Origin of the sequence: Pseudomonas azotoformans (assembly GCF_001579805.1) — a bacterium.
GTDB lineage: Bacteria > Pseudomonadota > Gammaproteobacteria > Pseudomonadales > Pseudomonadaceae > Aquipseudomonas > Aquipseudomonas azotoformans_A.
Genome location: NZ_CP014546.1, coordinates 5,765,917 through 5,881,259 on the forward strand (window position 1 = coordinate 5,765,917; position 115,343 = coordinate 5,881,259).

Sequence of the window (115,343 nt, forward strand, 5' to 3'; positions counted from 1 at the left end):
TGGCTCGCCACCCATCCACGTTGCACACCCTACGACCCCGCTTCCGGCGAGGAAGCCCGGACGATTGTGCTGGCAGGCTTGCACACCTTGTATGTCGAGGGTGAGCCGGGGTTTTATTACCTCGCGTTGCATGATCAGCAAAGCGTAGCGGTGCTGAGCACGCAGGATCGCCAGGACGCGCTCAAGGGCATGTACCCCATCACGCGTGACCACACGGGCGACGTACGTTTGCTCGGTGCGGGCAGCGCACTGGAAGACGTGCTGCACGCCGCACGATTATTGAAGCAGGACTGGGACATCACTGCGCAGGTCTGGAGCAGCCCCAGTTACACACGACTGGCGCGCGAGGCTGCAGTAGCTGAACGCTGGAATCGGCTGCACCCTACAGCGCCCAAGCGCAGTTGCCATTTACGTGAATGCCTGGCCGCAAATGCAGCGCCGGTGATTGCTGTCACGGGGTATCCGCAGGCGATTGTCGATCAATTAGCGGGGTATGTGGATGCGCGGTTTGTGCCGCTGGGAGCGGGGTCAGTGCAAGCGGCGGCACCGAGTCGGTATTGGATCGTGGTCATGGCGCTGCGGGCATTGGCGGATGAGGGGCGTATTGCTCTTCAGCAGGTGGAAACAGCGATGGCCCGGTACCCACTCCAATGAACTGGAACGCCGCCAACTGTGGGAGCTGGCTTGCCCGCTCCCACATTCGATCTGCACTGAGTTTCAGGTTTTGCGCCGGCTGCGGGTCTGCCCCCCGGCCTCCATCGCCAGCCCTGCCGTGCGCTCCAATGCATCCGCAAATCCCTGGCGCTGCTCCGGCTCGATCTGCGACAGAAACAACTCATCCACCGTGCTTTCGTAGATCTTCCACATCTTTTTACGCAACACCCGGCCGGCGTCGGTGATCAAGGCAAACGCCGCGCGACCGTCGCCATCGGAGCGCGAGCGCACGACCAGTCCGTCCTTTTCCAAGCGATCAACCAGGCGCGTGAGGTTATAGCGCTCAATGGCCAGCACATCAGCCAGTTCGTGCATACGGCGGGTGCCGTCGGGGCCGCTTTCCAAGCCCCACAGCGCGTCATACCAAGCATACGGCGGCAGGTCCGCCTCGGCCAGGCGCCGCTCGATTTCACGGATGACCGTCCTGTGGGCCCTGACAAAACGGAACCATACATCCGGTTCTTTCGACGACATCCAACACCATCCGGGAGATTTCAAGAAGGTTGCAATAGTAGCTCATCCCGCGCTAGATTCGGTCATGTAGTTGCAATTGCAATTACTTTTTCGGCACTCCCATAAGGAGCCCGCCACTTGAAACCCGCCTACCCTGGAGCCTCACATGACCCCGAACAACGCAGTCAGACGCGACGACGATCCACAGGAAACACGCGAGTGGCTGGAGTCCATCGAATCGGTGCTGTCCACCGAAGGTCGCCCGCGCGCCCACTACCTGATCGATCAGTTGCTGGATTTCGATGTGGCGCGGCATGGCGACTTCTACGGGCGGGTCACCACGCCCTACGTCAATACCATCCCGTTGGACCGCCAACTGCCCTACCCTGGCAACCTGGCCATTGAGCGTCGCACCAACGCGTTTATCCGCTGGAACGCCATGGCAATGGTGCTGCGAGCAGGCAAGCACTCAGGTGTGGGTGGGCACATCGCAACCTATGCGTCAGCGGCCGTGCTGTATGACGTAGGCTTCGACCACTTTTTCCGTGGGCGTACCGATACCTTTGATGGCGACCTGGTGTACATCCAGGGCCACTCCTCCCCTGGCATCTACGGCCGCGCCTACCTGGAGGGCCGCATCAGCGAAGCACAACTCGACAATTTTCGACGTGAGGCCGGTGGCGAGGGCATTTCATCCTATCCGCACCCACGGCTGATGCCTGACTTCTGGCAGTTCCCCACCGTGTCCATGGGACTCGGCCCGATCACTGCCGCTTACCAGGCGCGCTTTATGCGTTATCTGGAATTGCGTGGCCTCAAGCAACATCAGGGCCGCAAGGTCTGGGCCTTCCTCGGCGATGGCGAAATGGACCAGCCGGAATCCCTGGCCGCCATTTCCCTGGCCGGGCGTGAGAAACTCGATAACCTGATCTTTGTGGTCAACTGCAACCTGCAACGCCTGGACGGCCCGGTGCGCGGCAATGCCAAGGTGATCCAGGAATTCGAAAGCCTGTACCGCGCCGCCGGCTGGAACGTGATCAAAGTGATCTGGGGCGGTGGCTGGGACGTGCTGCTGGAAAGAGACCAGAGCGGGCTGCTGCGCCAACGCATGATGGAATGCGTGGACGGCGACTATCAGAACTACAAATCACAGAACGGCGCCTACGTTCGCGAACATTTCTTCGGCAAATATCCGGAGCTGCTGGCGTTGGTTGCAGACATGTCTGACGACGATATCTGGAAACTCTCACGGGGCGGACATGACCCGGACAAGGTCTACAACGCCTATGCCGCTGCCGTGCGCCACAGTGGCCGACCTACGGTGATCCTGGCGAAGACCGTCAAGGGGTTTGGCATGGGCGAAGCCGGCGAAGGCCAGAACATCAACCACCAACTCAAGAAAATGGGCGCCGACGCTATAAGAGCCTTCCGCGACCGCTTCGCCCTCGAAGTGGCCGACGACCAACTCGCCGACATCCCTTACATCAAACCCGCCGCCGACAGCGAAGAAGCCCGCTACTTCGTTGCACGTCGCCAGGCGCTCGGCGGTTATGTACCGGCGCGGCACAGTGCGGTCGAATCGTTGCAAATCCCTGAATTGAGCGCGTTCGCCACCCAGCTCAAAGACACGGGCGAGCGCGCGATTTCGACCACCATGGCCTTCGTGCGCATCCTCGGCACCCTGCTCAAAGACCCGCACCTGGGCAAGCTGATCGTGCCCATCGTGCCGGATGAATCGCGCACCTTCGGCATGGAGAGCCTGTTCCGTCAGATCGGTATCCATTCCGCCGTCGGCCAGCTCTATACCCCACAGGACGCAGGACAACTGAGCTACTACAAGGAAAGCAAGGACGGACAGATCATGCAGGAAGGCCTGAATGAATCCGGCGCCATTTCCTCTTGGATCGCAGCGAGTACGTCCTACAGCAACCACGGCCTGATGACGGTGCCGTTCTATATTTTCTATTCGATGTTCGGGTTCCAGCGGGTCGGAGACCTCGCCTGGGCGGCCGGCGATGCGCGGGCCCGCGGTTTCCTGTTAGGGGCCACGGCCGGCCGCACCACGTTGATGGGCGAAGGCTTGCAGCATGACGATGGGCACAGCCATATCCTGTCGTCGGTGATTCCGTGCTGTGTGTCCTACGACCCGACGTTTGCCTACGAGCTGGCGGTGATCATTCGCGAAGGCATGCGGCGGATGTATGTCGAACAAGAGGACATTTACTACTACATCACCCTGCTCAACGAAAACTACCCGCACCCGGCGATGCCTGATGGCGTGGAAGATGGAATTCTCAAGGGTATGTATAGGCTGGGTGCCAGCAAGCAGGCGCAAGTCCAACTGATGGGCAGCGGCTCAATCCTGAGGGAGGTCATGGCGGCGGCTGAACTGCTGGAGAAAGACTTCGGCGTACGCAGCGATGTGTGGAGCGTGACCAGCCTCACCGAATTGCGCCGTGACGGGCATGAGGCCGAGCGCTGGAACCTGCTGCACCCAGAGTGCGAGCCAAGGGTGAGTTACGTGGAGCAATGCCTGGTCGGGCACATGGGGCCGGTGGTGGTGGCGACGGACTATGTAAAGCTGTTCGCCGATCAGATCCGCCCCTTCGTACCCGGTCGACGTTTTGTGGCGCTGGGCACCGACGGCTTCGGGCAATCGGATACCCGCGAAAACCTACGCGCACTCTTCGAAGTGGACCGGCACTTCATCGTACTGGCCGCCTTGAAGGCATTGGCGGACGACGGCGTGATCGCGCGTGAAAAAGTCAGTGAAGCCATCAGCCGCTACGGGATCAACGTCGACAAAACGAACCCCGTAGCAGTCTGATTTACTGCGCAGGCGTCGGCAGGGGCGGAATCGCTTCTGTCGGCGGTGGCAGGTCCGGGTTGCTGGTGGCCGGTGCAGGCTCGGCTTGCGGCGCAATCGGCGCAGCTTCGACGGGTGGCGCTACCGGCTGTGAAACGGCGGGTTCTTCCTTCGCAGGCTCGACCTTCTCGGCGGCGGGTGCGGCTTTAGGTTCCGGCACGCCGAGCTCAGCCTTGGGCTTCTCGGGAATGTTCTCGGCCTTCTTCACCTCTTGCGGCAGGAACACGTCCACCAGCGCGAAGTAACGCTCGTAGAACTTCGGCGCGGACACCGTCTCGCTGGCCACCTTCACCATCGAGTCATCGGTGGAGCCGATCGGCATCGACACCGAACCCAGCACGCCCACCCCCAGGCTTGCGGAGTTGTTGACCTTCTTCAGCGCATAGCGATCCTGAAGGGCGTTGGCAAACATCGTCGAATGGTTGGTGCCTTTGCCATCATCGGCACACACCACGTTGAAGCTGATCTGCAGATGGGTCTCGCCGGTCTGCTGGAAGCTCTTGTTGCCCACCACCAGTTTCGGATCGCTGCTGGTGATGATGTAGCCCTGGCTCAGCAAGGCACGCCGCGCGGCTTCGCACGCTGCAACGTCAGTGACCGGGTAATCCCGGGAAAACGTACCGGAGTCGTCGAAATTCTCATGTTCATAAATGGCGGTCTTGGGTGACGAGCAGCCCGCGGCGCCCGCCAGCACCAGCGCCAGCCCGAGGCTACGCAAGTGAAATGATGTCGACATTGAAAATCCTGAGGAAAACGGTCCGGGCGGTATTGTGCAACAGAACGCTGCCTTGGCGCGCGCATTCCTGTCGGTAAAACGTCACAGCCTTACGCGACGCCGCCCGTAGGAAACAGCCCGGCACACATATGATCAATAAACACGCGCAGTTTGGCCGAGGCATGGCGACTTGATGGCCATAACATCCAGAAGCTCCCCCGGTGCTCCAGATAATCATCCAGCACCCGCTGCAGACGTCCTTCGTTCACCGCCTGATTGACCATGTAGTCCGGCAGACAGGCGATACCCAGGCCTTCGTGCACCACGTGGTTGAGGGATTCGATCGTGGTGCTTACCAGCGGGGCGCGCAAAACGGGATCCGAGGTGCCGGGGTCAAGTCGCAGCGGCCAGTGCTCCAGTTTGCCGGTCGCGCAAAACTTGTGGCGCAGGCAGGCATGCTCGCTCAACTGTTGCGGCTGCTGCGGTGTACCGTGCTGGCGAAAATACCCTGGTGTTCCCACCAGCACCAGTTGGTAATGCCCCAGGTGGCGGGCCATCAAGCGCGAATCTTCTGGCTTGCCGGTGCGAATCACCGCGTCGAACCCTTCCTCGATCACATCCACCATGCGGTCGGAAAAATCCACATCCAGTTCGATGTCCGGGTAGGCGCGCATGAAGTCGCTGATCACCGGCATCAACAGGCCACGCACTTGCGGCACGCTGATCCGCAACTTGCCGCGCGGTGTGGCACTGGCTTCGGTCAGCTCCCGTTCGGCGGCCTCGACCTCAGCCAGGATGCGCCGCGAGCGCTCAAGGAACAGCGCACCTTCGCTGGTCAAGGTGATGCTGCGAGTGCTGCGGTGAAACAACCGCACGCCTAGGCGCTCTTCCATCCGCGCGATGCTTTTGCCGATGGCTGAAGACGATACGCCCAGCACACGCCCGGCAGCGGTGAAGCTGCGGGTCTCCGCCACCTGCACGAAAACGGAAAGGCTGCCCAGGCTGTCCATGAAAAAATCCTCGATGATTGCGGACGTTGAAGTCCGATAAGTTCGGAACCTTAGCCTGTTTTTCCGCCGACCACAGCCCCCTACCCTGCTTGCTTGCCCTTTTGCATGGATAGAGCACGATGACCTCCCTTACCGATTCCCCCATGAAAGTCCAGCGGGACACGCTGCCATTGGGTGGTTTGCTGGCCTTGGCCAGTGCCGGTTTTATCACCATCCTCACCGAAGCCATGCCCGCCGGTCTCTTGCCACAAATGGGCGAAGGCTTGGACGTGTCACCCGCACTGGTTGGCCAATTGGTCACGCTGTACGCCCTCGGATCACTGCTGGCGGCCATCCCCCTGACGCTGTTGACCCGAGGCTTGCGACGCCGCCCTCTGCTGCTTATCGCGATTGGCGGCTTTGCTTTGGTCAACAGCGTGACCGCCCTTTCCAGCCACTACGGGCTGACCCTCGTCGCACGCTTCTTCGCCGGCGTGTTTGCCGGGCTGCTGTGGGCACTTCTGGCGGGTTATGCCAGCCGGATGGTGGCACCTCATCTGCAAGGCCGCGCGATTGCGGTGGCCATGCTTGGGGCACCGTTGGCGCTGTCATTGGGCGTGCCCGCCGGCACCTTTCTGGGCGCCGTGGTCGGCTGGCGGCTGAGCTTTGCGATCATGACCGGGCTGACATTGGTGCTCTTGGTATGGGCGCGTTGGCAACTGCCGGATTTCGCTGGCGAACCGGCTGGAAAACGCCTGGGCCTGCATCAAGTGCTGGCCTTGCCGGGGATTCGTCCGGTGCTGTGGGTGACCTTGACCTACGTGTTGGCCCACAACGTTCTGTACACCTATATCGCTCCGCTGCTGGTGCCAGCCGGCATTGCTGCGGATATCGACCGAGTGCTGTTGGTGTTCGGCCTCGCCGCTTTGTTGAGCATCTGGCTGGCCGGCGTGCTGATTGATCGATGGCTGCGCGCACTGCTGCTGATCAGTTGCGCACTGTTTGGCGTGATTGCCTTGGCACTGGCCTTCTGGATGAACGTGCCCGCGGTCATCTATCTCGCCGTCGCGTTGTGGGGCCTGGCGTTCGGCGGGCTGCCTGCATTGCTGCAAACAGCGCTAGCCAAATCAGCGGGTGAGTCGGCGGACGCCGCCCAGTCGATGCTGGTGACCGTGTGGAACCTCGGGATAGCAGGTGGTGGGCTGGCGGGCGGTGTATTGCTTCAGGGCTGGGGCGTCACCGCGTTTCCATGGGCAATTGTGCTACTGATGCTACTGGCGCTGATCGGGGCCTCACAGGTTGCGTCCCAACAACTGGCCCGGCCATCCCTCCAGCTCGAACGTTGAGAGACGCTGATACCCGCACGTTTCATAAAACCGCACAAGCTCCCCGGTGCCACCGGCATAGCAGTCCACTCGCAGGCGCCTCGCTCCAGCAGCACGGGCTTGGTCGTCGGCGAAGGCCAGCAGCCGTCGACCCAGCCCACGGGCACGCACGTCACGCGCGGCGATCAGCAATCGCACATAGACTTCCGGCTCGCAGGCTGCCGGCACGTAAGGCATCGACTCACCCAGCACCAGTGCCGCCAGGATAAGCCCGTCTGGCGCCTCGACTACCCAAGCACCCGGCAACGCGCAGGCCTGCGTGACTTGCTCGACTCGGCGTGGCAGTGCCGACCAGGGCTCAGTGCCCCATTGAGCAGTATTGCCCCTACTCACGAACCAGGCGATCACACCATCAAACACCTGCAACACAGCCGGGACATCCGCTGCACTCGCGCGACGGATCACCCACGCTTCTACTCCTTGAATGGACACGCTTGAAACTCCCTGGCTGGCGTTAACGAGCGACCAGTCTAGCGCACATGAAAAAGCCCCCGGTCTTTTCAGGCCGGGGGCTTTTTGTTCAAACCGACATCAGAACTTCTTGATGTCAGCCTTGGTTTCCAACTGCTTGCGGTAGGCCGCGAAGTCCTGCTGGCCGACACGGGAGGCGAGGAAGCGGCGGTATTGCGCCTTTTCTTCGTCCGTTGGGGCAGCAGCTTCGTTGACACCGTTCAAGCGCACGATCACCAGGCTACCATCCGCCAAGGTCACGGTGGTGAAGGTCGGCTTGTCCTTGGCCGCAGGCTTGGGCATGCGGAACAGGGCTTGCAGCACGGCAGGGTCGATCGCTTCCTGGCCACGGGTGGCCGCTTCAGTGACTTTCCACGCCTGGCCGTCGACCGGCTGGTTCAGCGCAGTCTTGCCATCACGCAGACTGGCGATCAACTCGTCAGCATGAGCTTTGGCAGCTGCGCTGGCGCGCTCCTTGGCCATCTGCGTGCGAATCGCCGCATTGACGCTTTCCAGCGGCAGTTGCGAAGGCTTCAGATGCTCCTTGGCACGCAGCACGATGATGGTTTCCGGGTCCAGTTCGATGGCGGTGCTGTTGGCACCTTCATCCAGTACTTCCGGGCTGAACGCTGCGGTGACCACGGCACGGTTGGCCGCAACACCTTCGCCACCTTCACGGCCAAACGGCGCGGAGGTGTGAACGGTCAGCTTCAGGTCGGACGCCGGCTGGGCCAAGTCGGAGGCTTCGAATGCTGCGTCTTCCAATTGCTTGGTCGCTTCGACAAAACGTTGCTCAACCTGCTGGGTCTTGAGCTCTTTGGTCAGCTTGTCTTTCAGGCTGGCAAACGTCGGCACTTGCGGTGCCTCAACGCCCAACAGCTTGATCAAGTGCCAACCGAAGGTGCTGCGTACCGGTGCCGAGACTTGGTCTTTGTTCAACGCGTACAAGGCAGTTTCGAAGTCCGGGTCGTAGACGCCAGGGCCGGCAAAGCCGAGGTCGCCGCCACTGTTGGCCGAACCCGGATCCTGGGAGAACTCCTTGGCCAGGGCTTCGAACTTCTCACCCTTGGCCAGGCGTGCCTGGATCTCTTCGATCTTGGCCTTGGCTTGCGCGTCGGTGACCTTGTCGTTGACTTCGATCAGGATGTGCGCGGCACGACGCTGTTCAGCGAGGTTGGCGGTTTCTTTCTGATAGGCCGCCTGCAGCTCTTCGTCCTTCACGCTGACCTGGTCGAAGAAGGAAGACTTCTTCAGTTCCAGGTAGTCGATGACCACCTGGTCCGGGGTCATGAACTCTTTGGCGTGCTGGTCGTAGTAAGCCTTGACCTCATCGTCGGTGAGTTTCACCGCGCCAGGGTTGGCCTTGATGTTGACGGTGGCGAAGTCGCGGGTCTGTTTTTCCAGACGCGCAAATGCCAGCACTTCGGCATCGGTGACGAAACCGCTGCCAGCAATACCTGCGCGAACCTGACCGATCAGCATTTCCTGGGTCAGCATCTGACGGAATTGCATACGGCTGTAGCCCAGTTGACGGATCACCTGGTCAAAGCGTTCGGCGTTGAACTTGCCGTCCACCTGGAATTCCGGTGTCTGCAGGATTACCTGGTCCAGCGCAGCTTCAGAGAAGCCAAACTTGGAGTCAGCCGCACCTTGCAGCAACAGCTTGCGATCGATCAGACCCTTGAGGGCCGCTTCGCGCAGCAGTTTTTCATCCAGCAGGGAGGCATCGAAATCCTTGCCCAGCTGTTGCATCAGCTGGCGACGTTGCATGTCGACGGCCTGGCTCAGTTCGGTCTGGGTGATTTCTTCACCGTTGACCTTGGCCACGTCCTGCTTACTGTTACCCGAAGCCTGGAAAATGGCCTCGATACCGGTGAACGCCATCAATGCGACGATGATCCCGATAATGGTCTTGGCAATCCAGCCTTGTGAATTGTCCCTGATATTTTGCAGCATGCGTCCCCCAGAAACGGTTGAACTTCAAGAATAGGCAACCGTGGAGCGTGGGTAGAGTACGGATATAAGAAAGGCGCATCCAAGGATGCGCCTTCTCGCAACTGGCGGAGCGGACGGGGGCTTTGGTTCTCCCCCCGGCTTCGCGACCCTATGCATACGTGGGTCTGCCGCCGCTCCGCTCCCAGGTCGAACCTACGTTCGTCCCGGGTAGGTAAAGGCTGGATCGAAGCTTAGTTAACAGCTTCTTTCAGGGCTTTACCGGCTTTGAAACCTGGTTTCTTGGCAGCAGCGATCTGCAGTGCTTTGCCAGTCTGTGGGTTACGGCCAGTGCGAGCTGGGCGGTCAGTCACAGAGAAAGTACCGAAGCCTACCAGGACCACGGAGTCGCCGGCCTTCAGAGCGCCAGTGACGGATTCGATTACTGCATCCAGCGCACGGCCAGCAGCAGCTTTCGGGATATCAGCGGATGCAGCGATAGCATCAATCAGTTCCGACTTGTTCACTCTAAGTCCCCTTATATATCTATTGAGTATGATTCTAAGTTTTTTGGTGAAAGCAAAAACCAGTGCTGAATGGCCTACAGACACTTAAGAGCCGCTTTATAACAAGGGCTCTAAAAAGCTGTCAAGGAAGCCCCCCAGGCTTTAACACATTAATGCGTGCTAATTCTTTCCTTGGAATCAGACTCGCGCTTTTCGTCCTTGGCAACTATCTCCGGAGCCACATCCGGCAAGGGCTCCGGCGCGTATTGCAGCGCAATTTGCAGGACCTCGTCAATCCATTTAACCGGTTTAATCTGCAGATCCTGCTTGATGTTGTCAGGAATTTCCTTCAAGTCGCGAACATTCTCTTCAGGAATGATCACCGTCTTGATACCACCCCGGTGTGCAGCAAGCAATTTCTCTTTCAGACCACCGATGGCCAATACCTGACCACGCAGGGTGATTTCCCCGGTCATGGCGACATCGGCGCGCACCGGAATGCCCGTCAATGCCGACACCAAGGCCGTGCACATGCCTACACCAGCGCTAGGGCCGTCTTTCGGGGTCGCCCCTTCCGGCATGTGGATGTGCGTGTCGTGCTTCTCGTGGAAGTCCAGGGGGATCCCCAGGCTCTTGGCGCGGCTGCGCACCACGGTCTGCGCGGCAGTGATGGATTCAACCATCACGTCACCCAGGGAACCGGTCTTGATCAGTTGACCTTTACCAGGAATGACAGCGGCTTCGATGGTCAGCAATTCGCCGCCCACCTGGGTCCACGCCAGGCCAGTCACCTGTCCTACCTGATCCTGCTGCTCAGCCAGGCCGTAGCGGAATTTCTTCACGCCCAGGAAGTGCTCCAGGGAGTCGGCAACTACCTTCACCGAGAAGCGTTTTTCCAATGCATGCTCTTTGACCGCCTTGCGGCAAATCTTCGCAATCTGGCGCTCCAAGCCCCGCACACCGGCCTCGCGAGTGTAGTAACGCACGATGTCGCGGATCGCCTCGACCTCGAATTCGATCTCGCCCTTCTTCAGGCCGTTGGCCGAAATCTGCTTGGGCGCGAGGTATTTGACGGCAATATTGATCTTCTCGTCTTCGGTATAACCCGGCAGACGAATCACTTCCATCCGGTCCAGCAACGCTGGCGGGATGTTCATGGAGTTGGAGGTGCACAGGAACATTACGTCGGACAGGTCGTAGTCGACTTCCAGGTAATGGTCGTTGAAATTGTGGTTTTGCTCGGGATCGAGCACTTCCAGCAACGCCGACGCTGGATCGCCACGCATGTCGCTGCCCATTTTGTCGATTTCATCGAGCAGGAACAGCGGGTTGCGCACGCCCACTTTTGTCATCTTTTGAATCAATCTTCCTGGCATCGAACCGATGTAAGTGCGGCGATGACCACGGATTTCCGCTTCATCACGCACACCACCGAGGGCCATGCGCACGAATTTACGGTTGGTGGCATTGGCAATCGACTCAGCCAGCGAGGTTTTACCCACGCCAGGCGGACCCACCAGGCACAACACCGGACCGCGAATCTTCTTCACGCGCTTTTGCACAGCGAGGTATTCGAGGATGCGTTCTTTGACTTCTTCGAGGCCATAGTGGTCGGCATCGAGAATGTCTTCGGCACGCGCCAGGTCCAGGCGCACTTTGGTCTGGGCCTTCCACGGGACTTGCACGAGCCAGTCGATGTAGGAGCGCACCACGGTGGCTTCGGCCGACATCGGTGACATCTGCTTGAGCTTGTTCAACTCGGCAGTGGCTTTGGTCAGGGCGTCTTTCGGCAGGCCAGCGGCATCGATGCGCTTTTTCAGCTCTTCGATTTCGTTGTGGCCTTCCTCGCTGTCGCCGAGTTCTTTCTGAATGGCCTTCATCTGCTCATTCAGGTAGTACTCGCGCTGGCTGCGCTCCATTTGTTTCTTCACGCGACCACGGATGCGTTTCTCGACCTGCAACAGGTCGATTTCGGCATCCAGCAGCGCCAGCACGTGTTCGACACGCGCCGACAGGTCGATGATTTCAAGGATGTCTTGCTTCTGCTCGATCTTCAGCGCCATGTGCGCGGCCATGGTGTCGACCAGGCGACTTGGCTCATCGATGCTGTTGAGGGAAGACAGGACTTCAGCCGGGACTTTCTTGCCCAACTGCACATACTGCTCGAATTGCGAGAGCAGGCTGCGTACAAACACTTCGGACTCGCGCTCAGGGGCCTCGACTTCGTCGATCAGCGCCACTTCAGCGCGCAGGTGGCCATCCACCTCCATGAAACGCTCGACCGCACCACGCTGCTCACCTTCCACCAGCACCTTGACGGTTCCATCTGGCAGCTTGAGCAGTTGCAGCACGGTCGCAATGGTACCGACGCGATACAGGGCATCTTCGCCTGGATCATCGTCAGCAGGATTCTTCTGGGCCAACAGCAGGATTTGCTTGTCGCCCGTCATCGCGGCCTCGAGGGCTTCGATAGACTTCTCGCGCCCCACGAACAGCGGGATAACCATGTGCGGATAGACGACGACATCACGCAACGGCAGGAGAGGCAATTCAATGGTGGTCTTCATGATTTCGCCTCTATGACAGATGAAAAATAAGCTTGAAACCAAGATGGGGGCTGCATGCAAAAAAAACAAGCTTATTGCCAGCAGTTAAACGCAGTAAACGCTTTGGGGTAAAAACGCCGTAAAAACAAAGGGGCCCCTGGAGGCCCCTTGTTTATACCGAAACCGCGGAACGCTTACGCGTCAGGCGCAGCCTTGGCAGCCGGCTCACTGTTTTCGTAGATATACAGTGGCTTGGACTTACCTTCTATAACGCTTTCGTCGATCACCACTTTACTCACCTCGGACTGCGAGGGGATTTCGTACATGGTGTCGAGCAACACGCCTTCCAGAATCGAACGCAGGCCACGTGCACCGGTCTTGCGTTCCAGTGCCCGCTTGGCCACCGATTTGAGGGCGTCGGTACGGAACTCGAGGTCCACACCTTCCATCTCGAACAACTTGGCGTACTGCTTGGTCAGGGCGTTTTTCGGCTCGGTGAGGATCTGAATCAGAGCAGCCTCATCCAGTTCGTCCAACGTCGCCAGGACTGGCAGACGACCCACGAATTCCGGGATCAGACCGAACTTGACCAGATCGTCAGGCTCGACTTCACGCAGGGACTCGCCAACCTTCTTGCCTTCTTCCTTGCTGCGCACTTCGGCACTGAAGCCGATGCCGCCACGGGTCGAACGCTGCTGGATGACTTTTTCCAGGCCGGAGAACGCACCACCACAGATAAACAGGATGTTGCGCGTATCAACCTGAAGGAATTCCTGCTGCGGGTGCTTGCGGCCGCCTTGTGGCGGTACGGAAGCGACCGTGCCTTCGATCAGTTTCAACAAGGCTTGCTGCACGCCTTCACCGGAAACGTCTCGCGTGATCGACGGGTTGTCCGACTTGCGCGAAATCTTGTCGATTTCGTCGATGTAGACAATACCCATCTGGGCTTTCTCTACGTCGTAGTCGCACTTCTGCAGCAGTTTCTGAATGATGTTCTCGACGTCTTCACCCACGTAGCCAGCCTCGGTGAGGGTGGTGGCGTCGGCGATGGTGAACGGAACGTTCAGCAGGCGAGCGAGGGTCTCTGCCAGCAGGGTTTTACCCGAGCCTGTAGGACCGATCAGCAAGATGTTGCTCTTGCCGAGTTCAACTTCGTCGCCTTTCTTGTCACGCTGGTTCAAGCGTTTGTAGTGGTTGTACACCGCTACGGCCAGAACCTTCTTTGCACGCTCTTGACCAATCACGTACTGGTCAAGGATGCCGCTGATTTCTTTAGGCGAAGGCAATTTATGCGCGCTGCTTTCGGCCTGGGCTTCCTGCACCTCCTCACGGATGATGTCATTGCACAGGTCGACGCACTCGTCGCAGATAAAGACCGAGGGGCCGGCAATCAATTTGCGCACTTCATGCTGGCTTTTGCCACAGAAGGAGCAATAGAGCAGCTTGCCGTTGTCCTCGCCGTTGCGGGTGTCAGTCATTCGTTCGATCCAAATCCGATAGGCTTGCAACACAAGATGAAGGCTTATGCGGGCTTTTTCAAGCCCGCCAGTGGTCGGACATGCCGACCAGCCCTATTTTGAGCAGCTTATATTAAGCGGGGCGCTGGCTGATCACGTCGTCGATCAACCCGTATGCTTTCGCAGCTTCGGCACTCATGAAGTTGTCGCGGTTGGTATCGCGCTCGATTTCTTCCAGGGTGTGCCCGCTGTGCTTGGCCATCAACGTATTGAGGCGCTCGCGAATAAACAGGATTTCCTTGGCGTGGATTTCGATGTCCGACGCCTGGCCCTGGAAACCGCCCAGTGGCTGGTGAATCATCACGCGCGAGTTCGGCAGGCAGAAACGCTTGCCTTCGGCACCGGCGGTCAGCAGGAATGCACCCATGCTGCAGGCCTGGCCAATGCACGTGGTCGAGACGTTCGGCTTGATGAACTGCATGGTGTCGTAGATCGACATACCTGCTGTCACCGAACCGCCCGGCGAGTTGATATAGAGATGGATGTCCTTGTCCGGGTTTTCCGCTTCAAGGAACAGCAGCTGCGCACAAATCAGGTTGGCCATGTAGTCCTCTACGGGGCCCACCAGAAAGATCACTCGCTCCTTGAGCAGGCGCGAGTAGATGTCGTAGGCGCGTTCGCCACGAGCGGACTGCTCGACAACCATCGGGACCAGGCCGCCAGCGGCCTGGACATCAGAGTTCTGCTGAATATAGGAATTACGGAACATGCTCTGCAGTTACTCCCAAATAGTCATGTCTTGAAAACGCATAAGCCAGCGCGAGGCTGGCTTATGGTTGTATTTCCAACGAGTTGGACAATCAGTCGGCTTGTGCTGCTTCCGCCGGTTTGACTGCTTCTTCGTAAGAGACCGCTTTATCGGTCACCTTAGCCTTCTGCAGAACAGTATCCACAACTTGTTCTTCCAGCACAACCGAACGCACTTCGTTCAGTTGCTGATCGTTCTTGTAGTACCAAGCCACGACCTGCTCAGGCTCCTGGTAGGCCGAAGCCATTTCCTGGATCATTTCGCGAACGCGGTCTTCGTCAGGCTTGAGGTCAAACTGCTTGACCACTTCAGCCACGATCAGGCCCAGCACGACGCGGCGCTTGGCTTGTTCTTCGAACAGCTCGGCCGGCAGTTGGTCAGGCTTGATGTTGCCACCAAACTGCTGGACAGCTTGAACGCGCAAGCGATCCACTTCGTTGGACAGCAGGGCCTTAGGCACTTCGATCGGGTTGGCGGCCAGCAGACCGTCCATGACCTGGTTCTTGACCTTGGACTTGATGGCCTGACGCAGCTCGCGCTCCATGTTCTTGCGAACTTCGGTGCGGAAGCCTTCGATACCGGTTTCCTTGATGCCGAATTGAGCGAAGAACTCTTCGTTCAGCTCTGGCAGCTTAGGCTCGGAAACGCTGTTGACGGTCACGGTGAACTCGGCGGCTTTGCCAGCCAGGTCCAGGTTCTGGTAGTCAGCAGGGAAGGTCAGGTTCAGAACGCGCTCTTCGCCGGCTTTGGCGCCAACCAGGCCGTCTTCGAAGCCCGGGATCATGCGGTTGGAACCCAGCACCAGCTGAGTACCCTTGGCGGAGCCGCCAGCGAAGACTTCGCCGTCAACCTTGCCAACGAAATCGATGTTCAGCTGGTCTTCGTTCTGGGCAGCGCGGTCGGCCACTTCGAAACGGGTGTTCTGCTTGCGCAGGATTTCCAGCATGTTGTCCAGGTCCGAATCAGCCACTTCGGCGCTCAGACGCTCGATTTCGATACCTTCGAAACCGGCCACTTCAAATTCAGGGAACACTTCGAATACAGCAACGTATTCCAGGTCCTTGCCAGCTTCCAGGGACTTAGGCTCGATCGACGGCGAACCCGCTGGGTTCAGCTTGTGCTCGACAACAGCTTCGTAGAACGAAGCCTGGATCACGTCACCGACAGCTTCCTGGCGCGCATCGGCACCAAAACGGCGCTTGATTTCGCTCATTGGCACTTTGCCTGGACGGAAACCAGCGATCTTGGCCTTCTGGGCAGTCTGCTGCAGACGCTTGTTGACCGCAGTTTCGATGCGCTCAGCCGGCACGGTGATGCTCAGGCGACGCTCGATAGCAGTAGTATTTTCAACAGAAACTTGCATGGATATTCCTCGTTGCACAGACGTTAGCCGGCCATTTCCGACCCCAATCAAGGGCATGCATTCTAGTGGGTCAAACTCAAGAAGTCACCCTACTGCAAATACGCCCGAAAACAGCCGGCAATTTATCGGTACGAAGGCACGGATGCACCTCGCCCCGGTGACAAATACAACCCATCACGCCAGGGCTCTGCGCCGCCCCTTCTATATATAGAAGAAGTCGTCATCCATCTCCCTGACGGCCAACCCCGCAAACAGGGCTGGCAGGCAGCGCAGCATCATCGAGATACATAAATACGACGAAACGCGCTGCCATCGCGCCCCATTACCTGCAGCCGCTGGATATTTCGAACCGCTGAAACCAAAAAAGGCGCCAGACTGTTAAATCTGGCGCCTTTCGAATATGGGGTGGACGAAGGGGATCGAACCCTCGACAACGGGAGTCACAATCCCGTGCTCTACCAACTGAGCTACGCCCACCATATTGCGTTAACAAAGAAACCAAACCACTTCTTTGTCGAGCCCTGCCCTGCCTTTCGACGGGACCAAGCTTTATTTGGTGCGGATGAAGAGACTCGAACTCTTACGCCTCGCGGCGCTGGAACCTAAATCCAGTGTGTCTACCAATTCCACCACATCCGCGCTTGAAGCTCTTAAAGCAAAGGCGCCAGACGATTAATCTGGCGCCTTTAAAATATGGGGTGGACGAAGGGGATCGAACCCTCGACAACGGGAGTCACAATCCCGTGCTCTACCAACTGAGCTACGCCCACCATATAGCGCTACTTGTGCCAAAGCTGCCTAATGGCGCACCCGGCAGGACTCGAACCTGCGACCATCCGCTTAGAAGGCGGATGCTCTATCCAGCTGAGCTACGGGCGCCTGATTAATCTGTACTCTTGGAGGATTACAAACTAAGTGCTTCCAGCCTTACAGAACAACACGCTATTCTGCTCGACCTTCTTAACCAGTGCTAGGCTGTGCCCGACAAGTGCGACGAATAGTATAGACGCCCTCGAAACCCGTCAAATCTTTTTTGAAAAAAACTGATTTTATTTAAGGGGTTAGGGCAATTTGCAGACCAAGCGCCTTTGCCCTCACGTCCTGGCATGCGAGAATGCGCGCACTTTTCTTCCCCCTCTCGATGGTTAATCACGCGTAATGACTGCACAACTTATCGACGGCAAATCAATCGCCGCCAGCCTGCGCCAGCAGATCGCCAAACGAGTCACCGAGCGCAGCCAGCAAGGCCTGCGCACGCCTGGCCTCGCGGTGATCCTGGTCGGCAGCGATCCTGCCTCTCAGGTTTATGTCTCGCACAAGCGTAAAGACTGTGAAGAGGTCGGCTTTATTTCCAAGGCCTACGACTTGCCTTCCGAAACCACCCAGCAGGCCCTGACCGACCTGATCGACAGCCTCAACGACGACCCGAAGATCGATGGCATCCTGCTGCAACTGCCATTGCCCGAGCATCTGGACGCCTCCAAATTGCTGGAGCGCATTCGCCCCGACAAAGACGTCGACGGTTTCCACCCTTATAACGTCGGCCGCCTGGCCCAGCGCATCCCACTGCTGCGCCCGTGCACGCCAAAAGGCATCATGACCCTGCTGGAAAGCACCGGTGTCGACCTGTACGGCCTCGATGCAGTCGTGGTCGGCGCCTCCAACATCGTCGGCCGCCCGATGGCCATGGAATTGTTGCTGGCCGGTTGCACTGTGACCGTCACCCACCGTTTCACCAAAGACCTCGCCGGCCACGTCGGCCGCGCCGACCTGGTTGTGGTTGCTGCCGGCAAGCCAGGACTGGTCAAAGGTGAATGGATCAAGGAAGGCGCCATCGTCATCGACGTGGGCATCAACCGCCAGGACGACGGCAAGCTGGTGGGCGATGTGGTGTACGAAACCGCCCTGCCCCGCGCCGGCTGGATCACCCCAGTGCCAGGCGGCGTCGGCCCGATGACCCGCGCTTGCCTGCTGGAAAATACCCTGTACGCCGCAGAGACCCTGCACGCTTAATAACCAGGCGTACTTAAAAAGCCCTGCTTTAGCGCAGGGCTTTTTATTGCCCGCGATAAACCCTGTTTTTTCTTAGTTTTTAAGAACTTTCATCGGGTTCTAGAAGAACATTCGACAGTTTCTGATCCATACTCCTAAAATGTAACGGCATTTATCAAAAACCCGTTCCCGAACGGTATTTCCTTACTTTTTTAGCGAGTTCACCCGCGTGAAAATTCGTCTCTCTATTGTCAGCCTATTTTTTGCTTTCACAGGCACCTTCGCGCACGCCGCCGAAACCACCCAGGCCCCGCGTGACACATCCAAACTGCAAATCGCTTCCGGCAGCGCCATGCTGGTGGACCTGCAGACCAATAAAGTCATTTATTCCAGCAACCCCGACGTGGTGGTGCCAATCGCCTCGGTGAGCAAGTTGATGACCGGCCTGATCGTGCTGGAAGCCAAGCAGAACATGGATGAGTACATCGATATCAACATCAAGGACACGCCGGAAATGAAAGGCGTGTTCTCCCGCGTGAAAATCGGCAGTGAAATGCCGCGCAAAGAGATGCTGCTGATCGCCCTGATGTCCTCGGAAAACCGCGCTGCCGCCAGCCTGGCGCACCACTACCCAGGCGGCTACCCGGCGTTTATCGCGGCGATGAACGCCAAGGCCAAGGCGCTGGGCATGACCAGCACTCACTATGTAGAACCCACGGGCCTGTCGATCCACAACGTGTCCACCGCCCGTGACCTGAGCAAGCTGCTGGCCGCCGCGCGTCACTACCCGTTGCTGAGCCAGTTGAGCACCACCAAGGAAAAGACCGTGTCGTTCCGCAAGCCCAACTACACCCTGGGCTTCTCCAACACCGACCACCTGATCAACCGCGCCAACTGGGATATCAAGCTGACCAAGACCGGTTTCACCAACCAGGCCGGCCACTGTCTGGTGCTGGTGACCAGCATGGGCAACCGTCCGGTGTCGTTGGTGATCCTGGATGCTTTCGGCAAATTCACCCACTTTGCCGATGCCAGCCGTATCCGCAATTGGGTCGAGACCGGCAAGAGCGGTTCAGTGCCGGATGTGGCGCTGCGCTACAAGGCCGACAAGAACCTGAAGAATCGCCCCAACGCTGCGGAAGCCCGTCGCTAAGCGATATAAAAAACGGCGCTTTGATAGCGCCGTTTGTTTATTTGCGTTCCGCCAACACCTTCAGCGCCTGCGCCGCCGCCCGCTCCTGCCCGGCCTGGGCCGTCGCATTCGCCGAGTCCCGCCACCGTTGTGCATCCACATTCGCCGGCAACTGGCTCGGGCGCTGGGTGAGGATTGCCCAACTGCCGGCGCTTTTCCATTTGGACTCAAAGTCGCTGAAGCTCATCAGCAAGCGCCGATCCATCCCCGAGCGCAACAACACCGTGCTTTTCTGCTGGTTGAACCCCACCACGACCACGTAGTGCGCATCCGACCACAGCCCGCCGCCAATCCGCGCCATCACCGGATAACCCGCCGCCACCTGGGCCAGCACTGCCGTCAGCTTGGCCTCCAGCGGATACACCATCAGCCCGTACTCACGCGCCAGCACCTGCATGTTGCGCTCAAGGTCGGCTTCGCCGCCCGGCAGATGCAACGGTTTATCCAACAGCCCCGGTGTCATGACAATGCCTTGTTGCGACAGCATGCTGGCTAAAGACGTAGGACCGCTCTGGTAGGCCTCGCTGCGAAAGGTCGGCACGCCATTGAGTTCGACGCGCTCCGGCAGGCCGGCCAGTCTCGACGGGGTGGAGGAACACGCCGCAAGGCCCAAGGCACACGCGAGGAACAAGGATGTTTTCAGGTTCGACCGTAACCGCAATTTTCTACTCTCTTGATCAACTGCCGGTAAGGGCCCTGATCATAGGACGCTCTGCTACGCGGGTATAGCCCGCAGCTTTAGTAAAGGACGCGGATAGAGCAAAGAAGTTGGACAGACACGACCATTGGTCAATAGCAGGCAACCGCCAGGTAGCTAGACTGTCCATTGAGAAGACTGTGTGTGCCCCCTGCGGGGCGAAAGGAGGCCCGAATGAGCCTTGCAACAACGATTGTCCTGTTGATCTGCGGTTGGCTGGCTGTAGCCGGCGCCATGTTGTGGGGGGTGTTGCGCATCACCCGTCGGCACCATCACCCCCACGTCAAACCCGCTGCACCCGCCAAGCCCCATAAGGTAGCGGTACATCACGCCTAGCCCGGCATGCAATTGAAGTCCTGAGTCGCCGCGACTTCCTTGCCGTGACCATCCATCAAGGATGCGCGCACGGTGGTGCCCAGGCTCGACTCCACCAGGGTGTAGTGCTCACCTGCCTTGAAATCCTTGTACTCGACCCGACCCTGGCAGTCCTGCTGGTTGTCGTCGCCTGGCTCTTCTTCGAACAGCGTCACATCCAGGCGATGGTCTCCAGGCGTCACTTCAAAGAAACGTCCGTCATCCACACGCTTGCCGTCAACGCGTTCGGCCATCAGGTCGTTGGGGGCCTCTTCTTTCAGACCGATCCACGCTTCGCTCGGGTCGGCCTTGGGGATCGGGCCGGCGCACGCCGACAACAACAGCACAGCACCGAGGGCGGGAATCAATAACAGAGGTTTGAGTGACATGGCAGGGCTCCAACAAATAGGGACGATGTGTCCGATGGGCTACAAGCTTGAGGAGCCACCCTTTGTAGAACAAATGAATACATATGAAACGATCTTCAGCCCCTTCCTAAATGTTCCTTCACCTGGCTGAAAGGTGCGTGTTAGGTGGGTCGGGCAAGACTGCCGGGGTTTGCAATCCTGCTCCCTCCGGAGGTTTCACGCATGCTCGGGCTGGTAAAGACCGCACTGCAAAAGCCGTACACGTTTATCGTGTTGGCCATATTCATCTGCATCATCGGGCCGATGGCGGCCCTGCGTACCCCCACTGACGTTTTCCCGGACATCGGCATCCCCGTGGTTGCCGTGGTCTGGCAGTACAACGGCCTGTCGCCGGACGCCATGGCCGGTCGGGTGATCTACACCTATGAACGCTCCCTGAGCACCACCGTCAACGACATCGAGCATATCGAATCGCAATCCCTGCCCGGCATGGGCATCGTCAAGATCTTCTTCCAACCCGGCGTGGATATCCGCACCGCCAACGCCCAGGTGACAGCGGTGTCACAAACCGTGCTCAAGCAGATGCCGCCGGGCATCACGCCGCCGCTGATCCTCAACTACAGCGCCTCCACGGTGCCGATTTTGCAGATGGCGTTCTCCAGCCCCAGCCTCTCGGAAGCCAAGATCCGCGACTTGGTGCAGAACAACATCCGCCTGCCCCTGAGCGCCCTGCCCGGATTGGCCATGCCGACGCCAATGGGCGGCAAGCAGCGCCAGATCACGCTGGACCTCGACCCACAGGCGCTGGCCGCCAAAGGCTTGTCGGCCCAGGACGTGGGGAACGCCTTGGCCCTGCAGAACCAGATCATCCCGGTGGGCACCGCCAAACTCGGCCCCAACGAATACACGATCCTGCTCAACAACAGCCCCAAGGCCATCGATGAGCTGAATGACCTGCCGATCAAGACCGTCGATGGCGCCTTGATCACCATCGGCCAAGTCGCCCACGTGCGCGACGGCTCGCCGCCGCAGACCAATATCGTGCGCGTCGACGGCCACCGTGCGGTCCTCATGCCAGCGCTGAAAAACGGCAGCATCTCCACCCTGTCGATCATCGACGGCATCCGCCAGATGCTGCCGCGCATCAACGAAACCCTGCCGCCGTCGCTGAAGACCTCGCTGCTGGGGGACGCCTCGGTGTTCGTCAAACAGTCGGTGGGCAGCGTGGCCCAGGAAGGCATCATTGCCGCGCTGCTGACCAGTGCGATGATCCTGCTGTTCCTCGGCAGTTGGCGTTCCACGATCATTATTGCCGCCTCGATTCCCCTGGCCGTGCTGTCGGCGATTGCACTGCTGGCGGTCAGCGGGCAAACCCTCAACGTGATGACCCTCGGCGGGCTGGCGTTGGCGGTGGGAATCCTGGTGGACGACGCCACGGTGACCATCGAAAACATCAACTGGCACCTGGAACAAGGCAAGGCGGTGAAGACCGCAATCCTCGACGGCGCCGCACAGATCGTCGGCCCGGCGTTCGTCTCGCTGCTGTGTATCTGCATCGTGTTCGTGCCGATGTTTTTGCTGCAAGGCATCGCCGGTTACCTGTTCCGGCCGATGGCCCTGGCGGTGATCTTTGCCATGGCCAGCTCGTTCATTCTTTCGCGTACGCTGGTGCCGACCCTGGCGATGTTCCTGCTCAAGCCGCACACGCCGGAGCCAGGCGCCGGGCATCATCCGGAAGATGCATTCATCAACCATCACGAGGGCGAGCAGCACAAGAAACCACGCAATCGCGTGCTGCAATCGGTGCTGAATTTCCAGCAGGGCTTTGAACGGCACTTCTCGAACATCCGTGACACCTACCATGGTCTGCTGACCTTGGCCTTGGGTAATCGCAAGGGCTTTATCGTCGGTTTCCTGGCTTGCGTGCTGGCGTCGTTCCTGTTGCTGCCGAGCCTCGGCCAGGACTTCTTCCCGGCCACCGACGCGGGCGCATTGGCCCTGCACGTGCGCCTGCCACTGGGCACGCGCATCGAAGAAAGCGCCGCCGCCTTCGACCGTATCGAAGCGCGGATTCGCGAGGTGATTCCCGCCGAAGAACTCGACACCATCGTCGACAACATTGGCATCCCGCTGAGCGGCATCGACATGGCCTACAGCAGCAGCGGCACCATCGGCCCGCAGGACGGCGACATCCAGGTCACCCTGAAAAAAGACCACGCGCCCACCGCCGATTACGTGAAGAAACTGCGCGAAACCCTGCCGGAAAGTTTCCCCGGCAGCCACTTCGCATTCCTGCCAGCCGACATCAGCAGCCAGATCCTCAACTTCGGCGCCCCGGCCCCGCTGGACGTGAAAATCTCCGGGCGCAGCGATGAAGAAAACCGCGCCTATGCGGTGGAACTGGAGCGGCGCCTGCAACACGTACCCGGCATCGCTGACCTGCGCATCCAGCAGTCCACCGGCTACCCGTCCTTGCAGGTCAACGTCGACCGCCTGCGCGCCAACGGCCTGGGCATTACCGAACGTGACGTGACCAACAGCATGGTCGCCTCCCTCGCCGGCAGTTCCCAAGTGGCACCGACCTTCTGGCTCAACCCCGCCAACGGCGTGTCCTACTCGATCGTCGCCGCCACCCCGCAATATCGCCTCGACAGCCTGCCTTCGCTGGAAGCGCTGCCGGTGACCGGCGCCGATGGCAAGTCGCAGATCCTTGGCGGCGTGGCCACCATCTCCCGTGTGCAAAGCCCGGCGGTGGTGACCCATTACAACATCGAACCGACCCTGGACCTGTACGCCAACGTGCAAGGTCGCGACCTCGGCGGCGTGGCCCGCGATGTGCAGAAAGTGCTGGATGACACCGCGTCCATGCGCCCCAAAGGCGCGGTGATCAGCCTGCACGGGCAAATCGATGCGTTGCACGAAGCCTTCAGCGGCTTGAGCTTTGGCTTGCTTGGCGCGGTGGTGCTGATCTACCTGCTGATCGTGGTCAACTTCCAGTCGTGGGTCGATCCGTTCGTGATCATCACCGCCTTGCCGGCCGCACTGGCGGGGATCGTGTGGATGCTGTTCCTCAGCGGCACCTCGTTGTCGGTGCCCGCCTTGACCGGCGCGATCCTGTGCATGGGCGTAGCCACCGCCAACTCGATCCTGGTGGTGAGCTTCTGCCGTGAACGCCTGGCCGAACATGGCGATGCGCTCAAGGCCGCGCTGGAAGCCGGTTACACGCGCTTTCGCCCGGTGTGCATGACCGCCCTGGCGATGATCATCGGCATGTTGCCCCTGGCGATTTCCGAGGAGCAAAACGCCCCGCTCGGCCGGGCGGTGATCGGTGGCCTGATCCTCGCCACCACCGCCACTCTGTTATTTGTCCCCGTGGTCTTTAGCCTGGTCCACGGCCGTCACCCTACTCGCGCCACTGCTGGAGAAACGTCTCATGTCGTCTGATCACAAACCCTCGCGCAAGCGTCTGATGCTCATGGGTGTCGGCGGCCTGACCCTGGCCGCCCTGTTGGTCGCCAACGGCCTGCACGCCCGCACGCTGCACGAACAATCGGTCACGGCCTGGACCGAAACCGCCGCCGTCCCGCAGGTGATGGTGTTCCAACCGCAGCAGAATGCCGCCGGCGACACCCTGCGCTTGCCGGCGCACCTGGAAGCCTGGAGCAAGGCGCCGATTCACGCCCGCGTCAGCGGCTACTTGAAAGACTGGAAAGCCGACATCGGCACCCAGGTCAAAGCCGGGCAAATCCTTGCCGAGATCGACAGCCCCGACCTGGACCAGCAACTGGTGCAAACCCATGCACGGCTGATACAGGAACAGGCCAACGCACGCCTGGCCGAAACCACCGCGACGCGCTGGCAAAACCTGCTCGCCAGCCATTCGGTTTCGCGCCAGGAGGCCGATGAAAAAACCTCCAACGCCGCCGCCGCAAAAGCCAACGCCGAAGCCGCCGCTGCCGACTATGCGCGGCTGTCCGCATTGGAAAGCTACAAGACGATCCGCGCGCCGTTCGCCGGCACCATCACCGCACGCAACACCGATATCGGCCAATTGATCAAGGCCGACACCGACAGCGATCCCGAGCTGTTCAACATCGCCGACACCCATCAATTGCGCCTGTATGTGCCCGTGCCGCAGAACTACGCGGCGGTCATCCACCCCGGCCTTGAAGCCGAGCTGACTGTGCCCGAGCACCCCGGTGAGCACTTCAAGGCGCGCCTGATCGGTGATTCCACCGCCATCGACCGCCGCTCCGGCACCCTGCTTGCGCAGTTCGTGGCAGACAACCCTAATGGCGAATTGCTCCCCGGTGACTACGCCGAAGCCACCTTGCCGATTCCGGCGGATACCCACGGCGTGAGCATTCCGGCCAGCGCGTTGATCTTCCGTGCCCAAGGCACACAGGTGGCGGTGCTGGATGCGCAGAATCACGTACACCTGCAGGACATTCACATCGGCCTGGACCTGGGCGAACGCCTGGTCATCGACCAAGGCCTGAAACCCGCCGACCGCGTCGTCGACAACCCGCCGGACGCCCTGCGTGAAGGCGACCCAGTGCAACTAGCCGCCGCCGGAGGTGCGCATGCGCCTAAGGCTTAAACCCCTGGCAGCGCTGATGCTGCTGGCGTTGCAGGGCTGCTCGATGGCGCCGACCTACAAGGTGCCTACTGTTGACCTGCCGGCCGGCTACCGCGAACAGACCAGCGAGGGTCCCTGGCACAGCGCGCAACCGTCCGATCAATTGGCCCCCGAATGGTGGACGCTCTACCAGGATTCGCGCCTGAACGACCTGCAACAGCAACTGCTCAAGGCCAACCCCGACTTGGCGGCGGCACTCGCGCACTTCGATGCGTCCCAGGCCTATGCCAGCCAATTGCATGCGGGGTTGTTCCCGCAGATCACCGCCAGCGCGCAGCCATTGCGCCAGCGGCAATCGGACTCGCGGCCGCTGCGAGGGGATACGCAGCCATCGGTGTACAACAGCAACACCGCAGGGTTTTCACTGAGCTACGACCTGGACCTGTGGGGCAAAATCCGCAACCAGGTGGCGGCCGGAGATGCACAGGCACAGGCGTCCGGCGATGATTTGGCGGTGGCGCGCTTGAGCCTGCAACATCAGTTGGCGACCTTGTACGTGCAGCTCAACGGGCTGGATGCCCAGGCGCGGATTCTCAAGAGTTCGCTGGATGATTTCAGCCAGGCATTGCAACTGACTCGCAGCCGATATGAAGGCCAGATTGCGTCGGAGCTCGACCTGACGCGCGCACAGAATCAGTTGGCCGAAGCCAAGGCGCAATGGGATGAAGTACAGGGCCAACGCAACCTCACCGAACATGCGATAGGCGAATTGGTGGGCGTGGCCGCCAGTAATTTCAGTTTGTCGCCAAGCGAGAGGTTGATCGCGCTGCCGGGGATTCCTTCGCAGCTACCGAGCCACCTGCTGCAACGTCGGCCGGATATCGCGGCGGCGGAACGCCGGGTGTTTGCAGCCAATGCCAATATCGGCGTAGCCAAGGCCGCGTGGTACCCGGACTTCAGCCTGACCGGGCTGATCGGTGGGCAGACGCAAGGCGTCGGCAACCTGCTGTCGGCGGGCAATCGCTATTGGGCGCTGGGGCCCACTGGTGAACTTGCCGATCTTTGATGGCGGCCGCTTGAGCGCCAATGAACGCCAAGCCAAAGCCGAGTTTGAAGAAGCCTCGGCGCAATACCGCAGCCATGTCTTGAAAGCGGTGCGCGAAGTCGAGGACAACCTGGCGCAGCTACGAGACCTGCAACAGGAAGCCCAGGATGAGCAGGCGGCGGCGGATGCGGCGCAACACACACAAACGCTGGCGATGAACAGCTACGAGGCCGGCGCGGTAAGCTACCTGGACGTGGTCACCGCACAGACGGCAGCCTTGCAGGCACAACGCACGTTGCAGGCGGTACAGACCCGTCAGTTGCAGGCGAGCGTGGGGTTGGTCACCGCGCTCGGTGGGGGTTGGCAATCTGGCGACCCGGTTTTGCACCAATCAACTTTGCCTGCCCGTCCTTCTGCTTCCCCGTCCGCGCCTCGGTGATCAAACCCGGAATCAACTTGCCCTCGGGCAGGTTTTTCCAGAACCGGCTCGGCAGATGCCCTTCCATCACCTTGGGGTTCAAGCGCGCCGGGTTGAAGATGTGGCTGTAATAGGTCAGCCACATCGCACTGTGGGGGTCCTCGACATTCTGTGCCAGCTGGCGCCAAGCCTCGGGGCACTCGCGCTGATGAACAAGCTGCTCGCCGTCGTAATACACCCCATCCAACGGCGTGGCGATCATCCAGCGATGACGCCCCATCCGTCCTACAAAATGCTGACTGGCGGACTTCAGGATGTCGTGGGCCGGCTCATGCCAGGCCACATATTCCGGCAACTCCAGCCCCGCCCCGGCCGGTAGCGCGACAAATCGCACAAACGCATGCAGATGGTGCGCCTCGCGACTGACCTGCTTGATCCGCCGCTGCAACTCACTGCCCAGCTTGTCCCCCGCCAGCATCGCCGTGCGGTCACCATGACTGACGCGCCACAACACTTCATACAACAGGCTCCAGCGCTGGTCCCCGTGGTAGCAGGCCGCCGACTCCAGCAATTCCAGCAGGGCCTTGGGCACCCGCGTCTGGTAAGGCCCCAAGCCTTCGGGAATCGGTTCGTCGGTGGCAAACAGGTCCGCCACCTCAGCCTCGCCCCAGCTCACCTGGCTGGGGTCGACCTGATGACTCAGCAGCCAGCGCGCCTGCTCGCGCCAGGTGCTGAACAGGTTGTTGCACTCCAGGCTGATCATCCCCACAAGCCCATTTGCTGCGGCTGCGGACGGTCGCGCAATTGCTCGCGCAGCAACACGCTGGTGCTGTCAGCCTGTTGCGGATGGTAGTCGCTGGTGATGAAAAACGGCTTGGCCTTGGCCAGCACACACCGCATGCGCGCCAGGTCTTCGAAGCGGATCTTGCGCTCGCGGCGCAGGTCCACCAGGCGCTGGGTAGTGCGCAGGCCAATGCCTGGGATACGCGCGATCAAGGTCGGTTCGGCGCGGTTCAGGTCCAGGGGGAACACCTCACGGTTTTCCAGGGCCCAGGCCAGCTTGGGGTCGATATCCAGGGCCAGGTGGCCGGGGCCTTGGAAAAGCTCGTTGGCGCTGAAGCCATAACTGCGCAACAGGAAGTCCGCCTGGTACAAGCGGTGCTCGCGCATCAAGGGCGGTGCTGCCAAAGGCACGCTTTTCGGACTGTTGGGAATGGGGCTGAACGCCGAGTAATACACGCGGCGCAGCTTGAAATTACCGTACAACGCCTCGGCGCCGTGGAGGATGGTGCTGTCATCGGTGTCGTCGGCGCCGACGATCAGTTGCGTGCTCTGCCCGGCCGGGGCAAAACGCGGCGCGCGCGGTTCGTTGCGGACCGTCTGCTCGCCGGTGTAGATGGTCTGCATGGCCTGCTTGATCGACACGATCTTTTTTTCCGGCGCCAGGGTCTGCAGGCTGGCCTCGGTGGGCAATTCGATGTTCACGCTCAGGCGATCGGCATACTTCCCGGCTTCGGCGATCAGCGCCGGGTCGGCGTCAGGAATGGTCTTGAGATGGATATAGCCGCGAAAGTCATGCTCTTCGCGCAGCAATTTGGCGACCCGCACCAACTGCTCCATGGTGTAGTCGGACGAACGGATGATGCCGGAACTGAGAAACAGCCCGCTGACGCAATTGCGCCGGTAGAAGTCCAGGGTCAGGGTAACCACCTCCTCCGGGCTGAAACGCGCGCGGGGCACGTCGCTGGAGCGGCGGTTGACGCAGTACTGGCAGTCGTAAAGACAGAAGTTGGTGAGCAACACCTTGAGCAGCGACACACAACGCCCGTCCGGCGTGTAGCTATGGCAAATACCCATGCCATCGGTGGAACCCAGCCCCGCCTTGCCCTCGGAGCTGCGCTTGGGCGCGCCACTGCTGGCGCACGAAGCATCGTACTTGGCGGCGTCGGCGAGAATGCTGAGTTTTTCGATCAACTGCATGGAGGGTTACCGATACTGGTTTTTTGTACAGTATCAGGGGAAAGCTGCAGGCTGCAAGCTTGGAGCTTGCAGCTAGACTCTTGCAGCTAGACTCTTGCAGCTGGAACTCAGCTTGCCGTGGCGAGCAACAGGTCCTGCACCGAGCGCCCCTTGCCGCGCCCACGGTCCAGCGCATACAGCGACGCCGCAATCTCATCCGCACGAATCGGCAATACCGACAGCAAAGTATCGCTCAAGCCGTGGCTGGCCTGGCTGAAGCCTTGGATGTAGATACCGGCGTTGCAACGCTCATCAGTGACGATGCGGTAGTCACGCGCCACCTCGAAGTCACCCAGGTAGTCTTCCAGCGGCGCGAGCAAGGCGCGGTGCGTCTGGCGCTCGTAGCCGGTGGCCAGGATCACCGCGTCGTAGTGATTGATGCTGGTGTCGCCGTTGGCGTTGTTGCGCAGCACCAGTTCGATGCCCAGCGGGCCTGGGGTGGCCTTCTCGACCACGGTCATGGTGCGGAACGCCTGGCGCGCGATGCCGGAGACTTTCTGGCGGTAGAAGATGCCGTAGATACGCTCGATCAGGTCCAGGTCCACCACCGAATAGTTGGTGTTCTGGTATTCGGCGACCAAACGCTCACGCTCGGCGCCCTCCTGCTGGAACACCAGGTCGGTGAAGGCCGGCGAGAACACTTCGTTGACGAACGGGCTGTCGTCGGCGGGCTTGAGCGCCGAACCGCGCAGGATCATGTCGACCTGCACCGACGGGAAACTGTCATTCAAGTCGATGAAGGCTTCTGCCGCGCTCTGGCCACCGCCGATGATGGCGATGCGCATGGCCTTGCCCTCGACACACGGCTGACTGGCCATGCGCTCCAGGTATTGGGAATGGTGGAACACCCGGCTGTCGCCCTTCAGCGCCTTGAACGCTTCAGGAATACGCGGCGTGCCGCCGGCGCTGACCACCACCGAACGGGTGGTGCGCACATGTTGCTCACCCAGCGCATCGCGGGAAATCACGCGCAGCGCTTCAACCTGCTGCTGGTGCAGGATCGGCTCGATGGCCAGCACTTCCTCGCCATAGCGCGCCTGGGCCTGGAACTGCCCGGCGACCCAGCGCAGGTAGTCGTTGTACTCCATGCGGCACGGGTAGAAGGTGCCCAGGTTGATGAAGTCCACCAGGCGGTCGTGGGCTTTCAGGTAGTTGACGAAGGAATACGGGCTGGTGGGGTTGCGCAGGGTCACCAGGTCCTTGAGGAACGAGATCTGCAGTTCGCTCTGGGTCACCAGGGTATTGCCGTGCCAGCGGTAGTCAGCCTGTTTGTCGAGAAACAGCACGTCCAGTTTGCCCTGGGCCTTTTCGCGCTCCTGCAGGGCGATGGCCAGCGCCAGGTTCGAAGGGCCGAAACCGATACCGATCAGGTCGTGAACCGCGGGCGAAGCAATTGCCTGTGTCATTCCAGTGTCCTCTGGATAAGCCCCTTGGCGGTGGGGCGGAAATACCTTCAAGACCTGAACAACAGGCCGTGTGTTGATAGGAAACGAGGACAGTGAAATAAAATTTAACTGATCATTGATCAGTGCGCTTCCCACTCGCGCATCCGCACCCGGCAGTGCTTCATGGCGTTGACGATGTGTTTTTCCACCAGGGCGCGGGAAATGCACAGGCGTTCGGCGATCTGCAGGTGGGTCAGGCCTTCGAGCTTGCGCAGCAGGAAGCTGTCGCGACAGGCCGCCGGCAGCTCGGCCAGGGCGCGTTCGAGCAGTTCCAGGCGCTGGCCGTGGTCGTGACTGGTATGGGGCGAACTGCTGGCGAAGCACTCTTGCGCATCCAGCACGTCCAGGGGTTCGACCTGGCGCAAGGCGTTGCGCCGATGGCCGTCGATCACCAGGTTGAGCGCGGTGCGGTACAAAAAGGCACGGGGTTGTTCGATCGGCGTGTCGCTGGAACGCTCCAGCACCCGGACATAAGCGTCATGCACCACATCTTCGGCCACCTGACGGTTGCCCAGCTTGGCGTTGAGGAAACACACCAGCTCGCGATAGTAGTTTTCCAACATGACTCCCGACCGCCGGGTGGCGGCATTAGGTCCTTGGGTGCAAATAAAGACAGCCTTCAGGTGATGGCAGTTTGAGTGCGTGCAATTTATAGTAATTCTCATCTACTTTTAAAGCAGACTTGCATCAACGGACGATTTTTTTCTTCAAAGGAGCTGTAACTGCTTATGTAACTGCCTAAATCCCCGCGCAATTCCCTCGTTTACTTGTCAGCTCCCCGCAACTGCGGTCCGAACTTTCCTGGCTGGAACCAAAGCATGAAACGCCCTCGACCTGCCCGACGCGCCTTGCTTGTTATCGCGTGCCTGATCCCCATTATCGCTGTCGCGGCCTGGCAAGTGCTGCCGCCGGGGCGTGACACCCTCACCACCGTCACCGTCACCCGCGGCAGTATCGAAAACAGCGTGACCGCCCTGGGCACCCTGCAGCCGCGCCGTTACGTGGACGTGGGCGCCCAGGCCTCCGGACAGATCCGCAAGATCCACGTCGAGGCCGGCGACCAGGTCGAGGAAGGCCAGTTGCTGGTGGAGATCGACCCTTCCACGCAAAAAGCCAAGCTGGACGCCAGCCGCTACGCCATCGAAAACCTCAAGGCCCAATTGCAGGAGCAAAAGGCCCAGCACGAATTGGCACGCCAGAAGCACCAGCGCCAGCAACGCCTGGCCGCCGGCAACGCCACCCGTGAAGAAGACGTGCAAACCGCCAAGGCCGAACTGAGCGCCACCCAGGCGCGGGTCGACATGTTCCAGGCGCAGATTCAGCAAGCCCAGGCCAGCCTGCGCAGTGACGAAGCGGAATTGGGCTACACACGCATCTACGCGCCCATGGCCGGCACCGTGGTGGCGGTAGACGCGCGGGTCGGCCAGACCCTCAACGCCCAACAGCAGACGCCGTTGATCCTGCGCATCGCCAAGTTGTCGCCGATGACCGTGTGGGCGGAAGTCTCGGAAGCCGATATCGGCCACGTCAAACCGGGCATGACCGCCTATTTCACTACCCTGAGCGGCGGTAACCGGCGCTGGACCAGCACCGTGCGCCAGATCCTGCCGATCCCGCCCAAGCCGTTGAATGAAACCCAGGGCAGCGGCAGCCCCAACAGCACCAGCAAAAGCGGCAGCGGCCGCGTGGTGCTGTACACCGTGCTGCTGGACGTGGACAACAGCGACAACGCGCTGATGGCGGAAATGACCACCCAGGTATTTTTCGTCGCCAGCCAGGTCAAGGACGCCCTCACCGCGCCGGTCGCCGCGTTATCGGGCACGGCCAATGCCAACCGGCAGATCGCCCAGGTCGTGGGCAAGAATGGCCGCATCGAACAACGCCAGGTGCAGGTGGGCATCAGCGACCGCCTGCGCGTCCAGGTGCTCGACGGCTTGAGCGAAGGCGATCAACTGCTGATCGGCCCGGCCGACGGCAACGGGGGTTGAGTTGACCACACCCCTGATCGAACTCAAGAACATCCGCAAGTCCTACGGCGGCGGCGACAGCCCGCAAGTCGACGTGTTGCGCGGCATCGACCTGTCGATCCATGCCGGGGAATTCGTCGCCATCGTTGGCGCCTCGGGCTCCGGCAAGTCCACGTTGATGAACATCCTTGGCTGCCTCGACCGTCCAAGCACAGGCGACTACCTGTTCGCCGGGGAAAACGTCGCCCACTTGGACAGCGACGAACTCGCCTGGCTGCGCCGCGAAGCCTTCGGCTTCGTGTTCCAGGGCTACCACCTGATCCCTTCCGGCTCGGCCCAGGAAAACGTCGAGATGCCGGCGATCTATGCCGGTATCAGCGCCGCCGAGCGCCATGCCCGCGCCCATGCCCTGCTCACCCGCCTGGGCCTGGCTGAGCGCACCGGCAACCGTCCACACCAGCTTTCCGGCGGTCAGCAACAGCGGGTCTCCATCGCCCGCGCGTTGATGAACGGCGGGCATATCATCCTCGCCGACGAACCCACCGGCGCCCTCGACAGCCACAGCGGCGCCGAGGTCATGACCCTGCTCGACGAACTCGCCAGCCAAGGCCACGTGGTGATCCTGATTACCCACGACCGCGAAGTGGCGGCGCGGGCCAACCGCATCATCGAGATTCGCGATGGCCTGATCATCAGCGATTCGGCCGACGGCAACGACGTTGCACCGGCATTGGCGAACGGCGCCCTGCAAGCCGTGGACCTGCGCCAGCGCCTGGCCGACGGCGCCGAGCACAATGGCGCGTGGAAAGCCGAGCTGGTAGACGCGGTGCAAGCCGCCTGGCGGGTGATGTGGATCAACCGCTTCCGCACCGCGCTGACCCTGCTGGGGATCATTATCGGCGTAGCCTCGGTGGTGGTGATGCTGGCGGTGGGCGAAGGCAGCAAGCGCCAGGTCATGGCGCAAATGGGCGCGTTCGGCTCCAACATCATTTACCTCAGTGGCTCGTCGCCGAACCCGCGTACGCCGCTGGGCATTGTCACCCTCGATGACGTCCACGCGCTGGCGGCCCTGCCCCAGGTCCAGCGCATCATGCCGGTCAACGGCAGCGAAGCCGGGGTGCGTTACGGCAACGTGGACTACATGGCCTACGTGGGCGGCAATGACACCAATTTCCCGGAGATTTTCAATTGGCCGGTGGTCGAGGGCAGTTACTTCACGGCCGCCGACGAGCGCGCCGCCGCCACCGTGGCGGTGATCGGCCATCGCGTGCGCGAGAAGCTGTTCAAGGGCGAGGTCAACCCGATCGGCCAGTACATCCTGATTGAAAACGTGCCGTTCCAGGTGATCGGTGTGCTGGCGGAAAAAGGTGCCGCCTCCGGCAACAAGGACAGTGACGACCGCGTCGCCATCCCTTACACCGCCGCCAGCGTGCGCCTGTTCGGCAGCTACAACCCCGAGTATGTGGTGATCGCGGCGGCAGATGCGCGCAAGGTCCACGAAGCCGAGGTCGCCATTGATCAGTTGATGCAAAAACTGCACAACGGCAAGCGCGACTACGAGCTGACCAACAACGCCGCGATGATCCAGGCCGAGGCCCGCACGCAGAACACGCTGTCATTGATGCTCGGTTCGATTGCGGCGATTTCCCTGTTGGTGGGCGGCATCGGCGTGATGAACATCATGTTGATGACCGTGCGCGAACGCACCCGTGAAATCGGCATCCGCATGGCCACCGGCGCACGCCAGCGCGACATCCTGCGCCAGTTCCTCACGGAAGCGGTGATGCTCTCGGTGGTCGGCGGTTTGTGTGGCATCGCCCTCGCCTTGTTGGTCGGCGGCGTGTTGGTACTGGCCAAGGTGGCGGTGCAGTTCTCCCTCTTGGCGGTGTTTGGCGCATTTGGTTGCGCACTCGTCACCGGCGTCGTATTCGGCTTCATGCCGGCCCGTAAAGCTGCCCGGCTCGATCCGGTTAAGGCGTTGACCAGTGAATAAACAGTCCTTCTACCTGCCTGCCTTGTGCGTGCTACTCAGCGCCTGCACCGGCAACCCGCCCGCGCTCGACAGCGGGATTGCAGCGCCTGCCGCCTGGCAATTTGCCGAACGCGACGCTGCCCAAGCCACCAACCAGCAATGGTGGACGCAGTTTGGCAGCCCGCAGCTCAACCGTCTGGTCGAACAGGCCCGGCGTGACAGTTTCGACGTGGCCGCCGCCACCGCGCGCGTGCGCCAGGCCCAAGCCAGTGCAGTGATTGCCGGCGCGCCGCTGTTGCCGGAAGTGAAGCTCAACCTCACCACCAGCCGCCAGAAGCTGTTGCGTGGCCCGGGTGGACCGGACCTTGACGCAACGCAAAGCGATGACGCCGTCGACAACTTTGGCGCCAACCTCAGCGCCAGCTACGAAGTGGACTTCTGGGGTGGCCGCGCCGCTGCCCGCGACAGCGCCCTGCATAGCCTGCGCGCCAGCGAATTTGACCAGGCCACCGTGGAGCTGACCTTGCTCAGCAGCGTGGCCGACCGCTACGCGCAAACCCTGGCCGCGCAGCAGCGCCAGCAAATCGCCGAGCTGAACCTGGCCAATGCGCGCAACGTGCTCGACCTGGTGCAGACCCGCTATGACGCCGGCTCCGCCACCGCCCTGGAACTGGCCCAGCAAAAAAGCCTGGTGGCCAGCCAGCAACGCCAACTGCCGCTGATCCAGCAACTGGCCGAAGAGTCGCGGATCACGCTGGCCGCCCTCCTCGGCCAACCGGTCCAGACGTTGGATCTGGGCGCAGAGCCATTCCAGGCACTCACTTGGCCAACGATCGGTGCCGGTATGCCGAGCCAATTGCTCAGCCGCCGTCCTGATATCGCCAAGGCCGAGGCGCAGTTGGCGGCCGCACAGGCCGACGTCACCGTGGCCCGCGCGGCCATGCTGCCCGCCATCACCCTCGGCGCAACCCTGGGCTCCGACGCCTACAAGGCCGTGGATGTCCTGCGCAGCCCCTACTACACGCTGACCGCCGGGCTGGTGGCGCCGATCTTCAACAACGGCCGTTTAAGTGCTGAACGCGACAAGGCCCGCGCGCGCCAGGATGAACTGCTGCAAACCTATCGCGGTGCGATCATCAACGGCTTTGCCGACGTAGAAAAAGCCCTCAGCAGCATCACGCGTCTCGACCAGCAGCGCGAATGGCAAAGCGAAGAACTGCAACAGGCCCAGACCGCCTTCCAGATCGCTGAAAGCCGCTACCAGGCTGGCGCCGAAGACCTGCTCACGGTACTGGAAACCCAACGCACCCTGTACGCGGCCCAGGACCAGAATGTGCAACTGCGGCTGTCGCGCCTGCAGGCCAGCATCGCGTTGTACAAGGCGTTGGGCGGCGGCTGGCAGACACAGATCCGATAAACAAAACTCCGCTTTCGTACATCAGCTGTCTTCTCGCCCTACATTCTTCGACCAAAGGTCCTTGGTAAAAAAACCGCTCTCACACGGTTGCCCAGGACCTCTTGATGACTGTCGCAAAATACCTGACGTGCGCCTGTCTCTGGGTAACAGCCAGTGCTGCCCAAGAACTGATTCCCCCCACCGCCATTGATTGGCTGCTGGATTGCCCACTGCCCACCGTTGAACGCCTGGACCCTGAAGTGCTGCAACGCACCCAATGCGGGGTCGTGAGCGTGCCGCGCAATTACGCCGCGCCTCGGCAAGGCAATCTGCGTCTCTACCTGACCCGCGTCGGCGCCCGTGACCCGCTGAACCGCGAAGGCGTGGTGTTCGCCCAAGCTGGCGATACCCCCAAAAGGAACCAGGGCGGCACCTTTGTCATTCACCTGACCAGCCTCTGGGGCTCCTACTCCAACCCGGCGTATCGCACGCTGGTCAACCGCTACGACGTCATCGAACTCAGCCCCCGCGACCTCGGCAACGACAATGGCGTCGAACAGGCCGCCCAGGACCTGGAGTTTGTCCGCACCCAACTGGGCGACGCCCAACTGCTCTACCTGGGCAATGCCGATGCGGCCCGCCTGGGCAACCGGTACGCGGCGCTGTTTCCCGAACGGGTGGCGCGCATGGTGCTGGTCAATGCGCAGCCGTCTGAATCGGCAGCGCCCCAGGTCGAACAATTACGCTTGAAAGAAACGGCCAAACAGGATGCCAGCAGCTGCATCAACCGCTGGGTGGGCGACTTCCTGGTCTTCGGCAAGCAGCCTCCGCCATCCACACGTTGCCTGGATTCGGGCAAGGTGAGTAACCATCCGATTGCGACCTGTTGCCATCGAAAACGACACCCGCCGTTGACGCTGCATCCCGATCGTTATTAAGTGCTATTAATCCGCATTAATACGATAAATCGAACTTATGCTAAGCCGCCCGCTACGACGCAAACGCCAGAAGCTGTCCGATGTGATTGTCGAGTCGGTCAAGCGCTCCATCGTCACCGACGCCTTGAAGCCCGGCGACCGCCTGCCCACCGAACGCGAGCTGATGGAAAGCTTCCAGTGCTCCAAAGGTTCGGCCCGCGAAGCGCTCAAGGCGCTGGAAGTGGAAGGCCTGGTGAGCACACGCACCGGGCCCAGCGGCGGCGCCTACCTGAACCAGGCGGGCACCGAACCGGCCAGCCGCGCGTTGCGCAACTACCTGCACTTCCAGCATCTGGACGGCGAACAGGTGTACCAACTGCGCAAAGTCATCGAAGTGGAACTGGCGGTATCGGTGCTCGGGCGCTTGAGCGAAGAGGACTACCAGGCCCTGCAAGACAACGTGGATTTTTGCAGCGCCCCCGAAGACAGTGAAGCCGGCCAGCGTGAACAGCGCCTGGCGGAGCTGGAGTTCCATAACCTGCTGGCCAAGGCCTGCCCCAACCCGTTGCTGAGTTTCATGGCGCAGTTCCTCAACGATCTGCTGCGCGACCTGGTGGTGCTGAAAAAAGCCTACAAGCCCAAGCGCAAGCAGTTCGACGCCGCCAACCTCGACTATCACAAGCAGTTGCTGATCGCCTTTCGTGCCGGGGATGAAAGCGCGGTGCGCAGCTTGATGCATGAACACATGTGCGATGCCGAACACCACATGACCGCCCTTGAAGGCCAGGTCAGCCCGCACTTTTTGCTGGAGTTCGATCACACCCACTGACAGCCCCCCCTCCAATAACAGGCCTGCCCACAGGCCCTTGCTCCACCGTATCGCCATTGCCACTCCTGCCAATAACTAAACCAGGGAGTCACCCCATGCAGCGTCGTACGTTGTTGAAAGCCAGTCTTACCGCAGCCGCCGCCCTCAGCCTCCCGCTGAGCATCCGGTCTGCATTCGCCGCCGAGCCCTTTACCTTTTACGGCCTAAAGTCCATGTCTGGCGCCTTTGCCAGCTATGGCAAGTTTGCCGACATGGGTTCGCGCCTGGCGGTGGAACAGCACCCCGAGCTACTCGGCCGCCCACTGAACTACAAGGTGATCGACACCGAGGGCAATGCCGGCAAGGCCGTGCGCAAGGTGCAGGAAGCCATCCAGCAGGATGGCGCGCGGTTCTTCCAGGGCTGCACCCTGTCGTCCTCGGCACTGGCGGTGGCCAAGGAAGTGGACAAGGTCGGCGGTGTGTTCATGACCCCGGTGGGCGCCGATGAAGTCACCGGCAAGGACTGCAACAAGGCAACCTTCCGCTGGTCGGTGCCTACCTACGGCGCGATCCGCGAAACCATGGTGCCGCTGATCAAGCTGCTGCCGGACGCCAAGCGCTGGTACACCATCACCCCGCAATACGTGTTCGGCGAAGCGCTGCTCGAAGGCGCGAAGAATGTGCTCAAGGAAAACGGCCTGGAACACATCGGCAACAGCTACCACTCGTTGCAGGAGCAGGAGTTTTCCGGCTACCTGACCAACGCCATCGCCGCCAAACCCGATGTGCTGGTGCTGCTCAACTTCGGCAGCCAGTCGTCCAACACCCTGCGCCAAGCGGTGAACTTCGGTATCAAGGAACGTATGAAAGTTCTGTTGGTGTGGTCCGCCGGCCTCGACCAGTTCCAGGAACTGGGCAGCGACGTGCTGGAAGGCGTGTATCTCGGCGCGCAGTACTGGCACCAGGTCGACACCCCGCTCAACCGTGAACTGGTCAAGCTCACCCAAGCCAAATACGGCATCAACCCTACCTACCCGCTGGCCGCCGATTACATCAGCACCAAGGTCATGCTCGAAGCCATTATTTCTACCGGCAGCTTCGACGGGCCGACCGTGGCCAAGGCTCTGCAAGGCCTGAGCTACGAAGGGCCCACCGGCAAGGAATCGATCCGCGCCGGCGACCACCAGGTGATCAAGGATTACTACCTGCTGATCGGCAAGGCCACCGCCGACATGGCCGACAAGGATGACCTGGCCAAGGTGCTCAGGGCCGGCCAGTCGTTCCCGCCGGTGGAAGCCACGGGCTGCACGCTCGGCTGATCCCCCTGAATTTGGTAGCGCAGGGCCGTGCAAGCGGCTTCCTGCAGAGGGTTCCTGCATGCTTAATCTTTACCTGTTCCAGATCCTCAACGGCCTTGGGCTGGGGATGATCTACTTCCTGATCGCGGTCGGGCTGACGATCATTTTCGGCCTGCTCAACTTCGTCAACTTCGCCCACGGCGCGTTTTTCCTGCTGGGTGCCTACATCTGCTACACCGCCGTGAGCCTCACCGGCAACTTCTGGCTGGCGTTGCTGATTGCGCCGCTGGTGGTGGCCGCGCTGGCCTGGGCCATCGAACGGTTGTTGATCCAGCGCATCTATCACTTACCGCACATGTTCCAGATCCTGGTGACCTTGGGGATCGCGCTGATCATCCAGGAGGCCAGCGTGATGATCTGGGGCCCGGTCGGCAAAAGCGTCGCCGTGCCGGAACTACTGCGCGGCGTGCTGGTGGTGGGTGACTTCGTCTACCCCTACTACCGCCTCTTTCTCATCGTGTTTTCCGGGCTGGTCGGCCTGGGCCTGTGGCTGCTGCTGGAACGCACGCGTTTCGGCGCCCTGGTGCGGGCCGGCAGTGAAAGCACCGAAACCGTGTCGCTGCTGGGCACCAACATCTTCCGGCTGTTCTCCATGACCTTCGCCCTCGGCGTGGCCCTGGCCGGTGTCGCGGGCGTGCTGTTCGCCCCGTTGCGCGGCGCGCAGCCCTTTGTCGGCCCGGAAATTCTCGGCGTGGCCTTCGTGGTGGTGGTGATCGGCGGCATGGGCTCGTTCAGCGGTGCGCTGGTCGGCGGTTTGCTGGTGGGCGTGGTGCAAAGCCTGATGACCACACTCTGGCCCCAGGGCGCGAGCTTGATGATCTACGGCGCCATGGCCGTGGTGATTCTGGTCCGTCCCTACGGCCTGTTTGGGAGAGCCTGACATGAGCGAGAAAAATCCCCTACCGTTTGCCAAGACGCAATCGCGCGCGATGTTGCTGTGGGTGTTGGCGGTGCTGATCGGCCTGCCCTTGATACTGCCGTCGGCGACCCTGGCCACCGAGATCCTGATCTTTGCCATGGCGGCCCTGGCCTGCAACCTGCTGCTGGGCTACACCGGCCTGCTCTCCTTCGGCCAAGGCATCTTCTTCGGGGCCGGCGCGTATTGCGCGGCGTTGCTAATGATCCATCTGCAATTAGGCCTGTTCACCGCGTTGCTCGGTGCCGCCGTGGCCGGTGGTTTCCTGGCGTTGCTGGTGGGCGCCCTGGCCATCCGTCGCACCGGCATCTACTTCGTGATGCTGACCCTGGCGTTCAGCCAGATGGCCTACTTTGTCGCCTACACCCTCAGCGACTGGACCGGTGGCGACAACGGCCTGCTCAGTGTGCCGCGCCCGGAGATCCGCATAGGTGAAACCGTGCTGCTGTCACTGGCCGACGCCCGCGCCTTTTACGGCTTTGTCGCGGTGCTGTTCCTGTTGATCTTCATCGGCGCCCGCCGGGTGATCGCCTCGCCGTTCGGCAGCACCTTGATGGCGATCCGCGAAAACGAAACCCGCGCCTCGGCCATCGGCTACGACACGCGGCACTTCAAGATCCTAGTGTTTGTGCTGTCCGGCGCCGTTACCGGGATTGCCGGCGCGCTGTACGCCATGCTGCTGCACTTTGTGCCGCTGTCGAATATCGACCTGGCGATGTCCGAGAACATCCTGATCATGACCATTGTCGGCGGCACCGGCTCATTGTTCGGCTCGCTGCTCGGCGCTGGCTCCATCGTGCTGCTCGGGGATTTCCTCTCCGACCTGTGGCCGCGCTGGCTGATGCTGCTGGGGGTGATTTTGATCCTGGTGGTGATCTTCATGCGCGGTGGTTTGTGGGGCGGCCTGGCGTCGCTGTTCGAAAAGGTACGCGGCCATCGCAACACGGCCGCTGTCGCCAAGGAGGAAGGGCTATGAGCATTCTGCTGGAAACCAGAGACCTGGAACTGGCCTATGGCGCGTTCCACGCGGTGAACGGCGTGAACCTCAAGGTCGAGGCCGGCACCATCCACACCATCATCGGCCCTAACGGCGCGGGCAAGACCAGCCTGTTCCACTGCCTCACGGGCGAACGCCAGGCCACCGCCGGGGCGATTCACTTCGACGGCAGGAACCTGATGCGCAAGCCTGCTCACGGCCGCGTCGGCCTGGGTATGGCGCGCTCGTTCCAGCTCACCAGCCTGTTCCAGAACCTCAGCGTGCGCGAAAACCTGCGCCTGGCCGCCCAAGGCCGTGACGGCGCGCTCGCGTTGAATTTCTGGCGCCGCGTCGACAGCAAGCGCGAACACCTGGAGATGGCCGACCAGGTGCTGGAACGCCTGCAACTCACCGCCCGCGCCAACACCCTGGCCGGTGAGTTGTCCCACGGCCAGCAGCGGGTGCTGGAGGTGGGCATGTCGATCTGTTCCAAGCCGAAACTGTTGATGCTCGACGAGCCCACCTCGGGCATGGGCATCGATGACATCCCGATCATGACCCAGTTGATCAGCGACCTCGGCCGCGACCACACGGTGCTGCTGATCGAACACAACATGAGTATTGTCATGTCCATCAGCCAACGCATCACGGTGATGAGCCACGGCCAGATCCTGGTGGAAGGCACGCCCGAATCCGTGCGCGCCGATGAACGCGTGCGCACCGCTTACCTTGGGGAGGCTGCCTGATGCTGATCGTCGAGAACATCCATTCCTACTACGACAAGAGCCATGTGCTGGAAGGTGTGTCGCTGACCGTCAACCCTGGCGAACTGGTGACGCTGCTGGGTCGCAATGGCGCTGGCAAGACCACCACCTTGCGCAGCATCCTCGGCATCATCTGCCCGCGCCAGGGCCAGATCCATTTCAACGGCCAGGCATTGGTGGGCCAGAAGATCTTCGAAATTGCCCGCCAGGGCCTGGCACTGGTGCCGGAGAACCGTGGGATTTTCCGCCTGCTTACCGTCGAAGAAAACCTGCGCATCGCCGCACGCAAGACCAGCCGCTGGCAGCTCGAAGACGTGTACGCCATGTTCCCGCGCCTCAAGGAACGCCGCAAAAACGCTGGCCACGCGTTGTCCGGCGGCGAGCAGCAGATGCTCGCCATCGCCCGTGCCCTGCTCAACGATCCCAAGCTATTGATCCTCGATGAACCCACCGAAGGCCTGGCACCGGTGATCGTCGACGAGTTGGTGAAGATCCTGCGCAAGGTCAAGGACGACGGCCTGCCAGTGTTGCTGGTGGAACAGAACCTGATGGTCTGCGACAAGCTCGCCGACCGCCATTACGTGCTCGAACAGGGCCGCGTGGTCTACGAGGGCAGCGCCGAAGCCTTCCGCGCCGACCCGACCATCAAAAACCGTTACCTGGCCCTGAGTGCCTGACCGGAGACTGCTGATGAATAGTTTTGCGCAACCGCTCAAGAGCAACGCCCCGCTGATCAACCGCGACCGCCTGTGGCAATCCTTGATGGACCTGGCCCAGCTCGGCGCCACCGTCAAAGGCGGCGTATGTCGCCTGGCCCTCACCGACCTCGACCGCCAGGCCCGCGACCTGTTTGTGCAATGGTGCGAGGCCGCCGGGTGCAGCGTCACGGTCGACGCTATCGGCAATATCTTTGCGCGCCGCGCCGGGCGCAATCCGGCCCTGCCCCCGGTGATGACCGGCAGCCATATCGACACCCAACCCACGGGCGGCAAGTTCGACGGCTGTTATGGGGTAATGGCCGGACTGGAAGTGATCCGCACCCTGAATGATTTGAACATCGAAACCCAAGCGCCGATTGAAGTGGTGGTGTGGACCAACGAAGAAGGCTCGCGTTTTCCGCCGTGCATGATGGGTTCCGGGGTGTTTGCCGGTAAGTTCGATTTGCAGGACACCCTCGACAAAGTCGATGACCAGGGCCTGTCGGTGGGCGCCGAATTGCAACGCATTGGGTATGCCGGCTCCCGCGCCGTGCTCGGCCACCCGGTCGGCGCTTACTTCGAAGCACATATCGAACAGGGCCCGGTGCTGGAAGACCAGGCCACTACCATCGGCGTGGTCATGGGCTGCCTGGGCCAGAAGTGGTTCGACCTGACCTTCACCGGCGTCGAAGCCCACGCCGGCCCGACGCCGATGCACCTGCGCAAGGACGCCCTGGTCGGCGCTGCCGAGGTGGTCAGCGCGGTCAACCGCATCGCCCACCAACAGCAACCCCACGCCTGCGGCACGGTCGGTTGCCTGAGCCTGCACCCCGGTTCGCGCAACGTGATTCCCGGCCAGGTGCACATGACCCTCGACCTGCGTCACCTGCATGCAGACAAACTACACGCCATGGTCGATGAAGTGCGCGGCGTGATCGAAGCCACCGCCGCCAGGCACGGGTTGGCGTATGAACTGACGCCAACCGCCGACTTCCCACCGCTGGACTTCGCCCCAGCCTGCGTCAACGCAGTACGAGAAGGCGCCGAAGCCTTGGGCTTGAGCCATATGGACATCGTCAGCGGTGCCGGCCACGACGCGATTTTCGTCGCTGAACTGGGTCCGGCCGGGATGATCTTTGTGCCCTGCGAAGGCGGCATCAGCCATAACGAAATCGAAAACGCCGCGCCGGATGACCTGGCAGCGGGCTGCGCGGTATTGCTGCGCGCCATGGTCAATGCGGCGCAGGGGGAAATCGCATGAGTGAGATCGGCCAACTGACGGCGGTGCAACTGCTGCAGCATTTTCGCGACAAGACCTTGTCGCCGGTGGAAGTCACCGAGGATGCCCTGCTGCGTATCGAACGCTTCAATCCGGTGGTGAATGCCTATTGCCACGTGGACCCGCAAGGCGCGCTGAACGCCGCGCGCGCCTCGGAACAACGCTGGCTCAACGGCCAGCCCTGCGGCCCGTTGGACGGCGTGCCCTCTTCGATCAAGGACCTGACGCTGACCATCGGCATGCCGACCCGCAAGGGCTCACGCACCTCATCCGCCGAGGGGCCGTGGGACATCGACGCGCCCTTCCCGGCCTTTATGCGCAAGGCCGGTGCGGTACTGTTGGGCAAAACCACCACCCCGGAATTCGGCTGGAAAGGCGTCACCGACAACCCGTTGTATGGCATCACCCGAAACCCCTGGGACACCCGTACCACGGCAGGCGGTTCGTCCGGCGGCGCGGGCGCGGCGGCGGCGTTGAACCTGGGCGTGCTGCACCAGGGCAGCGATGCGGGCGGTTCGATCCGGATTCCCTGTGCGTTTACTGGCACTTTTGGCATTAAGCCGACCTTCGGTTATGTACCGCAATGGCCGGCCAGTTCCATGACCATCCTGTCGCACCTGGGGCCGATGACCCGTACGGTGGAAGACAGCGTCTTGATGCTGCAAACCATCGCCCAGCCGGACGCACGGGATGGCTTGATCGGTGCTCCACGCACCACACCATGGTTGACGCCGGGTACGGATTTGAAAGGGTTGCGCGTGGCCTACAGTCCGAACTTCGGTTACGTAGAGGTCGACCCACAAGTGGCCAAAGTGGTGGCGGACGCGGTGCGAGGCCTGGAACAACTGGGCGCCCACGTCGAGCAGATCGACCCCGGTTTCAGTGACCCACTGGACGTCTTCAGCACCCTATGGGCAGCCGGCGCGGCACGCCTGACCGGCGCCATGAGCGAGACACAAAAACAACTGCTCGACCCCGGCCTGCTGCGCATCGCCCAACGCGGCGAACGCTTGAGCCTGGACGACTTCAACGCAGCCCTTGAAGCCCGCGCCGCACTGGTGGCACGCATGGCGGCGTTTCATGAACACTACGATGTGCTGGTGTCGCCGATGATGCCGATCACGGCATTCGAGGCCGGGCACAACGTACCACCCAGCTCCGGTTTACAGGAGTGGACACAATGGACGCAATTCACCTACCCCTTCAACCTGACCCAGCAACCGGCGGCATCGGTGCCGTGTGGGTTGGCGGCAAATGGCTTACCCGTGGGGTTGCATGTAGTAGGCGCACGATTTGCCGACGAGCAGGTGTTGCGGGTGTGCCAGGTATATGCAAAAGCATTCCCCACAAAGCACTTACAAGCCCCAATCACCAAACCCCTGTAGACCCCGCCAACCACGATGCGAAGCGAGCCGCTCTTGATCTTGATCTCAGGCGCCCCGTCAAACACGCTGGCCGGAATTCGGCAGGGATTTGGGGGGTAAACCGGCAGGGATGCCGGTTTAGCCGCCCCGCGCCATGGATGGCGCGTGGCGGCGGCCCCCCAAATACCTGTCGGATTACGGGCACACCGAGCCTAGGCGAGGTGCCGAGTGTTGGGGCAAGAGCCCTTTGGTTACTTTGGGGCTTTTCCAAAGTGACCCGCCGTAAGGGCGGAACCAATAGCCGCCGTTACCGCAGCAATGGATATGTACTCCGTCTGATCCAACATCCTGGTCGCCTGTCAGGCCGCCTTCGCAGGCAAGCCAGCTCCCACATTTGGATCGCAGGGCTACAGTTAGATAGCAGTCGCCAGCCGCAGGGATAAGCCAGCTCCCACAGTTTCAACCACATTCCATTACACTGTCCCCCATTCATTCCCAGGGGCCTTCATGGACATCGAACTGGCACGCACCTTCCTCGAAATCACCCGCTGCGGCAGCCTGGCCGCAGCAGCCGAGAAACTGCACGTCACCCAGACCGCCATCACCGCACGGGTCAAGAGCCTCGAAAGCCAACTAGGCAGCACACTGTTCGTGCGCAACCGCGCAGGCGCCAGGCTGACCGCCGACGGCGAGGCCTTCGTGGTATACGCCAACCAATTGCTGCAAACCTGGGAAGCCGCAAAACGCGACCTGCCGCTGCCGGACGGTTATCGCAACGTGCTGCACATCGGCGGCGAAGTCAGCCTGTGCAACCCGTTGATGCTCGGCTGGGCCCAAGCGTTACGCCAACACATCCCCGGCCATGCCCTGCGCACCGAAGTGCGCGAAGGCGACTACCTGTTGCGCCAGCTGGAACTGGGCGTACTCGACGCTGCATTGGTGTTCCAGCCGCAATATTGGCCAGGCTTGCAGGTGGAACAGGTGCTGGAAGAAAAACTGATCCTGGTGCAACTGGTGAGCAACCCAGCGCCCTACGTGTATATCGATTGGGGACCAGGCTTTCGCCAGCAACACGACGCTGCCCTTCCCGACAAGGCCCGTGCCGCATTGAGTTTCAACCTGGGCCCGCTGGCGTTGCAATACATCCTGGAGAACGGCGGCGCCGGTTATTTCCGCACCCGCGTGGTACAGAGTTACCTGGACAGCGGCGTGATGCAGCGTGTGCCCAAGGCACCGGAGTTCAGCTTCCCGACGTACCTGGTGTACTCACGGGCGCGGGATTCGGCGGTGTTGCAGCAGGCGCTGGGGTTGCTACGTGAAGTGGTCAAGGCCGAAAGCGACTGGTCGCAGCGTTGGGACCCACTGATTTGAAGCAACAATCTGCACCGCGCATGCTAGCCTGCGGGTGTTTCCTATTGCAGCCTGACCGATGAACAAGAAGAAGTCCGTCACCATCAGCGACATCGCCAAGCGGGTCGGCATGACCACCATCACGGTGTCCCGCGCACTGAGCAAACCCGACCTGGTCAAACCGGCCACCCTGGCGCGCATCCTCGAAGTGGCGCGGGAGATGGACTACGTGCCCAACGCCTTCGCGCGCGGGCTCAAGCGCAGTGAAAGCCTGATCATCGGCGTGATCACCGCGTCGGTGGACAACCCGTTCTACAGCGAAATGATCAAGGCGATTTCCCGCGAGGCCAAACAGCATGGCTACACCATCATGCTGGTGGACACCGATGAGCTGGAAGAGCTGGAAAGCAAGGCCGTGGACACCCTGTTGGGCTACCGCGTGGCGGGGATCATCCTATCGCCGGTCTCGGATGAACCGAGCTATCAGCCCGACTACCTCGAACGCCTGGGCAACGGCAAAACCCCAGTGGTGCTGCTCGATCGCACAATCCACGACAGCCCGTTCAGCCGCGTGGTGCTCGACAACTACCACAGTGGCATCCAGGCCGCGCATTACCTGCTGCGCCAGACCCCGAACCTCAAGCGCTTGCTGGTGCTGACCGGCCCCGAGCACTCACGCATCACCGTCGAACGGCTCAAGGGCCTGCTCGAAGTGCTGGCCGAGCACCCGCAGGTGCAGGTCGAAGTGCAGGCCGGCGACTACACGCTGATGCCGTCCTACCTGCACACCCTCGACTACCTGGCCGAACACTCGGCGCCGGACGCGATCATGGGCTTCAACCAGTTGATCACCCTCGGCGCTCTACGCGCACTGCGCATGCACAACATCGCCCATGACAGCCTGACCATCTGCGGCATCGACCGCCTGCCCTTCGCCGACATTTTCGGCGTGCCCATCGCCTGCGTGGCCCACGATGCGTCCCTGGCCGGCAGCAGCGCGGTGCGCCTGTTGCTCGACCGCCTGGAAGACCCGTTCAAGCCACGGGACAAAGTGGTGATCGCCGGTCAGTTGGAAAACGGTTAGCGGCTGGTGTAGCCGCCGTCGATGGGCAAGCTGACGCCGCTGATCATGCTGGCGGCGCGACTCAGCAGGAACAGCACCGGTAATGCCACTTCCACCGTTTCGGCAAAGCGCCCCAGGGGGATCGCCGCCAGCGCCGGGTCGCGCTTGGCCGGTTCGGACCAGGCCATGGCCGCCATCGGCGTGAGCGTCACCGTGGGGTTGACGCTGTTGACGCGAATCCCAAAACGCCCCCACTCGGCGCATTGCACGCGGGTGATTGCATCCAGCGCGGCCTTGGAGGCGCAGTAGCCGAGGTGATCGTCCAGGGCCACCAGCGAGGCCTGGCTGGAGACATTGACGATGCTACCGGCGATCTGTGCTTCGATCATTTTGGCCGCTACACGGCTGGCGACTTGCGCAGCGGCGCGGGCGTTGACCTGCATCACTTGGTCAAAAGCCTCGGCGCTGATGGCGGCAGCCGGCTCCAGGCGCGAGATGCCGGCGCAGTTGACCAGGCCATGCAGCGGCGGCAGGTCGTGCAGGGCCTTGTCGAGGGCGACGCTGTCGGCGATATCCAGGCAGAGGCTGTGGCAGCCGAGTTCGGCCAAGGCTTGGGCGTCGCGGCCGAGGGCAAAGACATCGGCGCCGCTGGCGATCAGTTGCACGGCAATTTCGCGGCCGATGCCGCTGCTGGCGCCGGTGACGAGGATGCGGTGGTGGGTGAAGTCGAACGCTGCGTTCATTCAGTTCTCCTGCAGGCTGTGCATGATCGGTTTCAGGGCGGGATACAGCTTCAGGTACTGAGCAAACGCCCGGTCATACGCCTCGACGTGTTCCGCCTTGGGCTCAGCCCGTAACTCCAGCTGCACCCAGCCCTTGTCCATCTCCCCATCACTCACCAACCCCACCGTGTGCGCCGCCAACAGCGCCGCCCCCAGCGCCGCTTCCACCTCTTGGACAATGGTGTACACCGGGTAGCGTGTGACATCCGCGATGATCTGCATCCACAGATCCGAATGGCTCGCCCCGCCCACCACGATCAAGCGTGGGTCCAGGGAATGCGCGCCACGGGTGCCCGCTTCGATGTTATGCCGCAGGGCAAAACTCACGCCTTCCAGCACGGCGCGATACAGGTGAATACGGCTGTGGTAGAGGTTCAAGCCGACAAAGCTGCCGCTGGCGCGGTCATCCCACACCGGGCTGCGCTCGCCCATCAAGTAAGGCAGGAACAACAGGCCTTCGCTGCCCGCCGGGATGTTCATCGCGCGCTGTTCCAGCAGCACCAGACTGTCCTGGCCGGTGGCCTTGGCTTGCTGTTCTTCGGCCTGGCAGAACTGCTCGCGAAACCAGCTGATCGACGCGCCTGCCGTGATCGCGCCGCCGAAGATGTACAGGTCGCGGTGGCCGTTGTAGACGTGGGGCATGCTCACCAAACCGTGATGGGCGTCCACCTGCTGGTTCAGGTAACCCCAGCACATGCTGGTGCCGATCATTGCCACGTGGTTGCCTGGCTGAGTCACACCCGCCGCCAAGGTTGCCATGGCCGCATCGACGCCACCGGCCAGAATCGGTGTGCCCGCCTGCAGGCCCAGGCGCGCCGCCCACTCCTCCAGCAACCCACCGACGGCTTCACCGGAATACACCAGGCGCTCTGGCATCATCGCCTGCGGTATGCCCAACGCATCGAGCATTTCGCCAGACCAGCCGCGCGCCTTCACGTCGTAGACGCCGCCGATATTGCCGGCGCTGCTATGGTCCACCGCCAACTCGCCGGTGAGGCACCAGTTGATGTAGCTGTTGGGCGGCAGCAGGTAGCGGGTCTTGGCCCACACCTCGGGCTGGTGCTGTTTGAGCCAAAGCATCTTGGTAAAGCCGTAGTAGCTGTCCACCGAGTTGCCGGTAATCGCGAACATCCGCTCCAGTTCAACCTGCTCGCGCACCCAGGCCACCTGCTCACCGGCGCGGCGGTCCATCCAGATCAGGCACGGGTGCAGCGGCGTGATGTGCGCATCCACCGCAATCCCCGAGCCGCCGTACAGGCTGCTGATGCAGAGCGCCTTGACCTGCTGCGCCGCCACGCCGGCCTTGGCCATGCACTGCGCCACACAGGCTTCGACGGCATCGAGCCAGACTTGCGGCCATTGTTCGGCCCAGCGCACTTTCGGGGTATCCACGCGATACCCCTGGCTGTGCTGGGCGATGATCGTGCCTTGACCATCCACCAGCAGCGCCTTGGTGCTCTGGGTTCCTATATCGACACCCATCACGTAGTTCATTTTCAGGCCACCGGCTTCAACAGCACCTTGATCGACTTAGTCGAATTGGCCAACGCGAAGGCCTCGGCAAAGTCGTCCAGCGGGAAGTCATGGGTGACGATGCCCTTGGAGGTGACCAGGCCGCGTTCGAACAGGTCGATGGCGATCGGGTAGCAATACGGGCCGAGGTGGGCGCCGCGTACGTCCAGCTCCTTGCGGTCGCCGATGATCGACCAGTCGACGCTGGTCTCGGCGCCAAACACGCTGAACTCGACAAAACGTCCGAGCTTGCGGATCAGGTCCAGGCCCTGGGTCACGCCCGCCGGCACGCCGGTGGTTTCGATGTAGACGTCGCAGCCATAGTTGTCGGTCAGGCCGTTGATGATTTCGCGGGCGTTGTCGCGCGACGGGTTGATCACCACATCGGCGCCGAATTTTTTCGCCAGTTCCAGGCGCTCGTCGACCATGTCGATCACCACCAGTTTCTTCGGGGTTTTCAACGCAGCGACCTGGACCATGCACAGGCCGAGGGTCCCGGCGCCGGCGATCACCACCACGTCGTCGAGCTGGATATCGCCACGGTTGACCGTATGGATTGAGCAGGCCATCGGTTCCACCAGCGCCGAGTCTTCCAGCGACACCGACTCGGGGATCTTGTGCACGATGGCGGTCTTAGGAATGCGCATGTACTGGGCCATGCCGCCTTCGGCGACTTCACGCTGGAAGCCGAAGATGTTGTGCACTTCGCACATCCAATACTTGCCCGACTTGCAGAAACGGCACTTGCCGCACGGCACGATCTGCTCGGCGATCACCTTGTCGCCTATGGCGACTTCGAAGTGCTCTTCGGCGCCCTCGCCCACTTCCACCACATAGCCAAAAAATTCGTGCCCCGGCACCACCGGCGCCTTGACCCACGGGTTGTCGCCGCCCCAGAACATTGCGGCGCCCGAGTGGCACTTGCAGTCACTGGCGCAGATGCCGCAGGCGGCGATGCGGATCACCAGTTCATTGGCGCGCGCCTGGGGTTTGCCGATGCGTTCCAGGCGATAGTCTTTCGGGCCGTGGCAGACGACGGCTTGCATGTCGGTGTGCTTGTCCATGGTGTCGGGTCCTGTGCTTGTTAGGTATTTATTTGTGGCGCTGACGGCTGATAAAAATCGCCAGCAAAATGATTGCGCCCTTGATCACGCTCTGGACGTAGGGCGACACGCCCAGCATGTTCAGGCCGTTGTTCAACACGCCGAGCAACATGGCGCCGAGCAACGTACCGACGATCACCCCGCGCCCACCGGCAATCGAGGCGCCACCGAGTACCACGGCGGCAATCGCATCCAGTTCGAACGACACACCGGCATTCGGCTGGCCGCTCATCAGGCGTGAGGTGAGTACCAACCCGGCAATCGCCGCCGTGAGGCCACTGATCCCATACACCAGCAGCTTGAAACGCGCCGCACGCACGCCAGACAAGCGCACCGCTTCTTCATTGCCGCCAATGGCGTAGATGTAGCGACCGATGCGCGTATGTTGCAGCAGCACGTAGGCAGCGAGGTAGGTGAGCAGCATGATCAGGATCGGCACCTGGATGCCGAACAGGCTTTCGCGGCCAAAGAACGCAAACCACTCCGGCAAGCCAGAAATCGGATAGCCGTCGGTGTACATCAGGCCCAGGCCACGGGCGATACCCATGGTCGCCAGGGTCACGATGATCGGCGGCATGTGCAGGTAGGCCACGAACAAACCGTTGCCGATACCAAAGGCCACGCCAATCAACATGCCTGCGCCAATCGCCAGGCCGGGCGGCAGGCCCGCGACCATCAACCCGGCCGTGAGCGTGCCGGACAAGGCCATCACCGGCCCTACCGACAAGTCGATGCCGCCGGTGAGGATCACGCAGGTCATGCCCACCGCGATGATCGCGTTGATGGACACCTGGCGGGCGATGTTCGACAGGTTGCTGGCGGTGAGGAAGGTGTCGCTGGCGAGGATCATCACCAGGGTCACCACCACCAGCCCCACGAACGGATAAAACGCCGGCGAGCGCACCAGTCGCGCCAGGTTCAGGCGCAACCGGCTGCTGTCGCCGGTCCTAATGGACGTATTCACTTGAGCCCCCTGTTGCATGGCGCATGACCTCTTGAGGATTGACGGCAGACGCTTCGAGCACCTTGACGATGGCGCCCTTGTGGAACACGGCGACGCGGTCGCACATGCCGATGACTTCCGGCAATTCGGAAGAAATCATGATGATTGCGTAGCCCTGTTCGGTGAGGCTGCGCATCAGCGCGTAGATCTGCGCCTTGGCCCCCACGTCGATGCCACGGGTGGGTTCGTCGAACACCAGCACGTCGCAGTGATGGTTGATCCAACGGGCGATCACCACCTTTTGCTGGTTGCCACCGCTGAGGTTGAACACCCGGCTTTCGCTGCTGGGGGCCTTGATCGACAGTTGCTTCATCAGGCCTTCGACGCTGGCGCATTCGCGGTTTTTGTCGATCAGCCCGGACGCGTTCTGGTATTTGGGCAGGTTGTTCAGCGAGATGTTTTCGCGAATGCTGAAGTCGGTGATCAGCCCTTCGCTCTTGCGGCTTTCCGGCAACAGGCCGATGCCGTGGGCCAGCGCCTGGGCCGGGTCGTCGAGGGTGATTTTCTCGCCACGCAGCCACACGTCTTTGCTCACCGACGGCAGCGCGCCCATCATGCCCAGGGCCAACTCGGTACGACCGGAGCCGACCAGCCCGGCAAAGCCGAGGATCTCGCCCTTGTGCAGTTGGAAGCTGTTATGAGGGCCGTTGCGCACCAGCTGGATGTCCTTGACCTCCAGCAACAGCGGGCCGCGCTCGGTGCTGGGTTTGGGTGGAAAACTGCATTCCAGGCGGCGCCCGACCATCATCTCGACCAGCCGGTCGATGTCACTGTCGGCCACATCGGTGACGCCCACATTGCCGCCGTCGCGCAACACGCTGATGCGGTCGCACACCTGGAAAATCTCCTCCAGGTGATGGGAGATGAAAATCACCGCTACGCCCTGACGCTTGAGTTCACGCATGATCTCGAACAGCAGCTCAGCCTCGCTGGGCGTGAGGGTGGCGGTAGGTTCGTCGAGCACCAGCAGGCGCGCATCCAGGGCCAACGCCTTGGCGATTTCGACAAACTGCTGCTCGGCCACGCTGAGGTGTTTGACCGCGCATTGCAGGTCGATGGTCACGCCCAGGCGCTTGAACAAGGCCTCGCTGGCCTCGACCATTTCGCGCTTGCGCAACAGGCCGAAACGGTTACTCAGCTCATGGCCGAGGAAGATGTTTTCCACCGCCGTGAGGTAGGGAATCAGGCTGAATTCCTGGAACACGATGCCGATGCCGGCGGCGATTGCATCGCGGTAGGTCGCGAACTGCTGGGCCTGGCCATCGATCAGGATCTGGCCTTCGTCTTGATGCTCGACGCCGCCGAGGATCTTCATCAGCGTCGATTTGCCCGCGCCATTTTCGCCGAGCAAGGCATGAATCTCACCGCGCTCGACTTGCAGGTTGATGGACTTGAGGGCCTGTACGCCCGGGTAGCGCTTACAGATGTTTTCCAACTTCAGAAGACTGCTCATACCGCCGACCTCATATTCAGAAGGATGACCTGGGCCCCACGGACAGCGTGGGGCCTGGGCGATTTACCAGCTGAAGTCCTTGGCCTTGGCCTGGTCGATCAGGGTGATGTCCACTGGAATAGTGGCCGGCACTTGCGAGCCCCACTTCTTGGCCAGGGCGATGCCCAGGGCCAGGCGGATCTGGTCGCGCGGGTACTGCGCCGAAGTGGCGATGAATTTGCTGCCGGGTTTCTGGATCGCCTTGATCGCTTCCGGCGCGCCATCGACGCTGACCAGCTTCACGTCCAGGCCACTGGCTTCGATGGCCGAGAGTGCACCGAGGGAGCCGTTGTCATTCACGCTGAAAATGCCCTTGAGGGTGGGCTGGGCCTGCAACATGTTTTCGGTGACGGTCAGCGCCTGGTCACGTTCCTGCTTGCCGTTCTGGATGCTGACAATCTTGATGTCCGGGTGCTTGGCCACGGCCTCTTTGCAGCCGCGTACACGCTCCAGGATCGGCACCACGGCGATGCCGTCGAGGATCGCGATATTGCCTTTGTCGCCGATGTTCTTGGCCAGGTATTCGCAGGCCTGGAAGCCGGCGTCGAAGTTTTTCGAGCCGACGAAGGAATCCAGCGGGCCGTCGGCCTGGGCGTCTACCGCGACGACCACGACACCGGCAGCGTGGGCAGACTTGACCGCCGATTGCACGCCGACCGAGTCCGTGGGGTTGATCAGCAGGATGTCGATGCCTTTTTGCAGCATGTCTTCGACGTCACTGACCTGCTTGGACACGTCGTGACGGGCGTCGGTGATGATCAGTTTCGCGCCGATGGACGCCCCGGCTTCTTCGAGGGCGTTTTTCATGGTGACGAAATAGGGGTTGTTGATTTCCTGGAAGGACGCGCCGATGCGGATCGGCTTGGCAGCGTCGGCAAATGCCGGGGAGACGGTGCCGAGGGTGATGCTTACAGCCAATAAACACAGGGTTTTCGGGAGCATTTTCATGGCATGATTCTCTGTTTTGTTTTTATTGTTAGAGCAAATGTTATCGTTAACATTTTGCGAGAAGCTAACAAGGAAATGGGGGGTGTGCAAGCCCCCATTGGTCGCTTCGGGTAAGCCGGTCACTGCAAAACTCGCACATTCCCTGGCGCCAACTAAGCTCACTTTCCAACAAAAAAACACCGAGCAAGCCGCAATGGACCACACTACCGAGACCTTTCGCGCCCGTTACCGCGCCTCTGTCGCGCCCCATTACAACCCTTGGCTGCACGCCGGTTTCGTGTTCGGCTACGGCCTTGTGTGCATCGCCCTGGCCTGGTCTTCCACGCATCAGATCAGCGCTGTGCAATGGCTGACCGTGCCGCTGACCCTTGTGTTCTTCAACCTCTGCATCTACCTCGTGCACCGTCACCTCGGCCACCACAAGCACGCCTTGGCCCGGCTGTTCTACGCACGCCACACCGGCGATCATCACAGTTTCTTCACCCCCGGCCACATGACCTACGACAGCCCCCGCGACTGGCGCGTCATCCTGTTCCCGGCTTGGCTGATCGTGCTGCACAGCCTGGCAATCACCCTGCCCGCCTGGTGGTTGCTCAAGCAAGTGAGCCCTAATGTCGCCGGGCTGTTCGCCGGGTGCATGATCCTCGGGTATTTACTTTACGAAGTGTTTCACGCCTGCGAGCACCTGCCCGCCAGCCACCCGGTGGCGCGGCTGCCGTGGATCCGCCAGATGCATCAACTGCACGCCCTGCATCACCGCCGGGAACTGATGCAGGGACGCAACTTCAACATCGTCCTTCCCCTGATGGATTACCTGTTCGGCACCCTGCACTGGGAACCGAGCCCCCACGACAACCAGGAATCGTCATGAGTACCCGTCCCAAAAAACTGCGTCATCTGTTGTTTGTCCTGTTGCTGGCGGTAGTCGCCTTTCTGCTGTTGATGCCCACAAAGGTGCAACCCGTGAATTGGACGCCACCCAAGGCGCCGTCGATGAAGAGCGGCCCTTACGCCGAGAATCAGCGCCTCAAGGGCGTGCAGAAAATCGGCGCCCAGGACATCGCCGGGCCCGAAGCCTTGCTGCTGGATGCCCAGGGTTTTTTGATCAGTGGTTTGCATGACGGACGCATCATCCGCACCTCGCCCGACAGCCGCAACCTGGAAGTATTGGCCAATACCGGGGGGCGGCCCCTGGGCCTGGCGTTGCACCCGGATGGGCGCTTGATCATTGCCGACGGGATCAAGGGCTTGCTCGCCCTCGATGCAAAACATCAACTCACGACGTTGAGCACCAGCGCCAACGGCGTGCCCTTTGGCTTTACCGATGACGTCACCGTAGACGCCAGCGGGCGTTATGCCTATTTCAGCGATGCGTCGAGCCGCTGGGGCTATGGGCAGGATGGCGAAGCGGTGATCGAGCATGGCGGCGACGGTCGGCTGTTGCGTTATGACTTCAGCAACGGCAGCACCGATGTGCTGCTCGACCAACTGCAATTCGCCAACGGCGTTGCATTAGGACCGGACGAAACCTTCGTGCTGGTGAATGAAACCGGCGCGTACCGCATCAGCCGTTACTGGCTCAAGGGCGAGCGCGCCGGCACCCATGACCTGTTTATCGACAACCTGCCCGGCCTGCCGGACAACCTCAGTTTCAACGGCCAGGACCGTTTCTGGGTGGCGCTGTATTCACCACGCAATCCCTTGCTGGACAGCTTTGCCGGCTACCCGATGTTGCGCAAGGTGATGGTGCGGGCGCTGATGGTGGTGCCCAAGCCTATCGAACGCAAAGCCTTCGTGCTGGGGCTGGATACCGAGGGCAAGGTCATCGCCAACCTGCAGGATGGCAGCCCGGGGAATTATTCGCCGATCACCACCGCGCGGGAATATGGAAACTGGTTGTACCTGGGCTCATTGAAGGGCACGAGCATGGCGCGCTTGCCGTTGGACCTGGCATTGGCGCCCTGACGCAAAAAGGGCATACAGGCGCGCAGCCTGTATGCCCTGGGTACTACGGGTTAAACGTGTTTAGCTCTTGGTGCTGCTCAGCAAGGTCTGTTTGCACAGGTGGCCAAAGCTGACGAACTCCGTGTTATCACCACCGACGCCGATACCTGGGTATTCCAGCACTTCCATGCGCCACACGCCGTAGTTGAAGTCGGTACGCCAGGTGTTCTTATAGCCCTGGGCGTAATCGACGAACGTGGTCTGGAAGTCACCGAAGCAGGTGCCCACATTGATCGTGCCCCCGGCCAGGCCAGCACTGTTGGTGGCCGCCGAATACCCTTTGTAGACGATACTGCCGGTGTTCGGATCGATGTGCTGGTCCAGGTAGACAATCGGGTGCAGCCCCACCAACGGTGCGCCAGTGCTGTCCGAAAGGCCCATGGTCCAGGTCAGGTCGCGGTAGGCCTGGGTGGTCATGTAGCCATAACCCACGTTGGAAGCGGAGTAAGGGATACGCAACACATTGCTTTCGCCCTTCACGTCAGGGTCGTTCACCCGCGGGTTGGAACCAAACGACAGGTTGTATTTGCCCGTTGCGCTCCACGGCTCGTTCGGGTGTTGATTCGGGCGAACGCGCACCTTGACCACACCGCCCACACCGGGGCTTGGGATCGACGTCGACACCACGTTGGCCCCTACGGTGACCCACTGGTTACCATCGAAACGCTCAAGGATCCACTTGTTGCGGGTACTGCCACTGGCAGTATCGGCCGTGAGTGCGATACCGACGCTCTGGCCGCGTACGGCTTTGAAGTCAAAGTAATCGACGTCATTGAGGCTGTCGGCATTGCCCTTGATGTAGTTCAGGGTGTCCGGCAGCTGGAACGCGGTATCCGGCGTGTCGTTGGGTTCGTAGGCGTCAATATTGTCGTCCACCGCTACACCGAACTGGAAGCTCGAACCCTGCACGGCCGCATTGGCTTCCATGAACCAGTAGTAGTCACCGGCTGGCACAACGCCGCTGAGGCTTTCGTCCGCGGTGCCCGGATTGTTGGACGTGCCCAGGGGGAGCGGGTTGCCTTGACCATCGTCCTGGAACAGGCTCAACGACATGTCGGTGCCTGCTGTCTGGCCTACCAACAGTGCGTTGATGCGTGCCTTCTTCGGCAGGTTGAAGTGGTAGCACAGCAGGTCGCCGGTTTGTACGCCATTGATCGTGTAGAGCAGGTTCACATCCAGCGTGGTCTCACAGCCCTGCACCAGTGCAGCCTGTACGGCGGCGCGTTGCTGAGCGTCCGCTTTCTTGACCTGGGTTACTGGCGCAGGCGCGGCGTGGTCTTCCACCACGGAGTCGGCCTGGGCCTTCGCGGCAAATGCCGGCTTTTTCTGCTGAGCGCCTGCTTGAAGCTGCTGCTTCAGTGCTGCGGACGCCTGGGTGGCCGGGATTTTTCCGCCGGCTTTCAAGGACTGCTTGATCGTCGGTTGCGGCGCTTGCGCAGCCAGGTGAGGGTATTGCTCGGCCAGGGCAAAGGCCGAGACGAAGCAGGAGGCCGCCATGGCCGCGCCCAGCATAAAGGCTTTTTTCGATTTCATTTTTTATCCATCCATAGTTAAAAACTGAAGGTCAGGTGACATCCGGTCACCTGGGATGGAATGTAGAATATGACTGGATGTATGTACAGTATTTTTATTGAAAATAATCATTGCTATGGAATAGGGATGTCGCACCACCAGCGCCAGAAGACCCAAACAGCTGTTGCAATCAACCAAATGAACCCAAGGTAATAGGGCCAAACCACCCAGCGTTTAAGCGATAAAGGAACAGAAGCCAGTTCGGCTTCACTCACCACCCCTGCCCTCAGATGGCGCTTTGAATCTGAAAGTAACTCAGCAATCAGCATCATGCGATATTGCCTGTCGATCCACCGGTTTCGGCTCCAAAATCGCTTATTGCCGCATACCATTTCGTTTTGGCGGAAGTAACTCTCCACCTCGTCGAGCTTTGTATATTCGGCAAAAAAACCGATCCCCAAAACGACAAACGCCCCGGCAAAATGCACGATGGTGAAGACAAGAAAAAACGACACGGTTAAGCTCCCTCCGGCACAAAGATCATATCCCCGTTAGCCTCTTGGATCTCTCCACCCAATAAGGCACCTTCATGACCAAGAACATTACCTACGGTCTGCCCACCCGCAGCGCCGCCAATAATTGCGCACGCAATCTCACCGCGTCCCTTCATCGCAATACCCAAAAACATACGACAGCCTCGGATAGCGAGTTTGGCACCATACTTTCCCCCCACTGCGGCCCCCGCTACTGACCCCACCAACCTCCCCGTCTCCACATACTTCGCCCGTCTACACTGCGCCTCCCTCCCCGTCACACACGCCTCCTTGATCTCCAACCCTGCTACCCCCACATCCAACGCCAACCCCATATACGTCCCGTTGCCCAACCACTTCGACATCTGCGCCATCTCCCGCATCCGCTGCGCATACCCTGCAATCTCCCCCTTGTGCAAATAGCTCCTCGTCGAAATCCCCAACACCTTCTTCAACGACGCATTACCCTGCAATCCCGTCCCCAACCGTGCAGCCCCTTGCAGCTGCACCTCCAAGCGCCGAAACACCGCCTGGCGCTGCTGGATAAACGCCGCCCTGTCCAACCCGCCGTCTTTCAACCGCTGATGCAGCCGCTCGATTTCCTCCAACGTTTGCGCCACTTCATTCAGGTGCCGTGCCCAGGCCGAGGTCGCACTGCCGACGCCAATAGAGCCATTGGTCATGAAACTCTGCAGCAAGTCATAGTTGCCTAGCAGCGCCGTACCCGTCGCCGCATTCAGTGCCAGGTGACGACGGACTTCCTCGGCATGGCGCATCAACCACGCTTCCTCGACCGAGCAATTCAGGCTGTGGCTGTCGGGAATAATCACCAGTTGCCCCGGTGCCACCAAGCCGGGCCGCAGGTGCCGATTCAGCACGTCAAAATGATCGGAACGCGGGCGACTCAGTCCGCCGCCCATCAACCGGGATTTGAGGCTCAGGTAGTCCGTTGCGCGGTCGTTGATAAAGCTCTGCGCCATGCCCCACATCCAGGATGCAATTGAGATGGCGTCGGAATATAAGCAAGCGCCTGCGCCCCGGACACAAGTCCAGGGGGGTCGCTTTACATTTGGGAAGCTGCCTACGCAGCGGTGAAATAGAGCCTACAGAAACCGCCCTAATACCCGGTCATTTCCAGGTAACCCACCCCACCGTCAAACCGCACCGGCCCTTCCCAGTACGGAATACTCAGGTTCATCCAGGCGTTCGGGTTGACGGCCTGCGTGGTGATGTCCAGCTGTTTGCCGGGGATTTTCAGCGACCAGCGCGTGGGAATCTTGCGACCGTCAATCGTGGTGGTTTCCAGCGGCACCAGTTGGATATCCGCGTTGTGCAGCGTCTGCGTCTGGCCTTGCGCGTCGATCCAGGTCCCCGTGAGATAACCCGCGCCGTCGGCTTGCCGCACCCGAAACAGCATCAACTGCTCGCCACGGTCCAGGTGCAGGGAGAACCAGTCCCAGCCGGTCTGGCTGGCGCTCAGCGGCTGGCTGCTCCACTCGCGGTCGAGCCAGGCCGGGCCGGCGACTTGATAGACCTTGCCCTCGACAGTGACGCTGCCACGGGCACTGAAAAACGGCTGGCTGTAGTAGTACGACGCCTGGCCCTGGTCGGACTTGCGGCTGTAGCCCTCGTCACCCTGCAACACCAATGGGCGACTGGAGGTCAGCTGTAGGTCATAGGCGAATTGCGCACCACTGGCCTTGAGTTGCATGTCGGCCAGGCTGCTTACGGCGCCGGGACGGGTGACGAAATTCCAATCGTCGATCCAGGCATTGAACGGCTGCGCCTGGGCTCCGGTCTGGCCCACGCCGCCGCGCGCAAAGCGTTCGGCGGCATAGTGGTGAGTGGCGGACGTCACGGCGGCGTGGCCAAGCCAGATCGTCGAATCGCGCCAGCCCGCCTCGGTCGGCCCGGCCTTGAGCGCATTGCGGAACAAGGTCCACTGCACGCCGAAGACATTGCCCTGCGCGTCCTTGAGGTTGGCGGTGACGTACCACCACTCGATACGAAAGCCCGGATGGGGGCCATGGTCCTCGGGAAAACTGAACACTTTGCCCGGCACCACTTGGGCAAAGTCCGCCGCGTCACTGCCCAGGCCGGCGAAGCTTTCCTGCGGCTCAGGGACTTTGTCACAAGCGACCAGTAAGCAGCACATCCACAACAGCCACTTAATCTTCATTGGCAAACGTCCTCAACAAATCCGCCGGACGACTGCGATACAACTGCCACAACGGCCATGCCGAGGCCAGCAACGTCGCGAGCATCGCCAGCCCGAGCAATTGCGCGAGTTGCCACGGGAACACCTGCAGCGGCAGGCGCCAGCCAAAGGCCTGCACATTGATCACCGCGTCCAGGCACCAGGCCAACAGCAAGCCGAGCGGCAAGGCCAAGACCAGCGTGAGCACCGCCAGCAGCCAGGTCTGGCCAAGGTTGAGCAGCATCAATTGCCGACGCGTGACGCCCAATGCCCACAGCGGTGCGAGTTGGCCCAGGCGACTCTGGCTCTGGGTCAACAGGCTGATGAACAGCGCCACACCGGCCACGCCCAGCGTCAGGCTGTTCAGGGCAGCGGTGGCGGCGAAGGTGCGTTCGAACACCTGGCTCGACCAGCCTTTGAGTTGCTGTTGATCGACGATACGGCTGTCTTCCAGGGCAAAGGCGCGTTGCACCTCACGCGTCAGCGGTGCCACGTCTGCCGGTGACACCCGCAGGTTGAAACGCGCCGGTGACAGCGTCGGCCAATGGGTCAGCAGGTGCTTGGAATTGACCAGAATATGGCCCTTGGGGTTGCCGTAATCGGCGTAGATCCCGACTATTTTCGGCGTCCAGGTGCCCTGAGGCGTCGGGATGCTCAGGGTATCGCCCAACTTCACCGCCAGCCTACGTGCCAGTTGCTCGCTGAGCATCAGCGTGTCGCCTTGCTGCAACTGGTCCCACGGCTCGCTCGACGCCTCCAACAGCGGCCAATGCTGGCGATAAGTCGGGTCGTCGACCACGCCAAACAGATCCGCCGGCCAGCCCTGCAATTGCACCGCGACCTGCCAGGTGGGCAGCACCGCCTGCACCCGCGGTTGTTGCGCCAACCATCGGCTCAGTTGCTCGGCCTGGACCGGGTTTTGTGGGTTGAGGTACAGCTCGGCAGTCAGACGCTGCTCCAGCCAGTTGTTGAACGTATGACGAAACCCCGACGTCATGGAGCCTGCCCCGATATTCGCGGCCAGGGCCAACAGCAGCGCCATCAGGGCCAGGCTCAACGCCGGCAATTGCTGACGGCAATCAGCCAGAAACCACTGGCCCAGCACCGAACGGCTGCGTCCCAGAACAGCCTTGAGCAGGCCATTGAGCACCACCGGCAAACCGAGGGCCGCACCGAGCAGTAACGCAGCCATCAGCACGAAGCCAGCAGCCAGGCTATGACCGAACCCCAGCGCCAGCACGGCGGTCACCAGCGCGGTAGCGGCCACCCACCCTTGCCGCCGTAACCAACGCCCATGGGCCTCATGCCAGGCCTGCGCATTGGCCAGCGCCAACAAGGGCAAGCGCGCCGCCCGCCACAGGCTGCTGGCACCGGCCAGCAACGCGCCGAGCAAACTCAAGCCCAACCCGGCGCCCCACCACCAAGGGCTCAGGCTCAACTGCCCCGGCACCTCGGCACCATACAAACCACGCAGGCTGGCGGCGACATCCGGCAGCAACAGGCTGGCCAACAGGTAGCCGCTGGCCACGCCTAGCACGCCACCCAGCAACGAAAGCACACCGAGTTCGACGCCCAGGCTGACGATCAACAGACGCACACTGACGCCGCAGGCACGCAAGGTGCGCAACAGCCCGCGCCGTTGCTCCAGGGCGAGGCCAATGGCAGCGTGCACGATAAACAACCCGACCACAAAGGACAGAAAGCCCAATGCATCGAGGTTCAGGTGAAAGCTTTCGGTGAGGCGCGCGAGATTATTGTCCTCGCCTTGCTTGAGTTGCAGCCCAGCGGGTGGCGTGGGCTGGCCGGCGGCGAAAGTTTTATCCACCAACAGCCGCGACAGGCGATCAGGCATCTCCAGCACAGGCTGGGCAAAGCCGATATCGGTGAGCAACACTCCGGGGGCCATATCGGCCTGGGCTTGCAGCGGCGGCAGGGTGTGTCCGCTCAGGGTGACGGGCTGTTGACCTTCATGCAGCCCCAAGGCCTGCAAGGTCTGCGGTGCAATCCACGTACGCCCCGGCGGTTCGAAAAACGCCAGCATTTGTGCCTGGCTCAAACGCTGCCCTGCCACCGCGCCACTGCCGGGCAACGACACCGGGTCGATGCCCATCAATTGCAGGCGCACCTCCTCGCGCTCCTTGAGCTGCACCCGCCCTTGAACCACCGGCGACACCGGCCAGCCGGCTCGACGCAACTGGGCAAAAACGGCTTGGGGAAAACTGGCGCCGTCCGTCGCGCCGAGGCTGGCCTGGGGTTCGCCGCCGATCAATTGGCTGGCGCGGGCATAGCTGTCGCGTGCCTGGCTGTTGAGGGCCTGCACGCCGATCAGCAGCGCGGTGGCCAGCCACAAACCGGTGAGCACGCTGCAGAACTGCACCGGATGGCGCCGCCAGTGGCTGAGCAGCGCGCGCAAGGTCCAATAAAAAACTGCCATTTCAAACAGCGCTCGCGGGCACGACATGGCCGCGATGCAACACCACCTGCCGGCCCAGGCGTGCGGCGATGCGTGGGCTATGGGTGACCATCAACAAGCTGGAGGGACTGTCGCGCAACAGGTCCAGCAGCAGTTGTAACACCTCGTCGCTGGTGGCTTCGTCGAGGTTGCCGGTGGGTTCGTCGGCCAATAACAGACGCGGCCTTGACGCCAACGCGCGCCCCACCGCGACCCGTTGCTGCTGACCGCCGGAAAGCTGTTCCGGATAACGCTTGAGCAGATCACCCAGGCCCAGGCGCTCCACCAACTGTGCCTGCCACTGCGGATCAAACCGCCCGGCCAACCGCGCCTGGAACGCCAAATTGTCCTCGACCCGCAGGCTGCCGATCAGGTTGAACTGCTGGAACACCAGCCCGATCTCCGTGCGCCGCCAGTGGGCCAGCTGCGCTTCGCTGAGTTGGTCGAGGCGCTGCTCGCCGACCTGGATGCTGCCACCGTCCACCCGGTCCAGGCCGGCCACCAGATGCAGCAAAGTGCTCTTGCCGCTACCCGACTCGCCCATCAACGCCAGGCTGCTGCGCTCGGCCAGGCGCAGGTCCACACCGGCCAACACCGCCAACGGCCCTTGGGGGGTGGCATAGCTTTTGAACACACCTTGCACCTGCAGCATGAGAACACTCGTTTGAGGGGTGGCAATCGAGAATAACGGCTGCCGCTCCAGGCCATGCAAATTTTTCACATGGATTTCACCGGCTAACCACCCCACGCACTCTAGATTACCGGCCATGGGTCATTCGTCGGCAACTTGTTAGTTGCCATGCCTGACAACTTTTTAACCGCAACATGTTCAGCGAAAAGACAGCCTCCCTGTGACAGCCTCTGGCTTCACTGTGGGCATACGCCAACACGTTGCGCCTAATTAATACAACATTGCCAACACTGCCCATGGTGAATGAAGTGGTTGACCTTACCCTGACCAAACCGCGCTCGCGATGGGCCTTTATCAAGCGCCTGCGACGCCTGTGGCTGGGGCTCTTGGTGGTGGGTTTGCTGTTCGCCGCCAGCCTGCTCTGGCACGCGTCACCCAAGGACCTTGGCGTTGGTAACCGCCTGCTCACTTCCCACGTACTGCCCCTCTGGCGCGACGGTGACCTGATCGTGCTGGTGCGCCACGAAGAGCGTTGCGACCGCTCGACCAACCCTTGCCTGGGTCCCGTGGAGGGCCTGACGATCAACGGCAGCCAGAACGCCGAAACCCTGGGCAAAGCCTTTAAAACACTGGGCATGGACGGCAGCGACGTGCTGGCCAGCCCGGCCATCCGCACCGCCCAGACCTTGCGCTTCATGTTTGGTAAAAACGAACTGACTTCTGGCCAGCAAGCCGTCTGCGGTGCGGCGATGGGCGAAGAGTTGCTCAGCCACAAAACCCCCGGACGCAACCTGGTCTTCGTCACCCACAGCGGCTGCATTGCCGACTTCGAAAGCACCCTGGGCTTTCCCCATGCCGCCTTCCCCAAATACGGCAGCGCCTTGTTCGTGCAGGTCTTGCCCAACGGCAAATTCAAGACGCTGGGCATCGTCAATGGCCCGGACTGGCCGGCCGCGTTAAAACAACTTTAAACATTTTCCTGTCCATTTGTTCAGCAAAAAGACAGCCCTGCTCTGGCATGTTTAGTTGCGCCTTTTAACTAAGGACATCATGACTATTTTCCGTAATTCAGTGAACGCTGTGACTTTTTCTTCTATTACTTCATTACTTGAAACTCCCACAACTAAACGTCAGGGAGCGACGTTTGCATGACTCGATTAAAACCTCTGCCACTGTTATTACTGGCCTTTGTCGCGTTTTACCTGTTGCCCCTGGGTCTGCACGGCTTGTGGATCCCGGACGAAACCCGCTACGCCCAGATCAGCCAGGAAATGCTCCAGAGCGGCAACTGGGTAGCGCCGCATTTCATGGGCATCCGCTATTTTGAAAAACCCGCTGGCGGCTATTGGTTGATCGCCTTGGGCCAAGCGGTGTTCGGCCAGAACCTGTTCGGCGTGCGTATCGCCTCGGCGCTTACGACCGGCTTGAGCGTGCTGCTGGCCTACCTGATCGCCCGTCGCCTGTGGGATGACCCGCGCAAAAGCTTCGCCTGCGCCCTGCTCTACCTGAGCTTCGGCCTGGTGGCCGGGCAAGCGGGCTACTCCAACCTGGATCCGCAATTCACCCTGTGGGTCAACCTGAGCCTGGTGGCCCTGTGGTTTGCCCTCGACAGCCACACAGTACGCGGCCGTCTTTGGGCGTGGACCGTCGTGGGCCTGGCCTGCGCCCTGGGTTTCCTGACCAAGGGGTTCCTGGCCCTGGCGTTGCCGGTGTTGATCGCCGTGCCTTACATGCTCTGGCAACGCCGCCTGGGCGAACTGCTGCGCTATGGCCCGCTGGCCATGCTGGTGTGCTTGTTGGCGTGCCTGCCTTGGGCGCTGGCGATCCATCTGCAGGAACCGGACTTCTGGCGCTTCTTTTTCTGGAATGAACACATCCGCCGCTTCAGCGCCGACAACGCGCAACACGTGCGGCCGTGGTGGTTCTTCCTGCCGATCATCGCGGTAGCGTGTCTGCCTTGGGCAGGGTTGCTGCCGAGCACCCTGCGCAAGACCTGGCAGGAAAAGCGCCAACCGGCCATCGCCTTCCTGGCCCTGTGGCTGCTGTTGCCACTGGGTTTCTTCAGCCTGAGCAACGGCAAGCTGCCGACCTACATCATGCCGTGCCTGCTGCCCCTGGCCTTGTTGATGGGGCATACACTGGTCGACCTGATCAACCGGCATAAAGCCCGCACGATCTGCCTCAATGGCCTGCTCAACTTCGTGATCGGCATGGCGGCCATGGTCGTGCTGATCTACCTGCAAATCGCCCGACCCTTGTACAGCAACAGCCATGCGGAGATGTTCAGCCTGTCCCTGGCGTTTATCGTGTTGCTGGGGTGGATCCTCACCAACCTGCTGCAAGCCTTCCGCCCGCTGACGCTGTGGGCGATGCCAGCGCTGGGCATCGGCCTGCTGGTGATCCTGCTGCCGGCGAGCATGCCGGAGTGGATCGCGGACAACGAAATGCCCGACCAGTTTGTGCTCGAACACCTGGAAGAACTGCAACAGACCCAAGCCCTGCTGAGCAACGAACTGGGGAATGCCAGTGCCTTGGCCTGGCGCCTGAAACGCCCGGAAGTGGCGCTGTACGACACCGAGGGTGAGCTGCGATATGGCTTGCAGTACGCAGGTTCGGTGCATCGCAAAGTGGAATTGGAAGCGGTGCAGGCCTGGCTCAAGGAACAGCGCCGACTCGGCTCGGTCGGCGTACTGATGCGCGTCAACAGCACCAGTGAAATGCGCGAAGCCGGGCAACTGCCGCCCGGAGGCAAACGCTACTACAAGGGCTCCCTCGAACTGATCATCTACTCGAAATCGCCGTGATGGCGGCTTTCTGGAAGACCGAACGCGGCGCCCTGCTGCTGTTGCTGGGCGTCACCGCCCTGCTACTGCTGACCGGCCTGGGCGCACGCGACCTATGGGGCCCGGAAACCCGTTGGGCGAACATCGCCTTGCAGATGCTGCAGAGCGGTGACTATTTCGATCCCTACCTCAAGGGCGCGCCCTATTACGACAAACCCCTGCCCTCCTACTGGCTGATCACCGCCAGTGCCCACTTGCTGGGTGGCCTCGGTCCCTGGTCACTGCGCTTGCCGTCCGTGATCGGCGCCTGGCTGAGCGTGTGGCTGGTCTACCTGATCGGCGAACAACTGCTGCGCAAGGGCACCGGGCTGATTGCCGGTTGGATGCTCGCCACCACCTTCTACTTCCTGTTCTGGGCGCGCGTGGCCACGGCGGACGTGCTGACGGTGTGTGGTGTGCTGGCGGCGGTGTGGTGGTACTGGCGCGGGCCGGAGGACACGCGGCTGGGTCGCTATAGCGTGTTCTTCCTGCTGCTGGCCGTGACCTCGCTGTTCAAAGGGCTGATCGGCTTTGTGCTGCCCGGCCTGGTGCTGCTGCCACACCTCCTGGCGGAACATCGCTACAAGCGCCACCTCAACCTGCGCCTGGTGTGTGCCTTGCTGATCGCTGCGGCGGTGTATGCCGTGCCCTTCGTGCTGTCCCATCTCTACGGTGCCCCTAGCTATGGCAGCAGCGGCCTGGCCCTGGTGTTCCGCGAAAACGTGGTGCGCTTTTTCGACCCGTTCGACCATATGGGCCCGATCTACACCTACCTGATCTACCTGCCCGCCTACACCCTGCCCTGGGTACCCTGCTGGCTGCTCGGCCTGTGGCTGGCGCTGCGGCACTGGCGCCACACGCCGCCGAACGTGCGCTGGCTGGTGTGGGGCCTGGGCCTGTTGTTCGTGTTCTTCACCGCCAGCGGCAGCCGACGCAGCTACTACGTACTGCCATTGGTGCCCTTCGCCCAGCTGCTCGGCGCCTGGTGGGTCAGCGAACGCCTGCGGGCACGGCCGGCCAGCCAGTCACGCTGGTTCAAAGGCTTCGCCATCGCCGCTGCCCTGATGCTGTTGATACTCGGCGTGGCCTACCCCTGGAGCAACAGCAACGGCGGCGTGACTCGCTTTGCCGAAGACGTACGAGCCGAAGCGACCCAAATCGCGCCATGGGAGCAATGGCAATGGGTGCTGGTGGAAGCGGACAACAAAGTGCCGATGTACCTGCAAAACGGCGGCAAGCCGTTCTACTACGTGGCCGAAACCCAGGACTTTCCCCGCCAGGGCGACAGCGCGGCATTCCTGGCCTGGCTGGAAAAAACCAGCGGCCAGACCTTCGACCCGCAACGCACCATCATTGTCGCGCAGTACGCCAAGGACGATCCCGCGCCACTGGCTTATCTGGGCAAGGATCATCGGGTGATTGGCACCCAGCCGGATAATGGCGAGCGGTGGTTTCACAAGCGTGAGGATGGGAGCGTGGCGTTCATTCCCCAGCCCAAATAGAAGGCGGTCTTATCCTTTTGGCAGACTGGCGGCGTGGATAAATGCCTCATCCAGGCTTTGGGCGTCGTAGGCGTCCATGAAGCCTTGGGCATCAGTAAAACGGTTGAATCGCCTTTGACTCAGCATGTAAAAATCATCGCAATGGGCGACGATTTCATCGACGTTGTGCGATGAAACCAACACCGCGACACCCTCTGCCGCTGCCCCCTCCAAACAACGCCAGATGTGATAACGAAACTCGGGATCCACACCCGCCGTGGGTTCATCCAGTATCACCAGGTCCGCGTTGGCGCAGAGCAGGGACAACGTAAAAAACCAACGCTTTTCCCCATAACTGCAGAGTGCGGATTTTTTGTTCCAGATCTCGCAGTAACGCTCTGCGATGCCGGGGCTCCATTTTTCGATTTTATCGAGTGCATGTTGTTGGGTAACCTTAGTGTCGGAGCAAAACAGCATGGCCATTTTGAAGATGTCGAACATGCGAAATACAGGCGGCGTACTGATGATCTGCGACAGGTACAGCAGCTTGGAGAAAGAGCTGTTTACCTCACCGCCCTCTATTTTCTTCAGGCCGCACAGCACATCAAAAAAAGTGGTCTTGCCGGAGCCGTTTGGGCCGAGAAGGCCTGATATGGAGCCGGCTGCGACTGTCAGAGAAGCGTTGCTGAACAGTACATGGCCTGGGTAACTGACCCCGAGTGAGCTGACGATAAGTTTCTTCATCAGTATCGGCTCCAGATTGGGTTGATGAGCAATAATCGAAAGGTCACGCCAAAGGAGATAGAAAAGGCCGCCATGACAACTAGCACGACCTCTATCGACCCCGCGGCCCCCTCCAGCATTATTTGATTAGCCCATCCCATCGGACTTAACAGTTTGATGACCTGGAGCGCAGCATGAGATGAACTGGCACTGACAATTCCAAGCGCCAACATCAAACACAACAAGACAGAAAAAACGGTGCCGGCATTTTGAAAACTTAGCGGAGCCAATGTAAGCAACAGCGAAAATATGGAGAACAAGAGAAAACAGATATAAAACCTCAACACGACATCCAGCACATCCGACACTGCCACCCCCGACCCGAAATAAAATTGCGTCAGGCCGTAGAACACCAAGCAATAAACAATCGACAAGAAGGAATAGGCAAAAAACTGCCCAAGTAGAAAGATGAGCTTAGTCGGTGTCGTGTAGACAAAAGAGCGCAAGAAGCCACTTTCTCTTCGCCCGACGATATAAAACGCCAGGCCAAAAAAAGCCACGCTACAGGCGATAAAGGCATAGAACCATGACGTAACGGCGAGATAACTGATCGTTCGATCATCATTGGACGTTCTCGCATAGGCGATTAGATAAAATGTTACCGCCGGAGAGACCACCATCCAGAACAGTGCAACAGGTTCCTTTAACTGTTCCTTTATAAACAATGCGGCCAGTAAAAAGGATTTGGACAGTGGATAACCGTTCATGGCTTACCTCGCAGGAAGCGTGACCGACTTTCCATCAAAACTTAGCGCATTTGGAAAAACATTCAAGATACTCTATTTTTACCAGGCTCGTGAATATGAGAAATTTCACTCATAAAAATCAGACATCTAGCAATTGAATACAACGAACTTCTTCTTTCGAGGACGCCACCCGAACATCACATTCTTCAACAGCGTTAGTGACTTATTGATCACATTACAAAAACAATCAAATACTTCATTAATTAACAAGTACTGCGCTGCTCGACTGTTTTTTTGCAAAAATACGACGAGCGGCATTGGTCAAATTTGACCTGAGAGCGCTCAATCAGCCAAAACCGCCGAATCACACGCGGCGATCTTCTCCCGCGCCCCCTCATCAATAAGCCCGCGAAGCCTCTCAAACAAAGGATCGGCATCCGTGTAGCCTTTGCCGTAGGTCAGGTTGAATCCATAGTCGAAATCGGGTGGGTTCTTGCCCTGATTGTGCTGGAGAAGGGTCTCTAGTTTGTCCAGCGCCTTGACGGCCTTGGCCTCGGCAGACTGTGCGGTTTCATAGTCCTCCCAGAGCGCCATTATCTGCGTTTGCAATGGCCCGTCGAGGGCGCGGGTCAGGTGTAGAAGGTCTTTTCTCTCTTGCTCGCTCTTGTCGGGAAACGACGCTTTGTGGATGGCCGGGATGTCGCCATGGATGGCCTCCCCCAGGTCATGAATGACGCACATCTTGAGCAGTTTGAGCCTGTCGAGATGGCTGAATTGATCCTCGAAAACCATCGCCATCAGGCACAGGCGCCAGCTATGTTCCGCGGTGCTTTCGGTGCGCCCTGAGGTGGTGTGGGCGCTGCGGAGTACGTCCTTGAGTTTTTCCGCCTCGCGAATGAAGGCGAGGCGCCCTTTGATCTCTTCGGTGTCCATGGTGTTCTCTGGCTCGGTCGACTGACGTGCTGCGCGACTGCACAGGCGGCCAGACTAGGTCCAGGGCTATCCGGCGTCCACGCATAAGATATGCGTGCGCCCGTGTCAGAGTGTCTCGACCAGGCGCGCGGCCGTTCCGTCCGAGAGGGGGATGCGGGTCCAGCGGCAAACACCCTGCGTGATGGGCACGAGCAGCGAGTCATTGGCGCCCGTGGAAAACTCCACGGCAGGCGGTGCCAGGGTTTCGCGCCATCCGGATGCGTTGAGTGCCAGCTCCTTGCGCATGATCTCGGGGGTGGCGAAACGCCAAAGAGAGCAGCCCATCAGCTCACTGATCGGGCGCGTGAACTCGGCGGCTCGGCTCGGGGAGCACGCCAGCAGACGGTGGGTCAGGTCGCAGACAAGGTGCATGGGCCGTGGGCTCTCGCTGACCAGCCGGGCCAGGACGTGATCGGCGGCGGCGTCGAGGCGAGCGGCCAGCAGTTGCTCAAGCTGTTTGTGCGCCACCGGGTCCATGGCCTGCACGCCGCTTTCCCAGCGGGAAATGGTCGATTGGGTCACACCGAACACCTGCGCGGCATGGGATTGCTTGACGCGGTGCAACAGGCGCCAGCGCCTCAGCGCAACGCCAGGCAAGGCCAGCGGTAACAATGTGTCAGACATGTCGAGACTCTCGAGAGGCGACGGGGCGGGTCAGTTTGATGGATGTTCGCCCACGCCTGCAAATCAACTCTCGGGATTGATCCCGCTTTTGCGCGGCACACCGGCCTCGTCCGTGCCCACTCGCAACCCTGCGACCTGCTCCTGCACCGCCCGTCCCTCTGCCCGATTGCGGATGAACCCAGCGCGGGTAAATCGCTCCAGAAACGGCACCGGCAAGGTCTTGCCCGGTATCACTGCCGGCTGCTCGTCCACATCACCGAACAGGGTATACGCGGCACTTGGCAAGTGCCGGGTATTGAGGTCACTGGTCAGCCGTCCTTCCTGCAACACAATCGCGCGGTTGGTGACCCGTTGCAGGTCGGACAAGCGCTGGGAAATGTAGAGGATCGCCACACCCCGTGCGCGCTGGCTGTCGATCAGGCCAAGCAGGCGTTCGGCGTCGGTTTCCGACAGGGCGGCAGTGGGTTCGTCGAGGATCAGGAATCGGGGTTGCTGTGCAAAGGCGCGGGCCAGCACCAGCAATTGGCGGTCCGCCTGGCCGAGGCGTTCGACCGGGTGTTGCAGCGGCAGGTCCAGGCCCAGCCCGGCGGCGATGGCTTCGGCACGTTGCAGCAGGTTTTTGCGGTTGAGCAAGAAGTCGGCGTCGGGTTGGCCCAGCTCATCGAGCAACAAGTTCTCGGCCACACTCAGGCCGGGGGCGATCCCATCGTCGGGGCGTTGGTGCACCGCCACGATGCCAACCCGGCGCGCCGACAACGGCGAGGTGAAACGTTGGCGCTGGCCATCGACCCACAGTTCACCAGTGTCCGGCGCCAGGCTGCCGCTGAGGATCTTTACCAAGGTCGATTTGCCCGCCCCCGTGGCGCCGAGCAACGCCACGCCCTCGCCCGGATAAATATCCAGGCTGACCTGATCCAGCGCCCGTTGGGCATCAAAGGTTTTGCACAGGCCAAGCAAGCGAATCAAGGGCGCGGCGGCAACGAGGTTGCTCATGGCTCATCTCTAAGGCGGAACGGTGACTCATTACAACGCTTTACGGCGCTGATTTATTCCGAACAACAATGAGTTAGGTCCCGAATTAAATGCATTACCTCATGAACAATCCAATAGCTGAATCGCATAGCCGAATTTTTTTGAGTTATAAGGCGATTGTCGGCAGTTTGATGAATGCATTCAGCGTGGCATCCGGCAATGCTCGGCGAAGGTACAAACCGGGGACATCGTTTACCTATCTGGCCGCGCTGCCTGGTTTTGGGTCTGCTGCGCAGCCCAACGCGGGCGGTGCGACGATTCGACAAGCCCGCTTGCCACAGGATATCGCGTAAGCATCTTGAATTTATTAAACGCAGACTGAGGTGGATGGCATTTGGTCATGGTTTGTAAAGGGCCAGCAAGGCGTGTCGCTTTTAATTGAAGGACGTTTCCTAGACAATCCTCGCCGCCTTGTGCCTGCCGGGATCGGTGGCTAGTCTTCGCTCCGTCGCTGAACTTCAGTGATCGGGTTTAGCAGCCTGACTTCAATGGGCACACGGTTCACATCTGCGTTTATGGTGGCTGTGCGCGGGGCACCTTCGGGTGCGCTGGTTTTCCTATTGACCGGTCTGCTAACCCGCGTACAGCTGCCACCCGCGTTTAGCAGCGTCGGCGGTAGCTCCTTTGCTCAATAGGAGTTGCACCATGAACAAAGCCCTACCCGACCCACCCTGTGACCCCGCCAAAGACCGCGCCGCCTTCAACCGCGCCATCGATCATTACCTGCCTTCACCGGGTGTCCACGCCATCAACGAAGACCTCAGCTTCGAAGACGCCCTGCTCTACACCGCCAGTTTGCTCGACAGCGCATCAGCGACTGCATTGGATTGCGGCGAGCTGTTGCCCAGCCCAGAGCGGGCTAAGATCCTGGCGGTGTGGCATTTACTGGAAATGGCCAAAACGACGGTGGATCGCTCCATCGCGTGCCTGAAACCTTCGCCTACCACTGCTTGAACACGGCGTCCTCACGTTTTTCGCCGGCAAGCCGGTATCTACAGAAACCAAAAAGCGTACCCACGATGCGAAGCGAGTCGCTCTTGATCTGAGGCGCCCCGTCAAACACGCTGGCCGAACGCAGGCCTTGAATCCGTGGGTAACCCGGCAGGACGCCGGGTTAGCCGCGCTGGGCCAAGGATGGCCCATCGCGGCGGCCCACGGATTCAAGCCTTCGTTCGGGCACACCGAGCCTAAGCGAGGTACCGAGTGTTGGGGCAAGAGCGCTTTGGTTACTTTCGCGCTTTTCGAAAGTGACCCGCCGTAAGGGCGGAACCAATACCCGCCATCACCCAAATAACGGATATGTACTCCGTCTGATCCAACATCCAGGTCGGCTGTCAGGCCGCCTTCGCAGGCACGCCAGTTCCCACACTATCCGCATTACCAACCTTAGATCCTGCGACGCCGGTTGAGCTGAGGAATGGCCGCCTGAGGAACCTCCACCCGCTCCACCTGCGTCGCCGTCTGCGCCGCCAATTGCGCCAACGTCGGATGACTGAACAGCGTCCGCGCATCCACCTCCAACCCCGCCTTGCGCATCCGCGCCACCAGGTTCACCGCCAACAACGAATGCCCCCCCAGCTCAAAGAAATGGTCATGCCGCCCCACCCGCGCAAGCTTCAACACCTCAGCCCAAATCCCAGCCATCAGCATCTCCACTTCCCCCAGCGGCGCTTCATAAGCCCGACTCACCACCGACTCCAATCCCGGCTCCGGCAACGCCTTACGGTCAAGCTTACCGGCAGGATTGAGCGGCAATTCATCCAATTGCACAAACGCCGCCGGCACCATGTACTCCGGCAACTGCTCCAGAACATGCACGCGCAAGGCTTCCAGGCTTGGAGCCTCATGACGCACAGAGAAATAGGCGACCAACCGCTCATCCCGAATCAACACCGCCACTTCCCGCAACGCCTGATGCGCCATCAGCCGTGATTCAATTTCCCCCAGCTCCAAGCGCACGCCGCGCAGTTTGACCTGAAAGTCATTGCGCCCCAGGAACTCAAGGTTACCGTCCGGTAGATAACGCACCAGATCACCCGTGCGATACAGCCGGTCGCCGTCAACAAACGGGCTGTCGATAAACCGTTCGGCGGTCATCTGCTCCAACCCCAGGTAACCACGGGCCACGCCGACCCCGCCGATATGCAACTGACCACTGACCCCCATCGGCACCGGCGCATCGTGTTCATCCAGTACATAAAGGCGTGTGTTGTTGATCGCCCGACCAATCGGCAATTGCAGCGCAGGCACCGGCGCGCCGGGTTCCAGGGTCCAGGCGCTGCTGTCCACCGTAGCTTCGGTGGGACCATAGACGTTATGCAGGCGCACCTTGGGCAAGCGCGCCTGCACGCCACGGGCCAGGGCTTCGGTGAGTTCGCCGCCGCCACACAGCACGTCGGTCAGGCTGGTGCACAAGGCCGACTCTTCCAGTTCAAGAAACTGCTGGAGCATGGCCGGCACGAACTTGATCACACTGATCTGTTGCTCGCGAATCACCTGCGCCAGGTAGGCAGGCTCACGATGCCCATCCGGCCGGGCGAGCACCAACCGCATGCCGTTGGTGAGCGGCCAGAACAGCTCCCACACCGAGCCGTCGAAGCTGAAAGGCGCCCGTTGCAACAGCGCGCCGCCCTCGGCGTTGGGGCACAACTGCGAGCCCCAGTGCATCAGGTTACCGAGGCCACGGTGCTCGATCATCACGCCCTTGGGCGTGCCGGTGGAGCCCGAGGTGTACATCACGTAGGCCAGGTTGGCGACGCTCAAGCCCGGCACCAACGGGTTGCCGATGGGGGCCTGGCTCCACGCGCAGTGGTCGAAGTCGATCACCGGAATCGACACCTCACCCGACAAGTCGCGGGTCGCCGCGTGCACCAGCAGCGCCACCGGTTGGCTGTCGTGGAGCATGTAGGCCAGACGCTCGCGCGGGTAGCCTGGGTCCAGCGGCACATAGGCGCCGCCAGCCTTGAGGATCGCCAGCAAGCCCACCACCAGGTCTAGCCCGCGCTCGACGCAAAGCGCCACGCGGGAATCCGGTTGCACCCCGCGTTCGCGCAGGTGGAAGGCCAGTTGATTGGCGCGTTCGTTGAGCTCGCGGTAGGTGAGTTGCAACTCGCCGGCCTGCACCGCCACCGCATGGGGGATGTGCCGCGCATGGGCTTCGAACAGCGCCTGCACGGTGAGGGTTTCGGGGTATGCGGTTTCAGTGGCGTTGAAGTCCACCAGCAAGGTGTTCAACTCGCTGGCGGGCAGAACCTGAACTTCACGCAGTGGCGTTTGCGGTGCCTGCTCCAACGCGTCCGTCAGGTTGACCAGCACGGTTTCAAGGTAATCCAACAAGCGTTCGGCGCCGACCTGACGTGGGGCCTTGGCCTTGATCTGGAAACCACTGGCGGTGTCATCCACGGTCAACATCAGCGGGTAGCTGAGAATGTCTTCACTGCTGAGTAAGGCGATGCCCGGCACCAACGTAAGGTCGCGTTCGGCGTCGGTGTGGCGGTAGTTGAGCAGGCTGTTGAAAAGTGGCGATGCACTGCTGCAACGCTGGGCCAACGCCAGCGAGGCCTGCTCATGGGCGAGCAAGGCGCTGAGTCGAGCGTGGGTATCGCTCAGGGCATCAGCGACGGTTTTCCCGGCCAGGCGCAATCGCAGCGGCAGCGTGTTGATGAACATGCCCAGGGCCCGGTCAGCACCCTCGCCCGCTTGCAAACGGCCGAGCAACACGGTGCCGAATACCACGTCATCGCGCCCGGCGACGCGGCTAAGCACCTGGGCCCAGGCCAAGTGGAACAGGCTCGCGGCACTCACGCCCAACCCTCGCGCCTGGGCACGCAGGCGCTGATTGAGGCGGTCGCTCAGCACGCGTTCGGCTTCATCCGTGCGCGCCCGGTCCGCCTGGCGTTCCTGTAACCCGAAGGCCAGCGTCGGCTCGTCGACATCGCCCAGTTGCTCACGAAAGAACGCCTCATGCCCAGCCTGCCGTGCCGGCGAACGGGCTTGCGTCACCACATTACGATACGGCACCGGCACCGGCAGTTGCGCCTGCTGGCCGAGCAAATGGGCGCGGAGCTCCTGCATCAGGATCGTGGTGGACGTAGCGTCGTTGACCAGGTGATGAAAGCGCAGGCGTGCAACCCAGCGCTGGTGCTGCGGTTCTTCGGCATAGTCCAGGGCCATCAGCGGAGCCTGGCGCAAATCCAGCGGTTCACACTCCTCGCGCAACGGTTCAACGCGTAACAGCGCCTCGCGCCACACCACTTGCATTGGCTGCTCAAGCGCATCCCACACCAGGCTGGTGCGCAGGATGTCGTGGCGGTTGATCACCTGTTGCAGGGCCTGGGCAAACGCGTCCACCTGCTCACGCCGGGCAAAACTGAACAGCGCCTGTTGCTGGTACGGATCGCGCTCGTCGGTGATGTGGTGGTAGAGCAAGCCTTCCTGCAACGGCGCCAGTGGGTAGACGTCCTGCACATTGGCCGCGCCGCCGGGAATGCTCGCGACGATGCGCGCCAGGCTCTCAGGATCCAGTGCGGCCAGCTCAGGCGCGTCCATCTCGCCGTATTCACTGGCCGCCGCCAAAGCCGCCAGGGTCGGCTGGCCGAACAGCACCTGCACATCGGCACGCAGCCCGACCTGGCGCATGCGTTGCACCAACTGCACGGCCAGCAACGAATGCCCGCCGAGTTCGAAAAAGTGGTCATGACGCCCGATCTGTTGCACCTGCAACAGCTCGGCCCAGAGTTGCGCCAACAGGGATTCCACCCCGGCGTGCGGGGCTTCGTACAGGCGTGTGACAAAGGCGTCCTGGGTCGGCGCGGGCAATGCCTTGCGGTCGAGCTTGCCGTTGGCGGTCAGGGGCAGCGCGTCCAGTTGCGTGTAGGCGGCGGGCAGCATGTAGTCGGGCAGCGAGGCCTGCAGGTGGGTACGCAAGGCTTCGATCTGCAGCGCTTCGCGGGGGACGAACCAGGCGAGCAATTGCCCATCGCGTGACTGCACCACTGCTTCCTGCACCTGCGGATGGGTGGCAAGTGCGGATTCAATTTCGCCCAGTTCGATGCGCATGCCACGGATTTTCACCTGGTCGTCATTGCGCCCCAGGTATTCCAGGTTGCCCTCCGGCAGCCAGCGCGCGAGGTCGCCGGTGCGGTACATGCGGCCTTCCATAAATGGGTCGTCGAGGAAACGTTCGGCGCTCAGCTCGGGGCGATTGAGATAACCCCGCGCGACGCCTTTGCCGCCGACGTACAGCTCCCCTGCCACGCCGATGGGCACCGGGCGTTGCTGTTCATCCAGCAAATACACCGTGGCATTGGCGATGGGCGCGCCGATGTGCAAGAGCTGGCCCACTTCCATGCGGCCGGAGGTGGCGACCACCGTGGCTTCGGTGGGGCCGTAGTTGTTGATCACCGCAAAGGACTGCGCCTGGGTAAAAGACCGCAAACGGTCGCCGCCGATCAGCAGGGTGCGCAGGGTCGGGTGTTGCAGGCCTTGGCTGAAGGCGTACTCGGCCACGGGCGTTGGCAGGAAGCACACCTGCAGCGGCTGCGCCTGCCACCAACGGAGCAGCGCGTCGATATCTTCGGCGCCGTCATGCGCCGGCGGCAGGTGCACCGTGGCGCCCACGCACAACGCAGGCCAGATTTCCCAGGCCATCGCGTCAAACCCGAAACCGGCGACGCTGGCGGTGTGGCTGCCGGCGTGCAGGTCGAAGGCCTGGCAATGCCAGTCCACCAGGTTCGCGACGGTGTGATGCTCGACCATCACGCCCTTGGGCAGGCCAGTGGAGCCAGAGGTGTAGATCACATAGGCAAGATTGGAAGGACTGACCGCTACGCGGGGGTTGGTGCCCAGGTGGAAGGTCGGGCGATCCAGCTGGATCACCGGCACCTCCAGCGCAGGCAAACGCGACAGCAGATCGTGCTGGGTGAGCACCACCACCGGGTCGCTGTCTTGCAGCAAATAGTTCAGGCGCTCGGCCGGATGGGCCGGGTCGACCGGCACGTAGCAGGCGCCGGATTTGAGGATCGCCAGCAACCCCACCAGCGTCTCCAACCCGCGCCGCGCCAGGATCACCACGCGGTCGTCCGGCTGTACACCACGCTCCAGCAGTTGGTGGGCCAGCGCATTGGCCTGCTGGTTGAGTTGGGCGTAACTCAGTTGCCGGCCTTGGTACACCGCCGCCACGGCGTCTGGCGTACGGGCGGCCTGGGCTTCGATGCGGCCGTGCAGGGTTTGCAGCGGTGCGTGGGGCTGGGCGGTGGCGTTCCAGTGTTGCAGCTGGGCCTGTTCGGCGGGTGTCACCAGGGAAAAGTCACTGATCTTCAGCGCCACGTCTTCCAAGCCTTGTTCCAGCAGCCAGGTAAAGCGCTGCGCCAGGGCGAGCACGTCGTCGTGTTGGAAGTACGCTTCGTTGTAGACGCAATGCAGGCACGCGGTGTCCTGGTAACGGTTGCTGCGCAGGTGGATCGCCAGCGGCAACGGCTCATGGTGGTTGGACACCTTGACCGCGCGGGCCTCGGTGGTGCCGTAGCGCAGTTCGTGGTCATCCTGCTCGAAGGACACCGACAGGTCGAACAACTGACCGCGATCGGTGCGGCGCAAGCCCAGCTCACGGTTCATCTCGCTCAGGGGGAAACGCTGGTGGCGGAAGTCCTGCTTGAGCTGGTCACGAACCCCACGCACCACGGCGCTGAACGGCAACTGCTCATCGAACTGCAAACGGACCGCGCTGACCTGGGTGAACAGCCCGACAGTGGAACGAAAACGCGCATTCGAGCGGTTGAGAATCGGCAGCCCCACCACCCATTCCGGGCGCTGGGCGGTGCGGGTGAAATACACATACATCGCCGCCAGCAGTACATGAAATGCCGAAGCCTGGTAACGGTTGGCCACTTGTTCCATGCGGTTGAGCAGCGCCACCGGAAACGCTTGGGCCAGGGTATTGCTGGACGCCTTGGCGGTATGCCGGGGCGTCAGTAAGGGCTCCGGCAGCATGCGGTATTTGCCCAGCCAATACCCACGGTCGCGGGCATAGCGGGCCGAGGCGTGGTAGCGCTCATCCGCGTCGATGAAGTCGACATAGGACGGCGCCAACGGCTCCGGCTGCCGGCCTTGTTGCAGGTCGGTGTACAGCCGGGCCAGGGATTGCAGCATCTGGCCAAAGCCCCAGCCATCGAGGATCAGGTGGTGGGCCTGGGTGCCAAGGCGGTAGTGATCGTCGTCGAGCTTGACCAGGAAGAAGCGAAACAGCGGCGCGCCCTGCAGGGAGAATGGCAGGGCCATTTGCGCCTGCATCAACGCCTGGCTGGCGGCCTGTGGATCAGCCTCCCCGGCAACATCATGCAGGGCCAGTTCGACGGGCAACGTGGTGGCGAAGGTCTGCCGAGGCAAACCGTTGGCGTCGGTGTGCAGTTGCGTGCGCAACGCATCGTGCTTGATCACCAATAATTCGATGGCGCGCAGCATCAGGTCTGGCGCGATGGGACCGGCGAAATCCACATAGCCGCCGATGTTGTACAGCGGCGAATCGCCTACGCGCAGTTGGTCGAGCCAGATGTCCTGTTGGGCGGCAGTAAGGGGGAAGCTGGAGGATTGCTTCATAAGATCCTTCTCATGGGGTTCAGGCACTGGCCGCGCAGGGAGGCCCATTACGACGAATAGGCTGGATTGGAGCATGGGCATAGGGGAGTGTCTGTCACCCTAAACCCGGACATCCAAATGGATAGATTGAGCTTGGCTGATGGTTCACTGCTGAAACGATTAAAGCTGTGTAGGAAATTGGCTATACCTGCCCGCTGTCAGTATTCATTGATTGTTTTTAAATATAAAAATTCTTGTTGTTTATCAAATAGTTAACTAACTCTAAAAGCCTCTTCTGATTTTTATCGGCCGGAATTACCTCTCAGAAACGTCGAATTAATGACGTGGTTTTTATGGCACGTTGTGTCCCTCGTTTCTGCTACATACGTAGGACAAATCCCCTGGCTAAATACACTCTCGACTACCGACTCTGGTGTGTGAGCAACGGATCGCCCCCGCAGAGGCCCAGAGAGTCTGTTGACGGTTTTCGACATCAAGGATGAGATGGCTATGAGTTTGACCAGCAGTATTGCCAACGCGCAGAGCCCGAATTTCTATGCCGAAATGGGCGAGTTGATTGCCAACAGTGGCCACGCGGATTTCGCCGCACACATGCTGCACCTGGTGGACAAGTGGGTGCCGATCCACCTGGTGGACCTCAGCGAATGGACCCTCGACGAGCTGCGCGACCGTGTGCTCGATATCAAGCTGCTCGGCAGCGCCGGCCAGACCCAGGACCTGCCGCCCCTGGCCCTGAACTCGATGGACGACCACCCGTTGCTGCGGGAAATGCTCGGCATGCAGGACCCGCTGCTGATCCAGCTAAGGGCCAAGGCCAAGAGCGCGTTCCCGCGGGGCACCTCACACCAGTGCAACCTGGTGTCGCGCCAGGGCAATCGGCGCTGTGTGATTTCGTTTTATCGCCCGCCCAACCATCGTGGGTTTTCACTGGCCGAGTTGTCGTTTCTCAAGTGCCTGTCGGACACCCTGCTGCCATTGATCGAATGCCACGCCCAGAGCCTGCGCCAGGCGCCCCACCCCGAGGCCGAACCGGCCCACACTTTGCTGGAGCAATCCCAATTGCAGCGTGAGTTCTACAAGCGCCTGTCCCTCGGTGAAATCACCCTGTCGGCCCGCGAACAAGAGGTGTGCCTGGGTCTGCTGACCGGCGGCACCGTGCCGCAGATGGCGGAAAAACTCAGCGTGAAGAACAGCTCCATCGAAACCTACCTCAAGCGCGCCGCCGCCAAGTTGGGCGTGAGCGGTCGGCATGGCCTGGCCAAATGGATGGTTGGCGCCTGATGAATAAATTGAGCGCATTCGCACTGGCAGGGCTGCTCGGCGGCTGTTCGCTGATCCCCGATTACCACCGGCCGGAGGCGCCCGTGCCGGCGCAGTATCCCCAGCAAGGGGTGTACGCACTGGCGCAGTCCGGCACGTCGGACTGGCAGCAGTTGTTTCATGACCCGGCGTTGCAACGGTTGATTGGCGAAGCCCTGCTCAACAACCGCGACCTGCGGGTGGCGGCGCTGAACGTCGAGGCGTTCCAGGCGCAGTACCGCATCCAGCGGGCGGATCTGTTCCCGGCCGTCTCTGCCACCGGCGCCGGTCAGCGTCGGCGTTTGCCGGGGGATGTGACCGGCACGGGCAAGCCTGCCATTACCTCGAGCTATTCCGCGACCTTGGGCATCAGTGCCTATGAACTGGATTTATTCGGCCGCATCCGCAGCCTCAGCGAACAGGCGATGCTCACCTACCTCGGCACCGAAGAGGCGCGGCGCAGCGCACAGTTGAGCCTGGTGGCCAACGTCGCCAATGCCTACCTGACCTGGCGTGCCGACCAGGAGCTGCTGGCCCTGGCCCGCCAAACCCTGGTGGCCAACGAACACAGCCTGCGCCTCACCCGCGGCAGCAAAACCGCCGGCAAGGCCTCGGCACTGGACGTGGTGCAAGCCAGCACCAGCGTCGAAAGCACCCGCGCCAGCGTGGCCCGTTATGAGCGCCAAGTCGCCCAGGACCTCAACAGCCTCGCCCTGCTGGTGGGTGGTCCGGTGGATGAACACTTGCCGTCGCGCCCACTGGCGGATGACTGGGTAACGCGGGTGCCCGCCGGCCTGCCTTCGGACCTGCTGCAACGTCGCCCGGACATCCTCCAGGCCGAGTACCAACTGCGCGCCGCCAATGCCAATATCGGCGCCGCACGCGCGGCGTTTTTCCCTTCCGTGAGCCTCACTGCCAACGCCGGCAGCGCCAGTACGGAACTGTCGGGGCTGTTCAAGGGCGGCTCCGGCAGTTGGACCTTCCAGCCGCAGATCAACCTGCCGATCTTCAACGCCGGCAGCCTGCGCGCCAGCCTCGACTACGCCAAGCTGCAAAAGGACATCACGGTGGCGCAGTACGAAAAATCCATCCAGACCGCCTTCCAGGAAGTCGCCGATGGTCTCGCGGCGCGGCAGACCTACACCGATCAACTGGAGGCGCAACGGGATTTCGTCGCGGCCAACCAGCAGTATTACAACCTGGCCGAACACCGCTACCGCAGCGGCGTGGACAGCAACCTCACCTTCCTCGATGCGCAACGTGCGCTGTTCAGCTCACAACAGGCGTTGATCATCGACCGCCTGGCGCAGTTGGTAGCCGAGGTGAAGTTGTACACCGCGCTGGGCGGCGCGTGGCAGGTCAACCCAAGTCCGACTGCCGCAGCCGATACTCCCCCGGCGTCACCTGCGCATAACGAAGGAAAAACCGGCTGAAATACGCCGGGTCCTTGAAGCCCAGCTGGTAGCAGATTTCGTTGGCGGAGCTGCCGGTGAACAACAGCAGGCGCTTGGCTTCCTGCATCACCCGTTCCAGGATCAGGCGCTTGGACGGCAGGTCGGCCAGGCGCCGGCACACCTCATTCAGGCGTGCTTCGGTCACGCCAATCCCCTCGGCATAACGCGCCAGCGGCCAGTGTTCCCGGTAGTGCGCCTCGATCAACTCGTTGAAGCGATGGAAGATGCGCAGGTCTTCATGGCGGGTCGGGCGCGCCGGTAAGGAGTGCGCGCACAGCCGCAGCAGGCGAATCATGATCAGCCGCGTCAGGCTGTCCAGGGCCGCCGCACGCCCTGCCCGCTCAGCGTTGATCTCGTCGTTCAACTCTTCGAACAATCGATCCAGGCCCTGGTCACCCGCCGTCAACGCCACACAGGCGGCGCCGGAGGCCAGGCTGGGGTCGGCGTCAATCAAGCCCCACACCAACTGCTGGCGCACGGTCAGCACATGCCCGTCGGCATCCGCCTCGGTGACAAAGGCGTGGGGCACCGTGGGCGGCGTGAGGAAAAACATCGGCCCGGACTCCACATACTGGCGGTCATCCAGGTACACCCGCACCGCGCCACTTTTTACGTAATGCACCTGGAAAAACCGGTCATGTCGGTGCACGGGCATGTTGCGCCCGAAAAAACCCGCCAGGTTACCGAGCTGGTCGTAATGCACCTCGGCATCGCTGTAACGCTGGTCGTAGACCTGCCCGATATTGATGTTGGGAATCGGCTGCACGCTGCCCCCTTGTTGTTATTTGAATGCCACCGGATTTTGCCACGCTTGACGGTAGTTAACATATTAATTATAACGTTAACAACTTAACGAACTGCCTATGCAGCAGTCGCCACCGCCAGGAGAAACGCATGAGCCGTACCCTGCATGATGTTGCCAACGGCACCCTGTTTGGCGTTGCGCTGAACTACCAGGGCCTGCTGGACCAGCATCTCGCCGCCTTCCAGCAGGCGCCCTATCAGAAGCCGCCGACCCAGCCGGTGCTGTTTATCAAGACCCCGAACACGCGCAACCAGCACGACGCGGTGGTGCTGCATCCCCAGGGTGAACGCCTGCAACCCGGCCCTGCGTTAGGCGTGGTGATCGGCCAGCGCGCCAGCCGCGTCAGCCTGGACAATGCCATGGCCCATGTGGCCGGTTATGTGGTGGTCAACGAATTCAGCCTGCCGGAAGACAGCTACTACCGCCCCGCCGTCAAAGCCAAATGTCGCGATGGGTTCTGCGCGCTGGGGCCGGCGTTGGTGCCACGGGAACAGGTGGACAACCCCAATCAGCTGAGCCTAAAGCTGTGGGTCAATGGTGAACTGCGCCAGGAAAACTCCACCGCCAGTTGGGTGCGGGACATCCCACAATTAATCGCCGAGATCAGCGAGTTCATGACCCTGCACGCTGGCGACGTGCTGATCACCGGCACGCCCGAAGGCCGTGTCGATGTGCTGCCCGGCGACAAGGTTGAGGTCGAAATCAGCGGCGTGGGCCGCCTGGTCAGTCATATTCAAGCGGAGACCCCGGCATGAAACGCGCGCGCATTCGTTTTGAAAATGAAATCCACGCGGTGCAGGTCGAAGCCGAAAATGCCGTGCGCCTGAACGACGGTCGCCTGCTCGCGGAGGATCAGGTTGAGTGGCTGCCCCCAGCCACCGGCAACATGTTCGCCCTCGGCTTGAACTACGCCGATCACGCCGCCGAATTGGCCTTCACGCCACCGACCGAGCCGCTGGCCTTCATCAAGTCCGTCGGCACCTACACCGGCCACCGCCAGGTCACCTGGCGCCCGGACAACGTCGCCTACATGCACTACGAGTGCGAACTGGTGGCGGTGATCGGCAAGGCCGCACGCAACGTCAAACGTGCCGATGCGCTCGACTACCTGGCCGGCTACACGGTGTGCAACGACTACGCGATCCGCGACTACCTGGAAAACTACTACCGCCCCAACCTGCGCGTGAAAAACCGCGACGCCACCACTCCGGTCGGCCCGTGGATCGTCGATGTGACCGATGTGCCCGCCCCCGGCAACCTGACCCTGCGCACCTGGATCAACGGCGAACTGCGTCAGGAGGGCAGCACCCGCGACATGATTTTCGACATCCCCTACCTCATCGAATACCTGTCCAGCTTCATGACCCTGCAACCCGGCGACATGATCGCCACCGGCACGCCCGAAGGCCTGGCCGACGTGGTACCCGGCGATGAAGTGGTGGTGGAAGTCGAAGGCGTGGGCCGCCTGGTCAACCGAATTGTCAGCGAGGCGGAGTTCTTCTCTGCCCGGAAAGAGGCGTAAGCAGCATGATCAAACACTGGATCAACGGCCGCGAGGTCGAAAGCAAAGACACCTTCATCAACTACAACCCGGCCACCGGCGAAGCGATGGGTGAGGTTGCCAGCGGCGGTGCGCAAGAAGTCGCCCAAGCCGTGGCAGCCGCCAAAGAGGCCTTCCCAAAATGGGCCAACACCCCGGCCAAGGAGCGCGCACGCCTGATGCGCAAACTCGGTGAATTGATCGAACAGAACGTGCCGCACCTGGCCGAGCTGGAAACCCTCGACACCGGCCTGCCGATCCACCAGACCAAAAATGTGTTGATCCCTCGCGCTTCGCACAACTTCGACTTCTTTGCCGAAGTCTGCACGCGCATGGACGGCCACAGCTACCCGGTGGACGACCAGATGCTCAACTACACGCTCTACCAACCGGTGGGCGTGTGCGGGTTGGTGTCGCCGTGGAACGTGCCGTTCATGACCGCCACCTGGAAGACCGCACCATGCCTGGCCCTGGGCAATACGGCGGTGTTGAAAATGTCGGAACTGTCGCCGCTGACCGCCAATGAACTGGGGCGCCTGGCGGTGGAAGCCGGGATTCCCAACGGCGTGCTCAACGTGATCCAGGGCTACGGCACCACGGCCGGTGATGCGCTGGTGCGCCATCCGGACGTGCGGGCAATTTCCTTTACCGGCGGCACCGCCACCGGCAAGAAGATCATGCAGACCGCGGGCCTGAAAAAGTACTCCATGGAACTGGGCGGCAAGTCGCCGGTGCTGATCTTTGAGGACGCCGATCTGGAGCGCGCCCTCGACGCGGCGCTGTTCACCATCTTCTCCCTGAACGGTGAACGCTGCACCGCTGGCAGCCGCATCTTTATCCAGGAAAGCGTGTACCCGCAGTTCATCGCCGAATTCGCGGCGCGCGCCAAACGGTTGATCGTCGGTGACCCGCAGGATCCAAAGACCCAGGTCGGTTCGATGATCACCCAGGCGCATTACGACAAAGTCACCGGCTACATCAGGATTGGTCTCGAGGAAGGCGCCACCCTGCTTGCCGGCGGCCTGGAACGCCCGGCCAACCTGCCGGCGCATTTGAGCAAAGGCCAGTTCATCCAGCCGACCGTATTTGCCGATGTGAACAACAAAATGCGCATCGCCCAGGAAGAAATCTTCGGCCCGGTGGTGTGCCTGATCCCGTTCAAGGACGAAGCCGAGGCCCTGCAATTGGCCAACGACACCGAGTACGGCCTGGCCTCCTACATCTGGACCCAGGACATCGGCAAGGCCCATCGCCTGGCGCGCGGGATAGAAGCTGGCATGGTATTTATCAACAGCCAGAACGTACGCGACCTGCGCCAGCCATTCGGCGGGGTCAAAGGCTCCGGCACCGGGCGTGAAGGTGGCCAGTACAGCTTCGAAGTGTTTGCCGAGATCAAGAACGTGTGCATTTCCATGGGCAGTCATCACATCCCGCGTTGGGGTGTGTAACACCGGGTCATGCGCTCCAACAAAAATAATGAATCTGGAGAATCATCATGGGCGAAGTGGTCCTGGCGGCGAAGATCTGCCACGTACCGTCGATGTACCTGTCGGAACTGCCCGGCAAGCATCACGGCTGTCGCGAAGCGGCAATTGCCGGGCACAAGGAAATCGGCCGTCGCGCCCGCGAACTGGGCGCCGATACGGCGGTGGTGTTCGACGTGCACTGGCTGGTGAACAGTGGTTACCACGTCAACTGTGGCGAGCAGTTCCAGGGCACCTACACCAGTAACGAGCTGCCGCACTTCATCAAGAACATGGACTACGCCTACCCCGGCTGCCCCGAACTGGGCGAGTTGATCGCCGCCGAGGCCAACGCGGCCGGCGTGCGCAGCATGGCCCATAACATCCCGAGCCTGGAGCTGGAATACGGCACGCTGGTGCCCATGCGCTACATGCACATGGGGGTGCCGGAGGATGAGAAATTCAAAGTCATTTCCATCGCCGCCTGGTGCGCGTGGCATCGCCTGGAAGACAGCTTTGCGTTTGGCGCCGCCGTGCGCCGGGCCATCGAGAAGAGTGACCGCAAGGTGCTGGTGTTGGCCTCCGGCTCGCTGTCCCACCGTTTTTCGGATGACCGCCAGGCCGAAGCAAACATCCACAACTGGACCCGCGAGTTCGACAAGCAGGTAGACCTGCATGTGGTGGAGATGTGGAAGCAAGGCCGCTTCAAGGAGTTCTGCGCGATGCTGCCGGACTACGCCGAACACTGCTTCGGCGAAGGCAAGATGCACGACACCGCCATGCTCCTGGGGCTGCTCGGTGGGCCGGACTACGCCAAGGCGGCGGAGATCATCACGCCGCCGTTCGGCAGTTCGGGCACCGGACAGATCAACGCGATTTTCCCGCTGTAAACCTGGGAGAAACCCATGCCGCACTTTATCGCCGAGTACACCGACAACATCGAACAACAGGCCGACCTGCCCGGCCTGTTTGAACAGGTCCACCGCGTGCTGGGAGACAGTGGCGTGTTCCCCCTCGGCGGTATCCGCAGCCGTGGCGTGCGCCTGGACACCTGGCGCATGGCCGATGGCAAACACGACTATGCCTTTGTGCACATGACCCTCAAGGTCGGCCAGGGTCGCGACCTGGCCACGCGCCAGGCGGTGGCCGAGGCGTTGTTTGCAGTGATCACCACGCACTTCGCCGAGCTGCAGGCGCAACGCTTGTTGGCGCTGTCGTTCGAGATGGTCGAGCTGCATCCGCAGCTGAATTTCAAGCAGAACAACGTGCATGCGTTCCTGAACAACCCGACGGGGTAAACCCCGTCGCTCCCCTCACGGCCTCTCAGACAAAAAGTACAACATCATGAGCACAGCCCAATCGACTGCCAGCCGCGTGCTGGCCGAGCACGACCGCACCCATCGTTCAGTGACCTGGCGCCTGATGCCGCTGTTGCTGGTGTGTTACCTGTTCGCCCACCTGGACCGCATCAACATCGGCTTCGCCAAGATGCAGATGAGCAGCGACCTGCACTTCAGCGACACGGTGTATGGCTTCGGCGCCGGGTTGTTCTTTATCGCCTATGCGCTGTTTGGCGTGCCGAGCAACCTGGCGCTGGACCGCGTCGGCCCCCGGCGCTGGATCGCCAGCCTGATGGTGGTGTGGGGCTTGCTGTCCACCGGCATGCTGTGGGTGGAGAGCGCCCGGGGTTTCTATGTGCTGCGCTTTTTGCTGGGGGTGGCCGAGGCCGGTTTTTTCCCAGGCATCCTGGTGTTTCTCAACCGCTGGTACCCGGCACGCCGCCGCGCCCAGGTCACCGCGTTGTTTGCCATTGCGGTGCCCATGGCCGGCGTGCTGGGCGGGCCGTTGTCCGGAGCGATCCTTGAACATTTCCATGATGTAGGCGGCCTGCGCGGCTGGCAGTGGATGTTCCTGATCGAGGGCCTGCCGGTGGTGCTGCTCGGGCTGGTGGTGCTCAAGTGGTTGCCGGACGATTTCGACTCGGTGCACTGGCTGACGGCTGAGCAAAAACTTCAGCTGCACACCCAACTGCGCAGTGAAGAACAGCGCAAGACCATCACCTCGTTCGGCGGCATCCTGCGCGACCCCCAGGTGTGGTTGCTGGTGGCGGTGTATTTCGCGGTGATGCTGGCGGTGAACACCCTGGCGTTCTGGATGCCCACGCTGATCCACGGCGCCGGTATCGGCCGCGACAGCCAGGTCGGCCTGCTGAGTGCCGTGCCGTACCTGGCCGGGTGTTTCTTCATGATCGGCTGCGGGCGTTCGTCCGACCGCCACCGCGAACGGCGCTGGCATCTGTGCGTGCCGCTGCTGATGGCGGCCGTCGGCATCGCCGTGGCGGGCCTGGCGCCGGACAAACCGCTGCTGGTGATGGGCGGGCTGGTGGTCGCCGGCATGGGTGCCAGCGCGGCCTTGCCGATGTTCTGGCAGCTGCCGCCGGCGTTTCTCTCCAACACCACCCAGGCGGCCGGTATCGCCATGATCAGCTCGTTCGGCAGCGTCGCCGCGTTTCTTGCGCCGTACCTGATCGGCTGGATGCGCGACGCGACCCAGAGCGCCAGCCTGGCGCTGTACGTACTCGCTGTATTTATCGCCCTCGGCGGCCTGCTGGTGCTGCGCACCCACGCCGCCATCGTCAATCCCCGTTAAGGACCGTTGCCATGCTCGACTCCCAACAAATTCTTGCGGCCGCTGCCCACCTGGACCGCGCCGAACGCAGCCGCGAACAGGTGCGCCAGTTTTCCCTCGACTACCCCGGCATCACCCTTGAAGACGCCTACGCCATCCAGCGTGCCTGGGTTGCGCAAAAGATCCAGGACGGCCGCACGCTGAAGGGCCACAAGATCGGCCTCACCTCGCGGGCCATGCAGGTTTCGTCAAACATCACCGAACCGGACTACGGCGCCCTGCTCGATGACATGTTCTTCGACGAAGGCAGCGACATTCCCTTCGAACGCTTCATTGTGCCGCGGGTGGAAGTGGAGCTGGCGTTTATCCTCGGCAAACCCCTCAACGGCCCGAACTGCACGGTGTTCGATGTGCTCGACGCCACCGAATGGGTGATCCCCGCGCTGGAGATCATCGACGCACGTATCCAGCAGGTCGACCCGCACACCCACGCAACACGCAAGGTGTTTGACACCATCTCCGACAACGCCGCGAATGCCGGCGTGGTGCTGGGCGGCCGTGCCGTGCGTCCCACCGAGATCGACCTGCGCAAAGTGCCGGCGGTGCTGTACCGCAATGGCGTGATCGAGGAATCCGGCGTTTCCGCCGCCGTGCTCAACCACCCGGCCAAGGGCGTGGCCTGGCTGGCAAACAAACTGGCGCCCTATGACGTGACCCTGCTGCCGGGACAGATCATCCTCGGCGGCTCGTTTACGCGCCCGGTCGCGGCTCGCCCTGGCGACACCTTCCACGTCGACTACGACCTGCTCGGCTCGATTGCCTGCCGCTTTGTCTGAACCCTGGAGGATTGTCATGGACATGCCCATCAACCGCTTCAAACAACGCCTGCGCAACGGCGAGGTACAGATTGGCCTGTGGCTCGGCCTGGCCGACGCCTATTGCGCGGAATTGGCCGCCAACGCCGGTTTCGACTGGCTGTTGATCGACGGCGAACACGCGCCCAATCACCTGCACGGCATGCTCGCCCAGTTGCAGGCCGTGGCGCCCTACCCTAGCCAGGCGCTGATCCGCCCGGTGATCGGCGACAGTGCGTTGATCAAGCAACTACTGGACATCGGCGCCCAGACCCTGCTGGTGCCGATGGTCGAAAGCGCCACCCAGGCCCGCGAACTGGTGCGTGCGATGCGTTATCCGCCCCAAGGGAACCGGGGTGTGGGCAGTGCACTGGCGCGGGCTTCACGTTGGAACAGCATCCCTGGCTACCTCGATCTGGCGGATGAACAGATGTGCCTGCTGGTGCAGATCGAAAACCTTGAAGGCCTGGCGAACCTGGACGAGATTGCCGCCGTCGAAAGCGTGGACGGCGTGTTTATCGGCCCGGCGGATTTGAGTGCGTCGATGGGGCATCGCGGCAATCCTGGGCATCCCGAGGTCCAAGCGGCGATTGAGCACGCCATCGGGCGCATCGTGCAGTCGGGCAAGGCGGCGGGGATACTCAGTGCGGATGAAAGCCTGGCGCGGCGCTACATTGAGTTGGGCGCGACGTTTGTCGCGGTCGGCGTGGACACCACGGTGTTGATGCGCGGGTTGCAGGCGCTGGCCGGGACATTCAAAGGTGCGCCGGCGCCACCCCATGGCGTCGGCGTGTATTGAAGCCGCTCAACGCTTGAGGTTGATGTTCTTCAAGTCATCCAGCAGACCCAACAGGGTCTGCAACTTCTCTTCGCCCAACTGATCCTGCAAACGCTGGTAGTTGGCCTCCATGCATTGGCTCATGGACTCGAAACTCGCCTTGCCCTTGTCGGCCAATGTCACCAGCACCCGGCGCTGATCCTGCTCGGCTTTGCGCCGGTGCACCATACCGGCGGTTTCCATGCGTACCAGCACGCCGGTCATGCTCGGCTTGAGGATGCAGGCCAGTTCCGCCAACTGGTAGATCTCCAGCTCACCGTACTGTTCAAGGATGCGGATGATCCGCCATTGCTGTTCGGTCAGGCCGTGTTCGTTCAAGGACGGACGGAAAAAACTCATCGCGGCTTCGCGGGCTTGCAGCAGGGTCAAGGTCAGGGACTGGCGAGGTTTGAGCATAGGATCAGGGTCACGAAGTATTTAGTTAATAATTTAACGAAACTCTAGCATTCCCGGCCGGCGAGCGCGCTATAACTTGTCTAGCGCACCGCCCATGGCGCGCAGAATCAAAAGCCTGGGCACGCAGGATCAAGACTTCCACCCCGCCAGGGCCCCTAATGGAGGCATCCGCTTTAGAGCCTTCCTTCACCTTTTCAGGCTGCGCCATGATCAACATCGAAACCCCCACGTATTACACCGCCACCAAGAAATACAACCTCAGCTTCCCGACCCTGGAACAGGACATCGACGCCGATGTGGTGGTGATCGGCGGCGGTTTCTCCGGCATCAACACGGCCCTGGAACTGGCGGAAAAAGGCATCACCAATATCGTCGTGCTTGAAGCGCGTTACCTGGGCTTCGGTGGCACCGGCCGCAATGGCGGGCAGATCATGGCGGGCATCGGCCATGACCTGGAGAAGATCAAGAAAGACGTCGGCGAAGACGGCCTGCGCCAGGTGTTCGAGATCAGCGACCTGGGCGCCGACATCATCAAGAGCCGCATCGCCAAGTACAACATCGACGCGGACTTCTGCCACGGCTACGGCTACATGGGCTTCAACGCCCGCCAGGAAAAAACCCTGCGCGCCTGGGAAAAGGACTTCAAGTCGATCAACAGCCAGCACGAGATCCGCTTTCTCGGCGGTTCCGACGTGCAGCAGATCATTGGTTCCAAAGCCTACAGCAGCGCCCTGCTGCACATGGGCGGCGGGCACGTGCATTCGCTGAACCTGTTGCTGGGCGAAGCCACCGCACTGGCCAGCCATGGCGTGCGGATTTTCGAGAACAGCCCAGCGCTGGAGGTCAGCTATGGCGAGCGCATCACTGTGCGCACCGGACGCGGTTCAGTGCGCGCCAGCAAGTTGCTGTGGGCCTGCGACAGTTTCCTCAACAAGCTGGAGCCGGAGCTGCACCGTTCGACCATCAACACCTACGCGTTCCAGATGATGACCGAGCCGTTGTCCGAAGAGCTGATCCAGCGCATCAGCCCGATTCGCGGGGCCTACAGCGACATCCGCCCGGTGATCGACTACTACCGCGTCACCAACGAGAACCGCCTGCTGTTCGGCGCCGCCACACCGCTGGTGGAGCACATTCCCGGCGACCTCAAGGCGTGGAACCGCAACCTGATGCTGAAGATCTTCCCCTACCTCAAGGATGTGAAGATCGACCTGGCCTGGGGCGGCCCGATGGCGTGCAGCCCCAACCTGTTCCCGCAGATCGGCACCTTGCCGGGGCGCAGCAACGCGTTTTTCGTGCAGGGCTATTCCGGCTTCGGCGTAACCCCCAGCCACATCATCTGCAAGGTCCTGGCTGAAGGCATGAGCGAAGGCTCGGCGCGCTATGACCTGGTCAGCTCGATTCATCGCCCGACCATTCTCGGCAAGGACGCGATCCGGCCCTTGCTGCTGACGGCGGGCAAATCCTGGCACCAACTTTCCGGTTATTGGAACGGGCGCCGCTAACCCCCTTTTTTCCTCATCAGGAGCAACTGCCATGACCCTCACTACGCTCAAACACAACATCCAGCTGTCGGAACTCGACCCCTGGGGCACCGTGGCCGACCTCGGTTCGCAGATTCTCGAAGGTGAAGTGCGAGCCTTCGGCAAGATGACCTTCGGCGCGCCCACCGACCCGGTCAGCAGCGCTTATTTCGGCACCACCCAGGGCAAATTCCGCATGGTCTACCCGTTCACCGAACAAGCCACAGTGGTGACCGGCGAAGTACTGCTCACCGACGAGTCCACTGGCCAAACCACGCGCTACAAAAGCGGTGATAGCTGGTTCGTGACCAAGGGCACGCCGGTGTTGTGGGAAGTGCTCAGCGAAAGCTTCGTCAAACACTACTTTGCCGTCGTGTAAGGGAGACGTGGCCATGACGAGTTCTTCTGACTGGATCACCGTAGGGGCGCTGGCCGACGGTTTCGCCCCGGACGCGTTCATCCTGCCTAATCTTGCCGAATTGGCGGGCCAGACCTTCACCCTGCACTTCGCCAACGGCTGGCAGATCGAGCACCGCTTCGAGCAGGACCGCCTGGCCTGGCATGCTGCCGACGGCCACTCCAGCGGCAGTGCGGCTTACCGCGCCACTTCGATCCGCCCAGGCCTGTACCTGGTCGATTTCATCAAGCATGAGGCTGGGCACAGCTGGTCGATCAGCCTGGTGCTGGACACGCCGAACGCCTCATTCACTGCAGTGATCGGACGCCTGCCGGACCCGGCCGAGACCCACGAAGGTCTTTATCACCGCGCCCTCGCCGGTAAACCGCTGACCTCGGTCGAAGTGGACTTCCTCCACGGCAGCCTCGACCGCCCATGGCAGGCCGGCCTCTGCCTGCACGCGCCCACCGACGAACTGGTGGGCCTGCGCAACCGATACCGCTACAGCCCCAGCGAAGTCTACGAACACATTTACCTCAACGAGCGCTTCTACGCCTGGCAGTGCCTCAAGGGCGTGGAGCAAGGCCTGTGCGACACCGACCGCTGCCATTACTACAAGATCGCCGAGCAGCTGTACCTGTTCGTGTGGCAGGAGAAGATCGTACCCACCCTCGGCCTGGTGCTGATCGACCTGCAGCAGCACCGCAGTGACGGCAAGATCTTCGGTTATGCGGGCGCGTCCTTCGATGCGCTGTCGAACTTCCCGATCAGCTCGTATTGCCAGGTGCTCAACCGTACGGAGTATCCCGATGACTGAGCCGCGTACGGTGGTGATCACCGGGGCCGGTACGGGCATCGGCGCCGCGTGTGCCCGCCTGTATGCCCAGGAAGGCGCACGCCTGGTGTTGATCGGGCGGCGCCGTGAGCCATTGGAACAGGTGGCACAGGACACTGGCGGCCTGATCCTGGTGGGCGATGCCGCCTGCCCGCAGACCTGGGACGGGTTTATCCAACAGATCCGCGAGCGTTATGGACGCCTCGATGTGCTGCTGGCCTGTGCCGGCGGGCATGGCCTGGGCAGCGCGACCCTGACCAGCCCCGCCACCTGGGAAAGCGCCCTGCGCAGCAACCTGGACAGCGCGTTCTACAGCGCCCGCGCGTGCTTGCCACTGTTGCAGGAAAGCGCGGGGAGTATCGTGTTGATCGGCTCCATCGCCTCCCTGGCGGCGGGGCCCGAGGTGTGCGGCTACACCACGGCCAAACATGCGTTGCTCGGGCTCAATCGCTCGCTGGCGCGGGACTATGGGCCGCACGGTGTGCGAGTGAACGCGGTGTGCCCCGGCTGGGTGCGAACGCCCATGGCCGATGCGGAGATGCAGCCGTTGATGGACGCCTATGGCGTCACGTTGCAGCAGGCCTATGACCGGGTCTGCGCCGACGTGCCGTTGCGCCGCGCCGCCAGTGCCGAAGAGATCGCCAAGGTGTGTCGCTTCCTGGCGTCCAGTGATGCGTCGATCATCACCGGAGCAACGCTGGTGGCCGATGGCGGTTCCAGCATTGTCGATGTACCAACGCTGGCGTTCGCTCACATGGAGAATGCCCATGCATGACCTGGATTTCAGCGGGCAAGGGGTGTTGGTCACGGGCGGTGCCCAGGGCATTGGCCGAGGTATCGTCGAGGCATTTGCCAGGCGTGGCGCGCAGGTGGTGATTGCCGACCGACAGCGGGAACAGGCTGAGGCGGTCGCGACTGAGTTGTCCGCGCAGGGCTATCGGGTTGACGCGGTCGGCGTCGACCTGGCCGAATCAGCAGCGGTGTTTGAGTGCGTTCAACGGCTGCCACGCCTGGATATCCTGGTACACAACGCCGGGTATTTTCCGCTGACGGCCTTTGAAGACATCACCCCGGACATCCTGCATCGCACGTTGGCGGTCAACCTGTCGGCGCTGTTCTGGCTGACCCAGGCTGCGTTGCCGGCGTTTCGCGAACAAGGCCGAGGCTGCGTGCTGGTGACCTCTTCGGTGACCGGCAACCGTGTCGGTTATCCGGGCCTCAGTCACTACGCGGCGTCCAAGGCCGGGGTCAACGGTTTTATCCGCAACGCGGCGCTGGAACTGGCACCGTTGAAGGTGCGGGTCAATGGCGTGGAACCGGGCATGATCGCCACACCGGCGATGGGTAACCTGGGCGACGCCGCATTGAATGACAGCATCGCCCGCCGCGTGCCACTTGGGCGCCTGGGCGAGGCGGCGGATATCGCCGGGGCCATGCTGTTCCTCGCCTCCGACCTCGCCAGCTACATCACCGGGCAGACCCTGGTGGTGGACGGTGGGTCCACCCTGCCAGAAGTCTGACCCGCCTACGCCCCCACCGCCTGCATCCGGCTCGAACGGAAATCCTTGGGCGACACCTCGAACTGCTTCTTGAACGACCGGCTGAAATGCGCCGAATCGGTAAAGCCCCACTTGTAGGCAATCGAGGTGATCGACTCGCTGCGCAGGAACGGGTTGGTCAAGTCATCCGCACTGCGTTTGAGTCGCGCGCGCTGAATGTAGCGGCAGACGCTGTCGTCCTGCTCTTCAAACAGACGGTACAAGTGGCGCACTGAAATGTTCAGCCGATTGGCCAGGCCGATCGGGCTGAGGCCTGGCTGGCTCAGGGATTCATCGATGACCTTCTGCACATAGCTGCGCAGGTTGTTGCCCTGCAACAGTGCCAAGCCTTCGCGGCATTCGTCGCCCTGCTCCAGCGCCGAGCCGAGCAGCGACACGAAAGCGCTTTGCAGCGCCTCCACTTCACCTGCGCCGTCTTCGGTGTCGTCCTTGCAGAGTTGGTCCATCAGTACATGCAACATGCGTCCGCAGGCCTTGGTCGAGGAGATCTTGCCGAAGGCGCGCGCGTCGCCGCCCAGGTGCTTGCACACTTGCGGGCGTGACAGGGACAGCGAGGCGTGTTCGATGAGGCCGAAGGGTGTGATTTCGATGGAGCCTACCGAGTCCATCAGCAGCATTTCGCCAGGGGCCAGTTGCAGGGTCTGGCCGTTCTGTACGATCTGCGAGTAGCCGCTGCGCTGGCTGACCAGGAAGCAATCCTGGTCGTTGTCGTGGTCGGCATGGTGCGCCGGGCGTTTGATCAGCCCGGCATTGGTGCGCAGGATCGCGACGCCGCGTGGCAGGTCTTTGATCTCGCCGATGAACAGTGAGCGGTTGAATGCCAGTTCGGTGTCGAAGTAACCGCACGCGGCGCGTAGGTCGCGGTTCCAGGTGTCCAGCCCGTCGTGTGCATGCTGTGGGATGCTCATGGGGTGTCTCCGCAAAGGATTCTTTTTGTTGTTCTGGCGCAATAGTTAACATGTTATCTATATACGCGCAACAACAACCTGTTTGCCCTTTGCAGAAGCACTAATGATGCCAATCAGAGGTTCGACAACACTCGATTCAATCCGGCCAGCGCCGCGAGTAAATGACTGCGTTGCGCAGGGCTTAATGCGATGTAGCGTCGAAAGGCGGGTAAACGATTGACCACCTCACTGCCGCCCATGTGCTCCAGGCGCACGCACCATTGCTGACCCAGCAGCTCGATGCGCAAGCGCTTGAAATCCAGCGGCATCAGCGCCTGGAACACTCCGTCGTCCGCGATCAGACGCGCCTGCAACTCACGCCCCAATGCCTGATTGCCGGAGCGGCGCCGTACACGAATGCCAGTGCGTCGAATCGCGCCGCCATGGTGCACCTCGAAGCTCGCGGTGCCCTCTGTCGCAGTGGGTACACGCAGGACGAACTCTGTCAGCACCAGGTGCATCAACAACTGCGACTCGGTGCGCTCGACTATCTCGAACGCTACGCCGTCCACTTCAAGTGTCGCCAACCCGAGGTTGCGCCGCAGGTGCGCCAGGGTCACTCCCGGTCGATAGCCTGCCGGCGCGCGATCGGCGCGAAACAGTTCAAACAGTCTTTGCCGCAAAGTCGCCATAACGCTCATCGGCCAGCTCCGGTTGATGACTGAATTCCTTTGCCAACACGTCCTCCACGGAGGCCGGTTTGAAGGGGTTGACCTTTTGCACCACCAAGGTCCAGAACAGCGCGTACGCGGCGGTGCCGCCCAGCATCACGCCAAAGGGTACGTAGATGTCCGCCGGGTTCATGCCCGGTGGCGTGATGAACCACATGCCGAGCAGGATGCCGATGCTCGATACGATCTGTGGCAGTGGGAACCACGGCGAGCGATACGCCCGTGGCAGGTCCGGCCGACGGATGCGCAGGCTCACCACCGAGATCGTCACCAGCAGGTAGGCAAAGCTCCACGCACACACCGCCGCCAGCACCAGGTGCATGATGTTGTCAGTGTTGCCGCCCAGGTACAGCGCGTGCAGGCAAGGAATCAGCATCGCCACCAGGATGCACAGCAACGGCGTCTTGAAACGTGGGTGCAGGTAGGTGAAGACCTTGGGCAACGCGCCGTCCACCGCCATGCCGTAGAGAATGCGTGGCACGCCGGCCATCAAGGTGTTGATGGTGGCTGCGCCGGCAAACAGGAAGCCGATGCCCAGCCACAGCGGGCCGATTTGGCCCATCACTTGTTCGGCGAATTTGGGGATGGCCATGGGCGTGTCCAGCAGGTGCACGCCGGAGGCGGCATCGAGTACCACGTTTTCGACTTGGCGTTTCATCGCTGCGCCGTAGATGAACATGCACGTGGCCACGCCCATCAGCCCCAGCATCATCGCGCGTGGCATGACCTTGGCCGATTGGCGCAGGTCTGGCGCCAGCGGTGTGACGAATTCGCAGCCGACGAACATGAACATCGCCATGCCCACCAACGACAGCACGGTGATCAGGTCGGTGCCCACCAGCGACTCACCGAACCAGCCGTCCAACTGCACGGCGGGCGCGGCGATCAGGCCCAGCACGCCGAACACCATCAAGGTGGTCCACATGCCGAAGGTGAGGATGATTTCCGCTCGGCCAAATGCGCTGACGCCAAACGCGTTCAGCACACCAAAAACGATCACGAAGCCGACGCCCAGCAACCACGAGCCACCGGCCGATTCCGCCAAGGTGTTGAGGTGCTCGAAGTTCACTAGGGCCATGACCCCGGACAGGATGGTTTCGGCAGTGCCGGCGAACACATGCACGATCAGGTACGCCGACAAGGTGCCGGTGATCGCGAAAAACCGCCCCATGCCGCAGTTGATGTAGTCGTACACCGAGCCGGTGGTGGGCAGGATCGAGGCGGCCTCGGCGAAGGTGGTGGCCTGGGCGAGCATCATCACCACGGCGATCAGCATCGCCAGGGCGAACGCACTGCCGCCGATGCCAAAACCCATGGTGGCGGTGAGAATCACCGGGCTGGCCATGATCAGGCCAATGGTGCTGGCCAAGGCGGTGGGGAAACCTACCGTGCCCCGGTTGAGGTGCGCGGTGAGTCGCTCATTGATCGACATGATGGGGTCCTCGAAAGCGGTTTTTTTTAATGTGTCAGCACTCTGCGCCCCACTCACGTTGATCGTCTTGCCCCTGTCTGCCGCCGGTTTTGTTGCTCCCTGCCACAGCGTAGGGCGTGGCGGCCTGGGTCAATTCCCTGGCACGCAGAGAAAAGACATCGCCCCCCGCGCTCGCCCTAATGCGCCCTCACTCTTAACCAAGATGGGGACAATAACAATGGAGCACACACTGAAAAATCGTCACCTGCGCCAGGCGGTCGGCCTGGGTATTGCGCTGCTGATGGGCCAGGCCCAGGCCATCGAGTTATATGCCGATGCCGACACCACGGTCACCGGCAACTTCCTCGCCGTATACGGGATGTTCAACAGCCCGAAGAACTACGATGGGCGCAGCGGCGGTTCCACCTGGCGTGAGGCCTTTATCAAGTACGGCCTGAGCGTGGACCAGAGCCTCGGCGCCTTGGGCGGCGTGTATGGCACGGCCAACCTGGTGAGTTCCGGCACCTGGGGCGATGGCGATGCATCCGGGGTCACCACGGGCAAGGAACGCACCACCAAGTTTGACGAAGCTTTTGCCGGCTGGCGCTCCGGCGATCTGTTCCCGGCCTTGGGCAAGGACGGCGTGGACCTGTCGTTCGGCCGCCAAATCATCATGCTGGGCGACGGTTTCCTGATCAATGATGACGGCCCCAACCTCGGCAAGGGCGTGGGCGATGGGGAGTTCAACCGTGGCGGCGCGTACTACATCGCCGCGCGTCATGCGTTCGACAAGACCGCCGTGATCCGCCTGGGTGGCAAGGACGGCGTGCATGGCAGCCTGATGTGGATCAAGTCCGACAACCCCGCCCAGGCCATGACCGAAATGGCCGCCGGCACCCTGGAATACAGCGCCGCACCGGGCACCCTCGGGCTCACCTACATTCACGGCATCGACGTGGACGAGCGCTTCGCCAGCGAGGTACAGCGCCAACGCAAGGGCATGAACCTCTACAGCCTGCGCGGCGCCGGCAATGCCGGCATCGACAACGCGCACTTCGCCTTTGAACTGGCCCGCCAGGACCGCCGCGACAGCCAGCAGAATGCCGGTTACGCCGAAGCCGGCTACACCTTCGCCGACCTGCCTTGGTCGCCGGACCTGACCTATCGCTACGCGCGCTATTCAAAGAATTGGGACGGGATGTTCGCAGGCTTCAACCGGGGCTACGGCACCTGGGTGCAGGGTGAAGTGGCCGGCAACTACTCGGGCCCCTACAACACCAACACCTCAGTGCAGCACGTGGGCTTCAAGGTCAAACCGCTGGAAAACCTTACCCTCGGCGCGTTGTTCTTCGACTACAACACGGTCAGCACCCGTGGCCAACTCAACCTGGATGGCCGCGAGCTGGACCTGTACGCCGAGTGGGCGGTGAACGAGCACCTGATCATCACGCCGCTGCTGGGCCTCTACAAGCCCAACAAGGATGCCGAGACCGGCGGCAACCAAGTCGGTGGCAACGGCACCAACGTCTACAGTCAGTTGGTGGTCGCCGTGCCGTTCTGAACCGTCTCGGGCGCGCACGGACGCAGCGCCTGGACCTCGGCATAAGCGCCCTGGTGATACAGCAGTGGCGCACGCCCGAAGTCATCAAAGGCCACCACCTTGCCGATCATGATCCAGTGGTCGCCGCCGTCGACCTGCTGGTATTTCTCGCAGTGGAACCGCGCCGAGCAATCGGCGAAGACCGGCGAACCACCCTCCCCCGGCTCGTACTCGATCAGGGCGAAGCGATCCTCACGCGGGCACGCAAAGTTGTTGGACAGGTGCACCTGGTCGGCCGCCAGTACATTCACCGCAAAATGGCTGGCCTCCTCGAACACCTCATGGCTGTTCGAACGTTTGTCGATGCTCCACAGCACCAGCGGCGGGTCGAGGGACACCGAGTTGAAACTGTTGGCGGTCACGCCCACCTTGCGCCCGGACGCGGTGGCGGCGGTGACCACGGTCACGCCGGTGGCAAAGTTGCCCAAGGCGCGGCGAAAGGCCCGTGGGTCGAAACGGCAGCTGTCAGACATGCAAGACTCCCGGGCGCCATTGGATGGGCGCCCTGATTGTTGTGAGGGGAAGAACGCGCTACACCATGCTCGGGTCCGGCTCCAGGCCCATCAGCTCACGGCCGAGGATCTGCGCGCAGACGTCGTAGTCGGTGTAGGCATGGGCGCCGGTCATGTGGGAATCGCGGAACAGGCGCTGCATTTCGTTGTGTTCGAACCAGGCGTTACCGCCGGCGGCGGCGAACAGCCGGTCCACGGCTTCGATGCACATTTTCGTCGCGTAGGCCTGGTTGGTGCGCCAGAACGCCAGGGTTTCGCGGCTCGGGTAGCGATGCGCGGCGCTGTGTTCGGCGTGGTCCTGCCAGGTCTTTTCGAGGAATGCGCGAGCGGCGGCCACCTGGTGGGTGGATTCAGCCAGGCGCATCAACGCAGGCGTCGCAGCGCCGACGGCGGCACCGGTATAGGCACGCACGCGGTTTTTGGTTTTTTCGCGGAACACCTCCAGCATGCGCTCGGCCACACCGAGGCTGACGGTGGAAAACCCGCTGGCGAAATACGGGCGGTACGGCGCGTAGAAAATCTGGCTGTCGGGATAAAGGCCGAAACCTGCGGACTTGCCTTCCATCATGTCCTTGGCTTTCTGGATCCGGTGTTCGGGCACCCAGGCATTGTCGATGACCAGGGTCTTGGTGCCACTGCCCTTCATGCCGGCGGCGAACCAATCGTCACGGATCTGGTAGTCACTGCGCGGCAGCACGGCGAAGCAGTAATCCTGGCCGCCTTCGGCGTTGTGCCGACGGCAGCCGACAATCGCCCACTCGCCATGGTCACAGCCGCTGCTCCAGCCCATTTCACCGCTGAAGTGCACACCGCCCTCACCCTCCACCACCCGGCCAAACGGCGCAATACTGCTGCTGGCGGTGGCGTGCGGGTTTTCGCCCCAGATCTCCTGCTGCAACTGCGCCGAAAACAGCGCCAGCTGGTGGCTGTGGGTGCACAGCAAGCTCATGGCCCAGGCGGTGCTGGCGCAACTGCCGGCGAGCAAGGCGATGCAGTCGGCGAACTCGGGCAGCGAGAGTTCCAGCCCGCCAAAGGCCTTGGGTTGAAAGGCGCGGTGCAGGCCGATGCTTTTGAGCAAGGCGATGTTTTCATCCGGCACCTGGCGCTGCTGCTCGGCCCGCGTGGCATTCGCGGCAATCAGGGGCAGGAGGGGCTTGAGGTCTTCAAGGAGCGGGTTTGGCTTTTTCATGGACGGCCCTGCTTATTATTGGAAGTCCGGCGGGCGCTCCGGGTTGAGGAACGGCGCCTGATGCAGGGCCAGTATCGATGGGCGCGCGCAGGTGGAAAATGCACGTTCCGCAGGCAAGGTTGTACTTTTCATAGGCACGGCAACCATAGGCATAAAGCCTGGCAGGCAGAGTCAAGCCATGGTCCGGTGGCTTGGTTACCCTCGGGCTTTCCTTTGTGAACTGCCAGGAACCTGCCATGAGTGATATCCCGCTGCTGCCCCAAGTCGAAGCCTTTCTGCGTCGGTCCCATGGGCTGTTCATCGACGGCGTCAACGTGCGCAGCCATTCCAGCCAGACCCTGGCCGTGACCAACCCGGCCACCGGCGAGGTGATCGCCCAGGTGGCCGATGCGGACCTGACGGATATCGACGCAGCGGTGGACTCCGCCAACCGTGGCTTCCAGTTGTGGTCCCAGGCCTTACCCGCGACACGCGGCAACGTACTGCTCAAGCTCGCGGACTTGCTGGACCGCAACCGCGAAGAACTGGCGCAGATCGAGACCTGCCAGTCCGGCAAGATCATCCAGATTGCTCGCGCGTTCGAAGTCGACCAGGCCGCGCATTTCCTGCGTTACTACGCGGGCTGGGCGACCAAGCTCAGCGGCCAGACCCTCACCCCGTCACTGCCCTCGTTCAACGGCGAACGCTACACCGCGTTCACCTTGCGTGAACCGGTGGGCGTGGTGGTGGGCATCGTGCCGTGGAATTTCTCCACCATGATCGCCATCTGGAAACTCGCCTCGGCGCTGGTGACCGGCTGCAGCATCATCATCAAGCCCAGCGAATTCACGCCGCTGACCCTTCTGCGCATCGCTGAACTGGCTGTCGAGGCCGGGTTGCCAGCCGGTGTGCTTAACGTACTCACCGGCGGCGGACATGTCGGCAAAGGCCTGGTGGAACACCCTGGCACCCACAAAGTGTCCTTTACCGGCTCCGTGCCGACGGGCATTGCCGTCGGCCGCAGCGCCATGGGCGCCGGCCTCACCCGTGCGACGTTGGAACTGGGCGGCAAGAATGCCGCTGGCTTCCTGCGCGATGTGGACGTGGACAAGGCGGTGGACGGCATCATCGAGGCGGGCTTTTTGCACTCCGGGCAAATCTGCGCGGCGGCCGAGCGCTTCTTTGTGCACCGCTCGCAAATGGACGCTGTACTGGACACACTCAGCCAGCGCCTCGGCCGCCTCAACATTGGCTCGCCACTCGATGAACGCACCGAATTCGGCCCGGTCACCCACCGCCAGCACCAACTCAAATTGCTCGGTTACTTCAGCCAGGCCCGCGCCGAAAACAATACGATCATCCACGGCGGCACCCTGATTGACCGTCCCGGCTGCTACGTCGAACCCACGGTGATCCTCGCCAACAGCATCAACGACACCCTGCTCAACGAAGAAACCTTCGGCCCCATCGCCACCTTCCTGCCCTACGACAGCGAAGACGAACTGCTCGCCCTGATGAACAACGGCCCCTACGGCCTCAGCGCCAGCCTGTGGACCAACGACCTGGGCAAGGCCCTGCGCATGGTGCCGGCGATCCAGGCCGGCACCGTCTGGGTGAACATGCACACACTGCTCGACCCGGCGGTGCCGTTTGGCGGGAATCGCTCTTCGGGGGTAGGCAGGGAGTTTGGCAGTGCATTCATCGAGGATTACACCGAGCTCAAGTCGGTGATGATTCGGTACTGAACGAAACAACCGCTTCCGCCTCGATCTCGATCAACCACTCCGGCAACGACAACCCGCTGACGATAATCCACGAAGACGGCGGCGGGTTGTGCGGGAAGCGCTGGCGCAGCGCCTGTGCGATAGGCTCCTGCTGGTCGCGGGCGGACTCGGCGATGTACAGCCGCAGCATGATCACATGGGACAGATCCCCGCCGACTTCGGCCAGCACCTTGTGGATATTGTCCAGCGCAGTGGCAGTCTGCTCGGCCATGCCTGGGCCGACCGTGCGCTCGTTCGCATCCACCCCCACCTGGCCGGACAGCATGATGCGCCGACCCTGTGGCACCTCAAGGGCCTGGCTGAAGCCGTATTGCAGGGAGTTGAATACCGTCGTGGGATTGATGACCTGTCGTTGCATGACGCTTCCTTGTTGTCGGTAGGAAAACAAGGCTAACCCAACGGCATCATTCAATCTGGCGGTTCAACATCCCGCAACATATCGAGGTCAGGGTTTGCTCTGTGTCACCCGCCACACCGTGTTCCCCACATCATCCGCCACCAGCAACGCGCCCTGCTCGTCCAAGGTCACACCCACCGGCCGACCTTGCGCTTCGCCTTCTGCATTGAGAAAACCGGTGAGAAAGTCGACCGGTGTACCCGACGGTTTGCCCTCCTTGAACGGGATAAACACTACCTTGTAGCCCGCTTGCGGGTTGCGGTTCCAAGAGCCGTGTTCACCGACAAACACCCCATCGGCAAAGGCGGCCGGCATGCCGCGTGCATCGGAAAAGGTCAGGCCCAGCGGCGCGACGTGAGTACCCAGGGCGTAGTCCGGCGCGATAGCCTGGGCCACCTTGTCCGGGCGTGGCGGTTGGACGCGCACATCGACATGGCTGCCGTAGTAGCTCCATGGCCAGCCGTAGAACGCGCCGTCCTGCACCGAGGTGAGGTAATCGGGCACCAGGTCGCTGCCGATTTCGTCGCGTTCGTTGACCACCGTCCACAGCTGGGTAGAACCCGGCTTCCACGCCAGGCCGTTGGGGTTGCGCAAGCCGCTGGCGAACAGGCGCTTCTCACCGCTGGCCACGTCCAGTTCCCAGATCGCCGCACGCCCCTCCTCTGCGTCGAGACCGTTTTCGCCGACGTTGCTGTTGGACCCCACCGTCACATACAGCCGGGTGCCTTCGGGGTTGGCCAGCAGGTTTTTGGTCCAGTGGTGGTTGATGCCGGCCGGCAGGTCGGTGACCTTGACCGGAGTAGCGTCGATGTGGCTCTGGCCTGGGGTGTAAGGCACCTTGACCACCGCGTCGGCATTGGCGATATACAAATCATTGCCCACCAGCGCCATGCCGAACGGCGACATCAAGCCGCTCAGGAACTCGGTCCGCACTTCGGCATGCCCATCGTGATCGGCATCGCGCAGCAAGGTGATGCGATTGGCGCTCGGTGTATCCGCGCCGACACGCCCCATCACCACACCCATCGCCGTGCGCTTTGCCCAGGCGATCACACCCGTGCCGCCGTCGGTGGCGCCTTCGGGCATGGGTGGGTGATTACTTTCAGCGACCAACACATCACCGTTGGGCAAGGTGTAGACCCAGCGCGGGTGATCGAGATTTTCGGCCAGGGCTGTGACGGTGAAACCCTGCGGCGCAGTGGGTTGCACGCCATCGGGCCAGCCCACGGCCTTGGAGACCTTGAGCGTGGGGATCAAGGAAGTACTGGGTTCGGGAAGTTGCGGCGCAGGCCCGACTCCGGCTTGGAACGGTAATTTGGACGCTTCGCCACAGGCGCTGAGAACAGTCGCGGTGGCAATCAGGAGCGCAAGGCGGCTCGGTACATTCATGTTTGGAACCTCAGGGCAAAAACCTGAGGGAGTATTGCCTCATATAGCGTGGGTCACCACCGGGCATGGCGCAATTGAGTGTTAACCAAGGGGCACGAATACCCCCGCTACCAACTCGCCATCGCCAGACTGAACGGCGAAAACTCCGCGAACTGCCACCGCAACGCCAAGGCCGCCGGGCGGCGCACCACCTGTTCCACCGTCACCGTCCACAGTCGCTGGGCGCCCTCGAACAGCGCCACTTGCGGGCCGTCCAGAATCAACGTGGTGCGCCCCGTCACTTGCAGCACGTCCCCCGATTCAAAGTCGATGAACAACAACCCCGCCACCGGGTTGACTTGCAGGTTGCCCAGGGTGGCGAAAAACAGGTTGCCGGCAAAGTCGGGGATGGTCAGTACATTGCCTTCGACCCGCACAAAACCCGTGTTGCCGCCTCGATGAGAAACATCCACCGAACGTTGGCCGTCCAGCTCGACGTAACTGGCGACGAACAACGTGTCGGCGTTGCGGATCAGGGTTTGGGCGGCTGCGTCCAGGTCGTTGAAGCGTTCGACCACCGTGCCGGGTTTACGCGCGATGCCGTCGACCGGGCGCAGTTGGATGTACTTGGGGCAATTGCCGAAGGTGTGCACCACATCAACCGAAAAGCCGTCGTGATCGAGTGCGCCGACACGGCCGTTCATGCGATTGCGGCGCCGGGTGTTGAGGTCGATGCCCAGCAGGCCGACGGCGGCCCCTTCACGCAGGGCGTTGCGGGCCGGGTCGGTCGCGGACGGCAGGCTGTCGATCTGCAGGGTCTGTGGGTCCGGCGAGTGGGCAAAGCCTGGCGCGCCTTCGATCATCGTCGCCCAAGGGAGGCCCTGCTCGTCCACCGCACCCAGTATCAGGTAAGGCAACAAGGGGTAGAAATCCCGGTGCTGTTCCGGCAGGTGATCACGGATCACCTTCGGCCCGACCACCGCCATGCGGTCGGCCACGCCCACCGCCTCTTGTATCTGCCGTTCGCCGGCATGCCAGGGAGATTGTTCGATCAGGTTCATGGCGAGCACCTCAGGTTGGATGTGTCGATGCTGCGCCCTGCCAGCCGGCGTGAGAATTACCACGCCAGGCAATCCACCATTACGCCAGCTGAAATGCCGGGTGTTCGCGCAGCGCCATGACGCAGTGGTCGACAAAACTGCGCACGCGCATTGGCGCATTGCGGCCTTCGCGGTACACCACCTGCACAGGCAGTGGCGGCAGTTCAAAATCCGGCAAGACGCGACGCAGTTGCCCACTCTGCAGGTGTTCGTGCACCGGATAACTCAGGCAGCGGATCAACCCCGCACCCTGCACCGCCGCATTGATCGCGCCCTGTACTGTGGCGCAGCCGAGTCGGGCGCGGGCCTTGAGTGGGTAGCCCTGGAAATCCCAATGCACCTGATGGGCGCTGGCGATCAGCCGGTGCTGCTTGAGGTCGTCCGGGTGTCGGGGCTCGCCGTGAGCTGCGAGATAGTCGGGGCTGGCGCAGAGAATAGGGCGCACCTGCCCCAGCGGTCGGGCAATCAATGACGAATCGGGTAGTTCACCGACGAGGATGGCGACGTCGAGCCCTTCTTCATGCAGGTTCGGATAATAGTCGTGGTAGCTGACGACCAGGTTCACCTCGGGATAGCGGTCCAAATAGTCAGCCAGGACCGGCGCCATCACATAACGACTGAACAGGAAGGGCAAAAACACCCGCAAGTTGCCCTGGGCCTGCACGTGCAGCCCCTTGGCCGAGGCTTCGGCGGCGTCCACCGCAGCGAGCAGGCGTACGCAGTCCGCCAGGTAGGCGTTGCCGGCGCCGGTGAGGCTCACGCCGCGCGTGCTGCGCGCCAGCAACGGCACGCGCAAACGCGCTTCCAGGCGGGCAATCGCGCGTACCAGGGTCGGGCCCGAGACCTGAGCGTCACGCGCCGCCGAGGCCAGGCTCGGCTGCCCAGCCAGCGCGGCGAACAACTGCATATCGCGATAACGCTCCATCAGCTGCGCCGTTTCATCGCCGGGTTCAGGGCAGCGTCCTGGCCCAGGCGATGGGTGAGGAAGTCGACAAAGGTGTTGATCTTGGCCGGCACCCGGCCATTTTTCTGGAACACCACCTGGATCGGCAGCGGCGCCGCCTCATAGGCTTGGAGGACAATCTCCAGTTCACCCGCCGCCACCGCCGCTGCGATTTGATAGGACAACACCCGCGTCATGCCCCAGCCTTGGCGCGCCAGGTTGATCGCGGCATTGTTCGCCGTGACCACCAGACGCGGTTCGATGGACACGCTCAAGGGTTGGCCGCCGTCGACGAATTCCCAGCCACTCACCAGTGAGCTGGACGACGACGTGGCGATCTTGGCCTCACGCAACTGCGACGGATGCGTAGGCCGCCCGTGTTGTTCGAGATAGGCCGGCGCTGCGCAGACCACCCGGCGCACTTCGCCGACCTTGATCGCCTGCTGCCCCGGTTCATGCAAGTGACCGATACGCACCGCCACGTCCACCCCTTCGTCGGTCATGTTGACCACACGATCGACCAGCAAGGCGTTGATATTTACCAAGGGGAACCGATCCAGATACTCCCCCAGCACCGGCGCCACATACAGCTCGCCAAACAGCACCGGCGCGGTCACCGTCAAATGGCCGCAGGGGATGGAATAACTGCCCGCCGCCGCTTCCTCGGCTTCATCGAGCTCGGCCAGGATGCGCCGGCAATCTTCCAGGTAACGCTGGCCGGCTTCGGTGAGATGCAAGCTGCGGGTGGTGCGCGCCAGCAATTGAGTGCCGATGCGTTCCTCCATGGCGGCGATGGCGCGGGTCACGCTGGGAGGCGAGGTTTTCAGGCGGCGCGCGGCAGCGGCGAAGCCCTCCTCCTCGGCCACCGCCAGGAACACCTGCATTTCATGAAATCGGTCCATCGGCACGCCTCTAGAAAGTTATTGCGACTGCAACCCCACCGCCGTGCGCGGCATGCCCACGAACCCCGGCAGCGCCTCGATACTGGCGAGCCAGGCGCGTACATGAGGGTAGTCGGCCAGCGAAACATTGCCTTCCGGCGCGTGAGCGCTATAGGTGTAGAACGCCACATCGGCAATGGTGGGTTGCTCGCCGGCCAGGAAACGGCTCTGGCTCAGTTGCGCTTCCACCAGTTTCAGCAACGCATGGGAACGGGTAATGGCGTTGACGGTGTCGACTTCGGCACCAAACACCGTGGCCAGTCGTGCAGAGGCAGGCCCCGCATGCAACTGGCCGGCAGCAGTCGACAGCCAGCGCTGCACACGGGCTTGGCCCACCGGGTCGCTCGGCAGCCATTGGCCTTTGCCGTAGGTGTTCGCCAGGTAAATCAGGATCGCGTTGGAGTCCGCCAGCACGACACCATTGTCATCGATGGCTGGCACCTGGCCGAACGGGTTGATGGCCGCAATGAATTCGGGCGTTTTGTGGGCGGCTTGCTTGAGGTCCACCAGCACAAAGTCCGTGGGCAGGCCGAGCAGGGACAGCATCAGCTCGACCCGGTGGGAGTGGCCGGACAAGGGGAAACCGTAGAGTTTGATCGCAGGCTGGGACATGAAAGGCTCCAAAAGATTGGGTATCGACGCCAGGCATGTTCCACTGCGGTCCTGATCGAAGGAATCACCAGGATTTACAATCCAGCATTTCACTCAATGAAACAATAGGCCTCAGCAGGCCCCCACTTTCAACACGCCGTTGCAGTTCGACAGTTTGCCTGCGTCGTCCAGGGAAACGCTGAGGTCATTGTGGTTTCGGTCCTTTGTCACACGGTCTTTTGAGGGCGTGTGAGGCGCATCTTTTATGACTTCGCCGGTCCCTATACACATTTGGTGGAAGTTGCACGTTCCCGGCGGCGCTTGAGTGGTCCAATCACTGCCGGTGCAGTGCGCACTGGCCGATGACCGGTACCATTGCGCCTGGCATTGCGCGTCGTGGCTGCCCACCGCCTGGGCGTTGACGTTGAACAGCATGGTAAGAAACAGCAGCGCTGAAACACTGACAACCTTCATTGTTCACCTTCATGGGTCTTGGCTGAATGAGCCTGTATTGATAAATCAACGACCCCATGGCGATAAATACAACTTTTACGAACCTTCAACGCTCCTGCAGGCGCTCGCGCAAAAACCGATGACTCACCGAAAACAGTCGCCGATAGGTGAGCAGCACCGCCCCCACCGTGCCCAACGCCGAAGACGCGGCAATCAGAAACATGATCACGATCTGATACCGCACCGCGTCAACTGGGCTCTCCCCCGCCAACACCTGCCCGGTCATCATGCCGGGCAGGCTGACGATGCCCACCACGGTCATCTGGTTCAGCGTCGGGATCATCCCGGCGCGCACAGCCTGGCGGATGGCTTCCTGCGCGGCTTCCCAGCGCGAGCCGCCGAGAGCGAGGATCATTTCGATGGTGTTGCGTCCCGACGTCAGTTCCTGGGTCATGCGTTCGATGCCCAGGGACACGCCGGTCAGGGTATTGCCCAGGATCATGCCAAGGATCGGGATCGCATACTGCGGTTCGTACCACGGATGGATGCGGATCACCGCAAACAAACCCACCGCCGTCACCAGCCACGAACTGCCCCACACCGAGAGGATGCTGTCGACGCGCTGCCCCCGGTACGTCCGCCGCCCACGCCCCGCTGCCGAAATACCGGCGATCAGGGTCATGGCGCACATCAACGGCAGTACCACGTACCAGTAAGCGAACTCGAACACCCAGCCCAGCAGGTAACCGATGGCCAGCAGCTGCACCACCGTGCGCACCGCCGCCCACAACAACTGGCGCTCCAGGCCCAGGCGCAGCAGCAGCGAGAGCGCGCCGTTGACCAGGATCAGCGAGGCGGCGATGCCCATGTCCAGTGCGGTCAGGTTCTGATAGTTCATGGCTGGGTCGCTCCACTCAATACACCGGCGCTCATCTGCCAATGGATGTTGCTCATGCGCCGGGCCTGGTCCAGGTCGTGAGAGACCCAGATACAGGCTCGGGCGCGATCAGCCGCAAACCAGGCGTCGATCAGCGCTTCCACTTCGCGGGATGAGGTGGGATCGAGGGCGGCGGTGGGTTCGTCGAGCAACAGCACTTCGGGACTGAGTTGCAGGGTGCGGATCAACGAAACCACTTGGGATTCACCGCCCGACAGGTCGGCGGCGCGCTTGGCCAGAAAGTCCGGGGTCTTGCCGGCGTGACCCAGCAGCGTGGTCACCGTGGCCAGGTCGAAGCGGCGTTTGCGCGAGGTCTTGAGGCTGAAAGGGAAACGCAGGTTGTCTTCCACCGTGCCGTCGAGCAGTGCCGGGCGTTGCGACAGGTAGCTGATGTGGCAGCGGTAGTGGGGAATCTGCGCGTTGCCGATCGGCTGGCCATTCCACAGGATCTGCCCGGAACTGGGCGCGTCCAAAAGCGCCAGTGCACGCAGGAACACACTTTTGCCGGAGCCGGACGCGCCGGTGATCGACACGCGGTCGGCGGCATTCAAGGTGAAATCGGTGGGCTGGAGCAAGGCCACGTGGCGGCGCTCGTCCATGCGCGTGAGGGCGCGGGTTTCGATCAGTGCGCTCATGGACGCGGTGTTCCTCTCAATCTGGATGAGGCAATGGTGAGGCACACTCGCCGGGATTTCATTCAAAAAATTCAAACTATCGCAGCCGGTGTGGCTCAGAACTCTAGGTTCAGCATTACCGAGGAGGCAACATGCAATACCGACAACTGGGCCATTCCGGCCTGCTGGTATCCGAAATCATCCTGGGCACCGTGCCCTTTGGCGGTCGCGCCGAGTTTGAGAAATGCGGATCGGTGGATGTGCCCCTGGCCAAACGCATGTTCGATATCGCGTTCGACGCGGGGGTGAACATGGTCGACACCGCCGACCTCTACTCCCACGGCCTGGCCGAAGAAGTGGTCGGCAAAGCCTTGGGTGACAAACGCAACGATATCCTGCTGGCCACCAAGGGCCGCAGCCCGGTGGACGACAACCCCAACAACTCAGGTTCTTCACGCTACCATCTGATTCGCGCGTGCGAAGCCAGTTTGAAACGCTTGGGTACCGACCATATCGACCTCTACCAACTGCACAACTGGGACGGCATGACCCCCATTGAGGAAACCCTTGAAGCGCTGCGGCTGCTGGTGGGTTCGGGGAAAATCCGCTACTTCGGCACCAGCAACTTCACCGCCTGGCAAATGATGAAGACCCTGGGCAAGGCCGAACTGCACGGCATGCTCAAACCCATCACCCAACAGATCTACTACACACCAGAATCCCGCGAAGCCGAGTACGAACTGCTGCCGCTGGCACTGGACCAGTCGGTGGGCACACTGGTGTGGGGCCCAATGGGCGAAGGCCTGTTGACCGGGTCCACCCGTCGTGGCCACAAGCCGCCCGCCAACACCCGCCAGGGTAGCGGTTGGCCAGAACCTTACGTGCATGACCAAGAGCGTGCGCTCGACATCATCGAAACCCTTGCCGCCGTCGGTGATGAGCACGGCGTCTCGGTCGCCCGCACGTGCCTGGCATGGCTCAAGGATCGACCGGGGATCACTTCGCTGATCGTCGGCGCCCGCACCGAAGCGCACTTGCGCGACAACTTGGCTGCCACTGAATTGAAGCTCACCCAGGAACAGTCCTCACGCATCGAAGCCGTGACGCGTCGCCAGCCGTTGTACCCCTACTGGCATCGCTTTACCGCCGGGATCGACCGCTTTGATCCGGCGGAGCAGCCGTTTCTGGCAGAGCATCAGAAGACACTGGATGCGCGCAAGGACAAATAACGCCCCGGTAGCCTTGTGCGCAAGGCTGCCTCTTTCTATGCATCGTGTCGGCAGGCGGCCTGGGCAAAGCACAGCCTGCTCGCTAGACTCGCGCTCCTATAAAAGGAGCCCTCATGGACGAACCGAAAGCATCCAATGCCCCCGCCTCCCGCTTGAGCGCAGCGTGGCTGTGGCGACTGATAAAGCGCCAAAGCCTGCCGATCATGCTGCTGTTGTTTGCGCTGTTTTACTCAAATGGCTACGCCTATCTGGAGGCGTATAACAACGCGCTCGGCGTGCCCGTCAACCGTCTCGGCTACGACACTTATCACTACGTGGTGTACGGCGGAAATGACATTCTGGTCAAACTGGCTGCCTTGCTTATCGTCTGCGCAGCGGTCCTGGTGTTCGCTTGCCTGATGTACTTCACCGAAAACCCTGACCGTGTTTTACCCACTCGGGAACTGAGCACCCACACACGTCGCTATCGAATGCTGCGCAGGCTGGAGAAGAGCTACAGAAAAGCCCCAACGCCGATATCCGGCACACTGCTGATCAGCCTTCTGGCATTTTTTGCCTGGATCATCTGGTCGCTGGCGTACGCGCAGTCGATGGCCCATGGCAAGCTGAGGGCCTACGAAGAGATTCGTGATTGCAAGCCTTCAATCCTCCAACTCAACAACCTCGATGTGGTCACTGCCTGTATCGTCGGCGAAAGCGACGACCTGTTGTACCTGGTGGAAAAACACAGTGAGGGCGGCGAAGTCCGGTTCCAGAAACGCCGAGTTCCCAAAGACAGTATCCGTTCGACCACGGGGCCCGAAACGCTGCTGAAAAAGCCCGGCTGACCCGTATATTTGCAATCGGGCGCAGCACTGCCTATATTTCCCGCCTGGCGCTCTCTACGCCACCTTCCGCGGAAAGGGCTGCGCCCAAGACACTGCAACATCCTCTTTTTCTACGACTCCCCACCTTGAAGCGGAAAAGGTTTGTGCAAGGAGATCGTATGTACCGCCACTTCAATACCGATGGCCGCCTCAACCTTGAGCAACAGCGCAAGCTCGCCAAGGAACTGCTGCCACGCCTCAAAGCCGCAGACCCGAACGCGACCTTGTCCCAGGCTCAGTGGGAAATCGCCAAGCAGCTGGGTTTCAGCAGTTGGCCCAAGCTCAAGGCGCATGTCGACGCCATCGACTTCGCCGCCCGCCACCCCGACTTTGCCGCCAGCGACGAAGCCCGTACCACCCATTGGCGCTGCGGCAATGACATCGCCCACAGCCTCCAACTGGCGGGGTTCAAAGGGCAGTTCCGGATGCTCACCGACCCGCTGTGCATGGGCCCGGTCCGCGATTTGCCCAGCCAAGCCTTCCGTGCGATGCGCAGCGCTTTTATCAGCCAGGCCTTTGCCATCGATGAAGCAGACGCCGCACGCCGTGTCGACGCCGAATACGACCATCTCGAAGCCTTGGCCAGCGCCGAACACAGTGTGCTGTGGTGCGAAGCGGATGCCTATGACCAACTGTTCCTGATCCGCGCGCTCGCCAGCCTTGAGCAGGCGCCGCGCAAGCTGGAACTGATCGAGGTAGACCGCATTCCCGGCGTGCAACGCTTTATCGGCATCGGCCAATTGGCGCCGGATGTATTGGCGTGGCTGTGGCCGCAACGGCGCTTGATCGATGATGACGCCGTGGAACTCGCCAAAGAGGCCTGGTCGGCGTATTGCGACAGTTCGCCAGTCAAGTGGGCGGAAATGGCCCACCACAAGCATCCTGCCCTGCCCTTGTTGGCCCCGGCGCTGTTACGCCAGTTGCAGGAACTGCCAGGCGCGCGCGATGGCTTATCCCTGACCGAACGCCTGGCCCTGACGTACCTGGCCGACGTCGGGCCAACACCCTTCGGTCGGGTATTTGCCGAATTGATGGCCAAGCGCGAACCACTGCCGTTTCTGGGGGACATGATGTTTCATGCGCTGATGCGGCCGTTGATTGACGGTGACGCCCCCTTGCTCACAGAGTCCGATACGCACAAGGACTGGCCGCAACGCGAGTTGAGGCTGACGCCCCTGGCGCATCAGGTGCTGAGCGGTGACGCGTATTGGCTCGACCATGCCAGCCATGAGCGTTGGGTCGGCGGCGTGTCCTTGAGACCCGGCCAGCCCCATTGGACGATAGACCAAGACGCCCTCCCCCACTGGCGTGGCTGACGCCTCACCGCTTGGGTGACAAGCCGATGGCACACGCAACCACCGCCGGGTCTCCCAGGTAGGTGGTTCGCGTGGCAATCGACAGCCTGCTCGTACGCGGCGCCGCACCGTCCGTATCCACGGCTCGCAACGTCGGCCGCTCCACCGATGGCACGGCGTGCGCCGGGTCGACGATTTCCATGCAGCGGCGCAACGAGTTGAAGTCCGGTGACTGTGACAGCGCCAAATGCAGGGTCTGGCTCACGGACACGGAGACCAGCGAACTCTGCGCGCATTGCCCGTCATAGATCAGCGTATGGCGAATCAGTCGGTTGTCGTGGCAGTACTTCAGCAGGTTCACCTGTCGCGAGCGCACCAGCGCAGTGTCGATGATCAACAGGTCGAATGCCACGCCTTCCGAGCGCGTCAACGCTTGCAGCTCATCGAAGGAACTCAGCGGGGCGATGCGGTAATAGCCCAGCTGGTTGAGCATTTTCTCGATCTTGATTCGCTGCAGTAGGTCCGCATCGGCAATCAGCAGGCGTAACGCTTTATTGGGCATAGGGTAAACCTGACAGTTGGGCATCAGCGTCGATCATTCAACGGTGATCACGGTAACCGTCCGGAACGAGGCCTGACTTTAAGGCGAATCTGAAACGGTTACCCTGGGCATGCCGGTTCTTTTAAGAATCGCCTCAAAGCCTTTCCCTCCAAGCCTCCCTACCATGGCCCGCGTCTCGAACGCCGCCATGGAATTTCTCTGTGTTCATGTTTCTACTGCGCCTACTGCTGCTGACCGGCGTACTGCTGACCCTCGCACCGCCGGCCCGGGCGGCACTGAAAATCGAAGGCACGCGCCTGATCTACCTGGGCCAGGACAGGGGCGCCACCATCGGTGTGGTCAACCAGGCCGCCCGCGAAGTGGTGGTGCAAACCTGGATCAGTGGCGAAGACACACCGCCCAATGGCGACGTCCCTTTTGTCGCCACCGAACCCCTGGTTCGGCTAGGGCCCGGCGAGCATCACCAACTGCGCATCCTGTACGCCGGCGAGGGGTTGCCCACACACCGTGAATCGCTGTTCTGGCTCAACATCCTGGAAATCCCGCTCAAGCCCGACAGCCCCAACAGCGTGCAGTTCGCGATCCGCCAACGCCTCAAGCTGTTCTATCGCCCGCCGACGCTGGCCGGCGGTTCGGCGCAAGCGGTGCAGCAGTTGGTCTGGAGCACGGACGGGCGCCGTGTCACGGTCAGCAATCCCAGTGCGTTTCACGTGTCGCTGGTCAACCTGCACGCCGACACCTGGGCCCTCAGTGATTACCTGCTGCTCAAGCCCAACGAGCGCAAAACCCTGGACGCACCGGGCGCGATCATCAAAGGCACCCCCCTCCACTTCACCGAAATCACCGATATCGGCTTGCAGGCCCGCCACAGCGCGGTGCTCAAGTGATAGACCGCGAGGTATTTGCACCTATGTCACTCACCCGACGACTTCTGCCGATGCTGCTCTGGGCCTGCGCGGCCCTACCGGCCACCAGTCACGCGCTGGCCTGTCGAGAAGACGGCAGCGGCTCGATCATCACCCAGGAAGCGCTGGGGACCGCGCTGGCGGTGGCCGCCGATGCGCCCAACGGCACCAT

100 protein-coding genes, 4 tRNA genes and 2 pseudogenes (2 of these 106 only partly in view) are annotated in these 115,343 nt (G+C 61.7%); 51 read left to right on the top strand and 55 right to left on the bottom strand.

Annotated features, from left to right (window positions below):
• On the top strand, window positions 1-654 hold the 3' portion of the coding sequence (locus AYR47_RS26435; RefSeq protein WP_061448966.1) for a transketolase-like TK C-terminal-containing protein. It extends 351 nt beyond the left edge of the window; only the last 654 of its 1,005 coding nucleotides appear in the window; its start codon lies beyond the left edge, outside the window; it ends in the stop codon at window positions 652-654.
• 63 nt (window positions 655-717) lie between these two features.
• Here AYR47_RS26435 and AYR47_RS26440 read toward each other — a convergent pair whose 3' ends face one another.
• On the bottom strand, window positions 718-1,188 hold the full coding sequence (locus AYR47_RS26440; protein ID WP_061448967.1) for a MarR family winged helix-turn-helix transcriptional regulator: 471 nt from the start codon (window positions 1,186-1,188) through the stop codon (window positions 718-720).
• A 145-nt stretch (window positions 1,189-1,333) separates the two neighbouring features.
• Between AYR47_RS26440 and aceE the strand changes: the two genes are divergently transcribed.
• The gene (gene aceE / locus AYR47_RS26445) at window positions 1,334-3,994 is read left to right on the top strand and encodes a pyruvate dehydrogenase (acetyl-transferring), homodimeric type (RefSeq protein WP_033903261.1); all 2,661 of its coding nucleotides are present in this window, start codon (window positions 1,334-1,336) and stop codon (window positions 3,992-3,994) included.
• Between the two features lies 1 nt (window position 3,995).
• Here the strand turns inward: aceE and AYR47_RS26450 are convergent, their stop codons facing one another.
• A complete protein-coding gene (locus tag AYR47_RS26450) occupies window positions 3,996-4,769 on the bottom strand; it encodes a DUF2242 domain-containing protein (protein WP_033903262.1) in 774 nt (257 codons plus the stop codon).
• An 89-nt stretch (window positions 4,770-4,858) separates the two neighbouring features.
• Window positions 4,859-5,758 carry a LysR substrate-binding domain-containing protein gene (locus AYR47_RS26455; RefSeq protein WP_033903264.1) on the bottom strand — a complete coding sequence of 300 codons (900 nt, stop codon included), beginning with the start codon at window positions 5,756-5,758 and terminating at the stop codon, window positions 4,859-4,861.
• A gap of 119 nt (window positions 5,759-5,877) precedes the next feature.
• Between AYR47_RS26455 and AYR47_RS26460 the strand changes: the two genes are divergently transcribed.
• Window positions 5,878-7,083 carry an MFS transporter gene (locus tag AYR47_RS26460; RefSeq protein WP_061448968.1) on the top strand — a complete coding sequence of 402 codons (1,206 nt, stop codon included), beginning with the start codon at window positions 5,878-5,880 and terminating at the stop codon, window positions 7,081-7,083.
• Here the strand turns inward: AYR47_RS26460 and AYR47_RS32325 are convergent.
• The 11 genes from AYR47_RS32325 to AYR47_RS26510 all read right to left on the bottom strand — a co-directional run bounded on the left by AYR47_RS32325 (window position 7,030) and on the right by AYR47_RS26510 (window position 17,063).
• The gene (locus AYR47_RS32325; RefSeq protein ID WP_082781541.1) at window positions 7,030-7,554 is read right to left on the bottom strand and encodes a GNAT family N-acetyltransferase; all 525 of its coding nucleotides are present in this window, start codon (window positions 7,552-7,554) and stop codon (window positions 7,030-7,032) included. The two genes, AYR47_RS26460 and AYR47_RS32325, sit on opposite strands and share 54 nt — an antisense overlap.
• Before the next feature lie 99 nt (window positions 7,555-7,653).
• Entirely contained in the window at window positions 7,654-9,528 is a 1,875-nt protein-coding gene (locus AYR47_RS26465) for a SurA N-terminal domain-containing protein (RefSeq protein WP_061448969.1), read from the bottom strand.
• 230 nt (window positions 9,529-9,758) lie between these two features.
• On the bottom strand, window positions 9,759-10,031 hold the full coding sequence (locus AYR47_RS26470; RefSeq protein ID WP_003174819.1) for an HU family DNA-binding protein: 273 nt from the start codon (window positions 10,029-10,031) through the stop codon (window positions 9,759-9,761).
• Between the two features lie 149 nt (window positions 10,032-10,180).
• Entirely contained in the window at window positions 10,181-12,577 is a 2,397-nt protein-coding gene (gene lon / locus AYR47_RS26475) for an endopeptidase La (RefSeq protein ID WP_033903268.1), read from the bottom strand.
• Between the two features lie 173 nt (window positions 12,578-12,750).
• Window positions 12,751-14,034, bottom strand: coding sequence for an ATP-dependent Clp protease ATP-binding subunit ClpX (gene clpX / locus AYR47_RS26480; protein WP_010209414.1), 1,284 nt, complete (start codon window positions 14,032-14,034; stop codon window positions 12,751-12,753).
• 112 nt (window positions 14,035-14,146) lie between these two features.
• Window positions 14,147-14,782, bottom strand: coding sequence for an ATP-dependent Clp endopeptidase proteolytic subunit ClpP (gene clpP / locus AYR47_RS26485; protein ID WP_033903269.1), 636 nt, complete (start codon window positions 14,780-14,782; stop codon window positions 14,147-14,149).
• 91 nt (window positions 14,783-14,873) lie between these two features.
• Complete coding sequence (tig, locus tag AYR47_RS26490; protein WP_038848420.1) at window positions 14,874-16,184, bottom strand: trigger factor; 1,311 nt, start codon at window positions 16,182-16,184, stop codon at window positions 14,874-14,876.
• A 401-nt stretch (window positions 16,185-16,585) separates the two neighbouring features.
• A tRNA-His gene (locus AYR47_RS26495) sits at window positions 16,586-16,661 on the bottom strand.
• 77 nt (window positions 16,662-16,738) lie between these two features.
• Window positions 16,739-16,823: transfer RNA gene (locus tag AYR47_RS26500), tRNA-Leu, on the bottom strand.
• 55 nt (window positions 16,824-16,878) lie between these two features.
• Window positions 16,879-16,954 (bottom strand) — tRNA-His (locus AYR47_RS26505).
• A gap of 32 nt (window positions 16,955-16,986) precedes the next feature.
• Window positions 16,987-17,063: transfer RNA gene (locus AYR47_RS26510), tRNA-Arg, on the bottom strand.
• Between the two features lie 279 nt (window positions 17,064-17,342).
• Here AYR47_RS26510 and folD point away from each other — a divergent pair.
• Together folD and pbpG are read left to right on the top strand one after the other, a co-directional pair.
• Window positions 17,343-18,197 (top strand): bifunctional methylenetetrahydrofolate dehydrogenase/methenyltetrahydrofolate cyclohydrolase FolD, encoded by an 855-nt coding sequence (gene folD / locus AYR47_RS26515; protein ID WP_061448970.1) that lies wholly within the window; start codon window positions 17,343-17,345, stop codon window positions 18,195-18,197.
• Between the two features lie 208 nt (window positions 18,198-18,405).
• Window positions 18,406-19,329 (top strand): D-alanyl-D-alanine endopeptidase, encoded by a 924-nt coding sequence (gene pbpG, locus AYR47_RS26520; protein WP_033903272.1) that lies wholly within the window; start codon window positions 18,406-18,408, stop codon window positions 19,327-19,329.
• A gap of 37 nt (window positions 19,330-19,366) precedes the next feature.
• Here the strand turns inward: pbpG and AYR47_RS26525 are convergent, their stop codons facing one another.
• On the bottom strand, window positions 19,367-20,029 hold the full coding sequence (locus AYR47_RS26525) for a C39 family peptidase (protein ID WP_033903273.1): 663 nt from the start codon (window positions 20,027-20,029) through the stop codon (window positions 19,367-19,369).
• A gap of 210 nt (window positions 20,030-20,239) precedes the next feature.
• Here AYR47_RS26525 and AYR47_RS32760 point away from each other — a divergent pair, with 210 nt between their 5' ends.
• Window positions 20,240-20,401 (top strand): hypothetical protein, encoded by a 162-nt coding sequence (locus AYR47_RS32760; RefSeq protein ID WP_016978011.1) that lies wholly within the window; start codon window positions 20,240-20,242, stop codon window positions 20,399-20,401.
• On the opposite strand, the gene AYR47_RS26530 is transcribed toward AYR47_RS32760, so the two are convergent.
• Window positions 20,398-20,808 (bottom strand): PA0061/PA0062 family lipoprotein, encoded by a 411-nt coding sequence (locus AYR47_RS26530; RefSeq protein WP_016978010.1) that lies wholly within the window; start codon window positions 20,806-20,808, stop codon window positions 20,398-20,400. The two genes, AYR47_RS32760 and AYR47_RS26530, sit on opposite strands and share 4 nt — an antisense overlap.
• Window positions 20,809-21,009: 201 nt before the next feature.
• Here AYR47_RS26530 and AYR47_RS26535 point away from each other — a divergent pair, with 201 nt between their 5' ends.
• From AYR47_RS26535 to AYR47_RS26545, 3 genes and pseudogenes are all read left to right on the top strand, one after another.
• Complete coding sequence (locus AYR47_RS26535) at window positions 21,010-24,231, top strand: efflux RND transporter permease subunit (protein WP_061448971.1); 3,222 nt, start codon at window positions 21,010-21,012, stop codon at window positions 24,229-24,231.
• Complete coding sequence (locus AYR47_RS26540) at window positions 24,221-25,387, top strand: efflux RND transporter periplasmic adaptor subunit (protein WP_061448972.1); 1,167 nt, start codon at window positions 24,221-24,223, stop codon at window positions 25,385-25,387. Before AYR47_RS26535 ends, AYR47_RS26540 begins: the two co-directional genes overlap by 11 nt.
• Window positions 25,371-26,850, top strand: a pseudogene (locus AYR47_RS26545) (efflux transporter outer membrane subunit). The gene AYR47_RS26540 and the pseudogene AYR47_RS26545 overlap by 17 nt, the downstream one beginning before the upstream one ends.
• Here AYR47_RS26545 and AYR47_RS26550 read toward each other — a convergent pair.
• The 4 genes from AYR47_RS26550 to AYR47_RS26565 form a co-directional block, all read right to left on the bottom strand.
• Complete coding sequence (locus tag AYR47_RS26550; protein WP_033903276.1) at window positions 26,753-27,592, bottom strand: TIGR03915 family putative DNA repair protein; 840 nt, start codon at window positions 27,590-27,592, stop codon at window positions 26,753-26,755. The pseudogene AYR47_RS26545 and the gene AYR47_RS26550 overlap by 98 nt on opposite strands.
• Window positions 27,589-28,809, bottom strand: a complete 1,221-nt coding sequence (locus tag AYR47_RS26555) for a putative DNA modification/repair radical SAM protein (protein ID WP_038847671.1) — start codon at window positions 28,807-28,809, stop codon at window positions 27,589-27,591. Before AYR47_RS26555 ends, AYR47_RS26550 begins: the two co-directional genes overlap by 4 nt.
• Before the next feature lie 107 nt (window positions 28,810-28,916).
• Window positions 28,917-30,254 (bottom strand): lysine N(6)-hydroxylase/L-ornithine N(5)-oxygenase family protein, encoded by a 1,338-nt coding sequence (locus AYR47_RS26560; RefSeq protein ID WP_016974872.1) that lies wholly within the window; start codon window positions 30,252-30,254, stop codon window positions 28,917-28,919.
• Between the two features lie 119 nt (window positions 30,255-30,373).
• Window positions 30,374-30,856 (bottom strand): sigma-70 family RNA polymerase sigma factor, encoded by a 483-nt coding sequence (locus tag AYR47_RS26565; protein WP_033903279.1) that lies wholly within the window; start codon window positions 30,854-30,856, stop codon window positions 30,374-30,376.
• 255 nt (window positions 30,857-31,111) lie between these two features.
• Between AYR47_RS26565 and AYR47_RS26570 the strand changes: the two genes are divergently transcribed.
• The 14 genes from AYR47_RS26570 (at window position 31,112) to AYR47_RS26635 (ending at window position 47,142) form a co-directional block, all read left to right on the top strand.
• Entirely contained in the window at window positions 31,112-32,281 is a 1,170-nt protein-coding gene (locus AYR47_RS26570) for an efflux RND transporter periplasmic adaptor subunit (RefSeq protein ID WP_033903280.1), read from the top strand.
• A 1-nt stretch (window position 32,282) separates the two neighbouring features.
• A complete protein-coding gene (locus AYR47_RS26575; RefSeq protein ID WP_033903281.1) occupies window positions 32,283-34,253 on the top strand; it encodes a MacB family efflux pump subunit in 1,971 nt (656 codons plus the stop codon).
• Window positions 34,246-35,649 carry an efflux transporter outer membrane subunit gene (locus AYR47_RS26580; protein ID WP_033903282.1) on the top strand — a complete coding sequence of 468 codons (1,404 nt, stop codon included), beginning with the start codon at window positions 34,246-34,248 and terminating at the stop codon, window positions 35,647-35,649. Before AYR47_RS26575 ends, AYR47_RS26580 begins: the two co-directional genes overlap by 8 nt.
• Before the next feature lie 104 nt (window positions 35,650-35,753).
• Window positions 35,754-36,566: an alpha/beta fold hydrolase gene (locus tag AYR47_RS26585; RefSeq protein ID WP_082781542.1), complete on the top strand. Its 813-nt coding sequence runs from the start codon at window positions 35,754-35,756 to the stop codon at window positions 36,564-36,566.
• A 37-nt stretch (window positions 36,567-36,603) separates the two neighbouring features.
• The gene (locus AYR47_RS26590) at window positions 36,604-37,374 is read left to right on the top strand and encodes a FadR/GntR family transcriptional regulator (RefSeq protein WP_033903284.1); all 771 of its coding nucleotides are present in this window, start codon (window positions 36,604-36,606) and stop codon (window positions 37,372-37,374) included.
• Window positions 37,375-37,469: 95 nt separating this feature from the next.
• Entirely contained in the window at window positions 37,470-38,672 is a 1,203-nt protein-coding gene (locus AYR47_RS26595) for an ABC transporter substrate-binding protein (protein WP_061448973.1), read from the top strand.
• Between the two features lie 58 nt (window positions 38,673-38,730).
• Window positions 38,731-39,591: a branched-chain amino acid ABC transporter permease gene (locus AYR47_RS26600; protein ID WP_016974865.1), complete on the top strand. Its 861-nt coding sequence runs from the start codon at window positions 38,731-38,733 to the stop codon at window positions 39,589-39,591.
• 1 nt (window position 39,592) lies between these two features.
• Window positions 39,593-40,603 (top strand): branched-chain amino acid ABC transporter permease, encoded by a 1,011-nt coding sequence (locus AYR47_RS26605; RefSeq protein WP_061448974.1) that lies wholly within the window; start codon window positions 39,593-39,595, stop codon window positions 40,601-40,603.
• Window positions 40,600-41,349 carry an ABC transporter ATP-binding protein gene (locus AYR47_RS26610; RefSeq protein WP_033903288.1) on the top strand — a complete coding sequence of 250 codons (750 nt, stop codon included), beginning with the start codon at window positions 40,600-40,602 and terminating at the stop codon, window positions 41,347-41,349. The genes AYR47_RS26605 and AYR47_RS26610 overlap by 4 nt, the downstream gene beginning before the upstream one ends.
• Window positions 41,349-42,044 carry an ABC transporter ATP-binding protein gene (locus AYR47_RS26615; protein WP_028617000.1) on the top strand — a complete coding sequence of 232 codons (696 nt, stop codon included), beginning with the start codon at window positions 41,349-41,351 and terminating at the stop codon, window positions 42,042-42,044. The genes AYR47_RS26610 and AYR47_RS26615 overlap by 1 nt, the downstream gene beginning before the upstream one ends.
• A 13-nt stretch (window positions 42,045-42,057) precedes the next feature.
• A complete protein-coding gene (locus tag AYR47_RS26620; protein ID WP_033903292.1) occupies window positions 42,058-43,326 on the top strand; it encodes a Zn-dependent hydrolase in 1,269 nt (422 codons plus the stop codon).
• Entirely contained in the window at window positions 43,323-44,729 is a 1,407-nt protein-coding gene (locus AYR47_RS26625) for an amidase (RefSeq protein WP_061448975.1), read from the top strand. The genes AYR47_RS26620 and AYR47_RS26625 overlap by 4 nt, the downstream gene beginning before the upstream one ends.
• A 486-nt stretch (window positions 44,730-45,215) precedes the next feature.
• A complete protein-coding gene (locus AYR47_RS26630) occupies window positions 45,216-46,079 on the top strand; it encodes a LysR family transcriptional regulator (RefSeq protein WP_016974860.1) in 864 nt (287 codons plus the stop codon).
• Window positions 46,080-46,137: 58 nt separating this feature from the next.
• Window positions 46,138-47,142, top strand: a complete 1,005-nt coding sequence (locus tag AYR47_RS26635; protein ID WP_061448976.1) for a LacI family DNA-binding transcriptional regulator — start codon at window positions 46,138-46,140, stop codon at window positions 47,140-47,142.
• On the opposite strand, the gene AYR47_RS26640 is transcribed toward AYR47_RS26635, so the two are convergent.
• The 6 genes from AYR47_RS26640 to AYR47_RS26665 form a co-directional block, all read right to left on the bottom strand.
• On the bottom strand, window positions 47,139-47,864 hold the full coding sequence (locus AYR47_RS26640) for an SDR family oxidoreductase (RefSeq protein ID WP_033903295.1): 726 nt from the start codon (window positions 47,862-47,864) through the stop codon (window positions 47,139-47,141). The two genes, AYR47_RS26635 and AYR47_RS26640, sit on opposite strands and share 4 nt — an antisense overlap.
• Window positions 47,865-49,397: an FGGY-family carbohydrate kinase gene (locus AYR47_RS26645; protein WP_061448977.1), complete on the bottom strand. Its 1,533-nt coding sequence runs from the start codon at window positions 49,395-49,397 to the stop codon at window positions 47,865-47,867. It abuts the gene before it with no gap.
• A 2-nt stretch (window positions 49,398-49,399) separates the two neighbouring features.
• The gene (locus tag AYR47_RS26650) at window positions 49,400-50,479 is read right to left on the bottom strand and encodes an alcohol dehydrogenase catalytic domain-containing protein (RefSeq protein ID WP_061448978.1); all 1,080 of its coding nucleotides are present in this window, start codon (window positions 50,477-50,479) and stop codon (window positions 49,400-49,402) included.
• A 28-nt stretch (window positions 50,480-50,507) separates the two neighbouring features.
• On the bottom strand, window positions 50,508-51,500 hold the full coding sequence (locus AYR47_RS26655; RefSeq protein WP_033903298.1) for an ABC transporter permease: 993 nt from the start codon (window positions 51,498-51,500) through the stop codon (window positions 50,508-50,510).
• Complete coding sequence (locus AYR47_RS26660) at window positions 51,466-52,974, bottom strand: sugar ABC transporter ATP-binding protein (protein WP_038849053.1); 1,509 nt, start codon at window positions 52,972-52,974, stop codon at window positions 51,466-51,468. Before AYR47_RS26660 ends, AYR47_RS26655 begins: the two co-directional genes overlap by 35 nt.
• Before the next feature lie 63 nt (window positions 52,975-53,037).
• Window positions 53,038-53,961, bottom strand: a complete 924-nt coding sequence (locus AYR47_RS26665; RefSeq protein ID WP_061448979.1) for a substrate-binding domain-containing protein — start codon at window positions 53,959-53,961, stop codon at window positions 53,038-53,040.
• A 193-nt stretch (window positions 53,962-54,154) separates the two neighbouring features.
• Between AYR47_RS26665 and AYR47_RS26670 the strand changes: the two genes are divergently transcribed.
• The gene (locus AYR47_RS26670; RefSeq protein WP_061449489.1) at window positions 54,155-54,832 is read left to right on the top strand and encodes a sterol desaturase family protein; all 678 of its coding nucleotides are present in this window, start codon (window positions 54,155-54,157) and stop codon (window positions 54,830-54,832) included.
• Window positions 54,829-55,926, top strand: a complete 1,098-nt coding sequence (locus tag AYR47_RS26675) for an SMP-30/gluconolactonase/LRE family protein (protein WP_061448980.1) — start codon at window positions 54,829-54,831, stop codon at window positions 55,924-55,926. The genes AYR47_RS26670 and AYR47_RS26675 overlap by 4 nt, the downstream gene beginning before the upstream one ends.
• Before the next feature lie 60 nt (window positions 55,927-55,986).
• Here AYR47_RS26675 and AYR47_RS26680 read toward each other — a convergent pair whose 3' ends face one another.
• From AYR47_RS26680 to AYR47_RS26705, 6 genes are all read right to left on the bottom strand, one after another.
• Window positions 55,987-57,498, bottom strand: coding sequence for a hypothetical protein (locus AYR47_RS26680; protein WP_061448981.1), 1,512 nt, complete (start codon window positions 57,496-57,498; stop codon window positions 55,987-55,989).
• A 113-nt stretch (window positions 57,499-57,611) separates the two neighbouring features.
• Window positions 57,612-57,992 (bottom strand): hypothetical protein, encoded by a 381-nt coding sequence (locus tag AYR47_RS26685; RefSeq protein WP_038849060.1) that lies wholly within the window; start codon window positions 57,990-57,992, stop codon window positions 57,612-57,614.
• A 2-nt stretch (window positions 57,993-57,994) separates the two neighbouring features.
• Window positions 57,995-58,990 (bottom strand): hypothetical protein, encoded by a 996-nt coding sequence (locus AYR47_RS26690; RefSeq protein ID WP_061448982.1) that lies wholly within the window; start codon window positions 58,988-58,990, stop codon window positions 57,995-57,997.
• Window positions 58,991-59,127: 137 nt separating this feature from the next.
• Window positions 59,128-60,189, bottom strand: coding sequence for a lipocalin-like domain-containing protein (locus AYR47_RS26695; protein ID WP_061448983.1), 1,062 nt, complete (start codon window positions 60,187-60,189; stop codon window positions 59,128-59,130).
• Window positions 60,179-62,641 (bottom strand): ABC transporter permease, encoded by a 2,463-nt coding sequence (locus AYR47_RS26700; protein WP_061448984.1) that lies wholly within the window; start codon window positions 62,639-62,641, stop codon window positions 60,179-60,181. The genes AYR47_RS26695 and AYR47_RS26700 overlap by 11 nt, the downstream gene beginning before the upstream one ends.
• 1 nt (window position 62,642) lies before the next feature.
• Entirely contained in the window at window positions 62,643-63,311 is a 669-nt protein-coding gene (locus AYR47_RS26705; RefSeq protein ID WP_061448985.1) for an ABC transporter ATP-binding protein, read from the bottom strand.
• A 275-nt stretch (window positions 63,312-63,586) separates the two neighbouring features.
• Here AYR47_RS26705 and AYR47_RS26710 point away from each other — a divergent pair, with 275 nt between their 5' ends.
• From AYR47_RS26710 to AYR47_RS26720, 3 genes are all read left to right on the top strand, one after another.
• A complete protein-coding gene (locus AYR47_RS26710; RefSeq protein WP_033903309.1) occupies window positions 63,587-64,261 on the top strand; it encodes a histidine phosphatase family protein in 675 nt (224 codons plus the stop codon).
• A gap of 177 nt (window positions 64,262-64,438) precedes the next feature.
• Window positions 64,439-66,094 carry a lipid IV(A) 4-amino-4-deoxy-L-arabinosyltransferase gene (gene arnT / locus AYR47_RS26715; protein ID WP_061448986.1) on the top strand — a complete coding sequence of 552 codons (1,656 nt, stop codon included), beginning with the start codon at window positions 64,439-64,441 and terminating at the stop codon, window positions 66,092-66,094.
• A complete protein-coding gene (locus tag AYR47_RS26720; RefSeq protein ID WP_061448987.1) occupies window positions 66,094-67,614 on the top strand; it encodes an ArnT family glycosyltransferase in 1,521 nt (506 codons plus the stop codon). The genes arnT and AYR47_RS26720 overlap by 1 nt, the downstream gene beginning before the upstream one ends.
• A 9-nt stretch (window positions 67,615-67,623) precedes the next feature.
• Here the strand turns inward: AYR47_RS26720 and AYR47_RS26725 are convergent, their stop codons facing one another.
• From AYR47_RS26725 to AYR47_RS26745, 5 genes are all read right to left on the bottom strand, one after another.
• A complete protein-coding gene (locus AYR47_RS26725) occupies window positions 67,624-68,337 on the bottom strand; it encodes an AAA family ATPase (protein ID WP_061448988.1) in 714 nt (237 codons plus the stop codon).
• Window positions 68,337-69,083, bottom strand: a complete 747-nt coding sequence (locus AYR47_RS26730) for a hypothetical protein (RefSeq protein ID WP_061448989.1) — start codon at window positions 69,081-69,083, stop codon at window positions 68,337-68,339. The genes AYR47_RS26725 and AYR47_RS26730 overlap by 1 nt, the downstream gene beginning before the upstream one ends.
• Before the next feature lie 321 nt (window positions 69,084-69,404).
• A complete protein-coding gene (locus AYR47_RS26735; protein WP_061448990.1) occupies window positions 69,405-69,995 on the bottom strand; it encodes an HD domain-containing protein in 591 nt (196 codons plus the stop codon).
• A gap of 105 nt (window positions 69,996-70,100) precedes the next feature.
• Window positions 70,101-70,658, bottom strand: coding sequence for a helix-turn-helix domain-containing protein (locus AYR47_RS26740; RefSeq protein ID WP_061448991.1), 558 nt, complete (start codon window positions 70,656-70,658; stop codon window positions 70,101-70,103).
• 63 nt (window positions 70,659-70,721) lie between these two features.
• Window positions 70,722-71,651 carry an ATP-binding cassette domain-containing protein gene (locus tag AYR47_RS26745; protein ID WP_033903316.1) on the bottom strand — a complete coding sequence of 310 codons (930 nt, stop codon included), beginning with the start codon at window positions 71,649-71,651 and terminating at the stop codon, window positions 70,722-70,724.
• 684 nt (window positions 71,652-72,335) lie between these two features.
• Here AYR47_RS26745 and AYR47_RS26750 point away from each other — a divergent pair.
• Window positions 72,336-72,644 carry a DUF6124 family protein gene (locus AYR47_RS26750; protein ID WP_033903317.1) on the top strand — a complete coding sequence of 103 codons (309 nt, stop codon included), beginning with the start codon at window positions 72,336-72,338 and terminating at the stop codon, window positions 72,642-72,644.
• Window positions 72,645-73,076: 432 nt separating this feature from the next.
• Here the strand turns inward: AYR47_RS26750 and AYR47_RS26755 are convergent, their stop codons facing one another.
• A complete protein-coding gene (locus tag AYR47_RS26755) occupies window positions 73,077-79,286 on the bottom strand; it encodes a non-ribosomal peptide synthetase (protein ID WP_061448992.1) in 6,210 nt (2,069 codons plus the stop codon).
• 489 nt (window positions 79,287-79,775) lie between these two features.
• On the opposite strand from AYR47_RS26755, the gene AYR47_RS26760 reads away from it, so the two are divergent.
• Complete coding sequence (locus tag AYR47_RS26760; protein WP_061448993.1) at window positions 79,776-80,567, top strand: helix-turn-helix transcriptional regulator; 792 nt, start codon at window positions 79,776-79,778, stop codon at window positions 80,565-80,567.
• A complete protein-coding gene (gene adeC / locus AYR47_RS26765; protein ID WP_061449490.1) occupies window positions 80,567-82,018 on the top strand; it encodes an AdeC/AdeK/OprM family multidrug efflux complex outer membrane factor in 1,452 nt (483 codons plus the stop codon). Before AYR47_RS26760 ends, adeC begins: the two co-directional genes overlap by 1 nt.
• Here the strand turns inward: adeC and hpaA are convergent.
• Complete coding sequence (gene hpaA, locus AYR47_RS26770; protein WP_061448994.1) at window positions 81,945-82,805, bottom strand: 4-hydroxyphenylacetate catabolism regulatory protein HpaA; 861 nt, start codon at window positions 82,803-82,805, stop codon at window positions 81,945-81,947. The two genes, adeC and hpaA, sit on opposite strands and share 74 nt — an antisense overlap.
• A gap of 128 nt (window positions 82,806-82,933) precedes the next feature.
• On the opposite strand from hpaA, the gene AYR47_RS26775 reads away from it, so the two are divergent.
• The 8 genes from AYR47_RS26775 to hpaI are packed head-to-tail and all read left to right on the top strand — an operon-like array spanning window position 82,934 to window position 90,128.
• A complete protein-coding gene (locus AYR47_RS26775) occupies window positions 82,934-83,599 on the top strand; it encodes a fumarylacetoacetate hydrolase family protein (RefSeq protein ID WP_061448995.1) in 666 nt (221 codons plus the stop codon).
• On the top strand, window positions 83,596-84,366 hold the full coding sequence (locus tag AYR47_RS26780) for a fumarylacetoacetate hydrolase family protein (protein ID WP_061448996.1): 771 nt from the start codon (window positions 83,596-83,598) through the stop codon (window positions 84,364-84,366). The genes AYR47_RS26775 and AYR47_RS26780 overlap by 4 nt, the downstream gene beginning before the upstream one ends.
• A 5-nt stretch (window positions 84,367-84,371) precedes the next feature.
• Window positions 84,372-85,832, top strand: coding sequence for a 5-carboxymethyl-2-hydroxymuconate semialdehyde dehydrogenase (hpaE, locus tag AYR47_RS26785; protein WP_061448997.1), 1,461 nt, complete (start codon window positions 84,372-84,374; stop codon window positions 85,830-85,832).
• Between the two features lie 47 nt (window positions 85,833-85,879).
• The gene (gene hpaD / locus AYR47_RS26790) at window positions 85,880-86,737 is read left to right on the top strand and encodes a 3,4-dihydroxyphenylacetate 2,3-dioxygenase (RefSeq protein WP_061448998.1); all 858 of its coding nucleotides are present in this window, start codon (window positions 85,880-85,882) and stop codon (window positions 86,735-86,737) included.
• A gap of 15 nt (window positions 86,738-86,752) precedes the next feature.
• Window positions 86,753-87,145, top strand: a complete 393-nt coding sequence (locus AYR47_RS26795; RefSeq protein WP_061448999.1) for a 5-carboxymethyl-2-hydroxymuconate Delta-isomerase — start codon at window positions 86,753-86,755, stop codon at window positions 87,143-87,145.
• A gap of 46 nt (window positions 87,146-87,191) precedes the next feature.
• On the top strand, window positions 87,192-88,496 hold the full coding sequence (locus AYR47_RS26800; RefSeq protein WP_061449000.1) for an MFS transporter: 1,305 nt from the start codon (window positions 87,192-87,194) through the stop codon (window positions 88,494-88,496).
• Between the two features lie 11 nt (window positions 88,497-88,507).
• Complete coding sequence (gene hpaH / locus AYR47_RS26805) at window positions 88,508-89,311, top strand: 2-oxo-hept-4-ene-1,7-dioate hydratase (RefSeq protein WP_061449001.1); 804 nt, start codon at window positions 88,508-88,510, stop codon at window positions 89,309-89,311.
• Window positions 89,312-89,327: 16 nt separating this feature from the next.
• On the top strand, window positions 89,328-90,128 hold the full coding sequence (gene hpaI, locus AYR47_RS26810; RefSeq protein WP_061449002.1) for a 4-hydroxy-2-oxoheptanedioate aldolase: 801 nt from the start codon (window positions 89,328-89,330) through the stop codon (window positions 90,126-90,128).
• A gap of 6 nt (window positions 90,129-90,134) precedes the next feature.
• Here the strand turns inward: hpaI and hpaR are convergent, their stop codons facing one another.
• Entirely contained in the window at window positions 90,135-90,563 is a 429-nt protein-coding gene (gene hpaR, locus AYR47_RS26815; protein ID WP_061449003.1) for a homoprotocatechuate degradation operon regulator HpaR, read from the bottom strand.
• Window positions 90,564-90,769: 206 nt separating this feature from the next.
• On the opposite strand from hpaR, the gene AYR47_RS26820 reads away from it, so the two are divergent.
• The 5 genes from AYR47_RS26820 to AYR47_RS26840 are packed head-to-tail and all read left to right on the top strand — an operon-like array spanning window position 90,770 to window position 94,838.
• Window positions 90,770-92,068: an NAD(P)/FAD-dependent oxidoreductase gene (locus AYR47_RS26820; RefSeq protein ID WP_016978428.1), complete on the top strand. Its 1,299-nt coding sequence runs from the start codon at window positions 90,770-90,772 to the stop codon at window positions 92,066-92,068.
• Window positions 92,069-92,099: 31 nt separating this feature from the next.
• Window positions 92,100-92,465, top strand: a complete 366-nt coding sequence (locus tag AYR47_RS26825) for a cupin domain-containing protein (RefSeq protein WP_061449004.1) — start codon at window positions 92,100-92,102, stop codon at window positions 92,463-92,465.
• A 13-nt stretch (window positions 92,466-92,478) separates the two neighbouring features.
• Window positions 92,479-93,300, top strand: a complete 822-nt coding sequence (locus tag AYR47_RS26830; RefSeq protein ID WP_061449005.1) for a molybdenum cofactor biosynthesis F family protein — start codon at window positions 92,479-92,481, stop codon at window positions 93,298-93,300.
• Window positions 93,293-94,093 carry an SDR family NAD(P)-dependent oxidoreductase gene (locus AYR47_RS26835; protein ID WP_061449006.1) on the top strand — a complete coding sequence of 267 codons (801 nt, stop codon included), beginning with the start codon at window positions 93,293-93,295 and terminating at the stop codon, window positions 94,091-94,093. Before AYR47_RS26830 ends, AYR47_RS26835 begins: the two co-directional genes overlap by 8 nt.
• Window positions 94,086-94,838 (top strand): SDR family oxidoreductase, encoded by a 753-nt coding sequence (locus tag AYR47_RS26840; RefSeq protein ID WP_420492048.1) that lies wholly within the window; start codon window positions 94,086-94,088, stop codon window positions 94,836-94,838. The genes AYR47_RS26835 and AYR47_RS26840 overlap by 8 nt, the downstream gene beginning before the upstream one ends.
• A gap of 5 nt (window positions 94,839-94,843) precedes the next feature.
• Here the strand turns inward: AYR47_RS26840 and feaR are convergent, their stop codons facing one another.
• The 3 genes from feaR to AYR47_RS26855 form a co-directional block, all read right to left on the bottom strand.
• Window positions 94,844-95,785: a transcriptional regulator FeaR gene (gene feaR, locus AYR47_RS26845; RefSeq protein ID WP_028617040.1), complete on the bottom strand. Its 942-nt coding sequence runs from the start codon at window positions 95,783-95,785 to the stop codon at window positions 94,844-94,846.
• A 113-nt stretch (window positions 95,786-95,898) separates the two neighbouring features.
• Entirely contained in the window at window positions 95,899-96,465 is a 567-nt protein-coding gene (locus AYR47_RS26850) for a DUF3156 family protein (RefSeq protein WP_061449008.1), read from the bottom strand.
• Window positions 96,428-97,927 carry an APC family permease gene (locus AYR47_RS26855; protein ID WP_061449009.1) on the bottom strand — a complete coding sequence of 500 codons (1,500 nt, stop codon included), beginning with the start codon at window positions 97,925-97,927 and terminating at the stop codon, window positions 96,428-96,430. Before AYR47_RS26855 ends, AYR47_RS26850 begins: the two co-directional genes overlap by 38 nt.
• A 217-nt stretch (window positions 97,928-98,144) precedes the next feature.
• Here AYR47_RS26855 and AYR47_RS26860 point away from each other — a divergent pair, with 217 nt between their 5' ends.
• On the top strand, window positions 98,145-99,467 hold the full coding sequence (locus AYR47_RS26860) for a hypothetical protein (protein WP_061449010.1): 1,323 nt from the start codon (window positions 98,145-98,147) through the stop codon (window positions 99,465-99,467).
• Between the two features lie 32 nt (window positions 99,468-99,499).
• Here the strand turns inward: AYR47_RS26860 and AYR47_RS26865 are convergent.
• Both AYR47_RS26865 and AYR47_RS26870 read right to left on the bottom strand, forming a co-directional pair.
• A pseudogene (locus AYR47_RS26865) lies at window positions 99,500-99,979 on the bottom strand (flavin reductase family protein); the annotation flags it as partial.
• Window positions 99,980-100,037: 58 nt separating this feature from the next.
• Window positions 100,038-101,207: a p-hydroxyphenylacetate 3-hydroxylase oxygenase component gene (locus AYR47_RS26870; protein WP_061449012.1), complete on the bottom strand. Its 1,170-nt coding sequence runs from the start codon at window positions 101,205-101,207 to the stop codon at window positions 100,038-100,040.
• 236 nt (window positions 101,208-101,443) lie between these two features.
• Between AYR47_RS26870 and AYR47_RS26875 the strand changes: the two genes are divergently transcribed.
• Entirely contained in the window at window positions 101,444-102,931 is a 1,488-nt protein-coding gene (locus AYR47_RS26875; protein ID WP_061449013.1) for an aldehyde dehydrogenase family protein, read from the top strand.
• Here AYR47_RS26875 and AYR47_RS26880 read toward each other — a convergent pair.
• The 9 genes from AYR47_RS26880 to AYR47_RS26920 form a co-directional block, all read right to left on the bottom strand.
• Window positions 102,906-103,328, bottom strand: a complete 423-nt coding sequence (locus AYR47_RS26880) for a RidA family protein (protein ID WP_061449014.1) — start codon at window positions 103,326-103,328, stop codon at window positions 102,906-102,908. The genes AYR47_RS26875 and AYR47_RS26880 overlap by 26 nt on opposite strands.
• 87 nt (window positions 103,329-103,415) lie before the next feature.
• Window positions 103,416-104,756: a PQQ-dependent sugar dehydrogenase gene (locus AYR47_RS26885; protein ID WP_061449015.1), complete on the bottom strand. Its 1,341-nt coding sequence runs from the start codon at window positions 104,754-104,756 to the stop codon at window positions 103,416-103,418.
• A gap of 107 nt (window positions 104,757-104,863) precedes the next feature.
• Window positions 104,864-105,796, bottom strand: a complete 933-nt coding sequence (locus AYR47_RS26890) for a pyridoxamine 5'-phosphate oxidase family protein (protein ID WP_061449016.1) — start codon at window positions 105,794-105,796, stop codon at window positions 104,864-104,866.
• Window positions 105,797-105,875: 79 nt separating this feature from the next.
• Window positions 105,876-106,760: a LysR family transcriptional regulator gene (locus tag AYR47_RS26895; protein WP_061449017.1), complete on the bottom strand. Its 885-nt coding sequence runs from the start codon at window positions 106,758-106,760 to the stop codon at window positions 105,876-105,878.
• On the bottom strand, window positions 106,760-107,680 hold the full coding sequence (locus tag AYR47_RS26900; protein WP_061449018.1) for a LysR family transcriptional regulator: 921 nt from the start codon (window positions 107,678-107,680) through the stop codon (window positions 106,760-106,762). Before AYR47_RS26900 ends, AYR47_RS26895 begins: the two co-directional genes overlap by 1 nt.
• A gap of 18 nt (window positions 107,681-107,698) precedes the next feature.
• Window positions 107,699-108,331 (bottom strand): glutathione S-transferase family protein, encoded by a 633-nt coding sequence (locus AYR47_RS26905; RefSeq protein ID WP_061449019.1) that lies wholly within the window; start codon window positions 108,329-108,331, stop codon window positions 107,699-107,701.
• Window positions 108,332-108,442: 111 nt separating this feature from the next.
• The gene (locus AYR47_RS26910; RefSeq protein ID WP_061449020.1) at window positions 108,443-108,784 is read right to left on the bottom strand and encodes a hypothetical protein; all 342 of its coding nucleotides are present in this window, start codon (window positions 108,782-108,784) and stop codon (window positions 108,443-108,445) included.
• A gap of 85 nt (window positions 108,785-108,869) precedes the next feature.
• A complete protein-coding gene (locus AYR47_RS26915; protein WP_038849110.1) occupies window positions 108,870-109,661 on the bottom strand; it encodes an ABC transporter permease in 792 nt (263 codons plus the stop codon).
• Window positions 109,658-110,335 carry an ABC transporter ATP-binding protein gene (locus AYR47_RS26920; protein ID WP_061449021.1) on the bottom strand — a complete coding sequence of 226 codons (678 nt, stop codon included), beginning with the start codon at window positions 110,333-110,335 and terminating at the stop codon, window positions 109,658-109,660. The genes AYR47_RS26915 and AYR47_RS26920 overlap by 4 nt, the downstream gene beginning before the upstream one ends.
• A gap of 131 nt (window positions 110,336-110,466) precedes the next feature.
• Between AYR47_RS26920 and AYR47_RS26925 the strand changes: the two genes are divergently transcribed.
• The 3 genes from AYR47_RS26925 to AYR47_RS26935 all read left to right on the top strand — a co-directional run bounded on the left by AYR47_RS26925 (window position 110,467) and on the right by AYR47_RS26935 (window position 113,725).
• A complete protein-coding gene (locus tag AYR47_RS26925; protein WP_061449022.1) occupies window positions 110,467-111,543 on the top strand; it encodes an aldo/keto reductase in 1,077 nt (358 codons plus the stop codon).
• A 113-nt stretch (window positions 111,544-111,656) separates the two neighbouring features.
• Window positions 111,657-112,370: a hypothetical protein gene (locus AYR47_RS26930; protein WP_061449023.1), complete on the top strand. Its 714-nt coding sequence runs from the start codon at window positions 111,657-111,659 to the stop codon at window positions 112,368-112,370.
• A gap of 158 nt (window positions 112,371-112,528) precedes the next feature.
• Window positions 112,529-113,725 carry a DUF1835 domain-containing protein gene (locus AYR47_RS26935; protein WP_061449024.1) on the top strand — a complete coding sequence of 399 codons (1,197 nt, stop codon included), beginning with the start codon at window positions 112,529-112,531 and terminating at the stop codon, window positions 113,723-113,725.
• 4 nt (window positions 113,726-113,729) lie between these two features.
• Here the strand turns inward: AYR47_RS26935 and AYR47_RS26940 are convergent, their stop codons facing one another.
• Complete coding sequence (locus AYR47_RS26940) at window positions 113,730-114,266, bottom strand: hypothetical protein (RefSeq protein ID WP_061449025.1); 537 nt, start codon at window positions 114,264-114,266, stop codon at window positions 113,730-113,732.
• Between the two features lie 206 nt (window positions 114,267-114,472).
• On the opposite strand from AYR47_RS26940, the gene AYR47_RS26945 reads away from it, so the two are divergent.
• Entirely contained in the window at window positions 114,473-115,153 is a 681-nt protein-coding gene (locus AYR47_RS26945; protein ID WP_061449491.1) for a fimbrial biogenesis chaperone, read from the top strand.
• Window positions 115,154-115,176: 23 nt separating this feature from the next.
• Window positions 115,177-115,343 carry the 5' end (the start) of a fimbrial protein gene (locus AYR47_RS26950; RefSeq protein ID WP_061449026.1) on the top strand. Its footprint extends 814 nt past the window's final position, so the window shows 167 of its 981 coding nt (coding positions 1-167); it begins with the start codon at window positions 115,177-115,179; the stop codon falls past the right edge of the window.

Bases quoted from the DNA above. Each gene is read 5' to 3' on its own strand.
- adeC (WP_061449490.1), top strand. From the start codon at position 80,567: ATGAATAAATTGAGCGCATTCGCACTGGCAGGGCTGCTCGGCGGCTGT.
- AYR47_RS26930 (WP_061449023.1), top strand. From the start codon at position 111,657: ATGGACGAACCGAAAGCATCCAATGCCCCCGCCTCCCGCTTGAGCGCA.
- clpP (WP_033903269.1), bottom strand. From the start codon at position 14,782: ATGTTCCGTAATTCCTATATTCAGCAGAACTCTGATGTCCAGGCCGCT.
- AYR47_RS26940 (WP_061449025.1), bottom strand. From the start codon at position 114,266: ATGCCCAATAAAGCGTTACGCCTGCTGATTGCCGATGCGGACCTACTG.
- AYR47_RS26570 (WP_033903280.1), top strand. From the start codon at position 31,112: ATGAAACGCCCTCGACCTGCCCGACGCGCCTTGCTTGTTATCGCGTGC.
- AYR47_RS26850 (WP_061449008.1), bottom strand. From the start codon at position 96,465: ATGAGCGTTATGGCGACTTTGCGGCAAAGACTGTTTGAACTGTTTCGC.
- AYR47_RS26595 (WP_061448973.1), top strand. From the start codon at position 37,470: ATGCAGCGTCGTACGTTGTTGAAAGCCAGTCTTACCGCAGCCGCCGCC.
- AYR47_RS26890 (WP_061449016.1), bottom strand. From the start codon at position 105,796: ATGAACCTGATCGAACAATCTCCCTGGCATGCCGGCGAACGGCAGATA.
- AYR47_RS26710 (WP_033903309.1), top strand. From the start codon at position 63,587: ATGGTGAATGAAGTGGTTGACCTTACCCTGACCAAACCGCGCTCGCGA.
- AYR47_RS26900 (WP_061449018.1), bottom strand. From the start codon at position 107,680: ATGGACCGATTTCATGAAATGCAGGTGTTCCTGGCGGTGGCCGAGGAG.
- AYR47_RS26610 (WP_033903288.1), top strand. From the start codon at position 40,600: ATGAGCATTCTGCTGGAAACCAGAGACCTGGAACTGGCCTATGGCGCG.
- clpX (WP_010209414.1), bottom strand. From the start codon at position 14,034: ATGACTGACACCCGCAACGGCGAGGACAACGGCAAGCTGCTCTATTGC.
- AYR47_RS26625 (WP_061448975.1), top strand. From the start codon at position 43,323: ATGAGTGAGATCGGCCAACTGACGGCGGTGCAACTGCTGCAGCATTTT.
- AYR47_RS26705 (WP_061448985.1), bottom strand. From the start codon at position 63,311: ATGCTGCAGGTGCAAGGTGTGTTCAAAAGCTATGCCACCCCCCAAGGG.
- AYR47_RS26460 (WP_061448968.1), top strand. From the start codon at position 5,878: ATGACCTCCCTTACCGATTCCCCCATGAAAGTCCAGCGGGACACGCTG.
- AYR47_RS26920 (WP_061449021.1), bottom strand. From the start codon at position 110,335: ATGAGCGCACTGATCGAAACCCGCGCCCTCACGCGCATGGACGAGCGC.
- AYR47_RS26755 (WP_061448992.1), bottom strand. From the start codon at position 79,286: ATGAAGCAATCCTCCAGCTTCCCCCTTACTGCCGCCCAACAGGACATC.
- hpaE (WP_061448997.1), top strand. From the start codon at position 84,372: ATGATCAAACACTGGATCAACGGCCGCGAGGTCGAAAGCAAAGACACC.
- tig (WP_038848420.1), bottom strand. From the start codon at position 16,184: ATGCAAGTTTCTGTTGAAAATACTACTGCTATCGAGCGTCGCCTGAGC.
- AYR47_RS26745 (WP_033903316.1), bottom strand. From the start codon at position 71,651: ATGAGCAACCTCGTTGCCGCCGCGCCCTTGATTCGCTTGCTTGGCCTG.
- AYR47_RS26655 (WP_033903298.1), bottom strand. From the start codon at position 51,500: ATGCAACAGGGGGCTCAAGTGAATACGTCCATTAGGACCGGCGACAGC.
- AYR47_RS26720 (WP_061448987.1), top strand. From the start codon at position 66,094: ATGGCGGCTTTCTGGAAGACCGAACGCGGCGCCCTGCTGCTGTTGCTG.
- AYR47_RS26825 (WP_061449004.1), top strand. From the start codon at position 92,100: ATGACCCTCACTACGCTCAAACACAACATCCAGCTGTCGGAACTCGAC.
- arnT (WP_061448986.1), top strand. From the start codon at position 64,439: ATGACTCGATTAAAACCTCTGCCACTGTTATTACTGGCCTTTGTCGCG.
- hpaD (WP_061448998.1), top strand. From the start codon at position 85,880: ATGGGCGAAGTGGTCCTGGCGGCGAAGATCTGCCACGTACCGTCGATG.
- AYR47_RS26740 (WP_061448991.1), bottom strand. From the start codon at position 70,658: ATGTCTGACACATTGTTACCGCTGGCCTTGCCTGGCGTTGCGCTGAGG.
- AYR47_RS26830 (WP_061449005.1), top strand. From the start codon at position 92,479: ATGACGAGTTCTTCTGACTGGATCACCGTAGGGGCGCTGGCCGACGGT.
- hpaH (WP_061449001.1), top strand. From the start codon at position 88,508: ATGCTCGACTCCCAACAAATTCTTGCGGCCGCTGCCCACCTGGACCGC.
- AYR47_RS26880 (WP_061449014.1), bottom strand. From the start codon at position 103,328: ATGCAACGACAGGTCATCAATCCCACGACGGTATTCAACTCCCTGCAA.
- AYR47_RS26760 (WP_061448993.1), top strand. From the start codon at position 79,776: ATGAGTTTGACCAGCAGTATTGCCAACGCGCAGAGCCCGAATTTCTAT.
- AYR47_RS26915 (WP_038849110.1), bottom strand. From the start codon at position 109,661: ATGAACTATCAGAACCTGACCGCACTGGACATGGGCATCGCCGCCTCG.
- hpaR (WP_061449003.1), bottom strand. From the start codon at position 90,563: ATGCTCAAACCTCGCCAGTCCCTGACCTTGACCCTGCTGCAAGCCCGC.
- folD (WP_061448970.1), top strand. From the start codon at position 17,343: ATGACTGCACAACTTATCGACGGCAAATCAATCGCCGCCAGCCTGCGC.
- AYR47_RS26895 (WP_061449017.1), bottom strand. From the start codon at position 106,760: ATGGAGCGTTATCGCGATATGCAGTTGTTCGCCGCGCTGGCTGGGCAG.
- AYR47_RS26750 (WP_033903317.1), top strand. From the start codon at position 72,336: ATGAACAAAGCCCTACCCGACCCACCCTGTGACCCCGCCAAAGACCGC.
- AYR47_RS26780 (WP_061448996.1), top strand. From the start codon at position 83,596: ATGAAACGCGCGCGCATTCGTTTTGAAAATGAAATCCACGCGGTGCAG.
- AYR47_RS26615 (WP_028617000.1), top strand. From the start codon at position 41,349: ATGCTGATCGTCGAGAACATCCATTCCTACTACGACAAGAGCCATGTG.
- AYR47_RS26660 (WP_038849053.1), bottom strand. From the start codon at position 52,974: ATGAGCAGTCTTCTGAAGTTGGAAAACATCTGTAAGCGCTACCCGGGC.
- AYR47_RS26675 (WP_061448980.1), top strand. From the start codon at position 54,829: ATGAGTACCCGTCCCAAAAAACTGCGTCATCTGTTGTTTGTCCTGTTG.
- AYR47_RS26605 (WP_061448974.1), top strand. From the start codon at position 39,593: ATGAGCGAGAAAAATCCCCTACCGTTTGCCAAGACGCAATCGCGCGCG.
- AYR47_RS26565 (WP_033903279.1), bottom strand. From the start codon at position 30,856: ATGTTGGAAAACTACTATCGCGAGCTGGTGTGTTTCCTCAACGCCAAG.
- AYR47_RS26905 (WP_061449019.1), bottom strand. From the start codon at position 108,331: ATGTCCCAGCCTGCGATCAAACTCTACGGTTTCCCCTTGTCCGGCCAC.
- AYR47_RS26700 (WP_061448984.1), bottom strand. From the start codon at position 62,641: ATGGCAGTTTTTTATTGGACCTTGCGCGCGCTGCTCAGCCACTGGCGG.
- AYR47_RS26945 (WP_061449491.1), top strand. From the start codon at position 114,473: ATGTTTCTACTGCGCCTACTGCTGCTGACCGGCGTACTGCTGACCCTC.
- AYR47_RS26925 (WP_061449022.1), top strand. From the start codon at position 110,467: ATGCAATACCGACAACTGGGCCATTCCGGCCTGCTGGTATCCGAAATC.
- AYR47_RS26650 (WP_061448978.1), bottom strand. From the start codon at position 50,479: ATGGACAAGCACACCGACATGCAAGCCGTCGTCTGCCACGGCCCGAAA.
- AYR47_RS26530 (WP_016978010.1), bottom strand. From the start codon at position 20,808: ATGTCACTCAAACCTCTGTTATTGATTCCCGCCCTCGGTGCTGTGCTG.
- AYR47_RS26630 (WP_016974860.1), top strand. From the start codon at position 45,216: ATGGACATCGAACTGGCACGCACCTTCCTCGAAATCACCCGCTGCGGC.
- AYR47_RS26870 (WP_061449012.1), bottom strand. From the start codon at position 101,207: ATGAAAAAGCCAAACCCGCTCCTTGAAGACCTCAAGCCCCTCCTGCCC.
- AYR47_RS26665 (WP_061448979.1), bottom strand. From the start codon at position 53,961: ATGAAAATGCTCCCGAAAACCCTGTGTTTATTGGCTGTAAGCATCACC.
- hpaI (WP_061449002.1), top strand. From the start codon at position 89,328: ATGGACATGCCCATCAACCGCTTCAAACAACGCCTGCGCAACGGCGAG.
- feaR (WP_028617040.1), bottom strand. From the start codon at position 95,785: ATGAGCATCCCACAGCATGCACACGACGGGCTGGACACCTGGAACCGC.
- AYR47_RS26585 (WP_082781542.1), top strand. From the start codon at position 35,754: ATGACTGTCGCAAAATACCTGACGTGCGCCTGTCTCTGGGTAACAGCC.
- AYR47_RS32760 (WP_016978011.1), top strand. From the start codon at position 20,240: ATGAGCCTTGCAACAACGATTGTCCTGTTGATCTGCGGTTGGCTGGCT.
- aceE (WP_033903261.1), top strand. From the start codon at position 1,334: ATGACCCCGAACAACGCAGTCAGACGCGACGACGATCCACAGGAAACA.
- AYR47_RS26670 (WP_061449489.1), top strand. From the start codon at position 54,155: ATGGACCACACTACCGAGACCTTTCGCGCCCGTTACCGCGCCTCTGTC.
- AYR47_RS26775 (WP_061448995.1), top strand. From the start codon at position 82,934: ATGAGCCGTACCCTGCATGATGTTGCCAACGGCACCCTGTTTGGCGTT.
- AYR47_RS26910 (WP_061449020.1), bottom strand. From the start codon at position 108,784: ATGAAGGTTGTCAGTGTTTCAGCGCTGCTGTTTCTTACCATGCTGTTC.
- AYR47_RS26795 (WP_061448999.1), top strand. From the start codon at position 86,753: ATGCCGCACTTTATCGCCGAGTACACCGACAACATCGAACAACAGGCC.
- AYR47_RS26465 (WP_061448969.1), bottom strand. From the start codon at position 9,528: ATGCTGCAAAATATCAGGGACAATTCACAAGGCTGGATTGCCAAGACC.
- AYR47_RS26885 (WP_061449015.1), bottom strand. From the start codon at position 104,756: ATGAATGTACCGAGCCGCCTTGCGCTCCTGATTGCCACCGCGACTGTT.
- AYR47_RS26725 (WP_061448988.1), bottom strand. From the start codon at position 68,337: ATGAAGAAACTTATCGTCAGCTCACTCGGGGTCAGTTACCCAGGCCAT.
- AYR47_RS26450 (WP_033903262.1), bottom strand. From the start codon at position 4,769: ATGTCGACATCATTTCACTTGCGTAGCCTCGGGCTGGCGCTGGTGCTG.
- AYR47_RS26730 (WP_061448989.1), bottom strand. From the start codon at position 69,083: ATGAACGGTTATCCACTGTCCAAATCCTTTTTACTGGCCGCATTGTTT.
- AYR47_RS26620 (WP_033903292.1), top strand. From the start codon at position 42,058: ATGAATAGTTTTGCGCAACCGCTCAAGAGCAACGCCCCGCTGATCAAC.
- AYR47_RS26600 (WP_016974865.1), top strand. From the start codon at position 38,731: ATGCTTAATCTTTACCTGTTCCAGATCCTCAACGGCCTTGGGCTGGGG.
- AYR47_RS26835 (WP_061449006.1), top strand. From the start codon at position 93,293: ATGACTGAGCCGCGTACGGTGGTGATCACCGGGGCCGGTACGGGCATC.
- AYR47_RS26540 (WP_061448972.1), top strand. From the start codon at position 24,221: ATGTCGTCTGATCACAAACCCTCGCGCAAGCGTCTGATGCTCATGGGT.
- AYR47_RS26640 (WP_033903295.1), bottom strand. From the start codon at position 47,864: ATGAACGCAGCGTTCGACTTCACCCACCACCGCATCCTCGTCACCGGC.
- AYR47_RS26820 (WP_016978428.1), top strand. From the start codon at position 90,770: ATGATCAACATCGAAACCCCCACGTATTACACCGCCACCAAGAAATAC.
- AYR47_RS26535 (WP_061448971.1), top strand. From the start codon at position 21,010: ATGCTCGGGCTGGTAAAGACCGCACTGCAAAAGCCGTACACGTTTATC.
- AYR47_RS26455 (WP_033903264.1), bottom strand. From the start codon at position 5,758: ATGGACAGCCTGGGCAGCCTTTCCGTTTTCGTGCAGGTGGCGGAGACC.
- AYR47_RS26860 (WP_061449010.1), top strand. From the start codon at position 98,145: ATGGAGCACACACTGAAAAATCGTCACCTGCGCCAGGCGGTCGGCCTG.
- AYR47_RS26690 (WP_061448982.1), bottom strand. From the start codon at position 58,990: ATGGCGCAGAGCTTTATCAACGACCGCGCAACGGACTACCTGAGCCTC.
- AYR47_RS26590 (WP_033903284.1), top strand. From the start codon at position 36,604: ATGCTAAGCCGCCCGCTACGACGCAAACGCCAGAAGCTGTCCGATGTG.
- AYR47_RS26680 (WP_061448981.1), bottom strand. From the start codon at position 57,498: ATGAAATCGAAAAAAGCCTTTATGCTGGGCGCGGCCATGGCGGCCTCC.
- AYR47_RS26855 (WP_061449009.1), bottom strand. From the start codon at position 97,927: ATGTCGATCAATGAGCGACTCACCGCGCACCTCAACCGGGGCACGGTA.
- AYR47_RS26840 (WP_420492048.1), top strand. From the start codon at position 94,086: ATGCATGACCTGGATTTCAGCGGGCAAGGGGTGTTGGTCACGGGCGGT.
- AYR47_RS26560 (WP_016974872.1), bottom strand. From the start codon at position 30,254: ATGACACAGGCAATTGCTTCGCCCGCGGTTCACGACCTGATCGGTATC.
- AYR47_RS26735 (WP_061448990.1), bottom strand. From the start codon at position 69,995: ATGGACACCGAAGAGATCAAAGGGCGCCTCGCCTTCATTCGCGAGGCG.
- AYR47_RS26935 (WP_061449024.1), top strand. From the start codon at position 112,529: ATGTACCGCCACTTCAATACCGATGGCCGCCTCAACCTTGAGCAACAG.
- AYR47_RS26555 (WP_038847671.1), bottom strand. From the start codon at position 28,809: ATGCAGTTGATCGAAAAACTCAGCATTCTCGCCGACGCCGCCAAGTAC.
- AYR47_RS26800 (WP_061449000.1), top strand. From the start codon at position 87,192: ATGAGCACAGCCCAATCGACTGCCAGCCGCGTGCTGGCCGAGCACGAC.
- AYR47_RS26645 (WP_061448977.1), bottom strand. From the start codon at position 49,397: ATGAACTACGTGATGGGTGTCGATATAGGAACCCAGAGCACCAAGGCG.
- AYR47_RS26635 (WP_061448976.1), top strand. From the start codon at position 46,138: ATGAACAAGAAGAAGTCCGTCACCATCAGCGACATCGCCAAGCGGGTC.
- AYR47_RS26875 (WP_061449013.1), top strand. From the start codon at position 101,444: ATGAGTGATATCCCGCTGCTGCCCCAAGTCGAAGCCTTTCTGCGTCGG.
- AYR47_RS26695 (WP_061448983.1), bottom strand. From the start codon at position 60,189: ATGAAGATTAAGTGGCTGTTGTGGATGTGCTGCTTACTGGTCGCTTGT.
- AYR47_RS26440 (WP_061448967.1), bottom strand. From the start codon at position 1,188: ATGTCGTCGAAAGAACCGGATGTATGGTTCCGTTTTGTCAGGGCCCAC.
- lon (WP_033903268.1), bottom strand. From the start codon at position 12,577: ATGAAGACCACCATTGAATTGCCTCTCCTGCCGTTGCGTGATGTCGTC.
- AYR47_RS26550 (WP_033903276.1), bottom strand. From the start codon at position 27,592: ATGATCAGCCTGGAGTGCAACAACCTGTTCAGCACCTGGCGCGAGCAG.